The organism is Pseudomonas sp. Pse1 (assembly GCF_024519635.1).
Lineage (GTDB): Bacteria > Pseudomonadota > Gammaproteobacteria > Pseudomonadales > Pseudomonadaceae > Aquipseudomonas.
On sequence record NZ_JALJRO010000024.1, the window covers coordinates 1 to 85481 of the forward strand.

Here is an 85481-nt window from a genome sequence, read left to right on the forward strand (position 1 = left end):
TTTACCAAGGAGTTTTCCGTTTCGACTGCGCCGGAAGTGGGGCGAATTATAGACAGATAAAAACTCGCGTCAACCACTAATTTCATAATTCTGTCATATAAGTCAGAAACGCCCCAAAAACGCGAAGGCCGCGCCCAAGGGCGCGGCCTACTGCACAACTTCGCCTTACAAGCTCGGGAAGGCGAATTGCGAAGCCTCATGGCTTGCACGCTGTGGCCAGCGCTGGGTGATTGCCTTGCGCCGAGTGTAGAAACGCACGCCGTCCGGACCGTAGGCATGCAGGTCACCGAACAGCGAACGCTTCCAGCCGCCGAAGCTGTGATACGCCACCGGCACCGGCAACGGCACGTTGACCCCTACCATGCCCACCTCGATCTCGTCACAGAACAGCCGCGCCGCTTCACCGTCACGGGTGAAGATGCAGGTACCGTTGCCGTATTCGTGATCGTTGATCAGTTGCATCGCCTCTTCCAGGCTGTTGACCCGGACAACACACAGTACAGGACCAAAGATCTCTTCTTTATAGATACGCATCTCAGGAGTGACGTTGTCGAACAGGCAGCCACCCAGGAAGAAGCCCTCCTCATGACCGGCCACGCTCAGGCCACGACCGTCCACCACCAATTTGGCACCCGCCGCCACACCGTCATCGACGTAGCCGCTGACCTTGTCCCGCGCCTGGCCGGTGACCAACGGCCCCATGTCCAGACCACAGGAAGTGCCCGCGCCAATTTTCAGCGCCTTGATTTGTGGCGTCAGCTTGGCCACCAGCGCATCCGCCACCTGGTCACCCACGCACACCGCCACCGAAATGGCCATGCAACGCTCACCGCACGAACCGTAGGCTGCACCCATCAGTGCACTGACGGCGTTATCCAGGTCGGCATCCGGCATCAGTACGGCATGGTTCTTCGCCCCGCCCAACGCTTGGACGCGCTTGCCGCGTTTGGTGCCTTCGGCGTAGATGTATTCGGCAATCGGCGTCGATCCGACAAAGCTCAGGGCTTTGACTTCCGGCGCCTCGATCAGTGCATCCACCGCCGACTTATCGCCGTGCACCACGCTCATCACGCCTTTCGGCAGACCGGCTTCCAGCAGCAGTTGGGCAATCAGCAACGTGGAGCTCGGGTCACGCTCCGACGGTTTGAGGATGAAGCAGTTACCGCAGACGATGGCCAGCGGGTACATCCACAGTGGCACCATCGCCGGGAAGTTGAATGGGGTGATGCCCGCTACCACGCCCAGCGGCTGGAAGTCCGACCAGGCATCGATGTTCGGGCCGACGTTACGGCTGTATTCACCCTTGAGGATTTCCGGAGCGGCACAGGCGAATTCGACGTTCTCGATACCGCGCTTGAGCTCACCGGCCGCGTCTTCCAGGGTCTTGCCGTGTTCTTCACTGATCAATTGCGAAATACGCGCTTCGTTCTGCTCCAGCAATTGCTTGAAGCGGAACATCACTTGGGCACGCTTGGCCGCAGGCGTGTTGCGCCAGGCCGGGAACGCCGCCTTGGCAGCATCGATGGCCTGCTGGATGGTTTCGCGGCTGGCCAACGGCACTTTATGGATCGGCTGACCGGTGGACGGGTTGAACACGTCGGCGGTGCGACCGTTATCGTTCACCAGTTCGCCATTGATCAAATGCGGGATAAGGCTCATGCAGGGCTCCTGAAAAGTTGTCCACAGGCGCCCGTTGAAGGACGCCTGCTTATATAAGAAGGTAAGTGCAATCAGTCGATTTTGTTAAGCGCTTCGCCGACAGCGTCGAACAGGCGATCGAGGTCCTGCGGCTTGCTGTTGAAAGTTGGCCCGAACTGCAGGGTGTCGCCGCCGAAGCGCACGTAGAACCCGGCTTTCCACAGGGACATGCCGGCTTCGAACGGACGCACGATGGCGTCACCGTCACGGGGTGCGATCTGGATCGCCCCGGCCAGGCCGAAGTTGCGGATGTCGATGATGTTTTTCGTGCCCTTCAGACCGTGAAGTGCATTCTCGAAATGCGGCGCGACTTCCGCCACGCTCTGCACCAGGTTTTCCTTTTGCAGCAGATCGAGTGCGGCCAAGCCAGCGGCACAGGCCACCGGGTGGGCGGAATAGGTGTAGCCGTGGGGGAACTCCACTGCGTACTCCGGCGTCGCCTGGTTCATGAAAGTCTGGTAGATCTCGGAGCTGGCAATCACCGCGCCCATCGGGATCGCACCGTTGGTGACTTGCTTGGCGATGCACATCAGGTCCGGGGTGACACCGAAGGTGGTGGCGCCAAACATGGTGCCGGTACGGCCGAAACCGGTGATCACTTCGTCGAACACCAACAGAATGTTGTGCTGATCGCAGATCTCGCGCAGGCGCTTGAGGTAACCCTGTGGCGGCACCAACACGCCAGCCGAACCGGCCATGGGTTCGACGAACACGGCGGCGATGTTCGAGGCGTCGTGCAGTTCGATCAGCTTCAGCAGTTCATCCGCCAGGGCAATACCACCCTGCTCCGGCATGCCGCGCGAATAGGCGTTGCTGGCCAGCAGGGTGTGCGGCAGGTGATCGACGTCCATCATCGCCTGGCCGAACAACTTGCGGTTGCCATTGACCCCACCGAGGCTGGTGCCGGCGATGTTCACTCCGTGATAACCACGAGCACGGCCGATCATCTTGGTCTTGGTCGACTGGCCTTTCAGGCGCCAGTAGGCACGCACCATTTTTACCGCAGTGTCAGCACACTCGGAGCCCGAGTCGGTGAAGAACACGTGGTTGAGATTGCCCGGGGTCAGGTCGGTGATCTTTTCCGCCAGTTGGAACGACAGTGGATGGCCGTACTGGAAGCCTGGCGAGTAGTCCAGGGTGCCCAACTGCTTGGCCACCGCCTCCTGGATTTCCTTGCGGGTGTGCCCGGCGCCGCAGGTCCACAGACCGGACAGCGAGTCGTAGACCTTGCGGCCCTTGTCGTCGATCAGCCAGCTGCCTTCAGCGCCGACGATCAAGCGTGGATCACGCTGGAAATTGCGGTTGGCGGTGTAAGGCATCCAGTGAGCATCCAGCTTGAGCTGGCTGGCCAGGGACGACGGGGCGTTTTCAGGCAAGTTCATGAGCGAAACCTCGCAAGGCAATAAACGGCGTAGGGATTGAAAACCTTAGTTGCAGCTAAATTGCCACGGCGATAAAGTCGGTGAAATCCAACATTTATAACCTTTAGTCAGATCACCACTAAACTATCGAGCACGCCCCCATGAGCAGCCGTCGACCTGACCCTCTGGCGCAAGTCAGCGATTTTGATATCCGCCTGTTGCGGATCTTCCGCAGTGTCGTCGAATCCGGCGGTTTCTCTGCCGCCGAGAGCGTGCTGGGGATCGGCCGTTCGGCCATCAGCCAGCAGATGAGCGACCTCGAACAACGCCTGGGCCTGCGCCTGTGCCAGCGCGGGCGCGCCGGTTTTTCCCTGACTGAAGAAGGCCGCGAGGTCTACCAGTCGGCGTTGCAGTTGCTCAGCGCACTGGAAAGTTTTCGCACCGAGGTCAACGGTCTGCACCAGCACCTGCGTGGCGAGCTGACGATCGGCCTGACCGACAACCTCGTCACCCTGCCCCACATGCGCATCACCCATGCCCTGGCACAATTGAAGGAGCGTGGGCCGGACGTGCAGATCCAGATCCGCATGATTGCTCCCAATGAAGTCGAACAGGGTGTACTCGATGGTCGCCTGCACGTCGGCGTCGTGCCGCAGGCCAGTGCCTTGTCGGGCCTGGAATATCAGCCGCTCTACAGTGAGCGCTCACTGCTCTATTGCGCGGTCGGGCACCCGCTGTTCTACGCCGACGACAAACAGTTGGACGATGCGCGCCTCAACACTCAGGACGCCATTGCCCCGACCTTTCGCTTGCCGGCGGAGATCCAGGCCCATTACCAGGCGCTCAATTGCACCGCCAGCGCTTCGGACCGCGAAGGCATGGCGTTCCTGATCCTGACCGGGCGCTACATCGGCTATCTGCCCGACCACTACGCCAGCCTGTGGGTGCAGCAGGGCCGCTTGCGGGCGCTCAAGCCTGATGCACGCTTCTATGACTTGAGCCTGGCATCGGTCACACGCAAGGGCCGGCGCCCGAACCTGGTACTGGAAAGCTTCCTCGAAAGCCTGGCGGCAACTCGGTGAAGTACCCGGTTTTTTTGTCGCACCAAGGCTTGTCGGATGCCTGCTGGTGCGTTATCAACGCACTGATGCCCTACTGACCTGCCCGGAATCGTCCATGACCCTTGAAGTCCCAGCGCACAGCGGCAAACCTGCCGGTCGTATTCGTCAAAAGAACGAACAGGCAATTCTCAAGGCCGCGGAAGTCGAATTCGCCCGGCATGGGTTCAAAGGCACCAGCATGAACACCATTGCGCAGAACGCCGGACTGCCCAAAGCCAACCTGCATTACTACTTCACCAACAAGCTGGGCCTGTACATCGGCGTGTTGAGCAACATCATTCAGTTGTGGGACAGCACCTTCAACACCCTCACCGCCGACGATGACCCGGCCGAGGCCTTGACCCGTTACATTCGCGCCAAGATGGAGTTCTCGCGTCGTCATCCGCAGGCGTCGCGGGTATTCGCCATGGAAGTCATCAGTGGCGGCGAATGCCTGAGCGAGTATTTCAACCGTGACTACCGGACCTGGTTCCAGGGCCGCGCGAGTGTGTTTCAGGCGTGGATCGACGCCGGTAAAATGGACCCGGTTGATCCGGTCAACCTGATTTTTCTGCTATGGGGCAGTACCCAGCACTACGCCGACTTCTCCACCCAGATCTGCCGCGTCACCGGGCGCAGCAAATTGACCAAACAGGACATCGACGATGCGGGTAATAACCTGATCCGCATCATTCTCAAAGGCTGCGGCCTCACTCCCGCTATTTAAGACCGTTACCATGCCCTTTACCCTTGCCGGTTTTTGCGAATACCAGGAAGAGATTCGCAAGAGCCGCTTCATCACCCTCGCGGCGCCTATCACCAGCCCCGCCGAAGCCCAAGCCTTCATCGAACAGCACAGCGATCTCGACGCGACGCATAATTGCTGGGCCTGGAAACTCGCCGACCAGTATCGCAGCAACGATGATGGCGAACCCGGCGGCACTGCCGGCAGGCCGATACTGGCCGCCATCGAAGCCCAGGACTGCGACCAGGTGGTGGTGCTGGTGATTCGCTGGTACGGCGGCATCCAACTGGGCACCGGCGGTTTGGCGAGGGCCTACGGAGGAGGTGCCAACAAGTGCCTGCAGGGCGCAGCCAAGATCGAGTTGATCAGCCGTGAGCCGCTGAGTTGCCACTGCGGATTCAGCGAGTTGGCCCTGGTCAGACTGCGCGTCGCCGAGGCCGGCGGTTTGGTGGTGGATGAACAGTTCACGGCCAATGGCGTAGAACTCCAGTTGGCCGTGGGTGAAGCGCAGATCGAACTGTTGCAAAGCCAGTTGGCCGACTTGAGTCGTGGGCGCATTCTGTTGCAGCGCTGATTCACTGACAGTTGCCCACATCCGCTGTGCACCCGACTGTGGATAACCTGAGCACACAGAGCTGTAACCCTTCTATCACGTGGCTTTGAGGGCACTGCTCAGTTTTTGTCCAATTGCTCCGCACGCGACTCGATTCGACCGTAAAACAAACAGTTAGCGCGCGTTAGCAGCTTTGGATCAAAGCCATATCTGGCTTATGCCCAAGCTTTAGGCTTGCACACAAATACTGTGGAGCAAGCTGTGGATAAGCCGTTCATGGGTCGCGCAGTGGCATAGCCAGCATGGGGTGCAGGACGATGATCATTTTTTAACCAGGCGCCTTTGCGCACCAACCGCTGGTAATGCTGTGTGGTCCACATTGTCGAATAGTGACTTTGCGCAAGGAGCGTCAATGGCAAAGCCTGGAGTATGCTCAAGGGTCAAGCCCACAGGTAGCGCCGTCAGTCGCGACGCCTTGCCCCCCGACTTTTTACAAGGAAGCCACTCATGACAACCGCAAAAACCGCACTGATCATCGGCGCCTCCCGAGGCCTGGGCCTTGGCCTGGTAAAAACCCTGCTGGCCGACGGCTGGCAAGTCACCGCCACCGTGCGCAACCCGCAAAAAGGCGAAGCCTTGCAGGCGCTGGGCGACGTGCGGATTGAGCAACTGGACATGGACGACCAGCAGGCGCAGATCGCCTTGAGCCAGCAGCTCCAGGGCCAGGTGTTCGACCTGCTGTTCGTCAACGCCGGGGTCAAGGGCCCGGAAGTGCAGACACCCAACGGCGGTGCGACGTTGGCCGAAGTCGGTCAGTTGTTTTTTACCAATGCCGTGGCGCCGATCAACCTCGCCCAGCGCTTCGTCGGGCAGATTCGCCCGGGGAGCGGTGTGCTGGCGTTCATGAGTTCGGTGCTGGGTAGCGTGACCATGCCCGACGCCCCGGAGCTGGCGCTGTACAAGGCGAGCAAGGCGGCGCTCAATTCCATGACCAACAGCTTCGTCAGCCAGTTGGGCGAGTCGCGGCCGACGGTGTTGTCGCTGCATCCGGGCTGGGTGAAAACCGACATGGGCGGCGAAGGTGCCGACCTTGATGTGCAGACCAGTACCCGCGGACTGATTGACCAAGTGAATGCCTATGCCGGCAAGGGCGGCCATCATTTCATCAACTACAAGGGCGAAACCATTCCCTGGTAATTTCGTCCTGTCGGGCCGGGCTTGCCTGCCAAGCCCTTTTGCCCGACACTGCGCACCTCGTCCCCGCGACGAACCTGGATCAGCAGACAGGGCAACACTGAGCTGGCGAACCTGAACCCAACTTTCAGAGGAGCCGGCAAATGCCTGCGACCCGTATCTGGTTAAAAAACCCCCTTGCGATTTTCACTGCCAACACACTCGATGCCCGTGGCGGCCTGGTCGTGCAGGACGGCGTGATCGTCGAAGTACTCAAGCAAGGCCAACAACCCGCGACCCCCTGTGGACAAGTCTTCGATGCCCGCGAGCACGTGATCCTGCCGGGGCTGATCAACACCCACCACCACTTCTATCAGACCCTGACCCGCGCCTGGGCGCCGGTGGTCAACCAGCCTTTGTTTCCGTGGCTCAAGACCCTGTACCCGGTCTGGGCGCGCCTGACTCCGGAAAAACTCGCGCTGGCAACCAAAGTGGCACTGGCCGAATTGCTGCTGTCGGGCTGCACCACGGCGGCTGACCATCACTACCTGTTCCCCGATGGCCTGGAAAACGCCATCGACGTGCAAGTCGCAAGCGTCCGCGAACTGGGCATGCGCGCCATGCTCACCCGCGGTTCGATGAGCCTCGGCGAAAAAGACGGCGGCCTGCCGCCACAACAAACCGTGCAGGAAGGTGGAGTGATCCTCGCCGACAGCCAGCGCCTGATCGCCGAGTACCATGAGCGCGGTGACGGCGCACAGATCCAGATCGCCCTGGCGCCCTGCTCGCCGTTTTCGGTCACCCCGGAAATCATGTCCGCCAGCGCCGAACTGGCCAACACGCTGGACGTGCGCCTGCACACCCATCTGGCCGAGACCCTCGACGAAGAAGACTTCTGCCTGCAGCGCTTCGGCCTGCGCACGGTCGATTATCTGGACAGCGTCGGCTGGCTCGGCCCACGCACCTGGCTGGCCCACGGCATTCACTTCAACCCGGATGAGATCGCCCGCCTCGGTGCCGCCGGTACCGGCATCTGCCATTGCCCAAGCTCGAACATGCGTCTGGCCTCGGGTATCTGCCCGAGCCTGGACCTGATTGCGGCCGGTGCGCCAGTCGGTCTGGGCGTCGACGGCTCGGCCTCCAACGATGCCTCGAACATGATTCTCGAAGCCCGCCAGGCCTTGTACATCCAGCGCTTGCGCTACGGCGCAGAGAAAATCACCCCGGAAGGCGTGCTGGGTTGGGCCACTCAGGGATCGGCGAAACTGCTGGGGCGCACGGACATTGGTGAACTGGCCGTCGGCAAACAGGCCGACCTGGCCCTGTTCAAACTCGATGAGCTACGTTTCTCCGGCAGTCACGACCCCATCTCCGCACTGCTGCTGTGCGGTGCCGATCGTGCTGACCGGGTGATGATCGGCGGCAAGTGGCGGGTCATTGATGGTCAGGTCGAAGGACTGGACCTAAAGGGCCTGATCGCGGATCACAGCCAAGCCGCGCGCCAGTTGATCAACGACCTCTGACCCGCCCGCTGAACCGGCCGACGCATGTCTGCCGGTGCAGCACTCAAAGCCCCAGCAGCGACAGCATGATAAAGGTCGCGAACAGCACAAAGTGGGTCATCCCTTCGATGGCGTTGGTTTCGCCATCGTTGAGATTAATCGCACTGACAATCAAGGTGATGAACACCATGACCGTTTGCACCGGGGTCATGGCCATCTGGAAGGGCTGACCGGTGTACAGCGCCATGGCTTCCATTACTGGCACCGTAAGAATCACCGTCGACAGCGACGCCCCCAAAGCGATGTTGACCACCGACTGCATGCGATTGGCCAGCGCCGCGCGCAACGCCGTAAGGATTTCCGGCGCCGCCGAGATCGCTGCCACCACAATCGCCGTCAGCACCGGCGGCGCACCGCTTCCCTCCAGACCGAGATCAAGGGTCTTGGACATGACTTCCGCCAGCGCACCAATCACCACCACGCCAAACACCAGGGTCGCGATGGACAGCCCGAGGCTGATCGTCGGTTCCTCCTGCACCGCTTCCTTGCGCCGGCGTTTTTGCGGGTAGCTGTAACTGAAAAAGTAGCTGTGCGGGCCGACCTGCATACGCAGGAACAGGGTGTACAGCACCACCATCGCACCGATGGTGAAGGCCGAATAAATCTTCCAGTCCGCTGCGGGAATGAACTCCGGTACCACCATAGAAACACCCATGGCGGTCATGATCATCACGCTGTACGTACGCGCCGAGTCGTCGTTGTAGGACTGTTCGCCATGCTTGATCCCGCCCATCAACGCCGCGAGCCCGAGGATGCCGTTGATGTCGAGCATCACCGCCGAGTAAATGGTGTCGCGCACCAGCGTCGGCGAGGCCTCGTTGCTCATCATGATCGCCAGGATCACCACCTCCACCAGCACCGCGGCCAGCGTCAGGATCATCGTGCCGTAGGGATCACCGACCTTTTCCGCCAACAACTCCGCATGGTGGGCGACGCGCATCGACGCAATGACGATAAAGCCGATCAGCGCGACCCCGCCGAGCAGCGCAATCAACTGCCCACTGTTCAGCATCCAGTGTTCCAGCAGGTACGCGGCACAGGCTGCCAGCACGGCCAGCAGGAGGAATTTTTCTTGCTTGAAGAGTGTGAGCATGACGCAGCCTTTTCCTGGAACCGGCAAATCCTGGGCGATGAACGACTGACTGCAACGCCCCGCACATGTTCCGTTGAACCTTAGTCCAGAGTGGCTTGGTCAGGTTTTGCCAATTGTTGCCACTAGCCCCTGTAGAATGCTGCGCATAAGTATCTGATGAGAACCGAACATGTACGATTGGCTGAACGCCCTGCCTAAGGCAGAACTGCACCTGCACCTGGAGGGTTCGCTGGAACCCGAACTGCTGTTTGCCCTGGCCGAACGCAACAAGATCGCCCTGCCATGGGACGACGTGGAAACCCTGCGCAAGGCGTACGCCTTCAACAACCTGCAAGAATTCCTCGACCTGTATTACCAGGGCGCCGATGTATTGCGCACGTCTCAGGATTTCTACGACCTGACCTGGGCCTACCTGCTGCGCTGCAAGGCGCAGAACGTGATCCACACCGAACCCTTCTTCGACCCGCAGACCCACACCGATCGTGGCGTGCCTTTCGAAGTGGTGTTGAACGGGATCGCCAGCGCGTTGAAGGATGGCGAGCAACAGTTGGGCATCACCAGTGGCCTGATCCTCAGCTTCCTGCGTCACCTGAGCGAGGAAGAAGCCGAGAAAACCCTGAGCCAGGCGCTACCGTTTCGCGATGCATTCGTTGCCGTCGGCCTCGACAGCTCGGAAATGGGCCATCCACCCAGCAAGTTCCAGCGCGTGTTCGACCGTGCTCGCCATGAAGGCTTCCTGACCGTTGCCCATGCGGGTGAAGAAGGTCCGCCGGAGTACATCTGGGAAGCCATCGATCTGCTGAAGATCCAGCGTATCGACCATGGCGTGCGCGCCATCGAAGACGAGCGCCTGATGCAGCGGATCATCGACGAGCAGATCCCGCTGACTGTGTGCCCGCTGTCCAACACCAAGCTGTGCGTGTTCGACCACATGTCGCAGCACAACATCCTCGACATGCTTGAGCGCGGCGTGAAGGTCACGGTGAACTCCGATGATCCAGCCTACTTCGGTGGCTACGTGACGGAAAACTTCCACGCCTTGCACACTCACCTGGGCATGACCCAGGACCAGGCCAAACGTCTGGCGCAAAACAGCCTGGATGCCCGCCTGGTAAAACCCTGAGCGCAGGCGGGAGGGAGTCTGCTCGCTCCCGCCGGTTCGCTATGACTAGAGCGCAAGCTCCATCTCGGTCTCAGTGGCGAATCGCCCCAGCTCACGGGCGCCGGCAGCCGTCACCTGCAAGGCGCGGGAGTCAGCAGGCAAGCTCAACCAGCCGGACTGAATGAACAGTTGCAGCAACGCCGCACCCAGCGTGCCACCCAGGTGCGGCCGACGCTCACTCCAGTCAGGGCAGGCGCAGGCGACCTGGGAATCGCGATGGGCCAGGGCCTGAATGAAGATGCCGTGGGACGCCAGTCGGGTGGCCCCTTTGTGGGTGACCTTGACGCATTTGTCCGACTGTTCGAGCCAGCGGACATCCACCAGCCGTTGAAACAGATCGGCCGCCAGCGCTCCACCAAAATGCTCCTCACAGAGCCGGGCGCGCATCACCGAAGAAGGCACCGCCTGGGTTTTGCCCAACGGATTGCCGCGTTTGAACACTGGGGCAATATTGCCTGGCGAGCTGACCAGCGTGGCGCTGGCCAATGCCTCGACTGCCGCGCCGACCTCAGGCGCCGCCAGTCGATAGAACCGTTTGCGTCCACGCTCCTCGAGCTTCAGCAGTCCACCGCTGAACAAACGCCCCAGATGAGCGTTGGCCGATGAGGGCGATAAACCGGCCAGCAGCGCCAACTCTTCCGACTGTCGTGCAGTGCCGTCCATCAAGGCCCACATCATCGCGCTACGCTTCGGGTCAGCCAGCAGCGTCGCTATTTGGCTGATGCAAGGTGCATGTTCCATGTCTTCACTCCCTGTTGAATCATTTGTCTACTGCTCGGCGAACATCTTGACCAGTAATGAGGTGCCGGCCAAGGCGTGATATCCGCCAAAAACCGGGCTAAAAAACAAGCTAAAGCGACAAACTTCTTCGAAATCCTCGACCCAGGGCATTTGTAACTCACACGCGGACCCATGGATCGAGCAAGGCGGCACGCGTTCGCTGACAATGGTGCGAACCCAGGCGGGCGCTAGTATAAGCGTGATGGTCGACGGATCCTGTCTTTGGAAAAGCGCCAAAGGAGACAGCGGTAGACAGAAATTTCGCTATGTTCTTGCGATTAACCGCCAGTGACATTTTTTGTCGAAAATTGACCGGTCAAATACGCGCATTGACGCTTGAGCATTTCCTTCAACAGGTTCACTGGCTTACTCAATTGAGCGCGATGGGCGCACAACAAATTCAGCGGTGCGCGCTCACACTGCAACTCCGGCATCAGCACTTTCAAGCGACCGGCCAGGACATCCGCCGAGACATCCAGCCACGACTTGTAGGCAATTCCGGCCCCAGCCACCGCCCACAGGCGCACCACATCGGCATCATCACTGAAGCGGTCGCCGCTGACGGTCAGGCTCACTTCACGTTTGCCGTCGTGAAAACTCCAATGGTCATGCACCCGGCTGCCGAGCATGTACAGCAGGCAGTTGTGCTGCGCCAATTGCTCCAGCTGACGCGGTTCGCCACGTCGCGCCAGGTACTGCGGCGAGGCACAAAGCACCCGCCGATTGTCCGGCGCGATGGGCATCGCCACCAGGCTGGAATCTTCCGGTTCGCCGTAACGCAGGGCGAGGTCCACGGGCTGACGGAACAGGTCGGCGATCCGGTCACCCAGCAACAGGCGCACCGTGAGGCCGGGATGCTCGCGCTGGAAGTCGTTGAGCCACGGCAGCAACAGATTGCGACCGAAGTCCGATGGCGCCGAGAGTTGCAATACGCCGCTAACCTGGTCTTGCCCGCGCGCCAGCAAACGCCGACCTTCATCCAACTGCCCCAGCGCTGCGCGGGCATACTCCACAAACCCCTCGCCTTCCGCCGTCAGGCGCAGGCTGCGGGTAGACCGCGCCAGCAGACGAGCGCCCAGTTGCTGTTCGATACGCTTGAGCGCCGCGCTGGCCACGGCGGCTGACATGTCCATACCCCGCGCAGCCGCTGACAGGCTGCCGAGGTCAGCCGCCCGTACAAACAGCTGCAGATCATCAAAACGCAGCATCAGGCCACCTGCAATTATCAAAAAATTATTGAAAGAGACTGTGGTTTTAGCCGGTTTTATCTCGCAGATAAATAGCTAATCATGTGTCACCTCTCCTAAACAGCCGAGTCCGTGACGCCATGAAAGCCATCGCCTACTACACCAGTCTGCCGATCAACGACCCACAAGCGCTGCAAGACATCGAACTGCCGGAGCCCGTCGCTGGCCCACGGGACTTGCTGGTGGAGGTCAAAGCCATCTCGGTCAACCCGGTGGACACCAAAGTTCGCCAGAACGTCTCGCCGGAAGGCGGCGTGGCCAAGGTACTGGGATGGGACGTGGCCGGTGTGGTCAAGGCGGTAGGCAGTGAAGTCAGCCTGTTCAAGGCTGGCGACAAGGTGTACTACGCCGGCTCCATTGCCCGCGCCGGCGCTAACAGCGAATTGCACGTAGTCGACGAGCGAATTGTCGGCCACATGCCCAAGTCGCTGGGCTTTGCCGAAGCCGCCGCGCTACCGCTGACGGCTATTACCGCCTGGGAACTGCTGTTCGAGCGCCTGCAGATCAGCGAAGGCAATGCTGCCGAAGGCCAAAGCCTGTTGATCGTCGGTGCCGCTGGCGGGGTTGGCTCGATCCTGACCCAATTGGCCAGCCAACTCACCGCACTCAAGGTCATCGGCACCGCCTCCCGTGCGCAGACCCGCAGTTGGGTCGAAGCGCTGGGGGCCGACCTGGTCATCGATCACAGCCAGCCGCTGAGCGAAGAACTCAAGCGCGCCGGTCAGCCCAACGTCACCCACGTCGCCAGCCTGACCCAGACCGACCTGCACTTCGCGCAACTGGTGGAAGCCTTGGCACCGCAGGGCAAGCTGGCGCTGATCGACGATCCAAAGGCTTTGGACATCACTCAGCTCAAGCGCAAGAGTTTGTCGCTGCACTGGGAATTCATGTACACCCGCTCGCTGTTCGAAACCGCCGACATGCTGGAGCAACACAAACTGCTCAACCGCGTGGCTGAACTGATTGACGCCGGCACATTGAAAACCACGGTTGGCGAGCACTTTGGCACCATCAATGCGACCAACCTGCGGCGTGCTCATGAACTGCTTGAGAGCGGTTCCGCGAAAGGCAAGATTGTCCTCGAAGGCTTCTGACCCGCCTTGGAACAAAAGAGCGCAGCCTGCGCTCTTTTGCTTCTAAGCCACCAGTCCGACAGTTGATCATAGTCATATTTGTCGGCGAATTCCGGGTCTACAATCGCAGCTTCTGCAATGCACTCTTTTACGCACGGAGGTCAGCAATGAAGATCCTGATAAAAGAAATGGCAAAATCCCGGTGGCAAGTGCGCCTGGACGAACAGACAGTCAACTTCCGTTCCGAAGCCGAAGCCCGCGCATTCACCACCACCCTCGAAACCCGAATTCACGCCCCTCATTACCTGCCCGAGCTCCAGCCACAACGCGCCGTAAGCTGAATCAAGCCTCGGCTTGCGCCGCCCGGGCAATCTGCAGACGACGGGTGAGCATCGCCACGCTCACCACCAGAATCCCGCACAGGCTGATGACCATTGCCATCGGCACAGCGGTGCCATCATGCAACACGCCGACCAACGCCGCCGCACCGGCGGCGACACTGAATTGCAGGCAGCCGAGCAACGCCGAAGCGCTGCCTGCGCGCGCACCCTGACCATTCATGGCACAGGCCGAGGCATTCGGAAGGATGCAGCCCAGGCTGGAGATGCAGATAAACAGCGGAATCAGCAGCGGCCACAGATGCTCGGTGTGCAGCGCGCTGACAGCCAGCAACGCCAGACCCGCGACCAGGTAAAGCCACACGGTGCGCGTCAGCAGGAACGCCGGTCCGCGTCGGGAAAGCAGGCGAGCGTTGATCTGTGCCACAAGGATGAAACCAGCCGCATTGACCCCAAAGAGCCAACCGAAATGCTCGGCCGGCACGCCATATAGCTTGATGAAGACGAACGGCGAACCGGCGATGTACGAAAACATCCCGGCAATCGCGATTCCGCCGGTCAAGGCGTGCCCGAGGTACACCTTGTCCGACAGCAACCGCCCATACTGGCGCAACGCACCGGACAAGGGTTGTCGAGGCTGGTTGGCCGGCATGCTCTCCGGCAGCCCCATGGCCACCGCCAGCCCTGCCGCCGCACTGAACACCGTCAAGGCAATGAAGATCGACTGCCAGCCGTGCAGATTGACCAGCAAACCACCGAGCATCGGCGCGAGAATCGGTGCCAGGCCCATCACCAGCATCAGTTGCGAAAAGACCTTCGCCGAACCCACCGCGTCACATTTGTCGCTGACTACCGCCCGGGAAATCACCATCCCGGCACAGCCACCCAGAGCCTGCACGAACCGCGCGGCAATCAACCAATCCAGGCTCGGGGCGAAGGCACAGACCAGCGAGGCCAGGGTAAACAGCCCCACGCCAATGAGTAAGGGAATACGCCGTCCAAAACGATCCGCTACCGGACCGTAAGCCAGTTGCCCGATCGACAGGCCGAGAAAGTACGCGGCCAGCGTCAGCTGCACGTGCTGTTCGTCTGTGCCGAACGCCGCCGCCATCGCCGGAAAGGCCGGAAGGTAGAAATCGATGGCCAAAGGCCCGAAAGCGCTCAAGGCGCCCAGAATCAGGATGGTGCGAAAATTCATCAGGCGTCCAGCTCACATCAGTCAACAGCCCGACAGTCTAGCCGGGCCGGGACGCCTTGAACATTCCGATAGGTCGCTAACTATTATTTTTTACCCGGCGAGTTGGACCCCGTAGCCCTCTGCGCTGATCAGACTGATCACCTGCTCGGCAGTCAACCGACTTTCCACACCCACTTCCTTGGCGGCGAGATCAACGCGCACACTGGCCGCTGGGTCCTCGGCTTGCAGCACTTGGGTAATGGCCCGAACGCAGTGACCGCAGGACATTCCCTGAACGTTGAATACTTGCATGAGGCGTCTCCTTTAATGAGGTTGCGAGCAGTCTTGAGCTTGCCACTGTGGCAAGGTCAAGTTCTTTGCACAGCTGCCGGGCTGGCATAACGCGACACGCTCGTCCAAGCTTGGCCCTTCATGACATCGAAACAGGAGACTCAGCCATGCGCTGGCACGCTTTCAGCCTACTTGCCCTGCTCAGTCTATGTGTCGCAGCCCCGCCGGCCAGTGCGCAAGACTATGGCGTGTTAATCATTTCCCGCGAACGCCTGGAGGTCGCGACACCCTGCGAAATCGGCGTGTACATTCAGGATCAGCTGTCGGCTCGCCTGTTCCAGGAACAGAGCACCTCGTTCAACCTGCCCCCAGGCGGCTTTTCCCTGCGCCTGAAACTGTTGCCCGGTCAGGCACCCGGTTGCAATCCTGGAATGCTCGCGCCGGGTTCCCAGGACATCACCCTGCGCGCCGGCGATATCCAGAAATACCGCATTGCCATGAACGCCCAGGGCATGTACCTGAAACAGGCTGGCCTGGGTTACTGAGTCGCGGTGGAGGATGGCGCTTGACCTTGCCAGCGTGGCAAGGTTGATCCTGTAGGTCATTTCTACAGGGAGTAAGACCGATGTCCGATTCCACTACCTTCGATCTGCCGATTGCCGGCATGACTTGCGCCAGTTGCGCCGGACGTGTCGAGCGGGCGCTGCGCAAAGTCAGCGGCACCCGCGCCGTCAGCGTCAATCTGGCGACCGAGCAGGCGCGGGTCGAGGCGCCTCGCGACAGCTTGCCGGCACTGCTGGAAGCGGTGCAGCAAGCCGGTTACAGCGTTCCGGCCCAGAGCCTCGAACTGAGTATCGGCGGCATGACGTGCGCCTCCTGCGCGGGTCGGGTCGAGCGCGCCTTGAACAAGGTTGCCGGGGTCAAAAGTGTCAGTGTCAACCTCGCCAACGAACGGGCGCACCTGGAGTTGCTGGGTCAGGTTGATCCGCAAACTCTGATTAACGCCGTGACCAGGGCCGGATACAGCGCCAGCGTCTGGCAAGCCGAACACGTCGCCAGTAATGATCAGCAGCAACGTCTGCAACGCGAACGCTGGAGCGTCCTGCTCGCGGTCATCCTCGCGTTGCCGCTGGTGCTGCCGATGCTGGTGCAACCCTTCGGCCTGCACTGGATGCTCCCGGCGTGGGCGCAGTTCGCCCTGGCGACACCGGTGCAGTTCATCTTTGGTGCGCGTTTTTATGTCGCCGCGTGGAAGGCCGTACGCGCCGGCGCCGGCAACATGGACCTGCTGGTGGCACTCGGCACCAGCGCCGGTTATGGCCTGAGCATCTACCTGTGGGCCACCGCCAGCAGCGGCACCCTGCCCCACCTGTACTTCGAAGCCTCGGCGGTGGTCATCGCCCTGGTCCTGCTGGGCAAATACCTGGAAAGCCGCGCCAAACGCCAGACCGCCAGCGCCATTCGCGCCCTTGAGGCATTGCGCCCGGAACGGGCGATTCAGGTAATCGACGGTCACGAACAAGACGTCGCCATCAGCGCCCTGCGCGTCGGCGACCTGGTGCTGGTCAAGCCCGGCGAGCGTTTTCCGGTGGATGGCGAAGTCGTCGAGGGTCAAAGCCATGCCGACGAAGCACTGATCAGCGGCGAAAGCCTGCCGGTGCCGAAGCAGCCCGGCGACAGCGTGACGGGTGGCGCCATCAACGGTGAAGGACGGCTGCTGGTGCGCACTCAGGCGCTGGGTGCGGAAACCGTGCTGGCGCGGATCATCCGTCTGGTGGAAGACGCCCAGGCCGGCAAGGCGCCGATTCAAAAACTGGTGGACAAGGTCAGCCAGGTCTTCGTCCCGGTGGTGCTGTTGCTGGCCTTGGCGACCCTGGTTGGCTGGTGGCTGTACGGCGCGCCACTGGAAACCGCGGTGATCAACGCGGTGGCGGTGCTGGTGATCGCCTGCCCGTGTGCACTGGGACTGGCCACGCCCACTGCGATCATGGCCGGCACTGGTGTCGCGGCGCGCCACGGCATTCTGATCAAGGACGCCGAAGCCCTGGAACGCGCCCATGAAGTCAGCGTGGTGGTGTTCGACAAGACCGGCACCCTGACCTCCGGCACCCCGCGCATCGCCCACTTCACGGCCATTGATGGCAACGAGGCGCGCCTGCTGCAACAGGCTGGCGCCCTGCAGCGCGGCAGCGAGCACCCGCTGGCCAAGGCGGTGCTCGACGCCTGCAGCGAGCGTGGCCTGGCGGTGGCGGACGTGAGTGCCAGCCAGTCACTGACCGGTCGTGGCATTGCCGGCACGCTGGACGGCAAACAGTTGGCTCTGGGCAATCGCCGGCTGCTGGAGGAAAGCGGCTTGAACGCCGGTTCGCTGGCCACCTCGGCCAGCGCCTGGGAAGCCGAAGGGCGGACTCTGTCCTGGCTGATCGAACAAAGTCCGCAATCCCGGGTGCTCGGCTTATTCGCCTTTGGCGACACCCTCAAGCCCGGCGCCTTGCAAGCCATCAGCGAATTGAACGGACAACAGATCGGCAGCCATTTACTGACCGGCGACAACCGCGGCAGCGCCAGGGTCGTCGCCGAGGCGTTGGGCATTCGCAACGTCCATGCCGAGGTGCTGCCGGCCGAGAAAGCCGCGACCGTAAGCGAATTGAAAAAATCCGGGGTGGTGGCGATGGTCGGCGACGGCATCAACGATGCCCCGGCGCTGGCGGCGGCGGATATCGGTATCGCCATGGGGGGTGGCACCGACGTGGCGATGCACGCTGCCGGCATTACCTTGATGCGCGGCGACCCACGCCTGGTCCCGGCCGCCCTGGAGATCAGCCGCAAGACCTACGCGAAGATCCGCCAGAACCTGTTCTGGGCCTTCGTCTATAACCTGATTGGTATTCCGCTGGCGGCCTTCGGCCTGCTCAACCCGGTGATGGCGGGTGCGGCGATGGCGTTGTCCAGCGTCAGCGTGGTCAGCAATGCGTTGCTGCTCAAGACTTGGAAGCCGAAACAACTGGAGGAGCTCGAATGAATATCGGCCAAGCAGCCCGGCACAGCGGCCTCAGCGCCAAGATGATTCGCTATTACGAGTCGATCGGCCTGCTCAAGCCAGCCCATCGCACCGACAGCGGCTACCGCATCTACAGCGCTGAAGACCTGCACAATCTGGCCTTCATCAAGCGCTCGCGGGACCTGGGGTTTTCTCTGGAGGAGGTCGGCAAGCTGCTGACCCTGTGGCAGGACCGGCAACGGGCCAGCGCCGACGTCAAGGCCCTGGCGCGCCAGCATATCGATGAGCTGAATCAGAAGATTCGCGAACTGGGCCAGTTACGCGACACCCTGCAGGATCTGGTGGAGCACTGCCAGGGTGACCACCGCCCCGACTGCCCGATCCTCAAGGAACTGGCGTCGGGCTGTTGCACGCAACCCGTGGCGAGCTAGCCCGCCACGAGCAAGTGGATCATTGCATCCAGGGGGGTGGAGGCTCTTCGGCCTTGCTCGGTGGTGCGTCGTCGGCCTTGCGGATCGCCTGGCGACGTTCCTCGTCCAGGCGCGCCGCTTCGATCTCGCGAATGATGCCACCGACATCCGCCAGTTCTTCGGGATCGTCGAACTCGCCAGTCAGCACACTGCCCGGGTGCAAGGTGCCGGCTTCATACAACGCCCACATTTCCTTGGCGTAGCGCGTGCGCTTCAACTCCGGGGCAAAACGCCCGAAGTACAAAGCCATGTTGCCGACGTCGCGCTCGAGCATGCTGAATGCATGGTTGTTGCCCGCCGCATCCACTGCCTGCGGCAAGTCGATGATCACCGGGCCGTCGGGCGTCAACAGCACGTTGAACTCGGACAGGTCACCGTGCACCAGGCCGGTACACAGCATCAGCACAATCTGGGAAATCAGGAACGCGTGATACTCGCGGGCCTGATCGGCCTCCAGCACCACGTCATTGAGACGCGGCGCCGCATCGCCGTATTCATCGGCCACCAGCTCCATCAGCAGCACGCCTTCGAGGAAGTCGAACGGCTTGGGCACCCGTACCCCGGCACTGGCCAGACGGAACAGTGCCGCGACTTCAGCGTTCTGCCAGGCGTCCTCGGTCTCTTTGCGACCGAACTTGGAGCCCTTGGCCATGGCACGCGCCTGACGGCTGTTGCGCACCTTGCGGCCTTCCTGGTACTCGGCTGCCTGGCGGAAACTTCGTTTATTCGCCTCCTTGTAGACCTTCGCGCAACGTAGTTCGTTGCCGCAGCGCACCACATAAACAGCTGCTTCTTTACCACTCATGAGTGGGCGCAGCACCTCATCAACCAGACCGTCTTCGATCAGGGGTTCAATGCGTTTTGGAGTCTTCATCAGCTTTTATTGTGGGTCCTTTATTACCAAACACGCGAATGTCACTCGTTATACGGCAATCCTCTCGACACGGGGAGGGGTTGCCGACCTATGAACCCTGTGGATGCACTCACTGTGCCAAATTAATTCACGGCCAGTTGTCGGGTGACGCTGATCATAGCCGAGACTTCAACGCATGTTGCCGATGTGATGAGGAGGCATTTACGACAGAACCCGAGGTACTCCAGCCATTATTTTGTAGGTTTTTTCATACAACCCCTCAATTTCCGCAGCTGGCAGCCGAAGTCCTCAGGGACACATGGATTTGTCTGACAATCGGCCAATAAGAAAAATTCTGGAGCGCGGATGAACATCAAACAAAAACTGACCTGGGCGTTCGCGGTGATCGCCTGTTTGCCAGTGGTGCTGGTGGCGACCCTGGTGATCATGAACCTGCGCAGCGATGCCAAGGCCGGCTTTGTCGACTCCAGTGATCGAGAGATCCGCCAGGTCAGCAACGCCATGCAAATGTTCTTCGACGGCATCAGCCAGAACGTCAACTATCTGGCCTCGTTGCCACTGATCAAGAACACCGACGACAGCCTCAAGACGTACATGAGTGCCAACGCGGCGAGCATTCCTCAAGGCGAAATGGACAAGCAGGTATTCGCCCTGCTGGAGAACCTGGGCAACAGCCACCCGGCCTATGCGTACGCCATTGTCGGCACCAGCGCCGGCGGTTATGTCTCGTGGCCGGACGATGCCCAACTCACCAACTACGATCCGCGCCAGCGGCCCTGGTACAAGGCCGCCCAGGCCAACCCTGGCAAGCCTTTGCGCACCGAAGCCTATTACTGGACCGACAACAACACCACCTACGTCAGCACCGTGCGAACCATCGATAACAAGCTTGGGGCGCAGGGCGGCGTGGTCAGTATCGACGTGACGCTGACCCAACTGACCGAGCTGGTGAAGCAAATCAAGCTCGGCGAAACCGGCTACCTGATGCTGATGGAAAACAACGGCACCGTGCTGGTTGATCCGAAGCAACCGGAGCACAACTTCAAGCCACTGAACAGCCTGGGTGACGGCTACGCGCAGTTGGCCAAGGCCGGCAAGGGCTTGGTGGAAGTCGAGTTGAACGGCGAGCGCTACATGGCGAACGTCTGGCCGTCGGAGCAACTGGGCTGGACCTTCATTGGCCTGATCAAACAGGCCGATGTGATGAGCTCGGCGACCCAACTGACCTGGTTGATCGCAATCATCGCCGCTGTGCTGGCGGTCATATTTGCGCTGGTCGGCGCGAGCTTCGCCAGCCTCATCGTACGGCCGATCCGCAGCGTCGCCAGTGGCTTGGAAGGCATCGCCCAGGGCGAAGGTGACCTGACCCGCAACCTGCAAATCCGTGGCAGCGACGAAACCGCGCAACTGGCCAACTGGTTCAACCAGTTCCTCGCGGCGATTCGCAGCTTGATCCAGCACATCGGCGGTGCCGCGACCAAGATCCTCGCCAACTCCCACAACGCCACTCAAGTCTCCGGCGAGATGGCCGAAGCCGCCGGGCGCCAGCGCGAGGCGGTGGATATGGTGTCGACCGCGTTCCACGAAATGGTCGCCACTGCCAACGAAGTCGCCCGCTCCTGCAGCCAGGCCGCCGATTCGGCCGATAGCGGTCAGCGCCAGGCGCATGAGGGTCAATTGCAGATCGATGCGGCCGTGAGCAGCGTCGATCGCCTGAGCCAAGAGATCGAGCAATCGGCGCAGTCGATGCAGCAACTGGAGCGCGACAGCAACGATATCCAGTCGATCCTTGGCACCATTCGTTCGATTGCCGAACAGACCAACCTGCTGGCGCTCAACGCCGCCATTGAAGCAGCGCGGGCCGGCGAACAGGGCCGTGGGTTCGCCGTGGTTGCCGATGAAGTGCGAGCCCTGGCCAAGCGCACCGCCGATTCCACCGCAGAGATTGATGGCCTGTTGGGCAACCTGGCCAAGCGCACCAGCCAAGTGACCCAGCAAATGCACGCCAGCCTCGAGGTCTCGCAACAGTCGGTGAGCCGCATCGGCGAAGCGCGCAACAGCTTCGGGCAGATTCGCGAATCGGTGGACGTGATCCGCGACATGAACACCCAGATCGCCACCGCCGCCGAAGAGCAGCACCAAGTCGCCGAAGACATCAACCGGCACATCAGCCAGATCCATGGCGACGCGCAGTTGGTGGCCGAACTGGCCAACTCGGCCCGCCTGGATTCGCAGAGCCTGGCGGGGTTGTCGAATGAGTTGGATGGGTTGGTGCGTCGGTTCCGCACATAAACCGGATTCACCCTTGTGGGAGCCAGCCTGCTGGCGATAGCGGAGTGTCAGCCACTGCAGTAGTCGAATGTGCCGCCCCAATCGCTAGCAGGCTAGCTCCCACAGGTTCACCGGATATCGGGACCGCCGCCAACCCCCTGTGGGTATCACCGTTCGATAATCGCGGTCACTCCCTGCCCGCCGGCGGCGCAGATTGAGATCAGGCCGCGGCCCTGCCCTGCCGTCTCCAGCAACTTGGCGAGGTTGGCAACGATGCGTCCGCCGGTCGCGGCGAACGGGTGGCCGGCGGCCAGGGAGCTGCCCTTGACGTTGAGCCGGCTGCGATCGATCGAGCCCAACGGCGCATCCAGTCCCAGGCGGCTTTTGCAGTAATCGGCATCCTCCCAGGCCTTGAGCGTGCACAACACCTGCGCGGCGAAGGCTTCATGAATTTCGTAGTAGTCGAAATCCTGCAAACTCAGGCCATTGCGCGCCAACAAGCGTGGCACCGCGTAGACCGGCGCCATCAACAAACCTTCCGCACCGTTGACGAAATCCACCGCCGCCGCTTCGCCATCGCGCAGGTAGGCGAGGATCGGCAGCCCGCGCTCTTTCGCCCAAGCCTCACTGCCCAGCAATACCAGGGAAGCACCGTCGGTCAGTGGCGTCGAGTTGCCGGCGGTCAGTGTGCCCTTGGCGCTTTTTTCGAAGACCGGCTTCAATGCCGCGAGTTTTTCCAGGGTCAGGTCCGGGCGCAGATTGTTGTCACGGGTCAGGCCGAGAAAGGGTGTGAGCAGATCGTTATGCCAGCCCTCGGCGTAAGCGGCGGCCATTTTCTGATGACTTTCCAACGCCAGTTGGTCCTGTTCCGCACGTGGGATGTTCCAGGTCTGGGCCATCAGTTCGCAGTGTTGCCCCATGGACAAACCGGTGCGGGGTTCACCGTTGCGTGGCAACTCCGGCACCAGGTGCCGAGGCCGCAGTTGCAGGAACGTTTTCAGTTTGTCGGCGGTGGTTTTCGCCCGATTGGCTTGCAGGAGAATCTTGCGCAGACCCTCGTTGACCCCGATCGGCGCATCCGAGGTGGTGTCAACGCCGCCAGCAATGCCGCACTCAATTTGCCCCAGGGCGATCTTGTTGGCCACCAGCAAGGCCGCTTCCAGCCCGGTGCCGCAGGCCTGCTGGACGTCGTAGGCCGGAGTGGTCGGAGACAGGCGCGAACCGAGCACGCACTCACGGGTCAGGTTGAAGTCCCGGGAGTGCTTGAGCACCGCCCCCGCCGCCACCTCACCGATGCGCAGGCCGTGCAGGTTGTAACGCTCGATCAAGCCCTCCAGCGCCGCTGTCAGCATCGCCTGGTTACTGGCCGTGGCGTAAGGTCCGTTGGACCGGGCAAAAGGGATGCGATTACCGCCAATGATCGCGACGCGGCGCAACTGGGTCATGAAAAGCTCCTATTCTGTGACAGCCATGACCCACAAGCGTAGGCCTTATCTCGCGGATCGAACGACTGATGACAATCCGTGGTCCACACTTTGAACCCCGACTCTTGGAGCGCGTTCCATGTCTGACCGCTATATCGACTTCGCCAATTCGTCCCTCGGCCATCGCCTGGTCGCAGCCGTTGGCCTGCCCTCGCCGGTCCGTCTGGAGCGCTGGCAAGCCGGGCGCCTGCGGCCGGTGGATGGCGCGCTGCTGATCGGTGGCGGCGCCCTGACGCGCAACGTCGGCGCGTTCGCGCACAAGCTCACCGAGCAGATCTACAGCTACGGTCCCGAACCGCTGGTGGCCCAGGCGTGGATTCCCGGGCACGGCCCCAAGCTCAAGGCGGTACTGTTCGATGCCAGCGAACTGCTGCACACCGGGCAGCTCAAGCAGTTGCGCGAATTCTTCCAGCCGCTGCTGAAAAACCTCGACCACAGCGCCCATGTGGTGATTCTCGGCCGCGCCCCGCAAAGCCTCAGCGACCCATTCGCCGCCAGCGCCCAGCGCGCCCTCGAAGGTTTCAGCCGCTCGCTGGCCAAGGAGCTGCGCAGCGGCGGAACCCTGCAGCTGCTGTATGTCGGCGCCGGTGCCGAAGATCAACTGGAAGGCGCGTTGCGGTTCTTCCTCTCGCCGAAAAGCGCCTACATCTCGGGCCAGGTGCTGCACCTCGACGCCTGCGCAACCCAAGTCGAGGACTGGACCCGGCCACTGGCAGGGCGCAAGGCGCTGGTGACCGGTGCTGCTCGGGGCATCGGTGCGTCGATTGCCGAGACCCTGGCCCGCGACGGCGCCGACGTGGTGCTGCTTGACGTGCCTGCGGCGAAAAACGATCTCGAGGCCCTCGCTGCGCGCCTTGGCGGCAAGAGCATCACCCTGGATATCTGCGCCGAACACGCCGCCAGCCGCCTGATTGAACAGTTGCCCGAGGGCATCGACATCGTCGTGCACAACGCCGGGATCACCCGCGATAAAACCCTGGCCAACATGACCCCGGACTTCTGGGACGCGGTGCTGGCGGTCAATCTCAATGCACCGCAAGTGCTGACCCAGGCCCTGCTCGACAGCGGCACCCTGCACGACAACGGCCGGGTGATCCTGCTCGCGTCCATCAGCGGTATCGCCGGCAACCGGGGGCAAACCAACTACGCCGCGAGCAAGGCCGGGCTGATTGGCCTTTCCGAGGCCTGGGCGCCTTCGCTCGCAGCACGCGAGATCAGCATCAACGCCGTGGCACCGGGCTTCATCGAAACCCAGATGACCGCCCACATCCCCTTCGCCCTGCGTGAAGCCGGGCGGCGCATGAGTTCCCTGGGCCAGGGCGGCCTGCCCCAGGACGTCGCCGAAGCTGTGGCCTGGCTGGCGCAGCCCGGCAGTGGTGCAGTGAGCGGACAGACGCTGCGAGTCTGCGGCCAAAGCGTGCTGGGAGCCTGAACATGACCACGGATTGGCATCAACTTCACCGTACCCCTCAGCTGTCCGGCCTGTATTGGCGCGCGGCAACCCGACGCAAGATCACCGGCACGCAATTGCCGAATGACGGCTTGCGCTCGTGGGTCGAGGTCGATGCACGGAATGTGACGTCCTATCGCAAGGTTTGCGGTTTTCCCGACAGCGCGCTGCTGCCGCCGACTTATCCCCATGTCCTGGCGTTTGCCCTGCAAATGCAATTGCTCACGGGCAAGGATTTCCCCTTTCCACTGCTGGGACTGGTGCACCTGGCCAACCGCATTCGGGTCATACGACCGCTCGGCGGGATCAGCCGGGTGCAGGTGAGCGTCCACGTGCAGAACCTGCAGCCCCACGCCAAGGGAGCAACTTTCGATCTGGTGACAAGTCTGGAGGATGCCCTTGGCCCACTGTGGCAGGCCGAAAGCCAGATGCTGTGCAAAGGTGTGAAGCTCGATGGCGAGCCCGCCGAACCCTTGCCGCAGGCAACGCTGGCGCTGGATGAGCTGACACGCTGGTGGGCACCGGCCGATATTGGCCGGCAATATGCGCGAGTCTCGGGGGACTACAACCCGATCCACTTGAGCGCTGCCAGCGCCCGTCTGTTCGGATTTCCCAAGGCGATCGCCCATGGGCTGTGGCTCAAGGCACGGGCAATGGCGGCGTTGAGCGGGCACCTGCCCGGCAGTGGTTTCGAGATTGCCGTGCAGTTCAAAAAGCCGGTGCGCCTGCCCAGCGAAGTCATTTTGCAGAGCAGCGCAGCAGGTTTCCAGGGCGATGTGCAACTGCTCGGCCACGGTGATCTGGAACACATGCGCGGCACCTGGCAAGCATTGCCCTGAGCCGAATCAGCCGCGACGAATCAGGAACACCCCCGCCAGAACCAACACCAGCCCGGCAATCTTGCCGGCGCTGATGGGCGCCTCGCGAAACCCGGCCCAGCCGAAATGATCCAGGGCCAAGGCCATGCCCAATTGCCCGGCCAGGACCAGCGCCATGAACAGCATGGCGCCAATACGCGGGCCAGCGAACGCCGCCGTGGTGATGAAAAACGCCCCCAGCAGGCCACCGCTCCAATGCCACCAGGTCAGCCCCTTCAGCGCGCTCAGGCTCGGTGTTTCGCGCTGGATCAGCATCAGCACCAGCAAGGCCAGCGTACCGACAAAAAACGAGATCAGGGCAGCGGCCAGCACGCTGGAGACCTGCTTGGCCAACTGACCATTGATACCGGCTTGCAGCGGCAAAAACGCCCCGGCAATCAACGGCAGACAAAGTAACCACCAGACAGGTGCCGGCATGCTGTTCTCCAACGAAAAGATATGGCGCGCAGTATAGCGTCCGCAGCCGGCTGCTTAATTGTGCTTATCACTTAAGTGGGGAAAGTTCTCAGCGGTTTATCCAGCGCCCTGATTTACAGCGGTTTTTTCCGCACCACCGGCCTCCATTATCGAAAGACCTAATACCAACTGCAGAGTGGAATACAACACTACGAGGATTAGAACTGTATGCGACGGACGAGGCATTACCGGCATTCAGAACCGGCAGGCCATCGAATCAGTGATCGTGGTAATAGGTGCAAGGATATCCTCATGAACACGCGCGTTTGGTTGAAGGCAAGTACAGCATTGGCCCTGGTCTTGAGCTTGGGTCTGACCGGTTGCAGCAGTGGCGGTGGCGGCCATCACAGCACCTCCGGCAGCTCATCGCCCGACGGTGCTGCGGGTGCAGCAGACGGCGGTGGCTCCGGTGGCTCGGGCGGCAGTGGCGATGGCACGGCCGGGACCGGTGGCACAGGTGGCGGCACTGGCGGCGGAGCGGGTGATGGCACCGCAGGCACCGGCGGCGGTACGGGTGGCGGGACCGGCGGTGGCACTGGCGGTGGCACGGATAATCCTGGCGGTGGCAACGGTGGCGGTACAACAACGCCAGGACTGACCACCAGCAATGTGATCAGCGACGTCGGCAAAACCGTCAGTGGCGTCGGCGATGGCGTGACCCAGATTGGTAACGGTGCCGCCGCGGTGCCGGTGGTCGGCGGCGTCGTGCAAAGCGTGACCAACACCACCGGCAATGTGGTGGGCAGCGTGGGCGACGACCTGAGCAATGGCCTGGGCAAACTCGGCAGCGATCCCCAGGCCGTGAGCAAAACCACGGCGGTGGCCGGCCATGTGGTGACCGATGTCGGCAACGGCGTGACCGACCTCAGCGGCAAGCTGACTACCGCCACCGGCAGCATTCCGTTGGTGGGTGGCGTGATCTCCAAGGTCGACCCCGTGCTCGGCGGCGTCGGTGAAAAAGTCAGCATGCTTGGCGACACCCTGACCACTGTCACCAGCACAGGAAAACTGGGCTCGCTCAGCGATCAGGCCGGCAACAAAGTCCTGGTGCCGGTGGTGACCCTGACTGAAGGCCTGACCGGCAAAGTCGCTGGCGCCACCGGCCTGAGCGCTCCGGTCAGCGGCCTGCTCAACGGCGTCAGCGGTGGCGTCGCTGATCTGGGCGGCAAGGTCAAGACGGCGGGCAACGGCAATCCGCTGACCGATACCACTGGCACCGTGCTGACCAACGTCGCCACCACCCTGCACACCTCCACCGGCCTGGTGGCGGCGCCCGGCAATGGCGGTAATGGCGGTGGCCTGCTGGAAACCGTCGGCGGCGCAGTGCTCAATGTGGGTAATGGCTTGAACGCCGGCAACAACAATGCGCTGGTCAGTTCGGCAGCCGTCACCGCGGGTACGGGCGGTTCGCTAGTGGCCACGGTTGGTCCGGTACTGGGCGGCTCCGGCGTGGCCAACACCGCCGCCACCGCACCATTGGCCGCTGCCGGTAATGCCATCGGTACCGCGCTCAATCCGGTCACCAGTGGTGTCGCCAGCGTGACCCAGACCGTCGGCGGTGCAACCGGGCTTGGTGCTCCAGTCGCCGGTCTCACCGCTCAAGCCGGGGCCGCAGTGAGCAGCGTCGGCGCCAACATCGCCGCCGCTGCGCCCAACCCGGTAACCCAGGCCGTCGGCACTACCGTTGCGGCCGTCGGCAACACCCTGGGCGCCGTCGGCACTTTGACCAATGGCACCGGTAACGGTGGCTTGGCGGGCGGACTCGGTGCGCTCACCGGCAACAGACACTAACGCTGCACCTGACCGGTTCGCCGGCCGCCCTTTCAGCGCCTACGCTTGGTTGCAGGTGGAAAGCCGCAAAGGCTTTCCACCTTTTCTTCAAGGGGCCTGTTGCTCCCAATCGCTTGAGGGATCAATGGACTGAAGCTCCTCTGGCGAGGCTGCCGTTTCGACCAAGGAGTGTCCTATGCGCGCTATTGCTTGCCTGTTGGTTTTCACCTGCTGCAGCTACACCCACGCTGATTCCCTGCCCAGTTACCTCAACACCAACCAGACCACCCGCAACCTGCCAGTCCCCAACCTGCCCACCGACGCCTACCGTCCAGCCGCCGCGCCCTTGCAGGTGCCGCAGCCCTCAGCCAGTGCAGACCAGCCGCTGACCATGGGCACCACCCTGACCATTCGCAAGTTGCAGATCGAGGGCGGCACCCGCTACCCCTTGAGCGAAGTGGGCAAGGTCTACCAACCGCTGCTGGGCCATCCGATAACCGTTGCCGAATTGATCGAGGCGACCCGCAGCGTCACCCGGCGCTATCAGGACGACGGCTACCTGCTGTCCTATGCCTATCTGCCGCAGCAATCATTCGACCAAGGCCTGGTGCGCGTGGTGCTGGTGGAGGGCTACATCAAGGATTACCAACTGCAGGGTGACATCGGCCGCTCCAAGGCGCTGCTCGACAAACTGGTGGCCAAGCTCAGCGCCGAACGACCGCTGACCCGCAAGACCTTCGAGCGCTACACCACCCTGATGAACCGCATTCCCGGGGTCACCCTGCAAGCCCAGGTGCCACCGCCCGGCACCACCGATGGCGCGACCTACCTGGTGGCCGAGGCCAGCCGCAAACCCTGGACCAGCAGCATGAGCACCACCGCCGACAACCGCAAAGGCACCCAGGCGCTGTTCGGTGTCAGCAGCAACTCGCAAACCTCAATGGGCGAGCAGTTGAGCCTCAGCGGCCTGTTTCCACCGGGCGACGACGAGGAAAAATACTACCGCCTGGACTACAGCCAATTCCTCAATGCCGAAGGCACGCAACTGCTGGTGTCCGGCTCGCGTTATCGCGCCGACCCGGCCACCCTGCTGCGCCTGGACAACGGCCTGCAGCTCAAGTCCCATCGCGAGAATGATCGCTACTCCGTAGGCTTCAACCACCCGCTGATCGCCGCGCCGACCGAGCAACTCAACGCCGGAGCGCGGCTGTATGCGGTGGACGACAAGACTCGCTACCGGGTGGTCGACGACCCACGGCAGATCAGCCTCAAGACCGACATCCGTGCGCTGGCGTTCGAAGGCGACTGGCGCAAGGCCGATGCCCGGCAACTGCAGATCATCAGCGGCGGTCTGTACCAGGGCATCGACGGCATGGGGGCGCACACCGACGACCCGACCTACGACCTGGATTTCTTCCGCCTGCGTTTGTCCGGGGTGCAAAGCAACAGCTTCTTCGAGCACTGGCAAGGGGTGCTGTCGGCGGCGCTGTACTGGAGTGACGATACGTTGCCCGACAGCGAACGCGCGGTGTTCGGCGGGCAGAACTTCGGGCGCGGCTACCCCGACGACCAGGCCTCCGGCGACAAGGGTTGGGGCGCGGCCTATGAGGTGAACTACAGCTTCAATCGCGACAGCAACTGGCTGCGGATCCTGCAGCCCTACGTGGTTTTGGATCGGGCAAAAACCTGGTTCAACACGTTGCCGATCCAGGGCAGCGACCTGTCCTCCGTGGCCCTGGGCCTGCGCTTTGGCGATGGGAAGTACTACAACGTTGCGCTGGAGGCTGGGAAGGCGATGTCGGATGAGGCGCTGGATACGTTTAACCGGCGGACGCGGTATAGCGTGAGTTTCAGTTATCAGTTGTAAGGGAAAGGTAGATAGCAAACGACCCGCTCATGGCGGGTCGTTTGGCTGCGTGAGGTGATGACCGATCAGGCCACTTTCGTCCCTCCCAAAGCCTCAACTACCTCGTTCAACGTATCTTTAACCGCACTACCTAATGGAGTGATAAAAGCGACCACCACCACTGCAACCATCGCAACGATCAACGCATACTCAATAGCCGACGCACCCTCGGTACGACGCATGAACAGTTGCACCCGGATGAACAGATAACGCACGAAGTTAAGCAACATAGGGACTTCTCCTGCCTGGAAAGAAACGCTCAAAGGTTCTAAAGATTGGCTACATGCAAAATCGGCTGAGGGAACAGGGTGTTCAGGGTCTCCAACAAACGAACGTGGTAAATGGGTTTGCGAAACAGGCCTAACACCTGCATACGCCTTAATTCGTCGACATCCTCCGCGGCGGCATGCCCGGAGATAACAATGATTGGCAAATACTGACGCGAAGTGTGCTCACGCAAGCGACGAATCAGTGCCAAGCCACTTTCTTCCGGCATACGCAGATCAGTAATGACCAAGGCGATATCCGGGTGACGGGTCAACTGCTGCAAAGCGACCTTGACCGAAGTGGCCAGCAAGCAACAAAAGCCCTCACCTTCCAGCAACTCCGCGAGTTCCTGCAACGCGTCTTCTTCATCGTCGACCAGAAGTAACTGTTGGCGCAGGAATGGAGAAGCGTTCATGTACGATTCCTGTCAGGAAATAGGCCGGGGTTGAGTTGCACGTCCCTGCATCGTCAAGACGTCCCCCCAGCGTGGTAGCCGTTTCGCGAGGTGCTGCCCTGGTCTCTAGCATCCAATAAACAGCTGAAGTTAAGGCTCATATGACTACTCCTTTGCGCCAGGGCGCACCGTCATCGGGAAACACGTGATTGCTTTGTGCCACCGGAGCATTGTCAACAAATCCCACACCAGCAACTGTAAGAAAGGACTAATCACAAAGTGATATACGCTCCTTTGACGCCAGAAATACGCAGCAAAACAACGCGCGTCATAAACCCGTGAGTTATTTTTTTGACCGGTAATGGCATTTTGAAATAGCTGCGCTAACGTCAGATAGCGAAATAGTTGAATGTTCATAGCTGCCTGGACGCGAGCTTACTCGTTGAAAGCCAACGACAAGTCGTGCAGCAGGATAGGGAGAGCCGTCATGAACAGTCGTGTCACCATGGGATTGGCTGGCCTGCTTTTGGTCGCCGCCGTTGTTGTGGGGTATTGGGGCCTGGTGCTCAGTCACTCCCCGCAAACTTCTTCCGAACCCGTTGCCGCCCCCGTGACGCCAACAGCAGTGAGCGCGGTGGAACAGACCGTGGCCAGTGCCGAGGATCAGACGCGTCAGGCCGTCGTGGTCCTGGCCCGTGACGTGCCCGCCTACACCGCCCTGACCGCCGCCGACCTGACCGTGGAAAAACTCCACACCGCCCCCGCCGGCAGCCTCAACACTCTCGACCAGGCCATCGGCCGCACGCCTTGGCGCCCACTCAGCGCCGGCACCTGGCTGAGCGATGCCAGCTTCGACGCCGGCGGCCCGTTGGCGCGGATGATTCGCAAGGATGAACGAGCACTGGCGGTGGCCGTGGACGAAGTGATCGGGGCTGGCGGCCAGTTGATGCCGGGCGACTACGTCGACGTCCTGCTGTTTCTGCGCCAGGACAACATCAACCTGCAGCAATCGGCACAAATCGCCATCCCGGCCATGCGCGTACTGGCGGTCGGTGATCAGCTCGGCCTGACCAACGACGGCAAGCCCGCCAATCCGGCGCTGAACGCGGAAGAAAAGCTCAAACAGGAACAACGTCGCGGCGCCGCCCGCACCGTGGTACTGGCCGTGCCGGAGCAACTGCTCAGTCGCCTGATGCTGGCAGCCCAGGCCGGTACCTTGCGTTTGGCCGTGCGCAGCAGCGAAGAACAACGCCTGGCCCATTACTGGGCCGGCGAAAGCGACTCGCCCGCACGCCTCGATGCGGCCAGCAGCCAACTGCTGCAATTCAACCAACTGGCCTTTGCCAGCACCCCGAAAAACTCCGTGAGCGCACTGCCGACCACAGCCCCCCGTCGCGGAATCGAAGTGATCCGCGGCAACCAGGTCACCCAACAACTTCCCTGATTGCGCAAGGATCCACAGAGATGTCCAGTCGCCTCATGCCATTGCTTGGTCGCGCCAGCTGCGCCCTGTTGCTCGCCAGTTTGCCCATCGACATCGCGATGGCAGCCGCCAGCTCCTGTAGCGCCCTGAACCAAATGCCCGCCACCCTCGAAGTGGGTGAAGGCCTGCAACAACAGATCCAGTCGCCGGTGGCCATTACTCGCCTGGCCATTGGCGACCCGAAAATCGCCGACGTGCAAACCAGCGGCAACAGCAGTTTCCTGCTCACCGGCATGGCCCCGGGCGCCACCAGCCTGATGGTCTGGACCGCCTGCGCGACTGCGCCACGCCAAAGCATGGTGTTCGTCAAAGGCAAGGCCAGCGTCGCCTTGACCGGCACCCTGCCCTCGGAGGAAGAGTTGCTGCCCAGCCAGGTGCAGACCGATATTCGCTTCGTCGAAGTCAGCCGCACCAAATTGAAGGAAGCCTCGGCCTCGATCTTCGGTACCCGTGGCAACTTTCTGTTTGGTTCTCCCAGAACCCTGCCGACCATTGACGGCGTGGTTCAGCCACGACTGCCCGTGAACAACGACCAGTTCAACTTCTCCTGGATTGGCGGCAAGACCATGGTCATGATCAATGCCCTGGAAGGCAGCGGATTTGCCTACACCCTGGCACGGCCCAGCCTGGTGGCGTTAAGCGGCCAGAGCGCGAGCTTTCTCGCCGGCGGTGAAGTGCCGATCCCGGTGCCCAGTTCCGGCAGCGACAACGTGTCCATCGAGTACAAGGAGTTCGGCATTCGCCTGACGCTGACGCCGACCATCGTCGGCCGTAACCGGATCTCGCTGAAGGTCGCGCCGGAAGTCAGCGAACTGGACTTCAGCAATGCGGTGGTCATCGCCGGTACCACCGTCCCGGCCCTGACTATCCGCCGCACCGACACCAGCGTCTCGCTGGCCGATGGCGAAAGTTTCGTCATCAGCGGTTTGATCAGCAGTCGCAACAGCTCCCAGGTCAACAAATTCCCCGGGCTCGGCGACATTCCGGTGCTCGGCGCGTTTTTCCGCGATTCGACGATCAATCGCGAAGAGCGCGAGTTGCTGATGATCGTCACTCCGCACCTGGTCCAGCCGCTGGCAGCCGACGCCCAACTGCCGTCCCTTCCCGGCGAAAAACTGCGTAACTACGACCCGAATTTCTACCGCATGTTTTTCCTCGAAAACGGCGACTTCGATAAACGCAGCGGGCTGTCGCGATGAGCCAGAGCCTGAGCCAGACTTTCCTCGCCATCACTCGCAACAACACTGATCTTGAGTGGCTGCAAGGTGCACTGGCGCCGCTGGGGCAGGTGGTCGGCACCAGCACGGACAACCTCGACGAACTGCTGGCGCTGGTGGACGTGACCTTCGCCAGCCTGCTGTTTGTCGGCCTCGACCGTGAACATCTGGTGGCGCAGTGCGCGATGATCGAGAGCGCGCTGGAGGCCAAGCCAATGCTGGCGATCGTCGCCCTCGGCGACGGCATGGACAACCAGTTGGTGCTCAATGCCATGCGCGCCGGGGCGCGGGATTTTGTCGCCTATGGCTCACGCTCTAGTGAAGTGTCCGGGCTGGTACGACGCCTGAGCAAGCGCCTGCCGCCAGTCGCGCCGAATACGCAACTGGGCGGTCTGACCGTGCTGTACGGCGCGCAAAGCAGCGCCGACGGTGCCTTACTGTCGAGCCATCTGGCACTGGTGGTACAGCAAAGCGGCCAGCAAACCCTGCTGCTCGATCTCGGCTTGCCACGGGGCGACAGCCTGGCGTTGTTGGGGCTGGAAAGTTCGTTCCATTTCGGCGACGCCCTGCGCCATCTGCGGCGCCTCGATGCGACCCTGATCGACAGCGCCTTCACCAGCGCCGACGCCGGCCTGCGCATCCTGGCCTACGCCGACAACGACGAGCCACTGGAGCGCACCAGCGCCGCCGAGCTGTACATGTTGCTCAGCGCGTTGCGCCAGCACTTCCAGCACATCGTGGTGAACCTGGCCGGGCAACCCGACAGCGAAGCCGTGCGCACCTTTGTGAGTCATTGCGACAAGCTCCTCTGGTACACCGACCAGAGCGTGCTCGATTGCCGGCGCAACCTGGCGGTGCTCAATCGCTGGCGGGAAAAAGGCATGAAGCTTGAGCACGCCAAGCTTTTGGTGGATCGCTATCTGCGCAACGTCGCACCGGATGCCGACACCCTGGGCAAGACCTATGGCCTGGAAATCATCGCCACCCTGGCCTACAGCCCGGAAGTCCGGCTCAACGCCAAGAACCAGGGGCTGACCCTGTTTGAACTGGCGCCACGGGAAAACCTCACCCAACACCTGCGCACTCTCGGCACGCGCCTGGCCAAGCGTTCCGCCGGCCAGGAAAAACCCAAGGTCAATTGGCTGAACCGTCTGCGAGGCAGCAAATGAACGGCGACAACCTGTTCGGCGCGCAATCCCGGAAATCGGGTGGCAGCCACGACCACGAGAGCCTGAAGCTGGTGCTGCACCGGCACATCATCGACGCCATCGAAGAGTCGGGGAAAAACCTGCTGGAAGGTTCCAGATTGGTCCTGACCCAGTTCGTCATGGACAAGGTCGCCGAGTACACCGCGCGCCTGCACCTGGCGATTTCCCGCTACGAAATGGAGCGCCTGTCCGAAGAAATCGTCGACGAATTGACCGGCTTCGGCCCACTGGAAGTGCTGCTGCGCGACCCGGCCGTGACCGAGATTCTGGTCAATGGCCCGCACCGGGTATTCATTGAGCGTGACGGCGTGCTGCACCAGAGCGACCTGCGTTTTATCGACGCGCACCACGTCGAGCGAGTCATGCAACGCATCCTCGCGCCCCTCGGCCGGCGCCTGGATGAGTCTTCGCCGATGGTCGACGCACGCATGCCCGACGGCAGCCGGGTTAATGCGATCATCCCGCCCATCGCCCTCGACGGCCCCTGCCTGTCGATTCGAAAGTTTCGCAAGGACATGCTCAAGAGCAGCGACCTGGTGGCGATGCAGACCATCGACCAGGCGATTTTCGACTTTATCCAGGAAGCCGTTGGACGACGCTGCAACATTCTTATCAGTGGCGGCACCGGCACCGGCAAGACCACCCTGCTGAACATTCTCAGCCAGTTGATCAACCCCCACGAACGCCTGGTGACGATCGAAGACATCGCCGAACTGCAATTGAATCACCCACACGTGGTGCGCCTGGAAACCCGCCCGCCAAATGCCGAGGGCCATGGCGAGGTCAAGGCCAGCGACCTGATCCGCAACGCCCTGCGGATGCGCCCGGACCGCATCATCCTCGGCGAGATTCGTGGCGTCGAAGTGCTCGACGTGCTGACCGCGATGAACACTGGCCACGACGGTTCGATGAGCACCGTGCACGCCAACAACGCCCAGGATGCACTGCTGCGCCTGGAGACCCTGGTGGGCCTGACCGGTCGGCAGATTGCCGAGCGCACCCTGCGGCAGATGATCTGCGCCGCGCTGGATGTGGTGATCCAACTCACTCGCATGCCCGATGGCCGCCGTTGCGTCAGCGAGGTGGTCGAGGTGGTGGGCATCCGCGACGACGTGTATGTCACCAATACCCTGTTCCGCCTGGACCGGCGTACCGGCTTCGGCTTTCTGCGCGAAGCGGTCAATCCAGCGGGCGACAAGCTGCGGCGCAGCATTCACGCGCAACTGACCTGAGGAGGCGGATCATGGGAGCCTGGGTGCTCAGCCTGCTGTGCCTGCTGTTGCTGGGCTTGTCGATCCGCCTGTTTTACCAGGGGATGCGCAAGTCCAGCACCGAGCGCGTACTCAACCGCCTTGCCGCAGGACAGCCACAATTGATCGTCGAGAAACCGGCGTGGAACGGCCTTGAACGGGCATTTCTGCGCGCCGGACTGGGCGCCCCCACGGATCGCCTGGGCCTGTGGTTGCTGCTGTGGGCAGGTGCCATCCTGCTGGGCTTTTTGCTCGGTAACTGGCCGGGATTGCTGTTGCTGATCCTGCTGCCACCGCTTGGGCTGCGCCTGTACATTTCCCTGCGTTATCGGCTGCGGCTCAAACGCATGATCGGGCAATTGCCGGCGATGCTCGATCACACTATTCGCAGTCTCAAGTCCGGGCGGACGCTGGCCGATGCCTTGCTAGGCGGCATCGACAGCAGTGTCGAACCGCTGAAAAGCGCCATGGGCCGGGTCCAGCGCAACGTGCAACTGGGGGTCAATCTGCCGGATGCGGTGAACGACTTTGCCGAGCTCTACGACCAGGACGAACTGCGCATGCTGGCCCTCGGACTCAAGGTCAACCACCGCTACGGCGGCAATGCCAGTGAGCTGCTGGAGAACCTGATCAAACTGATTCGCGAGCGTGAGCAAGGCGCCCGGCAACTGCGCGCAATGACGGGCGAAACCCGCCTGACCGCCTGGGTCCTCGGTGTCCTGCCGGTGTTGATTGCCGGCTGGTTCATGCTGACCAATCCCGCCTACCTGCTGGGCATGTGGAACGACAGCAGCGGCCAGCACATGCTGCTTGCCGCCGTGAGCCTGGAAGTCTTCGGCTGCCTGGCGCTGTCGCGCATGTTGCGGAGTATCTGAGATGGCGATCCTGGCGAGCATCATCCTGCTGTTGGCCGCCGTGGCGCTGCTCCTCGGCAATCTGCTTGCGCAGCGCCGTCGGGCACGCCAGGTTGCCCGTCGCCTGCAGGGTCAGATGTCGCGGGACAACAGCCTGGAAACCTGGATGCGCCACCTCGGCGACAGCAGGTTCGGTCAGCGCTCGGTGAGCATCGATGGCGAAACCCAGACCCTGCTCGCCCGTCTTGGCTGGCGCTCGGCCAGTGAGCGCTCGCTGTTCGCCGCGTTTCAGATCGGCACGCCGTTCCTGATGCTGGCGTTGGTGCTGTTTCTCCAGGAAGTGCTGTTCCCCGGCGCGCAGAATCGCTGGATTGCGCCGGTGCTGGCTGCCGGTGTTGGTTATCTGCTGCCCAAGCGCTGGCTGGCCTACGCCGTGAGTCGCCGGCAGAAACGGATCGCCCTGGAGATCTCGACCTTTATTCCCTTGCTCAGAATTCTTTTCGAGTCAGGTATGGCCGTAGAGCAGTCGCTGCGGGTGCTCGGCAGCGAAGCACGGAAATTGCTGCCGGAATTGACCAGCGAATTGCGCCTGATCCTCGCCCGGGTCGACTCCGGCCTGGAGCTGGGCCAGGAGCTGAATCAATCCGCCGCGCTATTGGCGGTGGACGAGTACACCGACACCTGCGTGATCCTCCAGCAACTGCTACAGCAAGGCGGCGGCGCGATGAAATCGCTACTGGCGCTCAAGCAGTTGCTCGACGACCGACGCCTGACCCGCCTGCAGGAATACATCTCGAAAATGTCCGCCAAGATGTCGGTGGTGATGATGCTGTTCCTGTTCCCGGCGTTACTGATTGTCCTGGCCGGGCCGGCCTTCACTGCCATCGCCCGGGCCTTTGCGTCCTAGAGGAAAACTGATGAAAGCACTGATTATCGCAACCGGCCTGCTGTTGCTCAGCGGCTGCGCCAGCAACGGCCAGACGCCCTGGGCGGCCATCAGCGGCGGCGCCAGTTGCGCCAAACTGAGTTCCGATCAGGAGCTGGCGGTGAACCTCGCCGATGACATGGCCAATGACGGCAAGCTGCACGCCAGCCTGGCCAATCTGGAGAAGCTGCCGGACTCCCTCAGCGAAGTGCGCCTGCGCAAGGCCCGGGTCTACCGCCTGCTCGGGCGCAGCGAAGCGGAACCGCTGTACCGCAGCTTGGTGGGCGGCTGTGTCAGCGCCGAAGCCGAACAAGGCCTCGGACAGTTGTACGCGGCGCGAGGTGACAATGGACAAGCCCAGGCCCATTTGCAGCGCGCGGCACGCCTGGCGCCAACCAACGAGAAAATCCGCAACGACCTGGGCGTGGTGTACCTCAATCAACTGCGCCTGGAAGAGGCCCGATTTGAGTTCCTCACCGCCATTGAACTGAAGCAGAGCGACCAACTGGCATCGATCAACCTGGTGACCCTGCTGATCTACCAGGACAACTGGCAGCAGGCCGCCGAAGTGGTCAGCCAGTCAGGCTTGAGCCGCGAGCAATTCAGCATCGCCCAGGACCGCGCCGAACAGCTCAAGGCACCGCAAAAAGCCAGGGCCACCGCCGGCGATCAAGTCGCAGCCGTGGCCGAAACCCAGACCAGCCATCTCAAGTAATGCAGCGGAGAAGGATCATGAACAGACTGCCGATTCTCGCCTGCCTCGGGCTGCTGGGCCTGCCCTTGCCAGCCATGGCCCTGGAGGCCGGCCCATCATCGCCTCAGCAGGCCGAAACCGAAGGCTGGTTGCAGCTGCAAATCAGCAATCAGGCCGCCTCGCCAATCCCGCAGACGGCCACGGCCACCGAACGCGAATTGGCGATGCAACGTTGGCTGAGGAAATTCAACTACGACATTCCGGACCTGTTCGAGCAGGGTCAGGAAGGGCACATCCAGAGCAGCAATTGAGCCACTGCGCCATCGGTGCCCGAGCTTTCAGTGCGCGGTGACCCGCTGGCGTATTCCCGAGTTGCTCGGCGACAGGGCCAGCGCCAACTGCGTGCGATTGTGCATGTGGGTCAGGCGCAGCACCTGCGAGACATACAACTTCACGGTGTTTTCGGTGATTCCCAATTCACAGGCGATCTGATAGTTGGTCTGGCCTTTGCCGACCAGACGCGCGACGTCCAGCTGGCGGGGTGAAAGCTGATTGAAGATGGCCGGAATCTCGACCTGATCGACATCGCCGGCGCTGTCGCTGGCGGACTCGCTGGACGGTGTGCGGCGGACTTTGTCGAGATCCTGATAGAGGTCGTCGATGGACTCGGAAAGGGTTTGCAGCTTCTGGTTGAGGTGCCCCAGTTGCAGGGTTTTCTGCCGTTCCTGCAAGGCCGCTTCCTGACGTTGCACGCCTTCGAGCAGCTCATCGAGGTCGATCGGTTTCTGGTAATAATCGGCGATACCGGCACGCAGGGCCTTGATCACATCCTGTTTGTCGGCGCGCCCGGTCAGCATGATCGCCTCGAAGATCCGTTCCTTGCCCGCCAGGTGTTGCAGGGCCTGCACCAGGTCAATGCCACTCAAGTCAGGCATGTGCAAATCGCAGAGCACCAGACCGATGTCGTGATCCTCACAGAACTTGTCCAACGCCTGTTTTCCAGACTCACAAGGCACACACTGATAGCCGCTGTTTTCGAGGAATTCGCAAAGCTCTTCGACGATCAGCGGTTCATCGTCGACTACCAATACTTTTACTGCAGAGAGGGACTTGTTCACTCGCAACTCCATGTCCAGGCCGAGAACTGATCGTTCCAGTATCGACTGAAAAACAGTCCAAATTCTGCATTGAAAGTAGTCGCTCTTTATCACTCTGTACATAACTAAAAAGTTAGGGCAGCCCTAAGGAATCCACGCCATGGTCAACAAAAACCCGATCAGGACGAAAGGCGCAAAAGGTGGTTTTTTTGACAGCTCGGGTGCCAACTGTGGGATACGTTTCCTAAGTCCTTGAGGCATATATGGCCAGACCTTTGGCGCCAACAGCAGCCACAACGCACCCAACACACCCGCGCCGATGAAACTGCCTAATAAATGCACAGGGTCCGAGGCCAGACCGATCGTCGCCATTAGTTTCACATCACCGGCGCCCATGCGCCCGGTGGCGTAACCAGGCAGGGTGAACAGCAGTGCCAGCACCAGCGCCCAGCCTCCCTGTTCGGCCGGCGAACCCAGCCAGGTGGTGCCACTGGTGAGCATGTACAGCAGGGCGATAAGGCCCGCGCCGAGGGTCAATCCATTGGCGATATGCCGTTGCTGAATATCCTGTGCCGCGCAGAGCGCCAGCCATAGCAGTAAGACAAAACTCTGCATAAACCGTCCGTATTGGCTGAATGATTCTATGCTGATAGCACGTAGTAAATGTCAGGGTAGACGCACTCATGAGAAGACACCTCCCCCGCAAGCAAAAAGGCGCCGTCGCGATTGAGTTCGCTTTGGTCTTCAGCATTTTTTTCGCGGTGTTCTACGGCATCGTCAGCTACAGCATTCCGTTGTTACTCATGCAGTCGTTCAATGAAGCCACCGCCGAAGCGGTGCGCCGCAGCGTCGCCCTCGACCCCAATACCAACAACTACCCGACGGCGCTGGTCGCCCTGGCCAACAGCGTGCTGCAACAACAACTGTCCTGGGTACCCAACGCCTTCAATATCACCTACGGCAACGACGGCGATGCCAAGGCGGTCTACAGCGCCGGCGTGCTCACCGCCAGCGTCAATTACCCCACCAGCAAGCTCAACCAGGTGATTCCGTTTCTGGTCCTGCCCGGCGTCGGCAGCGTCCCCAGTCTGCCGGTGAACCTCAGCGCGCAATCGAGCCTGCAATTTTGAAGGCCGGGGACAAGCTCTTCGCCCGCCTGCTCGGGCGTCCACCCTCAACCGAGTTGGCCACCGCCCACAGCCTGGTGATGCAGAACATTGGCCTGCATGTGCAACTTGACCATCAGGGGCATGTGGTCGACCTCAGCGGGCCGCTGCGCCACCTGCTGTCCCGGCATCTGCCTGCTGACGGCGCCGGGCACCTGGCGAACTACTTGCTGCCCCACAGTCGCCAGGCCGTCGAAGGCGTGCCCGTGGATTGGCAGGGGCAAAGCCTGGACCTGGACTTTCCCCGCGCGGCGGGCGACACCTTGCATCTGCGTGGCTGGACCCAGCCGAACCCCGACGGCTGGCTCCTGCAACTGCTGGACATCGGCGACCTGTTGCGTGAGCGCCAGCAGGCACAGGGCCGGGTGGCCTGTCAGCAGTTTGCCGAACAGTCGGCTGAGCAACTGCGCCTGTGCAGTACGGCGCGTCTGCCCGAGGTGCTGCTGGAGCAACTGCAAAGCCTGGCCCAACTGCTGCGTATCCCCTGCGTGGCCCTGGCATTGCCGAATCAGGACGCGCCCGGGTGGCGAATTTTCAGCCAGTACCGCGCTCACGATGCAGCCGATCTATGGCACAACGGACAACCCCTGGGCACGCTGCTCGAGGGTTTCGCCGGCCATACCCCGCAGCACCTTAGTGCAGCCCACAGTGATGACCAGGACCCGCGTCTGCTGGACATCTTCGGCCACCACGAAGGTTTCCTGGTGCCCTACCGCGACGCCCGGGGCACCAGTGCCTGGCTGCTCTGCGGCTTCTATCCGGTGTTGCAACGCGCGCCACAGCTCGGCGAGCGCGACTGGTTGCATCTGATCGCGGCCCTGGCCGAACCGCTGCTCAGCCGTTTGCGCGAGCAGCAGCACCTGCAACAGCTCGAACGTCTCGACGCCTTGCAGGACTTGCTCGGCAGCGGTTGGTGGGAATGCCCGGAGGGTACAGACGAGATACACCTCGCTCCGCAACTGGCCCAGACCCTCGGCCTGCCCCATGCGCGTCTGGCGCTGGATGAGTGGCTGGCGCTGCTGCATCCGGTCGATCGCCCGGAGCTCGCCAGCCGCCTGCAAATGCTCCAGCAGCACGGCACGCCATTGCTGATGTGCGTGCGCCTGCAACATCCCGATGGGCTCTGGTATCGCGTGCAAGGCCAGGTCCGGGGCAGCGGCAAGCAACGGCGGCTGATGGGTTTCATGCTCGACATCAGCGACATCAAGGAGCAGCAACAGCAGGCCGCCGCCGCCCATGCCCGGCTGGACAATCTGGTCGCCAGTTCGCCTGCGGTGATCTACGTCCAGCGCTATGACCAGGGCGCGCTGCTTCCCAGTTTTTTCAGCGCCAGCTTGCTGCCGCTGCTGGGCTGGCAACTGAGCGATCTGAGCGACAGCGCCTTGATCGAACGGGTTCACCCCGAGGATCGCGAGCTGTATTTCCAGCGCAGCCGGCAACTGCTGCGCGAAGGCAACGTACGCGCCCGCTACCGCCTGCGCGACCGCAAGGGCGACTACCACTGGCTGCTCGATGAGGCCCGGCTGCTGCGCGACGACCTGGGCTTGCCGGTGGAAGCGGTCGGCTTGTGGCTCGACGTCACCGAAGCGACCCTGGCCGCCGAGCAGGTCAGGGAAAGCGAGGAACGCTACCGAATTCTGGTGGAAGACTCACCGGCGATGATCTGCCGCTACCGCCCCGACCTGACACTGACCTTCGCCAACCGGCCCTTGGCGGTGTACCTGGAAACCGCTGCGGAGCAATTGCCCGGCGCCGACCTGGGTCAATGGCTGTCGGCGCAACAGCGCGAGGCGTTTGCGCAGCGGATCGCGCAATTGAGCCCGGAGTTTCCCGTGAGCACTGCGGAAATCAGCCTGCAACTGCCCGGGCGCGAACACGCCTGGTGGGTCTGGTCGGATCGCGGGGTGTTCGATGAGTGCGGCCGGCTGGTCGAGATCCAGGCCGTGGGTCGGGACAACACCGAGGTGCGGCGTTCGCAGCAACAATTGCTGCAAAGCGCGAAGATGGCCACGCTCGGCGAAATGGCCACAGGCCTGGCCCATGAACTCAACCAGCCGCTGAATGTGATGCGCATGGCCGTGGTCAACACCCTCAAGCGCTTGAGCAACGGCGACGTGCAGATTGATTATTTGCAGGACAAGCTCACCCGCATCGACTCGCAGATCCAGCGTGCCGCCCGGGTGGTCGACCACATGCGGGTATTCGGCCGGCGCTCGGAGATCGAACAGCAGCCGTTCGATCCGGCCCAGGCCGTCGAAGGTACGCTCGCATTGCTGGCCGAGGGCATACAGGGCAAGGGTGTGGAATTGCGTAGCCGCCAGTTCGGCTTTGCGGTGCAGGTGCGTGGCCACGCCGATCAGCTGGAGCAGGTGTTGATCAACCTGCTGGTGAATGCTCGCGACGCGCTGCTGGCCAGACGCGAGACGGATCCGGCATTTGCGCCCTGGATCAGCCTGGCAGCCGACTGCGATGAGCGCTCGGTCCGGCTGTGGGTGGAAGACAACGGCGGCGGTATCGATCCGCGCCTGCTGGAACGGATCTTCGAACCCTTCTTCACCACCAAGCCGGTGGGCGTCGGCACCGGCCTCGGGCTGTCGGTGAGTTATGGGATTGTCGAGAACATGGGCGGGACCCTCAGCGTCAGCAACGCGGCTGAGGGGGCGCGGTTTTGTATTGAGCTGCCGATTGTGGGGGTGGTTTAGATCACCAGATAGGCTTTGCCCTTTTGGCCGCAGGTCAGGTTGAAGCCGACGTCGACCTTGTTGACGTCGATGCCGAGGTTGAAGAGCAAGGCGTTTACCAGCGGGTCGACAAGGGGAGCCAGGAGGCCGTTGATTGTGGCGATCAGGAGATTGAATACCTGGGTCAACACCCCGTTCAACGTCGCCAGCAATGCACCGATTAAGCTGAAGCCAAGCGACGGGTCATGGGTAATCAACTTGACCCCGCCCAGCGTCGCGCTCAAGCCACCCACCACTCCGGAGACCGACACCGTGTGCAGCGGCGAAGGCGTGAGGTTAACGTCCTTCGGGTTGCTGTAGGGGTAGTTGGGGTCGCTGGTGCCGAGGATCGGACTGTTGATCATGATTTCGGCACCGCCGCCGGTGAACGGCGTGCGCGTGCCGCAATTCCCCAGCCCCTTGCAAACTCTACTCCCCACATCGACTAGGCTCAGTGGAGTCAGTGGATTGGCCGGCGAAGTCGAAAACCAGATTGCCGGATCAATATGACCGATCTTGACGCTGACAGCCGCGATCTCAGTGGTAGCCGTCAGGCTCTTGGTGTTGGGCAGATCACAGGTGTAATCCGTCACGTAGCTTTTACCCACCCCGGCCTCCAGCCCCACATCCAGCTTGGCGTTGGGCAACACCTGCAGGTCAGTTTGGGTACAGGTTCCACCCAGCAGGCAACCGGGCGCCAACAAGGTGTTGATCAGGCCAAGGACGCCGCTCAACAGGTCTGTGACCAGCTTCAGCAAATTGCTCACCAACGACAAATCCACCGAACTCAACACCCGTACTTGAGCCGTCTTCACATAGATCCGGTTAACCCCGAACTCCCCCGCGACCTTGGCCAACGCCGGATCACCCACCGCTGAAAACTGCGGCGGCTCGATCACTTTGACCGTGGTGGTCAGGCCCAGCAGCCCCAACACATTGACCGGTAGAACCGCCACCGCTGCCGCATTTTTGTTGGCCAGTTGCACGAACGCCTGCACCAACTGAAACAGCTGCACCGCAGCATCCAGGCCAGCCGCCGTGGTGCCGGTTTGCAGTTGCAGGATGTCTCCCAGCTTGATCGGGGGCGCGTTGATCGCGCCTATCTGCAGCTTGGCCAGCGCGGCCTGGACGTCTGCCGTGGCGCCGTTGATCGGTGCCACGGTCGCGGCGACCTCGAGAAAGTCAGTGACAGATCCCTCGGTCGTCAGCAATTTGGTGTAGTCGCCTGCCGTGACCTTTAACTTGATCGCCAGTTGATCCATGAACTTGAGCAGATTGACGTCGGTCTTGACCAGGCCATCCCAGCCCGCAGCCGTGAGATTGACGTTGCCGCCGAGCAAGCCGGAAAACAACGGATTGAGAGTATTGGAGCGTGCCGTATCGACACTCAGCAGGGTGCTGCGGATGCTCAATTGCGCCAGGGTCGGCTTGGGTTTAGCGGCCACCGCCGTCGCCGTCAGCTGCGTATTGACGCTGATTGCCCCGCCGCCGAACAAACCGAACAGTGCGCCGGCGACACTGGTCGGCACTCGATTGGTGGCGACCACCTGAATCGCGGCCGACTGGCTGGCATCCAGGGCAAAGGTCCGCAGGTTGTTGGCGGCGGTGACCAGCGTGCCGCAGTTGGTGGTCAGGGTGGTAGTCGACCCAACAATGAAGGCGTTGCGCACCGCGCTCTGCCCGGCATAGGTAGCAGCACTCAGGCCCGGCAGGCAGGTGCCGCCGCGACTGACCGCCTCCAGCGCCGCCGTATCGGCCACCCGCTGCAATTTGCGCTGCTCCAGGTACAGCCGACCGCTGTCGACCACCAACAATGCAAACAACAGCGCCAGGCCAAAGGTCGCGGCGGCCATCAGACCAATCGCCCCGCGCTGGTGCGCCGGGCCACGAAACTGCGAACGGGGAGACATCGAGCACTCCTTGCTTCCTCCAATCGTCATCGCAGTGTAGACAAGGTACAGCGACAGCGCTGGCTAGTTGCCAGCGCTGTCGCTGAGTGGATGCCGGTCTTGTGAGCGGCCGTCAAGGACCTGTAGGAGCGAGCCTGCTAGCGATTGCGATCTCAATGCTTGGGCGGGTAGTTGCTGAGGATGCGGCTGACTGTCTCGCGAATCGCGTTGCTGCGGCTGCTGGGGTCAGGAGAGTTGCTGAGCATCTGCTCATCGCTGCCGCGCCAGACCAGTTTGCCGTCCTTGCCGTCGAGCAGGTCGATCTGGATGGTCGCGACCTTGTAGCTGATATTGCGGGTTTCGTTGTACATCGGCGCGCCCCAGTAGCCGTTCCACGGGTTGCCCCAGGCGCCGCCATAGTTGGTGGTGACCTGTTGCTGGCGCTCTTCGATGATCAGGTAGGTCTGCACTTCGAGATCGCCATGGCTGCTGCCCGCCGCCGGGCGCAGCCCGCGCTGGTCGAGTTGATCGGCGACGGACTGGCGAATGCGCTGTTCGGTGAGGTCGCTCTTGATCCGCGGATCATCGGGGCGGTACTGCAGGGCGGGCTCTTTCCAGGTCCAGCTGCGATAGGCAGCAAAGTCGCGGCTGGCGTCGAAATCACTGTTGATCTGGTTGGACTGGCAGGCGCTGAGCAAGACAGCGCAGGCCAGCAAGGCGAGTCGGCGGAACATGATGATTCTCCGGTTCAGACCCGCACACGAATGCGAGTCATTAAGAAGGAGGATACGCCGCTACTGCCTTTTCCACAGCTGTTCTTAACGCATCACCGCGCTCGCGTTCATTGCCGTTGACGCTGGTCTCGGCGCTGGCGCTCCAGACCGGTTGCCCGCTGGCGGCGTCGTACAGTTCGACCTGCACGACCAATACCTGGACCTGATAAGTGCGCACGACCGGCACGCTGTTGTACATGCCAACGCCACTGCCGTAGCCATTGTTATAGCGGTTGTATCCACCATAGGCACCGTAACCGTAGTCATCCTGTACCTGCTGCAAACGAGTCTCCTGATGCAAGTTGGCGCTGACCAGCAGATCGGCCTTCTGGTTAGCATGCAGCGGGCGCAAGCCGCGTTGGTCGAGGGCGTTACTCACCACTTCGGCAATCTGCGCCGAGTCCGCCCAGGCCGAGCCGCTGGGCGCCCGGCCATCGAGCCAGGTCCAACTGCGGTATTTGCCATAGTCCCGCGGGGCGGCTGGATAGGCGCTGCGGTCGAAGGTCTTGGCCGCTTCTGGCGGTGCCGGCGGCAACGGTTTTGAGCTGGCGACATACGGATTGCTGCCCTGGCAGGCGCCAAGCCCGAGGCACAGCAGGATCAATCCCAAGCGGCGTTTCATGGTGCTCTCCAGAGGTCCGCGGATCAGGCCGGACGACAGATCCAGTGCAGGTAACGACCGAGCCCGGCAAAGGTCGGGTGACGACGATGGGCCAGTTCCATTTCCAGCAGGTCGAGCAGTTCGGCGCGGGCCTGAAACTCCACCGGCATGTAGTCATGGAAAACCCGTACGCCACTCTGACTTTGGACCGTCCACAGGCCCTGCAGTTGCGTCGCCAGTTCCCGTGGATCGAGGGGCATCTGTGGGGTCAGGCTTTGCTTCTCGCCGGCCATGTCGTTCTTGCGCATTTTGCGGAAATGGCCCTTGAGCAAGTTGCGGTAGATCAACGCGTCGCGGTTGTAGAAGGCCAGGGACAACCAACCTTGCGCGGCGGTCAGTTGATGCAGCACCGGCAGGATCGCATGGGGCTCGGCCAGCCACTCCAGCACCGCGTGGCACAGCACCAGGTCGTAGGGTTCGGTGAGCTGTCCAAGCAACTCCTGCCATGGCGCCTGGATGAAGGTCGCGCTTTGACCGGCCTCGGCGAACCGCTGACGGGCGCCTTCGAGCATCGGTTCGGCCGGTTCCGCCAGGGTCACCTGGTGCCCACGCTCGGCCAGCCACAACGACATGTGACCAAGGCCCGCGCCGATATCCAACACCCGCAGCGGACGGTCCGGCAGGCACTCCGCGAGGTCGGCCTGGAGCACCGCCAGGCGGATAGCGCCCTTGGCGCCGCCGTAGATTTTTTCGGCGAAACGGGTCGCCAACTGATCGAAATGACGGTCGCTCATCAGCTGAACCGCCGTTCGCTGTCAGCCAGTTTGGCGCGGACCACCTGTTCCATGTCCAATCCCAACTCACTGCACAGCAGCAACAGATAAAGCACGATATCCCCCACTTCCTGGCCGGCGTGGGCGAGTTTGTCGGCGGGTAACTGGCGTGACTGGTCTTCGCTCAGCCACTGAAAGATTTCCACCAGTTCGGCCATTTCGACGCTGGCGGCCATGGCCAGGTTTTTCGGGCTGTGAAATTGCCGCCAGTCATTGCGGTCGCGGATGCTGTGCAGGCGTTCGGTCAGTTCAACAAGGTTCATCGGGTTCTCCAGAAGGCGTATAGCTTCGGGCGATTTGGCCAATCAAGCAAGGCATTCAATCGACAACGTTGAACTCGACCCGCGCCGTCTGTCCGCCTTCATCCAGCACACTCAACTCGACCCGGCCAAGCTGCTCGAAGGTGGCGTTGATGCTGTCCTGATGGGCGCTGTCGCCCAGCGGCGTGCCGTTGACGAACCACCAGCGCCGGCCGCTGCCACCCAGGGCCGAGAGTTTAAGACGCAGCAACTCCTGGCTGGCCGCCGGGCGGCGCAGTTGGTCGCCGTCGCGCACGCCGACGATCGACAGCGGCGAGGATGGCGCCAGCATCGGCCCCGGGCAGTCCGGGTCATTGGCCGGCAAGCGTGCCTCGCGCCGTTCGACCTTGGGCAGCCAGGGCTCCAGCGCTGCTGGCCACACGGCAATTTCACGCGGCATTGCGCCCGGACACTTGGCGTCGACCCGCAGGCCCTTGGCGTTGACCCAGATGTTTTCCACCAACCCGGTGCCCAGCGGTTGGTCCATGGCCTGCAGGGTCGGCGGCGTGGTGCCGTCCAGGGTCCAGGCGAAGCGCTGGCGCCGGCAGTTCGGATCGCTGCGGCTCATGGGCTGACCGAGGGGCCAACAGATCGCCGCCACCGAGACGTTGGCCGGCACCGGTTGGACAGCGGCAGAAATGCCGCGCTGGCTATCGCGGTTGGTCAACACATCGTGCACCTGCAGCATCAGTGGCGCCGCCGAGGCCAAGCCGAACTGCCCCGGCACCGGGGTACCGTCCGGGCGACCGATCCAGATGCCGATCAGATAACGCGGCCCCACACCAATCGCCCAGGCATCGCGAAAGCCGTAGCTGGTGCCGGTCTTCCAGGCCAGCACCGGACGCTGAACCAGTTCGGCGCGCGGGTCGCGGTCCGGGCGCGCCTGGCCGCTGAGAATCCGCCGCACGATCCACGCCGAGCCGGGCGACAGCAAGGGCCGCTCGCGCAGTTGATCGTCGGGCTGCAAACGGATGTTGGCGCTCTTGCCGCCACGGGCGAAGGCGCTGTAGCCGCTGACCAGGTCTTCAAGGCGACTGCCCGCACCGCCGAGGATCAACGACAGGTTGGGCTCGGCCATGGCCGGCAAGGCCAGCGGCATGCCGCCGATGCGCATCTCGGCGGCGAAGCGTTTCGGCCCGTAGGCTTCGAGCAATTGCACGGCGGGCAGGTTGAGCGAAGTCGACAACGCACTGCTGGCCGGCACAGGGCCGCTGAAGCCCATGGAGAAGTTGCCCGGCCGGTAATCGCCGTAGCGTCGTGGCACGTCCTGCAGCAGCGACTCGGAATGGATCAGCCCGGCATCCAGGGCCATGCCATAGAGGAACGGTTTGAGTGTCGAACCGGGCGAACGCAGGGCACTGATCATGTCGACATGACCAAAACGTCGGGCATCGTTGATGTCCACCGAACCGAGGTAAGCGCGCACCGCCATGGTCTGCTCCTCGACCACCAGAATCGCCGCCGAGGTGCGCTCCGGTAAACGCGCGCGCCAGCCCAGCAGCAAATCTTCGAGGCGCCGTTGCAAGGTGGCATCGAGGGTGGTGCGAATCAGTGGCGGGCTGTCCGGCCGGTTCAGGCGCCGTGCCAGCAGCGGCGCCAGGCTCGGTTCCAGGCGGGGCGCCAGGAGCAAGGGTTCTTCCAGGGCTTCGTCGACTGCCGCCTGCGGCCACACGTTGAACTCGGCGAGGCGGCGCAGGACCTTGTCCCGGGCGATCTGCGCTCGTGCCGGGTGACGGTCCGGACGCAGACGGCTGGGGGCCTGGGGAAGTACCGCAAGCATGGCCGCCTCAGCATGAGTCAGGTGCCTTGGCGACTTGCCCAGATAGGCCCAACTGGCCGCCGCCACCCCTTGCAAGGTGCCGCCAAACGGCGCGCGATTGAGGTACAGGTTGAGAATCTGTTCCTTGGACAGGTGCCACTCCAGTTGCCCGGTGCGCCACAGTTGTCGCAGCTTGCCCGGCAGCGTCCGCGAATGGGGATCGAGCAAACGCGCGACCTGCATCGACAGGGTGCTGCCGCCGGACAGCACGCGCCCGCCACTGAGGTTCTGCCAGGCCGCCCGTCCCAGCGCCAGCGGGTTGACTCCGGGGTGTTGGTAGAACCAGCGGTCCTCGTAGGTCAGCAGGGCGTCGAGATAATACGGCGAGACTTCATCGGTGCGCACCGGGTAGCGCCACACCCCATTGGCATCGGCAAAGCGCCACAGCGGCGTGCCGTCTTCGGCCAGCACCACCCGCGCCAGGTCGTCCTTCGGCAAGGGCAGCGGCCAGATTCGATCGGCCAGCCACAGCAGCGCCACCAGCAGGAGCACGCCAGCGATCAACCGACGCAGGAATCGGCTGGCAGACAAACGCCGCGCCGCTTTTGCAAAATTCAAACGCGCAAACCTCTATGCTTCAGGGAACTTGGCCGCTTACACCACAGCCAAAGCCTCGGCAGCGACGGCAACACCCACTCTTTGATCAGGACGCACACATGCAGGTAGAAAGCTTTTTTGAATGGCTCGGCCAGGCACTGGGATCGGTCATCCGCTTTATCGTCGAGATTCTCAGTGGCTTGTTCAATACCCTGACCCACGCCGGCGGCAACTTTGTCGAAGGGCTGTCGCAGGCATTGGGCATGGACACCTCGGTGATCAGCATCATCAGCCTGGTGGTCGGCCTACTTCTGTTGTACTCGGCCATCCGCGCCTTCATGCGTGCATCGATTATCGCCGGGGTGATCTGGCTGGTGCTGGGCTTGTGGGTGTTGAGCTGGGTGATCCATTGATCACCCAGCCTGCCGTCAGCGACCCTTGATCACCATCTGCGGCGCGGTTTCACCCAGCGCCTGCCAGTTCGGCCGGTACATCGACTCGACTTGCGGCGGCGGCACCCGGTAGGTCCCCGGAGTCACCGCCCGCGCCAGGTAAAGCAGGTGCGTGGTGCCGTAGCCGTCCAGGTTGAGCGCCGCGACATAACGATCGTCGCGGAACTCCTGGTGCTTGAGACTGGCGTTCTGCATCGATTCACGCCACTCCTTGACCTTGCTGCTGGCGTTTTCCAGGCTGGCAGCGCTTTGCGCCAGGTTCTGGTTTTCCAGCTCCAGGCCGGCCGGCAGCAAGTCCACCACCAGCGCATCCGGCACCCGTTGCTTGGCATTCACGGCGATGTGCACCAGCACCAGGTCACCGCTATTGAGTGCCTTGAGGTCCAGAGGCTGGCCGTTCATCCCCAGGTACTCGCGACGAATGCTCAGGTTTTCACCGCCAGGCAGCGGCGCCTGCGCGGGGTAGCCAGAGATCGTCAGCTGTTGATAGACCGGCTCGCTGCCCTGGTTGCGCAGGCTCATGTCCGACGACAATAACTGGCCTTCCAGGGCCAACGCCGGCTGCTCGTTGCTCAACGGGTATTCACCGCCACTGCCGTCGAGCACGACCTTCCAGGCAGTCTCGGGTTTGCCCAGCAGGCCGCGACCGGCGAGAAACAGCGCATTGCGTTCCTGGGTCGACAACCACGGGTTGCTGGCGAGCAGATCGGACAGCTCGAACAGCCGCTCCTCACGCTTGCCCTTGGCCAAGTCATTCTCTTCCAGCAAGGCCAGGATCATCGCCTGGTCGCGCAACGGGCTGCCGTAATCGGCCAGCCAGTCGTTGCCCTGGCGGGTGCTGGCCAGCCCGGCGAGCAAGGCCTGGTCGGCGCGCGGCTGATCGCCCATTTTCTGCAAAGCGATCGACAACTGCACCAGCGGCAGCCCGGAGCGGGAATCGCTGCGGCGCTCGAACAGGCTGCGTAGCGCACCCAACGGCGCCTGCTGACTGCGAGCCAGGACCAGGCCGGCATAGGCCTGCACCGCGAAGCGCGTGTGCTCGGCATTTTCGCTGTAGTCGACCTCAATCAGGTTGCGCTCCTGCAAGTAGCGCAACAGACGCTCGCTGGCCTTTTTCAGCGCCTCGGGCGGCACGGCATAACCCTGGTCCCGAGCGCGCAGCAGGAAGTCGGTGACGTAAGCCGTCAGCCAGTATTCCTCTTCACCGTCGGCGCCCCACAGGCCGAAGCTGCCGTTGTAGCGCTGCATGCCCAGCAGGCGTTCGATGCCCAACTCAATCTTGCGCTTGCGCGTCGCGTCCGGCTCGCCTTCCAGGCCCAGGCGCTTGAGGCTCGCGGCATCGGCATAGAGCGACGGATAGAGGCCGCTGGTGGTTTGCTCGGCACACCCATAGGGGTAGGCCTTGAGCGCGCGAATCTGCTCGCCCAGATTCAACGGTGGTCGGCTGGAAAGGCTGAGCAAGGCCTCGCGCCCGGCCGGTTCGAACTGCGCCAGCGCCCCTTCCGGCAAGCTCCATGGCTGGTCCTTGAGCACTGCGCGGTAATGCTTGAGCAAGGCCGGATAGGCCGGACGAATCCCGAGGGTCCATTCGCGACTGAAGGGCGGCAGGCTCTCGCCCGGCAGGTCGAGGCCATTGACCAGCACCTTGACTTTGCCTTGGCCAAATCCGCCGAGTGCGTGCACCGGAATCCGCAGCGTGGTGCGTTGGCCCTGAGTCAGTTGCACGCGTTGCGCGGTCTCATTGAGCAATGCCAACTGTCCTTCGCTACTCAGTTGCACCGTAAGCGTCTGCGCCTTGCCTGACAGGTTGGACAGGTCCAGGGCTAAGGTGGTCTGGTCGCCACCGGCGAGGAAGCGCGGGGCCGAGAGTTCGGCGATCAGCGGGGCGGCGACCACCGTCTTGCCTTCGGCCATGCCATAACGCTCATCGGTCCAGGCTTGCGCCATCAGCCGCAGCTCGCCATTGAAGTCCGGGATATCGACGCTGACTTCGCCCTCCCCCTGCTCATTCAAGGTCACCGGCGCGCTTTGCAGGGCGACGATGGTCACGCTGGTGTCCGGGCGCTTGCCGCCCTTGGCCAGCGCCGCGTCACCACCGAATGCCAGGCTCGCCAGGCGCCCTTGACCGGCTTCAATCAACTGCCCGTAGACGTCCAGTTGGTCGGCGCCGTAGGCCTTGCGCCCGAACAGGCTGGAGTACGGATCCGGCGTCGGGTATTCGGTAATATTGAGGATGCCGACATCGACTGCGGCCAGCAGCACGTGCACCTGTTTCGGCACGCTGCCGTCGGCGTTCTTCGCCTGGATCTGCACCTTCAGCGGCTGCTTGGGACGCATTTTTTCCGGCGCCGTGAGGCTCAGGCCGAGCTTGCGCTGGCTGCGTTCCAGCGGCAGGTGCAGCACCCCCACGGCACGCTTGGGCGTGACATTGGCCTTGCGTTCACCGGGACGAATGACCAGTGCGCTGACGTACAGGTCATGGCGCGCCCACTTCGGATCGAGCTTGATGACAAAGCTCTTGCCCTGCGCCGGGACGTCGATTTCCTGCCACCACAATGGGCCGTCCGCCGACTCCAGCAACAGGTAACCCTTGCCGGCAGCCGGTGGCGTCACCGTGACGCTGGCGGTATCGCCGTCACCATAAGCGGGTTTGTCCAGCGCCAGCTTGACCTGATCGGGACGCACCGCGCCGCCTTCGGCGTTGTCCTGGGCCCGGTAACCGGCCCAGAAGCGCACGCTGCTGATCACGCCGGTTTGCGGATCTTCGACCTCCACCCGATAAGGGCCCCACTCCACCGGGAAGCTAACCTTGGCGGTGTCGCCAGCCTTGATGCTGAGGGTTTGCTCGGCCTGGTTGAGGAACTTCTCGTTGAAGTGATAGCTCCAGCCGTCGTTATCCGAGTAGTTCCAGTAGTAGTCGCGACGCTCGCGGACCAGGCGCACCTTGAGGTTGTCGGCGGCCAACTTGTGGCCTTCCTTATCGGCCACCAGCAGCTCGAACTCGACCGGACCATCGCCATCGGTTTCTTCACCCTCGAACAGCCCGCGCAAGCCCGGCATGCGCTCGGCCGGCCACACCGGCTGAACCACACGGCGGGTGATCGGACGGCCGCCGGACTCCTGCAAACTGGCCTGGACAATCAACTGCAACGGCGACCTGGCTTCGGCCCATTTGCTATCCAGGGAGATCAACACCTCGCCCTGCGCATCCAGCGCGGTTTCTTCCAGCTCCAGGTCCTGGCTGAGCTCTTCCTCGGTGACCGAACCGAACTGATAGCCCGGCAGGCTTTTCACCGCTTCACGCAGGGGCCGCACGTAGACCTGGCCGCTCAGACGATTGCCGGCTGCCGGAGCGCCGTAAAGGTAACGGCCATTGACGCTGATTTGCGCGGTATCAGTCGGTTTGATTGGCGCATCATTACCCTTGAGTTCAAGGGCCAGGCGCTCGGGCAGAAAGTCTTCGACCAGAAATTCATAGAGCTGGGGCTTGCCGTCCCCCAGGTCGAACAGCAACTGCCAACGCCCGGTTGGCGCCTCGGCGGCCAGTTGCAGCGGGTATTGATAGAGTCCGGACGCATCGGCGTCCCAGACGAACTTGCGACTGACCTGCTCGTCTGGACGACGGACCTCGACACTCACCGGCTGCGGCTTCACCGCATTGCCGTCGGCGTCCCGCAGTAGCGCGTTAAGCAGCACGGTTTCACCGGGACGGTAGAGATCGCGCGGCCCAAACACAAAGAACTGCAAGGGGTGCGCCTGGGGCCCGGCGATATTGAACTCGGCCAGGTCCAGCGCCGCACTATTGAGGCGCAGCAGGCTGGTCTGCTCGCCCTGATGGGCCAGCAACACCTCGGCTTTTTTCGGCAGCGGCAATTGCGCATGACCGCCACTTTCAGTCTTGCCCTGGCCGACCACCCGACCTTCGGCGTCGAGCAGTTCGAGGCTGATGCCTTCCAGCGCCTTACCGCCTTCGAGCGCCTGGGTGAACACGTCGAGGCGGTTCTGGTAGCGGTGCGCCGACAGGCCGATGTCACTGAGGGTGAACAGGGTCGCCGGTTGCGAATAGTTGTAGGTGCCGGAAGCGCGCATCACTGCCAGGTACACGCCGGGCTGTTGCAACGGTTTGAGGCCGGCAATCGGCAGCAGCAGGGTTTCGCGAGTATTGCGCGCCGGATTGAGGTCGAAACGGCCACCGTAGACCAGCTCGGCCATCGGCAGCAATTCACGGGATTCATAGCTCTGCAGGCTGTTGCTGCGTCCCCATTGGGCGAGGAAGGCCGGCAGCGCTTCGGACTTAATGCGGAAGAATTCGACATCGATCTTGTCGACATTCAACGCGATCACCGGCAAGCCTTCGGCGAGGCGAGTCGGCAGCAAGGTGCCACGACTGGCGAAACCGACGGTCGGTTGCAGGTCGCGGGTTTCCAGGCGGCTGACGTATTCGGCGGCGAGCTTGCTGTCGTTGACCGCCACCAGCCCGGCATCCACGGTCAGCACCAGCTTGCGCTGCGGCTCGAGGTGGCGCAGGCGCAGCTCCATGAGGTTATCGGACAGTTCCCAGGCACCGTCGACCTTGCCGCTTTTGCTGTCGACCAGGTGCAATTTTTCGGCGAACTTCTGCTGTGGGTCCAGCGGCACCGAGAAACTCACCGACAGGGTGCTGGCACCGTCGACCTGGATTTCCGAGACATCCACCACGCTCAGCTCGCGGCCGGCGTAGCGCTGTTTCAAGGTCGCGACGTCTTGCACCACAGGCGCCTTGGGCACGCTGGCGGCTGCCGGCGCAGTGGCGCTGGCCGTGGTTTTTTCGGAAGTCGACGAATCGCAGGCGCTAAGCAAGGCCAGCGCACAGACCAGGAACAATCCTTTGTTAAGCATGGGGCACTCGATGGCAGAAGTATCGAAGGGTTGAACTATAGCCCAAGCACCTGTCGGGCTGGACTGATTGACCGACGTTTGGCCGATTGGTTCTCGGCGCCGGTTCTGCCGCTACAATGGCCGCTCTCGCAAGGAGCCTGCATGTCCACGCTGATCACCGACTGGCGCGATCGCCCAACCCACCGCCGGGTCTGGGCGCTCGCCGCGCCCATGATTCTCTCGAATATTTCCGTGCCCCTGGTAGCGCTGGTCGACAGCACCGTGATCGGTCACCTGCCCCACGCCCATCAACTGGGCGCCGTCGCCGTGGGCGCCAGCCTTTACACCTTCCTGGCCTGGGCCATGGGCTTCCTGCGCATGGGCTCCACCGGCTTCGCCGCCCAGGCCGCCGGGCGTGGCGACGGTGCGGCACTGCGGCAGATTCTGTTGCAAGGGCTGTTGCTGGCGCTGGGCCTGGCGCTCGCCCTTGGCATCGTCGGCGTGCCCTTGAGCGGGGTGGCTCTGCACTTCATGCAGCCGTCGGTCGAACTCGAACAGCTGACCCGGGACTTTTTCCACACCCGGCTCTTTGGTCTGCCGGCGGCACTGGCCAGTTATGCCTTGGTCGGCTGGTTCCTCGGCACCCAGAATGCCCGCGCGCCCTTGGCCATCCTGCTGACCACCAACCTGGTGAACATCGCTCTCAACCTGTGGTTCGTGATCGGCCTGGACTGGGGCGTGGTGGGCTCGGCCCGTGCTTCGGTGATTGCCGAGTGGACCGGCGCGCTGCTCGGCCTGGCGCTCACTCGCGGCGCCTTGCGCGCCTACCCCGGGCACATCGCGTGGGCCGCCCTGGCGCTTTGGCACAACTGGCGACCACTGCTGGCGGTCAATCGCGACATATTCATTCGCAGCCTGGCCCTGCAATCGGTGTTCTTCATGATTACCGTGCAAGGCGCACGGCTCGGTGATGCCACAGTGGCCGCCAACGCCCTGCTGCTCAACGGCCTGTTGCTCACGGCGCACGCCCTGGATGGCCTGGCCCATGCGGTCGAGGCATTGTGCGGGCACGCCATTGGCGCCGGTGATCGCCAGGCGCTCCGCCGTTCAATGGTGGTGTCGTGCGGCTGGTCGTTGCTCGCCAGCACCGGCTTTGCCCTGCTGTTTTTGTGCGCCGGGCACCTGTTCATCGATATGCAGACGGACATCCAGAACGTGCGCGACACCGCCTACCACTATTTACCGTACCTGGCGGCGCTGCCATTGATTGCGGTCTGGAGTTACCTGCTCGATGGCCTGTTCATCGGCGCAACCCGGGCGCGGGAAATGCGTAACGGCATGCTGTTGACCGTGATCATCGCCGCACCGTTTGCGTGGTTGCTGCAAGGGTGGGGTAACCATGGCTTGTGGCTGGCGTTTCTGCTGTTCATGGTGCTGCGCAGCGTGACGCTCGGCGTGATCGCCTGGCAGCTGCGCAGTCAGGACAGGTGGTTTACCGCTCAAAAATGATCGTTGCGCCAGTGTTGGCGCAGGCTGTCGAGGCGTTCCTGCTGTGTCCGCCCGGACTGCGTCGGCAGCAAGGTGGCAGTGGGGTGTTGCAAGCGCAGGCGCAGCCAGCCGTCCAGCACGGCGGGCTGGGTGAAGCCCTGCTCAAGACCTTCCTGGAGATTGGCCCAGATCACCTCGTAGTCTCGTTCGGTGGAGCGACTCCAGAACCATGCATGCCGCTCGAGCATGCACGCCTGCAACCGTCCCTGCTGGTGCAGGCTTAGGTAGTCGTCAACCGCCAGCGGCTCCACGGCCAGGTGCGGATTGACCAATTGCTGCCAGCCCAGGCTGCCCAGCGCCCGGTCGGCCCAGGTCCCACCGTACCAGTACAGCCGATCAATCGGACCTAACCAACGACTCAGCTCACGGGCATCGCAGGCATCGAAAAAATAGCTGGCGGTACAGGGGTTGTAGTAGTTCAGCAGGCCTTTGTAATGCAGGCCGAAAGTGACCGTCAGCATGCGTCGCAAATGCTTGAGCAGACTCGGCGTTGAAACGTCAGCCTGCAACAGCAGACCCGCCCATTCCCCTGGCTGCTCATGAACACATTGCGCCAGCTGCGAATGGGGCAAGAGCTCGACCAACTGCGGACCGTCCTCGCGTAACGGGTGCAAGTCAGTGCTGGCAAACACGGCATGTGCTGCGGCGGGGGCAAATTGCTGCAGCTTTTCTTTCATGGGCGGCGCCCCCGGTACATCCAATATTATCCACTGAGCCGTACGGGCCACATTCATGCCGCACCACTCAAGCCAGGCCCCACGACCATTCGGCAAGCACAGGCACCCTGCCGGCAATGACTGAAGCTGCCGCCACCCGGTATCAGGCACAACAGGGTCAATGGCTGACTGTCCTGAACCTGCTTGAGCCAGTCGTGGTGCTCCTGCTCCGTACCCTCCCCGGCTTCGGCAACGGCGTCGAGGGGCGCAGCCTGCAAGTGGATGCTGGGACTTGAGAGGATCACCTGCGCTGGCTCAAAGCGTACCTCGCTGCTACCGAGCCTGAATTGTTCCTGCAGGGCCGGCCCGGCGCCCACCACCTCGACCTGCGGTGCTTGCGCCATGAAGGCGGCACGGCTGATCTGCAGGTGCAATAGCGGCGCCTCTGGCGCTGACCGGTTGTCGAGGGGATAGGTCGGCGAGCGGAATATCCCGCTGATCACTGGCCGGTCCGGATCGCCCTCGATGAAACTCACGCACAGCTCGGCGCCGACCATCAGGCCAGCAAGCGCTTGCGCACTGAATCGCTCGGAGATTGGCAGCCAACAGTGGCTGGGAGCACTCCCTTCACCCTGATACAGCCAATCGAATTGCACCGCGACCCTTTGCCGCGAATCACGGTGAGCGCCATCTATGCTGACCACCCTCCCACGCTGTACGCCGGTCATCTGTGGTTTCTGCAACGCCTGCGTCGGCGCCAGCGAAGCCCCCCAAGGGCGCAGCCACAGCTGATTGTGATACGGCACTGGCGACGCTCGCGTGCCGGCATGCTCGACTCGGCTGATCAACCACTGGCCATGGCTGGCAGCGTCGGCGTACCCCGAAACCAGCAGATGCCCTCCCGCCCGGACAGCGGCCTCTTCGGTTCGCGCCCGCGCCCCGCCCCCCAGCCCTTCGACATGCACCTCAAAATGGCTGACGGCATGGCTTGCCTCACCGTCGATCCACAGGCTGTCGGCCGCACAGTCCTCGGGCCAGCTGTCGATCAAGACCAGGCAGTGGGTGTCACGCCGATGGTGAAAGTGATAGCGAATTCCGTGTTGCTCGCAAAGGCGCTGGAAGAACCCCAGGTCCGTTTCACGGTACTGAGTGCATAGCTCCAGCGTCGGATAATTGCCCTGCAACTCGAACCGACAAAGGTTTGCGCCAATCCCATGCTCCTTCAGGACCTGCGTCAGAATCTGCGGCACCGTGCACTCACTGAATAGCCGTTGATTACTGCGTCGGGCCAGGCATGCCAGCCTGGGCCCCAGGGACAAACGCCAGAGTCCGGGCGTCGACGGATCGTGCAAGGGGACCAGGTCTTGAATGAGTCCATGGATACCGCCCCCCGCCGCGCCAAAACTGAAATAGGCCGTACGAAACAGCAAGCTGCCGGTGTCCAGCAGGCAATCGTCCAGGTGCAGATCCAGCAGAAACTCAAAAGGTTGGTTGATGGCTTCGTTGCCGGTGAAGGACAGGACGGGAAGAGGTTTGGCGTGGCCCGTCAGCTCCAGGTGAAATGACGGCTCGTGAAGGGGATCGAACATCGGCTTTTCTCTACAGGAGGGGCGGGCCGGGGATTCTCGCTGAGAGACATGGCCGAGTAGAGTACCGAAATACAACTTGGGAAAAGGACTACGCGAAATAAAGATGCAGCATCGTTGAAAGTGCTGCAGCTTGGAAAAGCACTGCAAGAAATCAGAAAAGCCTTACCGAACTATCCGAATCACCCGTAGGACGCGGGATATTTTCAGACAGCCCGGTAGCAGCCGTTCGTTACCTCAAGAAGACAGATAAGACGAGCGAGTCAGACCCAGGCGCAACGCATCGAGGTACTGGGTACGCTCCGTAGCGCTGATCCGCGCACTGGCAACCTTGTCGCGGTAATGGGTCATCAACTCTTCCGGCGACAAGTGCACGTAGCGCAGCATGTCTTCGATGGTGTCGTGGGTTTCGATACCCGCGTGATACACACTGCCATCGGCGTTCTGGTAGATGTTCACCGAGTCGGTGTCACCAAACAGGTTGTGCATATCGCCAAGGATTTCCTGATAAGCGCCGACCAGGAAGATCCCCAGCAGGTAATCCTCACCGTCCTTCAGGGCGTGTACCGGCAGGCTGGTCTCGATGCTCTGCTCGTCGACGTACTGCTTGATCTTGCCGTCGGAGTCGCAGGTCAGGTCTTGCAGCACGGCGCGACGCAGCGGCTCTTCGTCGAGGCGGTGCAACGGCAGGATCGGCAGAACCTGGCCGATGGCCCAGGTGTCCGGCAGGCTCTGGAACACCGAGAAGTTGCAGATGTACTTGTCGGCCAGCTTGTCGTTGAGCTCGTCCAGCACCTGGCGATGGGAGCGCTGACGGGCTTTCAGGGAGTTGTGCAGACGGCGGCAAACGGCGAAGTAGCACTGCTCGGCCAGGGCTTTTTCCGCCAGGGTCAGCTTGCCATCGGCGTACTGCGCGGCGACGTCGCTCATGTAGTGAGTGGCGCGCCAGTAGGTTTCGGTGACCATTTCAATGTCGGTCGGCCCCAGCAGGTCCACCAGCCATTGCACGGTTTCCGGCAGGGCTTCCTTGTTCTCGATCTGCGGCACGTCGTCGTTGTGTTTTTCGACGTCGGTGACCTGTACCACCAGCATGGCGTGGTGAGCGGTCAGGGAACGGCCACTCTCGGAGAAGATGTTCGGATGCGGCAGGCTCTGCGCGTCGCAGAATTCCTTGAGCATGCCGACCACGACACCGGCGTAATCGTCCATGTCGTAGTTGATCGAGCTGGCGTTGCGCGAGTGCGTGCCATCGTAGTCAACACCCAGACCACCACCGACGTCGATGTGATCGACCGGCAGGCCGAGGTTGCGCAGTTCGCCGTAGTAGCGGATCGCTTCCTTGAAGCCGTGCTGGTAGTCCGCCAGGTTGGCGATCTGCGAGCCCATGTGGAAGTGCAGCAGGCGGATGCCCTGATCCAGGCCGGCGCCACGGAAACGCTCGACCACCGACAGCAATTGCGCGGCGGACAAACCGAACTTGGATTTCTCGCCACCGGTATCGGCCCACTTGCTCGATGCCAGGGACGACAGGCGCACGCGCAGGCCGACCTGCGGTTTGACCTTGAGCGAGGCGGCTTCTTCGATCACCAGGCCGACTTCGGATTCTTTCTCGATCACGATGAACACGTTGTGACCCAGCTTCTGGCCCATCAGCGCCAGGCGGATGAACTCACGGTCCTTATAACCGTTGCAGACGATGGTGCCGCCCTTCGGCGCCAAGGCCAGGACCGCCAGCAGCTCCGGCTTGGAACCGGCTTCCAGGCCAATGGAGACGTTCTGCGTGGCGATGATGTTCTCAATCACCGCTTCCTGCTGGTTGACCTTGATCGGGTACAGCGCGGTGTATTTGCTCTGGTACTCGAGACGCTCGATGTTGGCGTCGAACGCGCCCGTCAGCTGACGCACGCGGTCTTGCAGGATGTCCGGAAAGCGAACCAGCAATGGCAAGGACAGGCCGCTCTTGCGCAGCTGGTCGACTTGCTCGAACAGGTCGATAGGCGAGCTGTTCGGACCGTTCGGACGAACTTCGACGCGACCGGCGTCATTGATCGCGAAATACCCGGCCCCCCAATGGCGAATCCCGTAAACACTGCGGCTGTCCGCAACTGTCCATTGGCTGCCATCGTCTTTGCGTGTGCGTCGTACGGACATTGAAGTCCCCTATAAATGAAGTCGAAGAGCGCCATCCGGGTTGAGGGCTGGCGCATTCTAAGGAATGAAAATGACGATTAGCCTGCATGCAAGGTCCATAGACCCCACAAGCAGCGCTGAGTTTAGAAACCGGTCAGAACAGGCTCTGTGAAAACCATGGGGACGACATTGAACCTGGCGTGTGGCAGGTGAATATCAAGTCGGGGTGGTCTTCACAGAGGCTGCTAGCCGCCGGACTTCTTCGCTTTGAAACCGTGTCGGGTCAGTTCAGCCAAGAGTAGCTCGACATGATCGCCCTGGATTTCGATGACCCCGTCTTTCAACGCACCACCGGTGCCACAGCGCTTCTTCAGCGTCGTCGCCAGTTCCTTGAGCGCGTCTTCCGCCAACGGCACGCCGCTGATGGTGGTCACGGTCTTACCGCCACGGCCCTTGCTTTCGCGGCGCACGCGCGCGATGCCGTCGCCGGCCGGGATGACGGTTTGTTTGCAGATGCAGGCTGCCACCGGCTGACTACAGTCCGGGCAATGTCGACCTGCGTCGGTGGAAAATACCAGGCCACCTAGGGCGGCGAAGGATGCGGCTTTTTTGGCCACCGGCAATCCTCTTGGGAGGACAAAGACTGGTCGCAGCAACGTTGCCACGTGCTATCGACCGCGAAGCCCCACTCAGGCAGGGGCAGCGCTACTGGACCGGATTACCTCGCTCCTATAAAAAAGACGGGCAATCCGGTCCAGCTTTAAAAGGTCGCGCAGTGTAACGGCAAAAAGCCTACTTGCTAAGAGCCAATCGGCGCCAATTTATAGCTCTTTTGCGACGTCGCCCCCACGCGAGCGCAGATAGCGCTTCAACGCTGCCAAAGAGTCCGGGCAATAAGGCTTTTGCTGGATTTCCACCAGCACCTGCTCGATAGGCATAAAGCGCGCCTGCAGCACTTCCTCGGGCTGCAGTTTCAACGGTCCGTCCCAGACCGCAGAGAACGCCGAACACCACAGACGGTTGCCGGTATCTTCGAAATAGAAGTGGTCATGGGCGGTCAGTTCGACCCCGCTCACGCCCAACTCCTCCGCCAACTCCCGGGCCGCCGACTCGGCGTAGCTTTCGCCGGCGCCGACCATGCCGCCCGCCGCCACATCCCAAAAACCCGGATAAATCGCCTTGCTGAACGTGCGCTGGTGCACGCACAACTCGCCGGCCGAATTGAACAGCATGATGTAGGTGCCCCGGCCAATCAGCCCGCGCTCGCGCAACTCCGAGCGCACCAGCGAGCCGAGCAGGTTGTCCTGATCGTCGACCCAGGCGATTTGTTCGGCGTCGGAGGCCGCACGGTGGGCGGCCTCACGGGATTGATCGACCATCACTTAGCCCTGGTTGAGCAGTTGGCGCAGATCGATCACCGCTGCGTTGGCTCGCGAGATGTAGTTGGCCATGACCAGTGAGTGGTTGGCCAATGGACCGAAACCGCTGCCGTTGAGGATCATCGGGCTCCATACCGGCTCTTGCGAGGCCTCCAGCTCACGAATGATCTGACGCACGCTGACGGTGGCGTTCTTCTTGGCCAGGACGTCGGCAAAGTCGACTTCGATGGCGCGCAGCAGGTGGGACAGAGCCCAAGCCTGGCCACGGGCTTCGTAGAACACGTTGTCGATTTGCATCCACGGTGTTTCGACCACTTCTTCATCGACCTGCGGAACCTGGCCCGGCGCGATGACTTCGGTTTTCAGCGCGGTGTTGAGCTTGACCCGGCCTACACTGGCCGACAGTCGCTGGGACAGGGAGCCGAGACGTGTACCGACATCACCCAGCCAGTTGTTCAGGTTGTCGGCGCGCGCATAGAACAGTGCGTTTTTCTGCGACGGATCCGACAGGCGCGCCTGATAACGACTCAGAGAGTTGATGCCTTCCTGGTATTCCGACTCACTGGACGGCAGCACCCAGCTCTTGTTGTCGAAGTTGAAACGTGGCTCGGCCTTGGCCAGGTCGGCATCTTCCGCCGACTGCGACTGCGAGCGAGCGAAGTCCTTGCGCAGGGCACGGGTCAGGTCACGCACCTGCACCAGTACGCCGTATTCCCAGCTCGGCATGTTGTCCATCCACAGGCCCGGCGGGAACCGGTCGTTGGAAATATAGCCGCCCGGCTTGTTCAGCAGGGTGCCCGCGACCGTTTTCAGGGTTTCCACAGTGGTGTAGCCGACGACCATCTGTTTGCCGTCTTTTTCGGCGGCAACTTGCGCGTTCTGCTGGACCGGGAACAGCGCCGGCTCTTCGCTCCAGTACCAACCCAGGGCGATGGTTACCAGCAAGTACAAGCCAATCAGGGTGGCCAGGGCGCGGCTGAACAGCAGACCGCCAACGTAGCTGCGGGTGGCCGATTTGGGTTCGGCGGCACGTTCAGGCGCGCTGCCTGCGCGGTTCTTCCAGTCCAGCATGGCGATATCCTTTCAATCACTTGAGTTCATCGATTTCGACCACAACCCGACTCCATCGTGCCTTGGCTGCGCGGATTAATCCTACAAGGCATGACACCTGTCTGGCCCGGTCGAGCGAGCACTATAGATGAAGGAGCGCTGCGAGCCTATGAGACTGGTCGGTCATAAACTGAATCGGGGCGCTTTGCACATTATTGACTTACGACACTCATGCAATGAGAAAGTGGTGCTAGCATAGAGCCACCAGTCGATCTCAGCATGCACCCTAACTAGTAGTCAGGATATGACCGAGCCAGAAGACCCCAGCCGTGAGCGCCTCAAACAGCACTTTGCCCAGCGGGTAATTCATCAGGCACGTCAAATTCTTGAGATCTGGCAACGCTTGCAGGGCAGCGAATGGTCAAGCGCCGACCTTTCCGAACTCGGCGAAGCCAACTTGCGCTTGCTGCGGTTCGCCGAGCGTTTCGCCCAACCCGAACACACCCGGTTGGCACACAGCATCAGCCAGGCACTGCAGGCGGTCGATGCCAATCGCGGACGCCTGAGCAGCACCCTGATCACTGACCTCAATCGCCTGATGCAGCGTTTGTCGCGCACCGGCTTGCGCCAGGGCGATCAGCTTGAAGAGACCTTGCTGCCGCCGCTGCGCAAACCGGTCTACATCCTCCTCCAGGACCATGAGCGCGCTGAACGCCTGGCCCGCCAGCTGGAATTTTTCGGCCTCAGCGCACAATCCCTCGACAGCGTCGTGGCATTTCGTTCCTCGATGGTCGAGCGCCTGCCCGCCGCCATCGTCATGGACGTCGACTTCAACGGCCCGGGCCAAGGCCTGCAACTGGCGGCCGATGCCCAGCAAGGACTGGAACAGAAACTGCCACTGTTGTTTTTCAGCCTGCTTGAAACCGATACCCCGACCCGCCTCGCCGCTGTTCGCGCCGGCGGCCAGGAATTCCTGACCGGAGCCCTCGAAGCCTCGAGCCTGCTGGAAAAAATCGAAGTCCTGACCTGCGTCGCTCAGTACGAGCCGTTCAAGGTGTTGATCATCGATGACTCGCGCGCCCAGGCCATGCACACCGAGCGCCTGCTCAACAGTGCCGGGATTGTGACCCGGACCCTGATCGAACCGATCCAGGCGATGGCGGTACTGGCGGATTTCCAGCCCGACCTGATCATTCTCGACATGTACATGCCGGCCTGCACCGGTACCGAACTGGCCAAGGTGATTCGCCACAACGACCGTTACGTCAGCGTGCCGATCATCTACCTGTCGGCCGAGGATGACCTGGACAAGCAGCTGGACGCGATGAGCGAGGGCGGCGACGACTTCCTGACCAAGCCGATCAAACCACGCCACCTGATCACCACGGTGCGCAATCGCGCTGCCCGGGCGCGCAATCTCAAGGCGCGGATGATCCGTGACAGCCTGACCGGGCTGTATAACCACACCCACATCCTGCAACTGCTCGAAGACTGCAGCTTCCGCGCCCGCCGCGAGAACAAGCCGTTGAGCTTCGCGATGCTCGACATCGATCACTTCAAGCGGGTCAACGACAGCCATGGCCATCCCATGGGCGACCGCGTGATCAAAAGCCTGGCACTGTTCCTCAAGCAACGTCTGCGCAAGACCGATTTCATTGGCCGCTACGGCGGTGAAGAGTTCGCCATCGTCATGCCCGACACCGACTGCGAATCGGCCTGCAAGGTGCTCGACGAAATCCGTCGGCGCTTTGCCGAAATTCACTACCCTGCTCAGCCGCAGGATCTGTGGTGCACCTTCAGCGCCGGGATTGTCGACCTGCACGACGACTGCGACAGCCTGATGATGGCCAGCCAGGCCGACGAAGCGCTGTACCGCGCCAAGGCCGCAGGACGCAATCGGGTGCAGGCTGCGCGACAATCAAGGCAAAGTGCCAGCCTTTCTGCGGAAGCCACCGATTCGGTCATAACCCTGTAATACAAACGCAATAACTTCAGCCTTCGCCATTTTGTCGTTGGTAGAAGCCGATGCGCCTGAAGTTGCTGACCAATCTCAACACGCTGCTATTAGTTGCGGTGTGCTTCGCACTCGGCGCCACGTTGTGGTGGTCGCAAAGAGCCCTGGAGCGCCCCTATCTATTGATGGAGCGTTATTTGGGGTTGTCGCAGCAGTTCCAGAATCAGGTGGCACGCAACATTGCCGATTACCTGGCCAGCGGTGACGCTTTGCGCCTGAGCAGCGCCAACCAGAGCCTCGACACCTTGCAACAGCAATTGACCGAGATGCCGGAGACGCTGGCCCAGAGCATGCGCCCGAGCCTGGTCGAACTGGACCAGTTCAGCAAGACCGAACTGCTCGCCGCCGGCAAACTGGCAGGCGACCCCCAGGCCCTGTTGCTGCAGGCCGAGCGTGAAATGGGCGCCAGCCTCGAACAACTCAGCCAATACGCCAGCAGCAGTCAAGCGCCTGCCGCCGCGCAATACCTTCCGGCGCTGCTGGCGGCCTCCCGGCACCTGGGCAAGCTGTCGTTGGCCCGCGACAAGCTGGTCAGCAGTGGCCGCAGTGAACTGGCCGCCGATGTCGAGCGCGAAGTGAACAACATCCGCAGCCAGGCTGAAGCGCTCGACGCCCTGCCCTTGCTCGGCGTTGCCAGTACCCAAGCCTCCAACAGCGACGATTTTGCCGCCATGATGGGCCTGCAGGGCAACGAGCAAACAGTCGCCGAAGACGCCGGCGGCAACTACAAACGTGAACTGACGAGCCTGCTGGCGCGCTACCCCGCCGAGTTGGCGCGCACCCGCGAGCAGATCCGGCAACGGACTGACTTGAGTGCCGCCACCCACCTGAAAATCGACGCGGTGCAACAGGCCATTGCCGGCCTGGAGCCCGTGGTGCGCGGGCAACACGCACAGATTCAAGGCGAAGTGCGGCTGCTGCAGGGCGTGATGATCGGCCTGATTCTGCTGATCGCCTTGCTGATCGACACGCTGCAACGACGCCTCGCCCGGGTTCTGAGCAATCTGGCACCGGCCCTCTCGATCTGGGCTGAAGGCGATTTCAGCCGGGAAATCCAGCTCGGCGCGACCAACCGCGAATTGCATGACATCCAGGAGTCCCTCAATCGCTTGCGCGCCTATCTGGTCGACTTGGTGGGCACCATTCGCCTGAACGCCGAACAGGTCGCAGGCAGCAGTCGGGTGCTGGCGGATCTGAGCAACGACATGCACAGCGGCGCCGAACACCAGGCCGGGGATACGGCGCTGATTCGTGATTCCCTGGGCGAATTGGAGGCGACCATTGTTCAAGTGGCCGGCGATGCCAGTCAGGCTGCGGATGCCAGTCGGCATGCCGGGTTGGCGGTGGAACAGGGGCAAAAGGTCATTGGCCACAGTCTGACCGGGCTGCATGCGCTGGTCGGTGAGGTGCAGGGCAATGCGCAGATGATCGAACACCTGGCCGAGGAGTCGGCGACCATCGGTGGTGTGCTGACGGTGATTCGCTCGATCGCCGACCAGACCAACCTGCTGGCCCTCAATGCCGCGATCGAAGCCGCCCGCGCCGGAGAAATGGGCCGCGGGTTTGCCGTGGTCGCCGAGGAAGTCCGTTCACTGGCGCAACGCACGGCCGGCGCCACCGCGGAAATTCAGGGCCTGATCGCCGGCCTGCAACAGGCCGCACGAGCCTCGGTTGAAGGCATGCGCGCCCAGGTCGAACATGCCGAAGCCACCGCCAGTCAGGCGCAAGCGGCTGACGGTGCACTGGATAAAATCGTCGAGGCGATCCAGACCATTGCCGACACCGCCGAACGCATCGCCGATGTCACCGCCCAACAAAGCGGCGCGGTCAGCGAGATTCGCGATCACAGCGAGCGAATTCATCAGTTGGGCGGGGATAATCTGCTGCGCATTGGCGAAGGTCGCGAGCAGGGAGAGAACTTGCTGGTCTTGGGCGGCAGGCTGCATACCGCAGTGCAGGCGTTCCGCGTCTGATACCAGGCGCCGAACGCGCGTTCTAATGACCAAACTCAAGCCGCCGGTCATTTATCTCGCGCAATCATCGGACATCGTGCCGGCTATTGCAGAGAACTGGACAGTCACAAAGGCTTTGCGGCATAGTCGCCGGGTTCTGACAACTGCGCATAGACAACAAGGAACAGCAGATGGCGACCTTACTGGTTCTGCACGGACCCAACCTGAACCTGCTCGGCACCCGCGAACCGGGTGTGTATGGGGCCGTGACCCTGGCTCAGATCAATCAGGACCTGGAACGGCGGGCACGTGACGCTGGCCACCATTTGCTCTACCTGCAAAGCAACGCCGAGTACGAATTAATCGACCGGATTCACGCCGCTCGCGGCGAAGGCGTGGACTTCATCCTGATCAATCCAGCAGCTTTTACGCATACAAGTGTCGCATTACGTGACGCGCTGCTGGCGGTGAGCATCCCATTCATCGAAGTGCATTTGTCCAACGTGCACAAACGCGAACCTTTCCGCCATCACTCTTACTTCTCCGACGTAGCGGTGGGAGTGATCTGCGGCCTTGGCGCCAGCGGTTACCGACTGGCCCTGGAGGCCGCCCTGGAACAGCTTGAACTACAGGCAACAGCTTGAACCACAAGCGTTGAACGCCCCCCTGACCGACCCTTGGGAGTTGATGATTCATGGATATCCGTAAAGTCAAGAAACTGATCGAACTGCTGGAAGAGTCCGGCATCGACGAGCTGGAGATCAAGGAAGGCGAAGAGTCCGTACGCATCAGCCGCCACAGCAAGACTCCGGCCCAGCAGTACTACGCGCCAGCGCCAATGGCCGCACCTGCCGCTGCCCCGGCTGCTGCCGCTCCGGCTGCCGCTGCCGCGCCTGCTGCTCCGGCCGCCCCTGCGCTGAACGGCACCGTTGCCCGTTCGCCAATGGTAGGCACCTTCTATCGCAAGTCTTCGCCAACCTCGCCGTCCTTCGTTGAAGTCGGCCAGACCGTGAAGAAAGGCGACACCCTGTGCATCGTCGAAGCCATGAAGATGATGAACCACATCGAAGCTGAAACCAGCGGTGTGATCGAATCCATCCTCGTTGAAGACGGCCAGCCGGTTGAGTACGACCAACCGCTGTTCACCATCGTTTGAACTGCGGAGAGCCTTTGATGACTGCGAAGTTGGAAAAAGTTCTGATCGCTAACCGCGGTGAGATCGCCCTGCGGATTCTGCGTGCCTGCAAAGAGATGGGCATCAAGACCGTCGCCGTTTACTCCAAGGCCGACAAAGAGCTGATGCACCTGGGCCTGGCGGACGAGTCCGTCTGCATCGGCCCGGCTTCTGCCGCGCACTCCTACCTGCACATCCCGGCAATCATTGCGGCCGCTGAAGTGACTGGCGCAACCGCCATTCACCCAGGCTACGGTTTCCTCGCGGAAAACGCCGACTTTGCCGAGCAGGTCGAGAACTCCGGCTTCGCCTTCATCGGCCCGAAAGCCGACACCATTCGCCTGATGGGCGACAAGGTATCGGCCAAGCACGCGATGATCGAAGCTGGCGTACCGACCGTTCCGGGCTCCGACGGCCCGCTGCCGGAAGACGAAGAAACCGCTTTGCGCATCGGCCGTGAAGTCGGCTACCCGGTGATCATCAAGGCCGCTGGCGGCGGTGGTGGTCGCGGCATGCGCGTGGTGCACAAGGAAGAAGACCTGATCGCCTTCGCCAAACTGACCCGCACCGAAGCTGGCGCGGCGTTCGGCAACCCGATGGTGTATCTGGAAAAATTCCTCACCAACCCGCGTCACGTCGAAGTACAGGTTCTGTCCGACGGCCAGGGTAACGCGATCCATCTGGGTGACCGCGATTGCTCGCTGCAACGTCGTCACCAGAAGGTTCTCGAAGAAGCGCCGGCACCGGGCATCGACGAGAAGGCGCGTCAGGAAGTCCTGGCTCGCTGCGTCAAGGCGTGCGTCGACATCGGCTACCGTGGCGCTGGTACTTTCGAGTTCCTGTATGAAAACGGTCGCTTCTACTTCATCGAGATGAACACTCGTGTCCAGGTAGAGCACCCGGTTTCGGAAATGGTCACTGGCATCGACATCGTCAAGGAGATGCTCAGCATCGCCGCTGGCAACAAGCTGTCGTTCACTCAGGATGACGTGGTTATCCGTGGTCACTCACTCGAGTGCCGGATCAACGCCGAAGACCCGAAAACCTTCATGCCGAGCCCGGGCACCGTCAAGCATTTCCACGCCCCAGGCGGCAACGGCGTTCGCGTCGATTCGCACCTGTACAGCGGTTATGCGGTGCCGCCGAACTACGACTCGCTGATCGGCAAGCTGATCACTTACGGGGCTACCCGTGACGAAGCCATGGCGCGCATGCGCAATGCGCTGGACGAGATCGTGGTCGATGGCATCAAGACCAACATCCCGCTGCACCGCGACCTGGTTCGCGACGAAGGTTTCTGCAAAGGGGGCGTGAACATTCACTACCTCGAGCACAAACTGGCTGGCGACAAGCACTAAGCTTCAGCCCGCACCAGATAAAGCCGCCTTCGGGCGGCTTTGTTGTTTCTGCCCCCTGTAGGAGCAGTCGAGCGTCGACCGGCTGCTCCTACAGGAGATTGAGGCAAGCATGCCATTCCCACAAAACCCGCACTCTGGCGTAAACTTGCGCCCTTCTCGCAGCCCACCAGGCTGCCATCAATATTTTTCAAAGGTGCCCGCCATGCCTTGGCTGCAAGTCCGTCTCGCCATCAGCCCAGAACAAGCCGAAACCTATGAAGACGCTTTCCTTGAAGTGGGCGCCGTCTCGGTGACGTTCATGGACGCCGAAGACCAGCCGATCTTCGAACCCGAGCTGAACACCACCCCACTGTGGTCGCACACCCATCTGCTGGCCTTGTTCGAAGGCGGCACCGAGGCCGCGCCGGTACTCGCGCACCTGGAGCTGCTGACCGGCAGCCCGCTGCCCGAGCATCACAGCGAAATCATCGAAGACCAGGACTGGGAACGCAGCTGGATGGATAACTTCCAGCCGATGCGTTTCGGCCAGCGCCTATGGATCGTGCCGAGCTGGCACGCCGCGCCGGAGCCCGACGCCGTCAACCTGCTGCTGGACCCGGGCCTGGCGTTTGGCACCGGCACCCACCCGACCACCGCTCTGTGCCTGGAATGGCTCGACGGCCAGGACCTGAAGGACTGCAACGTCCTCGACTTCGGCTGCGGCTCGGGAATCCTCGCCATCGCGGCGTTGCTGCTGGGGGCCAAACAGGCGGTCGGCACTGATATCGATGTGCAGGCGCTGGAAGCTTCCCGCGACAACGCCGGTCGCAACAACATTGCCGAGGCGCTGTTCCCCTTGTACCTGCCCGAAGACCTGCCGCAGGAACCGGCCGACGTACTGGTGGCCAACATCCTCGCCGGCCCACTGGTGGCCCTGGCACCGCAACTGACTGGCCTGGTCAAGTCGGGCGGTCGCCTGGCGCTGTCCGGCATCCTCGCCGAACAAGGCGAAGAAGTCGCGGCAGCTTATGCCAAGGACTTTAACCTGGATCCGATCGCCAATCGCGAAGGCTGGGTGCGCATTACCGGTCGTCGGCGCTAAGATGAGCGCTTGCAGACTCCGGATGGCCGCATGACCGACAGCTTCGTCACCCAATGCCCACACTGCCAGACCCGCTTTCGCGTCAATCACGCTCAATTGAGCGTGGCCCGCGGAGTGGTTCGCTGCGGCTCCTGCCTGCAGGTGTTCAATGCTGCACGGCAGTTGCTCGAACAGCGCATGGGCCAGGAAGCACAGGCGCTCACACCGCCGCCCGCCGTCATCCCGGAGCCTGAACAGCGCGCCATCAGCCAGAAACAATGGAGCGCCGCCGAGCTGGATCTGGACCACCTGGACCTCGATCAGGAGCTCGCCCGGCTTGAACAGCGCGAGATTCAGCCGACCCAGGCGTTCGGACAGCCGCGCAAACCTCGGGAAGAGTCGCTGAGCGCCCGCCGCGACAGCAGCGAGAGCGACGAACCCTGGTCCGACAGCCTGTTCAGCGAACCGGCCGAAAAGCGTGGCGAGATCGATGAGATGCCGCCAACACCTGACGCTCCGGCGCTCGGCAATCTCGACGACCTGGATGCTTCTACGCGCACCGAACCTTCGCTGTCGCTGGTCGATCTCGATGATGACGAGCCCGACGCCCCGCAACTGCGACTGGAAGCGCTCGACGACGATCTGCAAGCCGACCCACGTCATGAACGCCTGTCGGCGACTGTCGATGACGACTTCGATGAGCACCCGGAGCCCGTAGAGCCTGCACGCAAAAAACGCGCGCGCGCCGAACCCGCCGCACATGAGGAGGTGCTGCAGGACCTGGTCGACGACCCGCTGCAGCTCGATTGGCAAAAACGCCGCTCACCCTGGGGCCGAAGACTGTTCTGGGGATTGCTGGTGCTGCTGGGTGCAGCCGCGCTGGCCGGCCAGTACATTACCTACCACTTCGACGAACTGGCGCGCCAGGATCAGTACCGTCCATGGTTCCAGCAGCTGTGCCCGCAGATCGGCTGCGAAGTGCCTTCCAAGGTCGACATCGCGAAAATCAAGAGCAGCAACCTGGTGGTCCGCAGTCACCCTGACTTCAGCGGTGCACTGGTGGTCGATGCCATCATCTACAATCGCGCCCCCTTCTCCCAACCCTTTCCGCTGCTGGAGTTGCGCTTTGCCGACCTCAACGGCCACCTGATCGCCAGCCGCCGCTTCAAGCCTGGTGAATACCTCAACGGCGACCTCGCCGGGATGGCCGAAATGCCTCCGCAAACCCCCATTCACATTGCCCTGGACATCCTCGACCCCGGCTCCAAGGCGGTGAATTACAGCCTCAGCTTTCACTCGCCCGAGTGAATCGGTTCAGTCACGCGCCATTGGCGGCGACTTTCTGACGCCCTCGCGGACGAACCAAACTCCTGGCAATAACGAAATAGTTGTTCAGATTTTATCCAATTCAGCCTTTATCCAGTCATCGAGAGCGGGTATCATGCCAACCCTTTTTCGAACTCTCATGATCCGACCCCACAACAGGGAAGTCCTATGTCGGCGGTACGCATCGGCCCATATACATTGCACAACGGCTTGATTCTCGCCCCGATGGCGGGCGTCACCGACCAGCCATTTCGGCAGTTGTGCAAACGCCTGGGTGCAGGGTTGGTTGTCTCGGAAATGGTCACCAGCGACATGAGTTTGTGGAACACCCGCAAATCACGTCTGCGCATGATCCACGAAGGTGATCCCGAGCCGCGCTCGGTGCAGATTGCCGGCGGTGATGCGCAGATGCTGGCGGACGCGGCCCGGGCCAACGTCGAACTGGGCGCACAGATTATTGATATCAACATGGGCTGTCCGGCGAAAAAGGTCTGTAACAAGGCCGCCGGCTCCGCGTTGCTGAAAGATGAAGCACTGGTCACCGAGATCCTGCAGGCCGTGGTGGCCGCAGTGGATGTGCCGGTGACCCTGAAGATTCGTACCGGCTGGGACCGGGCGAACAAGAACGGCCTGACGGTGGCGAAGATTGCCGAACAGTCGGGGATCACGGCGTTGGCGGTGCATGGCCGCACCCGTGCCGACCTGTACACCGGGGAAGCCGAATACGACACCATTGCCGCGATCAAGCAGGCGGTGTCGATTCCGGTCTTTGCCAATGGCGACATCGATTCCCCGGAAAAGGCCCGGCATGTGCTGGACGCCACCGGAGCCGATGGCCTGTTGATCGGTCGGGCTGCCCAGGGGCGGCCATGGATTTTTCGTGAGATCGAGCACTTCCTGCGTACCGGCGAAAAATTGCCGGCACCGGAATTGAGCGAAGTGGAACGTATTCTGCTTGAGCATCTGGCCGCACTTCACGCCTTCTATGGCGATGTCATGGGCGTAAGAATCGCGCGCAAGCATGTCGGCTGGTATCTCGCAACCCTGCCGGGCGCCAGGGAGTTTCGCGCCCACTTCAATCGTTTGGATGGAACGGAAACACAATGCGCCAACGTCCGGGAGTTTTTCGCCGAGCGTTATAAGAGCCTGACAGGGGACGAAAAAGGGGTGGCCGCATGACGATGATGAGCGAGACTTTAGTGAGTGGAACAACACCCGTGAGCGACAACGTGAATTTGAAACAGCACCTCAATACCCCCAGCGAAGAAGGCCAGACCCTTCGCGGGAGTGTCGAGAAGGCGCTGCACAATTATTTCGCCCACCTTGAGGGCGCGGCCGTCACGGATGTGTACAACCTGGTGCTCTCCGAAGTCGAGGCTCCCCTGCTCGAAAGCGTGATGAACTACGTCAAGGGTAACCAGACCAAGGCCAGCGAGATGCTCGGACTCAACCGCGGCACGCTGCGCAAGAAACTCAAACAGTACGATTTGCTGTAAGCATTCAATCAAACCAGAAAGGCGCCCGCGTAAAAACCGGTCGCCTTTTTTGCTGACTTCCCTTGCTTTAATGGAAATTGAAATGACCGACCAGACCACCCGCCTGCCGATTCGCCGCGCCTTGATCAGCGTTTCCGACAAGACCGGGATCCTCGAATTCGCCAAGGAGCTCGAAGCCCTGGGCGTTGAGATCCTCTCCACCGGCGGGACGTTCAAGCTGCTGCAGGACAATGGTGTTGCCGCTGTGGAAGTCGCGGATTACACCGGTTTTGCTGAAATGATGGACGGTCGGGTGAAGACCCTGCACCCGAAAATCCACGGCGGGATCCTCGGTCGTCGCGGCATCGACGACGCCATCATGAGCGAGCACGGCATCAAGCCGATCGACCTGGTCGCGGTCAACCTGTACCCGTTCGAAGCCACCATCAACAAGCCAGGCTGCGACCTGCCGACCGCCATCGAGAACATCGACATCGGCGGCCCGACCATGGTCCGTTCGGCAGCGAAAAACCATAAAGACGTGGCCATCGTGGTGAATGCCAGCGACTACGCCAACGTCCTGGAAAGCCTCAAGGCCGGCGGCCTGACCTACGCCCAGCGTTTCGACCTGATGCTCAAGGCGTTCGAGCACACCGCCGCCTACGACGGCATGATCGCCAACTACATGGGCACCGTGAACCAGGCTGCCGAAGTCCTGAGCACTGAAGGCCGCAGCGAATTCCCGCGCACCTTCAACAGCCAGTTCATCAAGGCCCAGGAAATGCGCTACGGCGAGAACCCGCACCAGAGCGCGGCGTTCTACGTGGAAGCCAAGCCGGCCGAAGTCGGGATCGCCACCGCGACCCAACTGCAAGGCAAGGAACTGTCGTACAACAACGTGGCCGACACCGACGCCGCGCTGGAATGCGTGAAGAGCTTCGTCAAGCCGGCCTGCGTCATCGTCAAGCACGCCAACCCATGCGGCGTGGCCGTCAGCCCGGACGCCGAAGGCGGCATCCGCAAGGCCTACGACCTGGCCTATGCCACTGACACCGAATCGGCATTTGGCGGCATCATCGCCTTCAACCGCGAGCTGGACGCTGAAACCGCCAAGGCCATCGTCGAACGTCAGTTCGTCGAAGTGATCATCGCGCCAAGCGTCAGCGAAGAAGCCCGCGCCATCGTCGCCGCCAAGGCCAACGTTCGTCTGCTGGCTTGCGGCGAGTGGTCGGCTGACCGCGCTGCTGCCTGGGACTACAAGCGTGTCAACGGTGGCCTGCTGGTGCAGAGCCGTGACATCGGCATGATCAGCGCCGACGACCTGAAAGTCGTCACCAAGCGTGCACCCACCGAGCAAGAGATCAACGACCTGATCTTCGCCTGGAAAGTGGCCAAGTACGTTAAATCCAACGCCATTGTCTACGCCAAGAACCGCCAGACCATCGGTGTCGGCGCCGGCCAGATGAGCCGCGTAAACTCGGCACGTATTGCTGCAATCAAAGCCGAGCATGCTGGCCTGCAGGTGGTGGGTTCGGTAATGGCCTCCGACGCGTTCTTCCCGTTCCGTGATGGCCTGGACAATGCGGCCAAGGCCGGCGTGACGGCGGTGATCCAGCCGGGTGGCTCGATGCGTGATGCTGAAGTGATTGCTGCTGCTGATGAAGCCGGCATCGCCATGGTCTTCACCGGCATGCGCCACTTCCGTCACTAAGTGCACGATCAACTGTGGGAGCGAGCAAGCTCGCTCCCACAGAAAAGCAGCTTCAACGCTGCCCACAGAATTAGCGTCATCCGAGGTTTTTGAAATGAATGTTTTGATCATTGGCAGCGGTGGCCGTGAACACGCCCTGGCCTGGAAAGTGGCTCAGGATCCGCGCGTGCAGAAAGTTTTCGTGGCCCCGGGCAATGCCGGCACCGCCATTGAAGCCAAGTGCGAAAACGTCGCGATCGACGTGCTGGCCCTTGAGCAACTGGCCGACTTTGCCGAGAAAAACGTTTCCCTGACCATCGTCGGTCCGGAAGTCCCACTGGTCGCCGGCGTGGTCGACCTGTTCCGCTCCCGCGGCCTGGATTGCTTCGGTCCGACCGCCGGCGCGGCCCAGCTGGAAGGCTCCAAGGCTTTCACCAAGGACTTCCTGGCACGCCACAAAATCCCGACCGCCGACTACCAGAACTTCACCGAGATCGAGCCGGCCCTGGCTTATCTGCGTGAAAAAGGCGCACCGATCGTGATCAAGGCCGATGGCCTGGCCGCCGGTAAAGGCGTGATCGTCGCCATGACCCTGGCTGAAGCCGAAGACGCGGTGCGCGACATGCTCGCTGGCAATGCTTTTGGCGACGCCGGTTCGCGCGTGGTCATCGAAGAGTTCCTCGACGGCGAAGAAGCCAGCTTCATCGTGATGGTCGACGGCAAGAACGTCCTGCCGATGGCCACCAGCCAGGACCACAAGCGTGTTGGCGACGCCGACACTGGTCCGAACACAGGCGGTATGGGTGCCTACTCCCCTGCTCCGGTGGTCACCAGCGAAGTACACCAGCGCGTCATGGACCTGGTGATCTGGCCAACCGTGCGCGGCATGGCCGAGGAAGGCAATGTCTACACTGGCTTCCTGTATGCCGGGCTGATGATCGACAAGGCCGGCAACCCGAAAGTCATCGAGTTCAACTGCCGCTTCGGCGACCCGGAGACCCAACCGGTGATGCTGCGCCTGCAGTCGAGCCTGGTCCTGCTGGTCGAAGCAGCCCTGGCCCAGGCCCTGGACAAGGTCGAAGCGCAATGGGATCCACGCCCAAGCGTTGGCATCGTGCTGGCGGCTGGCGGCTACCCTGGCGACTACGCCAAGGGCGCTGTCATTGAAGGCCTGGATGCTGCCGCCGAGCTGGAAGGCAAGGTGTTCCACGCCGGTACCGCGCTCAAGGACGGCAACGTCGTCACCGCGGGTGGCCGCGTGCTGTGCGCCACCGCCATGGGCGACAGTGTCGGTGCGGCCCAGCAGCAAGCCTACAAGCTGGCTGCAGCGATTAACTGGGAAGGCTGCTTCTATCGCAAAGACATTGGCTACCGTGCCATTGCCCGCGAGCGTGGCGAAAATCAGGAATAAACCAGCCATTCGGCCAGGCAAGGACCCACGGTCCTTGCCGTCCTGCTTCCGGCCCGCGCATAGTTGTAATCTGGCATCAATCTACGAAGGGATTTCGCCGTGCGCTGGCTCAGGAACGCCATAGGCTTATGCGTCACTCTGCTGACCCTGCTCTGCATGCTCCCGGCTCAGGCTGGTGCGCAAGGCAGTGGCTGGGCGGTATTGTTTGACGATCAAGGTGCCCTGCAACTGAGCGATATCCGCTCGACCCGCTACACCAACCAATTCAGCCCGATTGAACTTGACCGGATCACTGCAGCCAATCCCGGTGGCGCGCTATGGCTGCGTTTTCAGCTCAATCCCGGCAAACACGAACAACTGCTGCGCATCTTCGCGCCCGATCTAGCGCAACTGGACCTCTACGTTCTGGATGGCGATACGCTGGTCGAGCAGAGTCACAATGGCAGCGATCAGCCCCTGAGCGCCCGCCCACTGCCCAGCACCGACCTCATGGTACCGCTGCCGCAGCGTGAACAACCGCTGGACGTGTATTTGCGTCTGGTATCGGAACACCAGTTGCGCCCCTACATCACCCTGCAATCAGCCGTGATGACCGCCGCCAATCAGACCCAGACGCTGATCTACGGTTTATTGTTCGGCTGTATCGCGATGCTGATCCTGCATAACTTTACTCGCTATGCCTACACCCGCTCGCAAACCTGCCTGTGGCTGGCGGCGTGCGAAGCGCTATTGATGCTGGGAATGTTGCAACTGTTGAACCTGGCCGGACCCTGGCTGCCGGACTGGAGCGCGCTGCGTTCCCCCGCCGCTTACCTGGCCCTGTTGTTGACCGCGCCCTGCGGCCTGATGTTTACCTACCGCTTCTTCACCCCGCGCGGCCCACACCCACTGAACAAACTGCTGCTGGGCGATATCCTGCTGATTTCCCTTTGCAGTCTGCTGATGCTGTTCGTAGACACTCTGCCGCTGAACCTGATGACCTTTGCCCTCGTCGCGCTCGCTGGCCTGAGCATGCTGTTCGTCAGCGCCTTTCACTGGCAGAAAGGCTACCGACCGGCACGCTTCTTCGTCATGGCCATGCTGGTTTTCAACGCGGGCACGCTGATTATCCTTCCGGCATTGCTTGGACTGACCCTGGTCGCGCCGCAAGGTTTGATCACCACGCTGCTGGCGTTGATTGGCCTCAGCGGGCTGCTGATGGGCGTGTCATTGAGCGAGCGCCAGCGCAGCATTATGGAGAGTCGTTTCAGCATCAGCCGCGACCTGGCGGCGAGCAATGCCGAAATCAATGCCAAGGCCGAGTTCCTGGCGAAGATCAGCCACGAAATCCGCACCCCGATGAATGGCGTGCTGGGCATGACCGAGCTGCTGCTGGGCACGCCACTCTCGGTCAAGCAGCGCGACTACGTGCAAACGATCCATAGCGCCGGTAACGAGTTGCTGACGCTGATCAACGAAATCCTCGACATCTCTAAACTCGAATCCGGCCAGATCGAACTGGACGATGTGCAATTCGACCTCAACGCCCTGGTCGAAGACTGTCTGAGCATTTTCCGGGCAAAGGCCGAGCAACAGAATGTCGAGCTCATCAGCTTCGTCCAGCCGCAGGTACCGCGTGTTATCAGCGGCGACCCGACACGTCTGCGCCAGACGCTGCTGAGCCTGCTGGAAAACGCGATGAAGAATACCGAGGAAGGCGAGATCCTGATTGTCGTCGCCCTCGATGAACGCAGCACCACCCCTCGCCTGAGAATTGCCGTGCAGGACAGCGGCGAGCCGATGGATGCCGAGGAGCGCGAGTTGCTGATGCACGCTGAACTGCACAGCAAGAACTTTCTCGCCGCTACCCGCCTGGGCGGCAACCTGGGGCTGGTGATCGCACGACGGCTGGTACTGATGATGCACGGCGAGTTCGGCATCAAATGCGGCAGCAATCGGGGTAGCACCCTGTGGCTGACCTTGCCGCTGGACCCTGATCGCCTCGAGCACCCGACTTCGGACCTCGACGGACCGCTGCAGGATGCGCGGGTGCTGGTGGTGGACGATAACGACACCTGTCGCAAGGTACTGGTACAGCAATGCAGCGCCTGGGGCTTGAATGTGAGCGCCGTGTCATCCGGCAAAGAAGCGCTGGCCCTGCTGCGGACCAAGGCGCACCTGCGTGATTACTTCGATGTGGTCCTGCTCGACCAGAACATGCCCGGCATGACCGGGATGCAACTGGCCGCCAAGATCAAGGAAGACCCGAGCCTTAACCACGACATCCTGCTGATCATGCTGACCGGTATCAGCAACGCCCCCAGCAAGATCATCGCGCGTAACGCCGGGATCAAGCGCATCCTGGCCAAACCGGTGGCCGGCTACACCCTCAAGACCACGCTTGCGGACGAACTGAATCAGCGCAACAAGGGCCCGGCGGTCCCGCCCGCCTTGCCCGGTAAAGTGCCGGTCGAAGTCAGTGTACCCAGCGACTTCCGCATCCTGGTGGCCGAAGACAACAGCATCTCGACCAAAGTCATCCGTGGCATGCTCGGCAAGCTCAACCTGCAGCCGGACACCGCCAGCAACGGTGAAGAAGCCCTGAAAGCGATGAAGGCCCAGCGCTATGACCTGGTATTGATGGACTGCGAAATGCCGATCCTCGACGGGTTTTCAGCCACTCAACAACTACGCGCCTGGGAAGTCGGCAATCAACGCAGCCGCACCCCGGTGGTGGCCCTGACCGCGCACATCCTCGCCGAACACAAAGAGCGCGCACGCCAGGCAGGCATGGACGGACACATGGCCAAGCCGGTGGAGTTGTCGCAACTGCGTGAGTTGATCGAACACTGGGTGGCCCAGCGTGACCAACTCGTCCAGTCGTCGACGCAACCTTCCTGAGCCGTCTGTCACAACCCCTGATAGACTCCATGACGTCTTCTATCGCCAGCGAGCCTGACCATGCTTCATGTGTTGTTCAGCGTTTACCTGAAGATGCTGGTGCTCTATAGCCCATTCTTCGTCCTGTCCTGCTTCATCAGCCTGACTCGCGGCTATTCCAACAAGGAACGCCGACGCCTGGCCTGGAAAGTCGCCCTCGCGACGCTGGTCTCCAGTGTCCTGCTGTATCTGTTCGGACGAGTGATCTTCAATGTGTTCGGCATCACCGTGGACGCCTTCCGCATCGGGGCCGGCAGCGTGTTGTTCATCTCTGCGCTGGGGATGGCCCAGGGCAAATCGGCGGTGCAGACCGACAACGTGCAGCAGGACGTGACCATCGTCCCCCTGACCATTCCGCTGACCGTCGGCCCTGGCACCATCGGCGCCCTGCTCGTCATGGGTGTCGGTCAACCACACTGGGATGACAAGCTTACCGCCATTCTCAGCATCGCTCTCGCCAGCTTCACGGTGGGTGTCGTGCTTTACCTGTCCAACCGCATCGAGCGCATTCTCGGCGATCAGGGCTTGCAGATTGTCAGTCGGTTGATGGGATTGTTCGTGTGTGCACTGGCGGCGCAGATTATCTTCACCGGAGTCAGGGGGTACCTGGTTCCCTGAGTCCTTTTACTCTTGGCAAAACTGAAAAAGGCCAGCGATGGTGTTATCGCTGGCCTTTATTTAGTTGCCGAGATTTCTTCTGCGGCGCTGGAACCGCTTACTAAGGTTATCGTTGTAATACTCCCCGAGACACTCCTCCAGCTCTTTCTTCACCTTCGCATAGTTCAGCGGATTGAAGGTGATGTAGGCGGTTGCCCGGAAAATAGTACGGCCCGAAGTTTTCCAGTCGAAGAAGGCAACATCCTTTTCATTTTCGCCACCGCTGCTGTCGATCGATGTCAACGAAGTCATGATGATACCGTTCTCCAGTTGATCGCAAGGCATGACCGCCAGCCTGACCCCCTTGTTATCGACCACCTGACTTTGGAACAACTTGATGGAATCAGGCTCTTTCTTCAAGGCACTCAAGGTCGAGTCAGCCACCAGGTTCAGCACTCCGGCAGCGGGAATAGCGGCCTGGGCAGCATCGACGGCGACCTTGACGATATCAGCGACAATGCTGTCCATGGTCAACTGATGCGAGCTCTTGTGGTACTCGGTATAACCGGAGTCCGCGACGAAACAACCGCAGTGATCCATGCATTCCAGAAACTCCAGATACCATTGTTTCGGATCATCCTTCGGCGCGAGGTCGTTTGCTTCCAACTTGGCAAACTTGATCAGGTTTTCAATGATCGCCATGTTCTCAAGGGTAATCTTGTCGCCATAACCCACCAAGGTATTGGCCAATACCACTGCATCCAGCTCCTTGGTCGGGCTGGAGGCGTCGGCGGGTGCAAACGACCTTATTCTGGTTTCAGCGCGCTGGGACTGCTGACGCCTCTCCACTCGCGCCCTGACCAGCTCTACACACCGTGAAATTTCCATATAAAAACCTCTTCCAGATAAATGGGTCATTCATTTGACCAACTCCAAAACTAATGCATCCCGCTTTTCTCCAAAAGCACTTATTAAATTCAGAACATGTACCAGAACAACACACCACTAAAAATAGCGTGACACTTAACAGCCACACAAAAGCACTCCTGCAACTTACACTCACCAACACTAATCATTACATGAGTCCACAGGAGTTAATCAAGATGACAGACACGCCCGCAGGTTGCGTAACAGGACACAATCTTATTTCCTGCATTGGCGAACTATCTTCGCCAGATTATGACGACTTGAACGACTGCACGCGCATTGCCACGCGCTCCGCCGACCTTGTCAGTAATCGCCATGCCAGCTCACCCCTGTGGCTGGAGGAATATGTACGCACGTTGCAGTTCCTGGGCTGGAAACTTTACGAGGGCAGCATCAGCACGCGCATCAGCATTGATGTTTGCGGAACCCTTGCTGATTTGCTGGTGAAGCGTGCACAAACCACCCAGGACCGCCAACAAGGCAACGCCATGATTGATACCCTCGACGCCTTGCAGGCCAATCATCCAGCCACCCATTCATTGGACACGGAAAGCCTCAAAGGACGTCGCTTCCAGGTACTGCCAGCCCGCTACGACAAGCGCGGAAATCTCGATATCGCGGTATTCAACATTGAGCTGAAGGCCTCTATCGAGAAGAGTAACTTTCTGTTTTGGTCGTGGGAGGAGCAGTCGGCCAAAATTATCCAGTCACGCGCCTTTTTGAAACTCGACAGGGACAAACTCGATCAGAAAAGACCTCTCATGGAGTCCAAACTTCGCGAGCATGTGATGAAACGATTTGCCTTGAGAAAACAGCAGCCTTAAGGGCCGCCGTCAGGGGATACCGGATCCCCTGACGGCGGCATTAATCAATCTTCGTTAGACTGATCCAGAATCTCACTTAGCAAATGCAACTGGCCCTCCTTGCCGTGAGCCTGCCAAGCCAGAACCAACTTCTCCAATCCTATCGCCTGATGCTGTCCTCGCAGATGAAGCGTCAGCGTCAAGGCGCGCCGTGATGTTGCCGGCATCGTCAGGGCATTACGAACAATCAGCGTATGGGCGTTATCAGGATCCGTCAGCACCAGATGTCCACTCCCCGAGGATAGCCACCAGTTATCCAGCCCCGGCAGCAGCAGGACCAGCTTGCCAGGACCTGGCGGTTGCGAGCTCTGCGACTCGGCCAGATCGACTGCAATGCAATCCAGCCGGGCCCAATCGTCCAGCGAAACTTCACAGCTCGCGCCCCCGTCACCAAACCCCAGAATCAGCTTATCGATGCCCTCGGGAAGCATCGCTTGCAAGTCGGTAACAGGTTCGGAGCAGTAGATGGTCAGCACCTGCTCATTCCGATAGGCGCTGACTTTCTGGCTCCAGATCTTTCGATTGCTGCTGAACAGCCGCTGATCGACAGGGTCGTACAGCAGATATGACCCATCCGACAGCACACCGAGACAAGTCGTCCATTGATCGTCCATTCTTCCAGCTACGGCGAATAGCCGCCGGCGAACTGTGTCGTACCATTGATCACGAGAAGGACTACGGCCTGCGGTAAGAATGGGGGCATGGGACTGATTGGAAATCAAGCGATGCAGCCGCTCCTCCAGGGTGCCCGTGGAAGGCCGCGCATCAATGAAGGCTCGATCTACCCCAATAATCCGAGCAGGCTCACCTTCGACCAGCGAAAGAATGACACCCTCACGGGTTCGCCCTCGCAACCCACCGCCCTGAATGGTGACATCAGCAAACGACCAATCTCGCCAGACACGCTGCGGCGAAATACCTTCGATGTGCCCCGACAACTTCAAGCCTGTACCGAACAATACCTTCACCTGGGCAAGGCTCAAGAGCGGATGGCGCAAGAGCACAGCGGATTCAGGCGCAAACAACCATACGGCTTTTTCGTCGGGGGTCAGTCCCACGATTTGCACATCTGGTCCATGGACCGAATCAACCAGCAGAATCTGCTGCTCCATGTAACGTGCCGCGAAAGGTCGGCCGTGCTTATCGAACAAGCCGACAATATCCAGGGTCGAAACTTGATGTTGCTCAAGCACGGCCGGTAACGTCGCAAGCCAGTCGGGTTGGTCGCGCAACCATTTTTCGCTGAGCAGGCGCAACCTCGCGGGAGAGGTTCGCACGTCGAACACCAGGCCCGGCACTGTGGGCATCAAGTGGCTTGCGAAGACGGATTGCTCGCTATCCACATCCTTTACCAGCAGACTCAACTTTCCATGCGTGCTGTTCGGCACCCGCTGCCAGGCCCACACGGCCTTTACCAGCACGTCGTAAAACAGCATGGTGTTGCTGTCATCGGGTTGGAAGGCAAGCAGAATCGGATTTTTGATGCTCAGACTCTTGCCATGGACCCAGCAATCATCTCGGCTACGGCGCCAGGCAGCATAGGTCTGGGTGCCGTTATGAATGTGGTAAGAGACACATGCCGCAGCCGTCCATGTTTTGATATCTCCACCCATCGCGGGCGAACCATCGTTTGGCACTTCGTCCGCGGCGTACTTCGATACAAAGTTCTTCCAGACAAACTCAACGTCTTTTTCATCGCCGCTGAATTCAGGATCATTGCTTGAAACCGAACTGGCAGTCAGTTCCACGGAATCGGGGCGGATCAGGTATTCGAGTTGAAATTGATAACCCTCAGGGTCGGCGAATTGCTGAACAACATGTAACGCGCCTCCCACATCTTTGCACGACAGGATCTGCGAAGGATTTTTGGTATTGAGCAACCGATAGCGTCGAGTGACCTGAGCACTGACGGTATCGACCCGCCATACGGTGGGGGCTTCAAGGTGGTAGAAGTAGGCGCCATCAGCGAGGACCGCCGCCAAGCGAACCTCTTTGGCGAACGACTGAGGGAAGTCGCGCCCGTACAGGATGCGCTCTTTCGCCACCTCGTAATAGGCATGGGTATAGACAGAAGAGTCTGGATGGGTAAAAGGTACTTTGAGGTGATGCAGTGACAGATAAGGGCTGCTTGGGTGATGTTCGCGGGTCAGCAGATTCAAGCGCTTGCGCACTGCATCCACCTTGTTGTTGTCCGGTAGCTGCTGGGCCGCCGGGATCAACTGCTGAGTGACCCAATCCACCTGGCAAAATAGCCCTTCATCCAGTTCCAGGATCAGCTTGGTATCCGGCGCCACACGCACCTGGATGCCGCCTGACAGATCCAGACCCTGCGCCACGAAAAACACATCCTTTTCGCTCAACCAAGTCACACGAATCACCCAATCAACTGCTTCGGGCGCCTGTTGCGAGCGCAGGTCTACCCTCGACACGCCCTCGTTCAATGACAGTGAATATTGCCCTGTCGACGCCTCAATTTCATACGACACTTTCCCTCGCCACTCTTTAGGGATTTGCGGGACATACAAAGACCGGCACTGCTCATCAAGCAGGACCTTGATCAGGGTCGGCTTATAGACCGGGAAGAGTTTGTAAACGACGTACTCGAAAGGTATCCAGGGGTCGAACCAGAAGGTGCGATTGCCGTCGCTGTCGTACTCCAGGTCGCGGAAGTCATCAAAGCCCAGATCGTGGCGACTAGCCCCTCCCGGCAGGAGTTGATAGTCATAATTGAAGTAGCATTTTGGTGTAACCGGCAAGATGGCGCTGTGAACGCCCTTCACGAACTCAGCTCTCTCAGTCAGACCCCAGCGTTCTCGCATATCGATTGCCGTCGCTATATCTTCCTCCACCATTGGCAGTCCCAAAGTCACCGATCGGCCACGGAATAAGCAGTGGCTACCGAGTGTGACCTGGCGACTGCGCAGGTCCAGTTGCAGGATGACTGCCTCAGGTATCGGGTGGAAGACGCCCTGCTGTGTCGTGCCACCGCCGTCGGCGAGAGCCAGTCTGAGTTTGTTGATGTAAATCGCGACGGCTTGTGCTCGCGCCAGATTCGAGCTGTAGGGGACTGTCAGATTTTTTGTGTGCGGGCCGGTAATGGCCTGCCGTCAGGCAGGCC

At 61.6% G+C, this 85481-nt stretch carries 71 protein-coding genes and 1 pseudogene; 43 read left to right on the forward strand and 29 right to left on the reverse strand.

The window, feature by feature from the left end:
• Positions 1–165: 165 nt before the first annotated feature.
• Positions 166–1659 (reverse strand): CoA-acylating methylmalonate-semialdehyde dehydrogenase, encoded by a 1494-nt coding sequence (locus NR126_RS25090; RefSeq protein WP_027617674.1) that lies wholly within the window; start codon positions 1657–1659, stop codon positions 166–168.
• A 71-nt stretch (positions 1660–1730) separates the two neighbouring features.
• Positions 1731–3080 carry an aspartate aminotransferase family protein gene (locus NR126_RS25095; protein ID WP_256832192.1) on the reverse strand — a complete coding sequence of 450 codons (1350 nt, stop codon included), beginning with the start codon at positions 3078–3080 and terminating at the stop codon, positions 1731–1733.
• 140 nt (positions 3081–3220) lie between these two features.
• Here NR126_RS25095 and NR126_RS25100 point away from each other — a divergent pair, with 140 nt between their 5' ends.
• The 5 genes from NR126_RS25100 (at position 3221) to NR126_RS25120 (ending at position 8153) form a co-directional block, all read left to right on the forward strand.
• Positions 3221–4141, forward strand: coding sequence for a LysR family transcriptional regulator (locus tag NR126_RS25100; protein ID WP_027617672.1), 921 nt, complete (start codon positions 3221–3223; stop codon positions 4139–4141).
• A gap of 94 nt (positions 4142–4235) precedes the next feature.
• A complete protein-coding gene (locus NR126_RS25105; RefSeq protein ID WP_027617671.1) occupies positions 4236–4886 on the forward strand; it encodes a TetR/AcrR family transcriptional regulator in 651 nt (216 codons plus the stop codon).
• 10 nt (positions 4887–4896) lie between these two features.
• Positions 4897–5478: a YigZ family protein gene (locus NR126_RS25110; RefSeq protein ID WP_027617670.1), complete on the forward strand. Its 582-nt coding sequence runs from the start codon at positions 4897–4899 to the stop codon at positions 5476–5478.
• A 486-nt stretch (positions 5479–5964) separates the two neighbouring features.
• Positions 5965–6654, forward strand: a complete 690-nt coding sequence (locus NR126_RS25115; RefSeq protein ID WP_027617669.1) for an SDR family oxidoreductase — start codon at positions 5965–5967, stop codon at positions 6652–6654.
• Between the two features lie 140 nt (positions 6655–6794).
• Positions 6795–8153 (forward strand): 8-oxoguanine deaminase, encoded by a 1359-nt coding sequence (locus NR126_RS25120; RefSeq protein ID WP_256832193.1) that lies wholly within the window; start codon positions 6795–6797, stop codon positions 8151–8153.
• A gap of 43 nt (positions 8154–8196) precedes the next feature.
• Here NR126_RS25120 and NR126_RS25125 read toward each other — a convergent pair whose 3' ends face one another.
• Positions 8197–9285 (reverse strand): calcium:proton antiporter, encoded by a 1089-nt coding sequence (locus tag NR126_RS25125; protein WP_105753940.1) that lies wholly within the window; start codon positions 9283–9285, stop codon positions 8197–8199.
• Positions 9286–9454: 169 nt separating this feature from the next.
• Here NR126_RS25125 and NR126_RS25130 point away from each other — a divergent pair, with 169 nt between their 5' ends.
• Positions 9455–10408, forward strand: coding sequence for an adenosine deaminase (locus NR126_RS25130; RefSeq protein WP_027617666.1), 954 nt, complete (start codon positions 9455–9457; stop codon positions 10406–10408).
• A gap of 45 nt (positions 10409–10453) precedes the next feature.
• On the opposite strand, the gene NR126_RS25135 is transcribed toward NR126_RS25130, so the two are convergent.
• Both NR126_RS25135 and NR126_RS25140 read right to left on the reverse strand, forming a co-directional pair.
• Positions 10454–11188, reverse strand: coding sequence for a helix-turn-helix transcriptional regulator (locus NR126_RS25135; RefSeq protein ID WP_105753942.1), 735 nt, complete (start codon positions 11186–11188; stop codon positions 10454–10456).
• A 317-nt stretch (positions 11189–11505) separates the two neighbouring features.
• Complete coding sequence (locus NR126_RS25140) at positions 11506–12435, reverse strand: LysR family transcriptional regulator (protein WP_027617664.1); 930 nt, start codon at positions 12433–12435, stop codon at positions 11506–11508.
• A 119-nt stretch (positions 12436–12554) separates the two neighbouring features.
• Between NR126_RS25140 and NR126_RS25145 the strand changes: the two genes are divergently transcribed.
• On the forward strand, positions 12555–13568 hold the full coding sequence (locus tag NR126_RS25145) for a zinc-binding alcohol dehydrogenase family protein (protein ID WP_027617663.1): 1014 nt from the start codon (positions 12555–12557) through the stop codon (positions 13566–13568).
• A 146-nt stretch (positions 13569–13714) separates the two neighbouring features.
• Positions 13715–13888: a hypothetical protein gene (locus tag NR126_RS25150; RefSeq protein ID WP_177327216.1), complete on the forward strand. Its 174-nt coding sequence runs from the start codon at positions 13715–13717 to the stop codon at positions 13886–13888.
• 1 nt (position 13889) lies between these two features.
• Here the strand turns inward: NR126_RS25150 and NR126_RS25155 are convergent, their stop codons facing one another.
• The gene (locus NR126_RS25155) at positions 13890–15083 is read right to left on the reverse strand and encodes a multidrug effflux MFS transporter (RefSeq protein WP_027617662.1); all 1194 of its coding nucleotides are present in this window, start codon (positions 15081–15083) and stop codon (positions 13890–13892) included.
• A 90-nt stretch (positions 15084–15173) separates the two neighbouring features.
• Positions 15174–15374: a heavy-metal-associated domain-containing protein gene (locus NR126_RS25160; RefSeq protein ID WP_027617661.1), complete on the reverse strand. Its 201-nt coding sequence runs from the start codon at positions 15372–15374 to the stop codon at positions 15174–15176.
• Positions 15375–15520: 146 nt separating this feature from the next.
• On the opposite strand from NR126_RS25160, the gene NR126_RS25165 reads away from it, so the two are divergent.
• The 3 genes from NR126_RS25165 to cueR all read left to right on the forward strand — a co-directional run bounded on the left by NR126_RS25165 (position 15521) and on the right by cueR (position 18785).
• Positions 15521–15898 carry a hypothetical protein gene (locus tag NR126_RS25165; RefSeq protein ID WP_027617660.1) on the forward strand — a complete coding sequence of 126 codons (378 nt, stop codon included), beginning with the start codon at positions 15521–15523 and terminating at the stop codon, positions 15896–15898.
• An 80-nt stretch (positions 15899–15978) separates the two neighbouring features.
• The gene (locus NR126_RS25170; RefSeq protein ID WP_256832194.1) at positions 15979–18375 is read left to right on the forward strand and encodes a heavy metal translocating P-type ATPase; all 2397 of its coding nucleotides are present in this window, start codon (positions 15979–15981) and stop codon (positions 18373–18375) included.
• Positions 18372–18785, forward strand: coding sequence for a Cu(I)-responsive transcriptional regulator (cueR, locus tag NR126_RS25175; RefSeq protein WP_027617658.1), 414 nt, complete (start codon positions 18372–18374; stop codon positions 18783–18785). The genes NR126_RS25170 and cueR overlap by 4 nt, the downstream gene beginning before the upstream one ends.
• A gap of 19 nt (positions 18786–18804) precedes the next feature.
• Here cueR and NR126_RS25180 read toward each other — a convergent pair whose 3' ends face one another.
• Complete coding sequence (locus NR126_RS25180) at positions 18805–19698, reverse strand: PA4780 family RIO1-like protein kinase (protein WP_027617657.1); 894 nt, start codon at positions 19696–19698, stop codon at positions 18805–18807.
• Between the two features lie 426 nt (positions 19699–20124).
• Here NR126_RS25180 and NR126_RS29080 point away from each other — a divergent pair.
• A pseudogene (locus NR126_RS29080) lies at positions 20125–21132 on the forward strand (cache domain-containing protein); the annotation flags it as partial.
• A gap of 129 nt (positions 21133–21261) precedes the next feature.
• Positions 21262–21990 carry a methyl-accepting chemotaxis protein gene (locus tag NR126_RS29085; protein WP_371920030.1) on the forward strand — a complete coding sequence of 243 codons (729 nt, stop codon included), beginning with the start codon at positions 21262–21264 and terminating at the stop codon, positions 21988–21990.
• A 146-nt stretch (positions 21991–22136) separates the two neighbouring features.
• Here the strand turns inward: NR126_RS29085 and NR126_RS25190 are convergent, their stop codons facing one another.
• On the reverse strand, positions 22137–23414 hold the full coding sequence (locus tag NR126_RS25190; protein WP_256832195.1) for an acetyl-CoA C-acetyltransferase: 1278 nt from the start codon (positions 23412–23414) through the stop codon (positions 22137–22139).
• A 118-nt stretch (positions 23415–23532) separates the two neighbouring features.
• Between NR126_RS25190 and NR126_RS25195 the strand changes: the two genes are divergently transcribed.
• Both NR126_RS25195 and NR126_RS25200 read left to right on the forward strand, forming a co-directional pair.
• Complete coding sequence (locus NR126_RS25195) at positions 23533–24885, forward strand: 3-oxoacyl-ACP reductase (protein ID WP_256832196.1); 1353 nt, start codon at positions 23533–23535, stop codon at positions 24883–24885.
• 2 nt (positions 24886–24887) lie between these two features.
• On the forward strand, positions 24888–25742 hold the full coding sequence (locus NR126_RS25200; RefSeq protein WP_256832197.1) for a MaoC family dehydratase: 855 nt from the start codon (positions 24888–24890) through the stop codon (positions 25740–25742).
• Positions 25743–25748: 6 nt separating this feature from the next.
• On the opposite strand, the gene NR126_RS25205 is transcribed toward NR126_RS25200, so the two are convergent.
• Entirely contained in the window at positions 25749–26198 is a 450-nt protein-coding gene (locus tag NR126_RS25205) for a DMT family transporter (RefSeq protein ID WP_027617652.1), read from the reverse strand.
• A 291-nt stretch (positions 26199–26489) separates the two neighbouring features.
• Here NR126_RS25205 and NR126_RS25210 point away from each other — a divergent pair, with 291 nt between their 5' ends.
• Both NR126_RS25210 and NR126_RS25215 read left to right on the forward strand, forming a co-directional pair.
• Entirely contained in the window at positions 26490–28028 is a 1539-nt protein-coding gene (locus tag NR126_RS25210) for a collagen-like triple helix repeat-containing protein (RefSeq protein ID WP_256832198.1), read from the forward strand.
• Between the two features lie 175 nt (positions 28029–28203).
• On the forward strand, positions 28204–29874 hold the full coding sequence (locus tag NR126_RS25215; RefSeq protein WP_256832199.1) for a ShlB/FhaC/HecB family hemolysin secretion/activation protein: 1671 nt from the start codon (positions 28204–28206) through the stop codon (positions 29872–29874).
• Positions 29875–29939: 65 nt separating this feature from the next.
• Here the strand turns inward: NR126_RS25215 and NR126_RS25220 are convergent, their stop codons facing one another.
• Complete coding sequence (locus NR126_RS25220; RefSeq protein WP_256832200.1) at positions 29940–30143, reverse strand: Flp family type IVb pilin; 204 nt, start codon at positions 30141–30143, stop codon at positions 29940–29942.
• Positions 30144–30181: 38 nt separating this feature from the next.
• Positions 30182–30595, reverse strand: a complete 414-nt coding sequence (locus tag NR126_RS25225; RefSeq protein ID WP_256832201.1) for a response regulator — start codon at positions 30593–30595, stop codon at positions 30182–30184.
• 466 nt (positions 30596–31061) lie between these two features.
• Between NR126_RS25225 and cpaB the strand changes: the two genes are divergently transcribed.
• Genes cpaB through NR126_RS25265 form a run of 8 tightly spaced genes read left to right on the forward strand, consistent with a single transcriptional unit; the run spans position 31062 to position 38516 of the window.
• Positions 31062–32018, forward strand: a complete 957-nt coding sequence (gene cpaB, locus NR126_RS25230; protein ID WP_105753952.1) for a Flp pilus assembly protein CpaB — start codon at positions 31062–31064, stop codon at positions 32016–32018.
• Positions 32019–32053: 35 nt separating this feature from the next.
• Positions 32054–33256 carry a type II and III secretion system protein family protein gene (locus NR126_RS25235; protein WP_372827391.1) on the forward strand — a complete coding sequence of 401 codons (1203 nt, stop codon included), beginning with the start codon at positions 32054–32056 and terminating at the stop codon, positions 33254–33256.
• Positions 33253–34443 carry a pilus assembly protein gene (locus NR126_RS25240; protein ID WP_027617645.1) on the forward strand — a complete coding sequence of 397 codons (1191 nt, stop codon included), beginning with the start codon at positions 33253–33255 and terminating at the stop codon, positions 34441–34443. The genes NR126_RS25235 and NR126_RS25240 overlap by 4 nt, the downstream gene beginning before the upstream one ends.
• Positions 34440–35714 (forward strand): CpaF family protein, encoded by a 1275-nt coding sequence (locus NR126_RS25245; protein ID WP_105753954.1) that lies wholly within the window; start codon positions 34440–34442, stop codon positions 35712–35714. Before NR126_RS25240 ends, NR126_RS25245 begins: the two co-directional genes overlap by 4 nt.
• 11 nt (positions 35715–35725) lie before the next feature.
• Positions 35726–36607 (forward strand): type II secretion system F family protein, encoded by an 882-nt coding sequence (locus NR126_RS25250; RefSeq protein WP_306219018.1) that lies wholly within the window; start codon positions 35726–35728, stop codon positions 36605–36607.
• A gap of 1 nt (position 36608) precedes the next feature.
• Positions 36609–37493: a type II secretion system F family protein gene (locus tag NR126_RS25255; protein ID WP_027617642.1), complete on the forward strand. Its 885-nt coding sequence runs from the start codon at positions 36609–36611 to the stop codon at positions 37491–37493.
• 10 nt (positions 37494–37503) lie between these two features.
• Entirely contained in the window at positions 37504–38226 is a 723-nt protein-coding gene (locus NR126_RS25260) for a tetratricopeptide repeat protein (protein ID WP_105753957.1), read from the forward strand.
• 17 nt (positions 38227–38243) lie between these two features.
• Positions 38244–38516: a DUF3613 domain-containing protein gene (locus tag NR126_RS25265; protein WP_105753958.1), complete on the forward strand. Its 273-nt coding sequence runs from the start codon at positions 38244–38246 to the stop codon at positions 38514–38516.
• 27 nt (positions 38517–38543) lie between these two features.
• Here the strand turns inward: NR126_RS25265 and NR126_RS25270 are convergent, their stop codons facing one another.
• The gene (locus tag NR126_RS25270) at positions 38544–39323 is read right to left on the reverse strand and encodes a response regulator transcription factor (RefSeq protein ID WP_027617639.1); all 780 of its coding nucleotides are present in this window, start codon (positions 39321–39323) and stop codon (positions 38544–38546) included.
• Positions 39324–39446: 123 nt separating this feature from the next.
• Positions 39447–39917, reverse strand: a complete 471-nt coding sequence (locus tag NR126_RS25275; RefSeq protein ID WP_027617638.1) for a prepilin peptidase — start codon at positions 39915–39917, stop codon at positions 39447–39449.
• A 68-nt stretch (positions 39918–39985) separates the two neighbouring features.
• Here NR126_RS25275 and NR126_RS25280 point away from each other — a divergent pair, with 68 nt between their 5' ends.
• Both NR126_RS25280 and NR126_RS25285 read left to right on the forward strand, forming a co-directional pair.
• On the forward strand, positions 39986–40432 hold the full coding sequence (locus NR126_RS25280; RefSeq protein ID WP_027617637.1) for a TadE/TadG family type IV pilus assembly protein: 447 nt from the start codon (positions 39986–39988) through the stop codon (positions 40430–40432).
• A complete protein-coding gene (locus NR126_RS25285; RefSeq protein ID WP_256832202.1) occupies positions 40429–43170 on the forward strand; it encodes a PAS domain-containing protein in 2742 nt (913 codons plus the stop codon). Before NR126_RS25280 ends, NR126_RS25285 begins: the two co-directional genes overlap by 4 nt.
• Here NR126_RS25285 and NR126_RS25290 read toward each other — a convergent pair.
• From NR126_RS25290 to pbpC, 6 genes are all read right to left on the reverse strand, one after another.
• The gene (locus NR126_RS25290) at positions 43167–45098 is read right to left on the reverse strand and encodes a pilus assembly protein TadG-related protein (protein WP_027617635.1); all 1932 of its coding nucleotides are present in this window, start codon (positions 45096–45098) and stop codon (positions 43167–43169) included. The genes NR126_RS25285 and NR126_RS25290 overlap by 4 nt on opposite strands.
• Before the next feature lie 152 nt (positions 45099–45250).
• Positions 45251–45811, reverse strand: coding sequence for a DUF4136 domain-containing protein (locus NR126_RS25295; RefSeq protein ID WP_027617634.1), 561 nt, complete (start codon positions 45809–45811; stop codon positions 45251–45253).
• A gap of 40 nt (positions 45812–45851) precedes the next feature.
• The gene (locus NR126_RS25300; RefSeq protein WP_027617633.1) at positions 45852–46472 is read right to left on the reverse strand and encodes a DUF4136 domain-containing protein; all 621 of its coding nucleotides are present in this window, start codon (positions 46470–46472) and stop codon (positions 45852–45854) included.
• Between the two features lie 23 nt (positions 46473–46495).
• Positions 46496–47245, reverse strand: coding sequence for a methyltransferase (locus NR126_RS25305; protein ID WP_027617632.1), 750 nt, complete (start codon positions 47243–47245; stop codon positions 46496–46498).
• Entirely contained in the window at positions 47245–47547 is a 303-nt protein-coding gene (locus NR126_RS25310) for a MazG-like family protein (RefSeq protein WP_027617631.1), read from the reverse strand. Before NR126_RS25310 ends, NR126_RS25305 begins: the two co-directional genes overlap by 1 nt.
• A 55-nt stretch (positions 47548–47602) precedes the next feature.
• Positions 47603–49915 carry a peptidoglycan glycosyltransferase PbpC gene (gene pbpC, locus NR126_RS25315; protein ID WP_256832211.1) on the reverse strand — a complete coding sequence of 771 codons (2313 nt, stop codon included), beginning with the start codon at positions 49913–49915 and terminating at the stop codon, positions 47603–47605.
• Between the two features lie 143 nt (positions 49916–50058).
• On the opposite strand from pbpC, the gene NR126_RS25320 reads away from it, so the two are divergent.
• A complete protein-coding gene (locus NR126_RS25320) occupies positions 50059–50352 on the forward strand; it encodes a hypothetical protein (protein WP_027617629.1) in 294 nt (97 codons plus the stop codon).
• 15 nt (positions 50353–50367) lie between these two features.
• Here NR126_RS25320 and NR126_RS25325 read toward each other — a convergent pair whose 3' ends face one another.
• Positions 50368–55269: an alpha-2-macroglobulin gene (locus tag NR126_RS25325; protein ID WP_256832203.1), complete on the reverse strand. Its 4902-nt coding sequence runs from the start codon at positions 55267–55269 to the stop codon at positions 50368–50370.
• Between the two features lie 141 nt (positions 55270–55410).
• Between NR126_RS25325 and NR126_RS25330 the strand changes: the two genes are divergently transcribed.
• Complete coding sequence (locus NR126_RS25330; protein ID WP_027617627.1) at positions 55411–56757, forward strand: MATE family efflux transporter; 1347 nt, start codon at positions 55411–55413, stop codon at positions 56755–56757.
• Here NR126_RS25330 and NR126_RS25335 read toward each other — a convergent pair.
• The 6 genes from NR126_RS25335 to NR126_RS25360 all read right to left on the reverse strand — a co-directional run bounded on the left by NR126_RS25335 (position 56748) and on the right by NR126_RS25360 (position 63618).
• Complete coding sequence (locus tag NR126_RS25335; RefSeq protein WP_105753964.1) at positions 56748–57530, reverse strand: DUF4123 domain-containing protein; 783 nt, start codon at positions 57528–57530, stop codon at positions 56748–56750. The two genes, NR126_RS25330 and NR126_RS25335, sit on opposite strands and share 10 nt — an antisense overlap.
• Complete coding sequence (locus tag NR126_RS25340) at positions 57527–59041, reverse strand: contractile injection system protein, VgrG/Pvc8 family (protein ID WP_256832204.1); 1515 nt, start codon at positions 59039–59041, stop codon at positions 57527–57529. The genes NR126_RS25335 and NR126_RS25340 overlap by 4 nt, the downstream gene beginning before the upstream one ends.
• 234 nt (positions 59042–59275) lie before the next feature.
• Complete coding sequence (gene speA / locus NR126_RS25345) at positions 59276–61189, reverse strand: arginine decarboxylase (RefSeq protein WP_027617624.1); 1914 nt, start codon at positions 61187–61189, stop codon at positions 59276–59278.
• Between the two features lie 224 nt (positions 61190–61413).
• Positions 61414–61785 (reverse strand): translation initiation factor Sui1, encoded by a 372-nt coding sequence (locus NR126_RS25350; RefSeq protein ID WP_027617623.1) that lies wholly within the window; start codon positions 61783–61785, stop codon positions 61414–61416.
• 204 nt (positions 61786–61989) lie between these two features.
• Positions 61990–62547 carry an NUDIX hydrolase gene (locus tag NR126_RS25355; RefSeq protein ID WP_027617622.1) on the reverse strand — a complete coding sequence of 186 codons (558 nt, stop codon included), beginning with the start codon at positions 62545–62547 and terminating at the stop codon, positions 61990–61992.
• A gap of 3 nt (positions 62548–62550) precedes the next feature.
• On the reverse strand, positions 62551–63618 hold the full coding sequence (locus tag NR126_RS25360; protein ID WP_027617621.1) for a DUF2333 family protein: 1068 nt from the start codon (positions 63616–63618) through the stop codon (positions 62551–62553).
• A 283-nt stretch (positions 63619–63901) separates the two neighbouring features.
• Here NR126_RS25360 and NR126_RS25365 point away from each other — a divergent pair, with 283 nt between their 5' ends.
• The 13 genes from NR126_RS25365 (at position 63902) to NR126_RS25425 (ending at position 80594) form a co-directional block, all read left to right on the forward strand.
• A complete protein-coding gene (locus NR126_RS25365) occupies positions 63902–65572 on the forward strand; it encodes a PleD family two-component system response regulator (protein ID WP_256832205.1) in 1671 nt (556 codons plus the stop codon).
• A gap of 1244 nt (positions 65573–66816) precedes the next feature.
• Positions 66817–67584, forward strand: coding sequence for a methyl-accepting chemotaxis protein (locus NR126_RS29090; RefSeq protein ID WP_371920031.1), 768 nt, complete (start codon positions 66817–66819; stop codon positions 67582–67584).
• 170 nt (positions 67585–67754) lie between these two features.
• Positions 67755–68207: a type II 3-dehydroquinate dehydratase gene (aroQ, locus tag NR126_RS25375; protein ID WP_027617618.1), complete on the forward strand. Its 453-nt coding sequence runs from the start codon at positions 67755–67757 to the stop codon at positions 68205–68207.
• A gap of 50 nt (positions 68208–68257) precedes the next feature.
• Complete coding sequence (accB, locus tag NR126_RS25380; RefSeq protein WP_027617617.1) at positions 68258–68719, forward strand: acetyl-CoA carboxylase biotin carboxyl carrier protein; 462 nt, start codon at positions 68258–68260, stop codon at positions 68717–68719.
• A 17-nt stretch (positions 68720–68736) separates the two neighbouring features.
• On the forward strand, positions 68737–70095 hold the full coding sequence (gene accC / locus NR126_RS25385) for an acetyl-CoA carboxylase biotin carboxylase subunit (RefSeq protein WP_027617616.1): 1359 nt from the start codon (positions 68737–68739) through the stop codon (positions 70093–70095).
• Between the two features lie 202 nt (positions 70096–70297).
• The gene (prmA, locus tag NR126_RS25390; protein WP_027617615.1) at positions 70298–71176 is read left to right on the forward strand and encodes a 50S ribosomal protein L11 methyltransferase; all 879 of its coding nucleotides are present in this window, start codon (positions 70298–70300) and stop codon (positions 71174–71176) included.
• Positions 71177–71206: 30 nt separating this feature from the next.
• Complete coding sequence (locus tag NR126_RS25395; RefSeq protein ID WP_027617614.1) at positions 71207–72463, forward strand: DUF3426 domain-containing protein; 1257 nt, start codon at positions 71207–71209, stop codon at positions 72461–72463.
• Positions 72464–72649: 186 nt separating this feature from the next.
• Positions 72650–73660: a tRNA dihydrouridine synthase DusB gene (dusB, locus tag NR126_RS25400; protein WP_256832206.1), complete on the forward strand. Its 1011-nt coding sequence runs from the start codon at positions 72650–72652 to the stop codon at positions 73658–73660.
• The gene (gene fis, locus NR126_RS25405; protein ID WP_027617612.1) at positions 73657–73977 is read left to right on the forward strand and encodes a DNA-binding transcriptional regulator Fis; all 321 of its coding nucleotides are present in this window, start codon (positions 73657–73659) and stop codon (positions 73975–73977) included. The genes dusB and fis overlap by 4 nt, the downstream gene beginning before the upstream one ends.
• A gap of 82 nt (positions 73978–74059) precedes the next feature.
• Entirely contained in the window at positions 74060–75667 is a 1608-nt protein-coding gene (gene purH / locus NR126_RS25410; protein ID WP_256832207.1) for a bifunctional phosphoribosylaminoimidazolecarboxamide formyltransferase/IMP cyclohydrolase, read from the forward strand.
• A gap of 94 nt (positions 75668–75761) precedes the next feature.
• Positions 75762–77057, forward strand: a complete 1296-nt coding sequence (purD, locus tag NR126_RS25415) for a phosphoribosylamine--glycine ligase (RefSeq protein WP_027617610.1) — start codon at positions 75762–75764, stop codon at positions 77055–77057.
• A 99-nt stretch (positions 77058–77156) separates the two neighbouring features.
• Entirely contained in the window at positions 77157–79937 is a 2781-nt protein-coding gene (locus tag NR126_RS25420; RefSeq protein ID WP_027617609.1) for a hybrid sensor histidine kinase/response regulator, read from the forward strand.
• 60 nt (positions 79938–79997) lie between these two features.
• The gene (locus NR126_RS25425) at positions 79998–80594 is read left to right on the forward strand and encodes a MarC family protein (protein ID WP_027617608.1); all 597 of its coding nucleotides are present in this window, start codon (positions 79998–80000) and stop codon (positions 80592–80594) included.
• A 60-nt stretch (positions 80595–80654) separates the two neighbouring features.
• Here NR126_RS25425 and NR126_RS25430 read toward each other — a convergent pair whose 3' ends face one another.
• Positions 80655–81491 (reverse strand): hypothetical protein, encoded by an 837-nt coding sequence (locus NR126_RS25430; RefSeq protein WP_256832208.1) that lies wholly within the window; start codon positions 81489–81491, stop codon positions 80655–80657.
• 185 nt (positions 81492–81676) lie between these two features.
• Between NR126_RS25430 and NR126_RS25435 the strand changes: the two genes are divergently transcribed.
• Positions 81677–82324 carry a hypothetical protein gene (locus NR126_RS25435; protein ID WP_027617606.1) on the forward strand — a complete coding sequence of 216 codons (648 nt, stop codon included), beginning with the start codon at positions 81677–81679 and terminating at the stop codon, positions 82322–82324.
• A 44-nt stretch (positions 82325–82368) separates the two neighbouring features.
• Here the strand turns inward: NR126_RS25435 and NR126_RS25440 are convergent, their stop codons facing one another.
• The gene (locus tag NR126_RS25440) at positions 82369–85461 is read right to left on the reverse strand and encodes a TcdA/TcdB pore-forming domain-containing protein (protein ID WP_372827394.1); all 3093 of its coding nucleotides are present in this window, start codon (positions 85459–85461) and stop codon (positions 82369–82371) included.
• Between the last annotated feature and the right edge of the window lie 20 nt (positions 85462–85481).

Excerpts from the sequence above, each read along its gene's own strand:
- NR126_RS25090 (WP_027617674.1), bottom strand. The coding sequence starts at position 1,659 with ATGAGCCTTATCCCGCATTTGATCAATGGCGAACTGGTGAACGATAAC.
- NR126_RS25095 (WP_256832192.1), bottom strand. The coding sequence starts at position 3,080 with ATGAACTTGCCTGAAAACGCCCCGTCGTCCCTGGCCAGCCAGCTCAAG.
- NR126_RS25100 (WP_027617672.1), top strand. The coding sequence starts at position 3,221 with ATGAGCAGCCGTCGACCTGACCCTCTGGCGCAAGTCAGCGATTTTGAT.
- NR126_RS25105 (WP_027617671.1), top strand. The coding sequence starts at position 4,236 with ATGACCCTTGAAGTCCCAGCGCACAGCGGCAAACCTGCCGGTCGTATT.
- NR126_RS25110 (WP_027617670.1), top strand. The coding sequence starts at position 4,897 with ATGCCCTTTACCCTTGCCGGTTTTTGCGAATACCAGGAAGAGATTCGC.
- NR126_RS25115 (WP_027617669.1), top strand. The coding sequence starts at position 5,965 with ATGACAACCGCAAAAACCGCACTGATCATCGGCGCCTCCCGAGGCCTG.
- NR126_RS25120 (WP_256832193.1), top strand. The coding sequence starts at position 6,795 with ATGCCTGCGACCCGTATCTGGTTAAAAAACCCCCTTGCGATTTTCACT.
- NR126_RS25125 (WP_105753940.1), bottom strand. The coding sequence starts at position 9,285 with ATGCTCACACTCTTCAAGCAAGAAAAATTCCTCCTGCTGGCCGTGCTG.
- NR126_RS25130 (WP_027617666.1), top strand. The coding sequence starts at position 9,455 with ATGTACGATTGGCTGAACGCCCTGCCTAAGGCAGAACTGCACCTGCAC.
- NR126_RS25135 (WP_105753942.1), bottom strand. The coding sequence starts at position 11,188 with ATGGAACATGCACCTTGCATCAGCCAAATAGCGACGCTGCTGGCTGAC.
- NR126_RS25140 (WP_027617664.1), bottom strand. The coding sequence starts at position 12,435 with ATGCTGCGTTTTGATGATCTGCAGCTGTTTGTACGGGCGGCTGACCTC.
- NR126_RS25145 (WP_027617663.1), top strand. The coding sequence starts at position 12,555 with ATGAAAGCCATCGCCTACTACACCAGTCTGCCGATCAACGACCCACAA.
- NR126_RS25150 (WP_177327216.1), top strand. The coding sequence starts at position 13,715 with ATGAAGATCCTGATAAAAGAAATGGCAAAATCCCGGTGGCAAGTGCGC.
- NR126_RS25155 (WP_027617662.1), bottom strand. The coding sequence starts at position 15,083 with ATGAATTTTCGCACCATCCTGATTCTGGGCGCCTTGAGCGCTTTCGGG.
- NR126_RS25160 (WP_027617661.1), bottom strand. The coding sequence starts at position 15,374 with ATGCAAGTATTCAACGTTCAGGGAATGTCCTGCGGTCACTGCGTTCGG.
- NR126_RS25165 (WP_027617660.1), top strand. The coding sequence starts at position 15,521 with ATGCGCTGGCACGCTTTCAGCCTACTTGCCCTGCTCAGTCTATGTGTC.
- NR126_RS25170 (WP_256832194.1), top strand. The coding sequence starts at position 15,979 with ATGTCCGATTCCACTACCTTCGATCTGCCGATTGCCGGCATGACTTGC.
- cueR (WP_027617658.1), top strand. The coding sequence starts at position 18,372 with ATGAATATCGGCCAAGCAGCCCGGCACAGCGGCCTCAGCGCCAAGATG.
- NR126_RS25180 (WP_027617657.1), bottom strand. The coding sequence starts at position 19,698 with ATGAAGACTCCAAAACGCATTGAACCCCTGATCGAAGACGGTCTGGTT.
- NR126_RS29085 (WP_371920030.1), top strand. The coding sequence starts at position 21,262 with ATGGTGTCGACCGCGTTCCACGAAATGGTCGCCACTGCCAACGAAGTC.
- NR126_RS25190 (WP_256832195.1), bottom strand. The coding sequence starts at position 23,414 with ATGACCCAGTTGCGCCGCGTCGCGATCATTGGCGGTAATCGCATCCCT.
- NR126_RS25195 (WP_256832196.1), top strand. The coding sequence starts at position 23,533 with ATGTCTGACCGCTATATCGACTTCGCCAATTCGTCCCTCGGCCATCGC.
- NR126_RS25200 (WP_256832197.1), top strand. The coding sequence starts at position 24,888 with ATGACCACGGATTGGCATCAACTTCACCGTACCCCTCAGCTGTCCGGC.
- NR126_RS25205 (WP_027617652.1), bottom strand. The coding sequence starts at position 26,198 with ATGCCGGCACCTGTCTGGTGGTTACTTTGTCTGCCGTTGATTGCCGGG.
- NR126_RS25210 (WP_256832198.1), top strand. The coding sequence starts at position 26,490 with ATGAACACGCGCGTTTGGTTGAAGGCAAGTACAGCATTGGCCCTGGTC.
- NR126_RS25215 (WP_256832199.1), top strand. The coding sequence starts at position 28,204 with ATGCGCGCTATTGCTTGCCTGTTGGTTTTCACCTGCTGCAGCTACACC.
- NR126_RS25220 (WP_256832200.1), bottom strand. The coding sequence starts at position 30,143 with ATGTTGCTTAACTTCGTGCGTTATCTGTTCATCCGGGTGCAACTGTTC.
- NR126_RS25225 (WP_256832201.1), bottom strand. The coding sequence starts at position 30,595 with ATGAACGCTTCTCCATTCCTGCGCCAACAGTTACTTCTGGTCGACGAT.
- cpaB (WP_105753952.1), top strand. The coding sequence starts at position 31,062 with ATGAACAGTCGTGTCACCATGGGATTGGCTGGCCTGCTTTTGGTCGCC.
- NR126_RS25235 (WP_372827391.1), top strand. The coding sequence starts at position 32,054 with ATGCCATTGCTTGGTCGCGCCAGCTGCGCCCTGTTGCTCGCCAGTTTG.
- NR126_RS25240 (WP_027617645.1), top strand. The coding sequence starts at position 33,253 with ATGAGCCAGAGCCTGAGCCAGACTTTCCTCGCCATCACTCGCAACAAC.
- NR126_RS25245 (WP_105753954.1), top strand. The coding sequence starts at position 34,440 with ATGAACGGCGACAACCTGTTCGGCGCGCAATCCCGGAAATCGGGTGGC.
- NR126_RS25250 (WP_306219018.1), top strand. The coding sequence starts at position 35,726 with ATGGGAGCCTGGGTGCTCAGCCTGCTGTGCCTGCTGTTGCTGGGCTTG.
- NR126_RS25255 (WP_027617642.1), top strand. The coding sequence starts at position 36,609 with ATGGCGATCCTGGCGAGCATCATCCTGCTGTTGGCCGCCGTGGCGCTG.
- NR126_RS25260 (WP_105753957.1), top strand. The coding sequence starts at position 37,504 with ATGAAAGCACTGATTATCGCAACCGGCCTGCTGTTGCTCAGCGGCTGC.
- NR126_RS25265 (WP_105753958.1), top strand. The coding sequence starts at position 38,244 with ATGAACAGACTGCCGATTCTCGCCTGCCTCGGGCTGCTGGGCCTGCCC.
- NR126_RS25275 (WP_027617638.1), bottom strand. The coding sequence starts at position 39,917 with ATGCAGAGTTTTGTCTTACTGCTATGGCTGGCGCTCTGCGCGGCACAG.
- NR126_RS25280 (WP_027617637.1), top strand. The coding sequence starts at position 39,986 with ATGAGAAGACACCTCCCCCGCAAGCAAAAAGGCGCCGTCGCGATTGAG.
- NR126_RS25290 (WP_027617635.1), bottom strand. The coding sequence starts at position 45,098 with ATGTCTCCCCGTTCGCAGTTTCGTGGCCCGGCGCACCAGCGCGGGGCG.
- NR126_RS25295 (WP_027617634.1), bottom strand. The coding sequence starts at position 45,811 with ATGTTCCGCCGACTCGCCTTGCTGGCCTGCGCTGTCTTGCTCAGCGCC.
- NR126_RS25300 (WP_027617633.1), bottom strand. The coding sequence starts at position 46,472 with ATGAAACGCCGCTTGGGATTGATCCTGCTGTGCCTCGGGCTTGGCGCC.
- NR126_RS25305 (WP_027617632.1), bottom strand. The coding sequence starts at position 47,245 with ATGAGCGACCGTCATTTCGATCAGTTGGCGACCCGTTTCGCCGAAAAA.
- NR126_RS25310 (WP_027617631.1), bottom strand. The coding sequence starts at position 47,547 with ATGAACCTTGTTGAACTGACCGAACGCCTGCACAGCATCCGCGACCGC.
- NR126_RS25320 (WP_027617629.1), top strand. The coding sequence starts at position 50,059 with ATGCAGGTAGAAAGCTTTTTTGAATGGCTCGGCCAGGCACTGGGATCG.
- NR126_RS25325 (WP_256832203.1), bottom strand. The coding sequence starts at position 55,269 with ATGCTTAACAAAGGATTGTTCCTGGTCTGTGCGCTGGCCTTGCTTAGC.
- NR126_RS25330 (WP_027617627.1), top strand. The coding sequence starts at position 55,411 with ATGTCCACGCTGATCACCGACTGGCGCGATCGCCCAACCCACCGCCGG.
- NR126_RS25335 (WP_105753964.1), bottom strand. The coding sequence starts at position 57,530 with ATGAATGTGGCCCGTACGGCTCAGTGGATAATATTGGATGTACCGGGG.
- NR126_RS25340 (WP_256832204.1), bottom strand. The coding sequence starts at position 59,041 with ATGTTCGATCCCCTTCACGAGCCGTCATTTCACCTGGAGCTGACGGGC.
- speA (WP_027617624.1), bottom strand. The coding sequence starts at position 61,189 with ATGTCCGTACGACGCACACGCAAAGACGATGGCAGCCAATGGACAGTT.
- NR126_RS25355 (WP_027617622.1), bottom strand. The coding sequence starts at position 62,547 with ATGGTCGATCAATCCCGTGAGGCCGCCCACCGTGCGGCCTCCGACGCC.
- NR126_RS25360 (WP_027617621.1), bottom strand. The coding sequence starts at position 63,618 with ATGCTGGACTGGAAGAACCGCGCAGGCAGCGCGCCTGAACGTGCCGCC.
- NR126_RS25365 (WP_256832205.1), top strand. The coding sequence starts at position 63,902 with ATGACCGAGCCAGAAGACCCCAGCCGTGAGCGCCTCAAACAGCACTTT.
- NR126_RS29090 (WP_371920031.1), top strand. The coding sequence starts at position 66,817 with ATGCACAGCGGCGCCGAACACCAGGCCGGGGATACGGCGCTGATTCGT.
- aroQ (WP_027617618.1), top strand. The coding sequence starts at position 67,755 with ATGGCGACCTTACTGGTTCTGCACGGACCCAACCTGAACCTGCTCGGC.
- accB (WP_027617617.1), top strand. The coding sequence starts at position 68,258 with ATGGATATCCGTAAAGTCAAGAAACTGATCGAACTGCTGGAAGAGTCC.
- accC (WP_027617616.1), top strand. The coding sequence starts at position 68,737 with ATGACTGCGAAGTTGGAAAAAGTTCTGATCGCTAACCGCGGTGAGATC.
- prmA (WP_027617615.1), top strand. The coding sequence starts at position 70,298 with ATGCCTTGGCTGCAAGTCCGTCTCGCCATCAGCCCAGAACAAGCCGAA.
- NR126_RS25395 (WP_027617614.1), top strand. The coding sequence starts at position 71,207 with ATGACCGACAGCTTCGTCACCCAATGCCCACACTGCCAGACCCGCTTT.
- dusB (WP_256832206.1), top strand. The coding sequence starts at position 72,650 with ATGTCGGCGGTACGCATCGGCCCATATACATTGCACAACGGCTTGATT.
- fis (WP_027617612.1), top strand. The coding sequence starts at position 73,657 with ATGACGATGATGAGCGAGACTTTAGTGAGTGGAACAACACCCGTGAGC.
- purH (WP_256832207.1), top strand. The coding sequence starts at position 74,060 with ATGACCGACCAGACCACCCGCCTGCCGATTCGCCGCGCCTTGATCAGC.
- purD (WP_027617610.1), top strand. The coding sequence starts at position 75,762 with ATGAATGTTTTGATCATTGGCAGCGGTGGCCGTGAACACGCCCTGGCC.
- NR126_RS25425 (WP_027617608.1), top strand. The coding sequence starts at position 79,998 with ATGCTTCATGTGTTGTTCAGCGTTTACCTGAAGATGCTGGTGCTCTAT.
- NR126_RS25430 (WP_256832208.1), bottom strand. The coding sequence starts at position 81,491 with ATGACCCATTTATCTGGAAGAGGTTTTTATATGGAAATTTCACGGTGT.
- NR126_RS25435 (WP_027617606.1), top strand. The coding sequence starts at position 81,677 with ATGACAGACACGCCCGCAGGTTGCGTAACAGGACACAATCTTATTTCC.